Origin of the sequence: Qipengyuania flava, from assembly GCF_011762005.1 — a bacterium.
Lineage (GTDB): Bacteria > Pseudomonadota > Alphaproteobacteria > Sphingomonadales > Sphingomonadaceae > Qipengyuania > Qipengyuania flava.
In genome coordinates, this window is sequence record NZ_JAASQU010000003.1 from 281,212 (window position 1) to 396,554 (window position 115,343).

The 115,343-nt window shown below is 63.6% G+C and carries 97 protein-coding genes and 1 tRNA gene (2 of these 98 only partly in view); 41 read left to right on the forward strand and 57 right to left on the reverse strand.

Going from position 1 to position 115,343, the window contains the following annotated elements; all coding sequences use genetic code 11:
- Nucleotides 1-1,837: the 3' portion of a TonB-dependent receptor gene (locus FHS69_RS11865; RefSeq protein ID WP_166777856.1), read on the forward strand. 1,091 nt of this gene lie to the left of the window's left edge; the window shows 1,837 of its 2,928 coding nt (coding positions 1,092-2,928); its start codon lies off the left edge, out of view; the stop codon is at nt 1,835-1,837.
- Nucleotides 1,838-1,925: 88 nt separating this feature from the next.
- Entirely contained in the window at nt 1,926-3,503 is a 1,578-nt protein-coding gene (locus tag FHS69_RS11870) for a tryptophan halogenase family protein (protein WP_208380332.1), read from the forward strand.
- Between the two features lie 16 nt (nt 3,504-3,519).
- Here FHS69_RS11870 and FHS69_RS11875 read toward each other — a convergent pair whose 3' ends face one another.
- From FHS69_RS11875 to FHS69_RS11910, 8 genes are all read right to left on the reverse strand, one after another.
- Nucleotides 3,520-4,542 carry a LacI family DNA-binding transcriptional regulator gene (locus tag FHS69_RS11875; RefSeq protein WP_166777857.1) on the reverse strand — a complete coding sequence of 341 codons (1,023 nt, stop codon included), beginning with the start codon at nt 4,540-4,542 and terminating at the stop codon, nt 3,520-3,522.
- 64 nt (nt 4,543-4,606) lie between these two features.
- Complete coding sequence (locus FHS69_RS11880) at nt 4,607-5,725, reverse strand: MBL fold metallo-hydrolase (RefSeq protein WP_166777858.1); 1,119 nt, start codon at nt 5,723-5,725, stop codon at nt 4,607-4,609.
- A 286-nt stretch (nt 5,726-6,011) separates the two neighbouring features.
- Nucleotides 6,012-7,376 (reverse strand): hypothetical protein, encoded by a 1,365-nt coding sequence (locus FHS69_RS11885; RefSeq protein WP_166777859.1) that lies wholly within the window; start codon nt 7,374-7,376, stop codon nt 6,012-6,014.
- A gap of 224 nt (nt 7,377-7,600) precedes the next feature.
- The gene (locus FHS69_RS11890; RefSeq protein ID WP_166777860.1) at nt 7,601-8,458 is read right to left on the reverse strand and encodes a hypothetical protein; all 858 of its coding nucleotides are present in this window, start codon (nt 8,456-8,458) and stop codon (nt 7,601-7,603) included.
- 8 nt (nt 8,459-8,466) lie between these two features.
- Entirely contained in the window at nt 8,467-9,423 is a 957-nt protein-coding gene (locus FHS69_RS11895) for a hypothetical protein (RefSeq protein WP_166777861.1), read from the reverse strand.
- A 12-nt stretch (nt 9,424-9,435) separates the two neighbouring features.
- Nucleotides 9,436-9,705, reverse strand: a complete 270-nt coding sequence (locus FHS69_RS11900) for a hypothetical protein (protein WP_166777862.1) — start codon at nt 9,703-9,705, stop codon at nt 9,436-9,438.
- Entirely contained in the window at nt 9,702-13,349 is a 3,648-nt protein-coding gene (locus tag FHS69_RS11905; RefSeq protein ID WP_166777863.1) for a type ISP restriction/modification enzyme, read from the reverse strand. Before FHS69_RS11905 ends, FHS69_RS11900 begins: the two co-directional genes overlap by 4 nt.
- A 15-nt stretch (nt 13,350-13,364) precedes the next feature.
- Nucleotides 13,365-16,592, reverse strand: a complete 3,228-nt coding sequence (locus FHS69_RS11910) for a helicase-related protein (RefSeq protein ID WP_166777864.1) — start codon at nt 16,590-16,592, stop codon at nt 13,365-13,367.
- Nucleotides 16,593-17,197: 605 nt separating this feature from the next.
- On the opposite strand from FHS69_RS11910, the gene FHS69_RS11915 reads away from it, so the two are divergent.
- Nucleotides 17,198-17,797: a hypothetical protein gene (locus tag FHS69_RS11915; RefSeq protein ID WP_166777865.1), complete on the forward strand. Its 600-nt coding sequence runs from the start codon at nt 17,198-17,200 to the stop codon at nt 17,795-17,797.
- Between the two features lie 810 nt (nt 17,798-18,607).
- Here FHS69_RS11915 and FHS69_RS13980 read toward each other — a convergent pair.
- The 5 genes from FHS69_RS13980 to FHS69_RS11935 form a co-directional block, all read right to left on the reverse strand.
- Nucleotides 18,608-18,946 carry an HGGxSTG domain-containing protein gene (locus tag FHS69_RS13980; protein ID WP_425128227.1) on the reverse strand — a complete coding sequence of 113 codons (339 nt, stop codon included), beginning with the start codon at nt 18,944-18,946 and terminating at the stop codon, nt 18,608-18,610.
- Nucleotides 18,947-19,237: 291 nt separating this feature from the next.
- Nucleotides 19,238-20,410 carry a VapE domain-containing protein gene (locus FHS69_RS11920; protein WP_166777866.1) on the reverse strand — a complete coding sequence of 391 codons (1,173 nt, stop codon included), beginning with the start codon at nt 20,408-20,410 and terminating at the stop codon, nt 19,238-19,240.
- Between the two features lie 287 nt (nt 20,411-20,697).
- The gene (locus FHS69_RS11925) at nt 20,698-20,883 is read right to left on the reverse strand and encodes a helix-turn-helix domain-containing protein (protein WP_208380333.1); all 186 of its coding nucleotides are present in this window, start codon (nt 20,881-20,883) and stop codon (nt 20,698-20,700) included.
- An 887-nt stretch (nt 20,884-21,770) separates the two neighbouring features.
- Nucleotides 21,771-22,970, reverse strand: coding sequence for a tyrosine-type recombinase/integrase (locus FHS69_RS11930; protein WP_166777867.1), 1,200 nt, complete (start codon nt 22,968-22,970; stop codon nt 21,771-21,773).
- A 186-nt stretch (nt 22,971-23,156) separates the two neighbouring features.
- Nucleotides 23,157-23,243: transfer RNA gene (locus tag FHS69_RS11935), tRNA-Leu, on the reverse strand.
- Nucleotides 23,244-23,414: 171 nt separating this feature from the next.
- Between FHS69_RS11935 and FHS69_RS11940 the strand changes: the two genes are divergently transcribed.
- Nucleotides 23,415-24,362 carry a complex I NDUFA9 subunit family protein gene (locus FHS69_RS11940; RefSeq protein ID WP_067463575.1) on the forward strand — a complete coding sequence of 316 codons (948 nt, stop codon included), beginning with the start codon at nt 23,415-23,417 and terminating at the stop codon, nt 24,360-24,362.
- Nucleotides 24,363-24,404: 42 nt separating this feature from the next.
- Here FHS69_RS11940 and FHS69_RS11945 read toward each other — a convergent pair whose 3' ends face one another.
- From FHS69_RS11945 to FHS69_RS11955, 3 genes are all read right to left on the reverse strand, one after another.
- Nucleotides 24,405-24,854 carry an NfeD family protein gene (locus tag FHS69_RS11945; RefSeq protein WP_130585521.1) on the reverse strand — a complete coding sequence of 150 codons (450 nt, stop codon included), beginning with the start codon at nt 24,852-24,854 and terminating at the stop codon, nt 24,405-24,407.
- Nucleotides 24,855-24,864: 10 nt separating this feature from the next.
- Nucleotides 24,865-25,872: an SPFH domain-containing protein gene (locus FHS69_RS11950; RefSeq protein WP_067506387.1), complete on the reverse strand. Its 1,008-nt coding sequence runs from the start codon at nt 25,870-25,872 to the stop codon at nt 24,865-24,867.
- A gap of 63 nt (nt 25,873-25,935) precedes the next feature.
- Entirely contained in the window at nt 25,936-26,808 is an 873-nt protein-coding gene (locus FHS69_RS11955) for a dienelactone hydrolase family protein (protein WP_166777868.1), read from the reverse strand.
- A gap of 135 nt (nt 26,809-26,943) precedes the next feature.
- On the opposite strand from FHS69_RS11955, the gene FHS69_RS11960 reads away from it, so the two are divergent.
- Nucleotides 26,944-29,106, forward strand: coding sequence for a PQQ-dependent dehydrogenase, methanol/ethanol family (locus tag FHS69_RS11960; RefSeq protein WP_425128228.1), 2,163 nt, complete (start codon nt 26,944-26,946; stop codon nt 29,104-29,106).
- Here FHS69_RS11960 and purU read toward each other — a convergent pair whose 3' ends face one another.
- From purU to FHS69_RS11980, 4 genes are all read right to left on the reverse strand, one after another.
- Nucleotides 29,107-29,961: a formyltetrahydrofolate deformylase gene (gene purU, locus FHS69_RS11965; RefSeq protein WP_166777869.1), complete on the reverse strand. Its 855-nt coding sequence runs from the start codon at nt 29,959-29,961 to the stop codon at nt 29,107-29,109.
- Between the two features lie 72 nt (nt 29,962-30,033).
- On the reverse strand, nt 30,034-30,357 hold the full coding sequence (locus FHS69_RS11970; protein WP_166777870.1) for a hypothetical protein: 324 nt from the start codon (nt 30,355-30,357) through the stop codon (nt 30,034-30,036).
- Complete coding sequence (locus FHS69_RS11975) at nt 30,357-31,376, reverse strand: NAD(P)H-dependent flavin oxidoreductase (RefSeq protein WP_166777871.1); 1,020 nt, start codon at nt 31,374-31,376, stop codon at nt 30,357-30,359. Before FHS69_RS11975 ends, FHS69_RS11970 begins: the two co-directional genes overlap by 1 nt.
- 40 nt (nt 31,377-31,416) lie before the next feature.
- Nucleotides 31,417-32,229: a LytTR family DNA-binding domain-containing protein gene (locus FHS69_RS11980; protein ID WP_166777872.1), complete on the reverse strand. Its 813-nt coding sequence runs from the start codon at nt 32,227-32,229 to the stop codon at nt 31,417-31,419.
- Nucleotides 32,230-32,390: 161 nt separating this feature from the next.
- Here FHS69_RS11980 and FHS69_RS11985 point away from each other — a divergent pair, with 161 nt between their 5' ends.
- Nucleotides 32,391-32,927, forward strand: a complete 537-nt coding sequence (locus FHS69_RS11985; protein WP_067674707.1) for a DUF2306 domain-containing protein — start codon at nt 32,391-32,393, stop codon at nt 32,925-32,927.
- A 7-nt stretch (nt 32,928-32,934) separates the two neighbouring features.
- Here the strand turns inward: FHS69_RS11985 and purT are convergent, their stop codons facing one another.
- The gene (purT, locus tag FHS69_RS11990; protein ID WP_166777873.1) at nt 32,935-34,095 is read right to left on the reverse strand and encodes a formate-dependent phosphoribosylglycinamide formyltransferase; all 1,161 of its coding nucleotides are present in this window, start codon (nt 34,093-34,095) and stop codon (nt 32,935-32,937) included.
- Nucleotides 34,092-35,372, reverse strand: a complete 1,281-nt coding sequence (locus FHS69_RS11995; protein WP_166777874.1) for an aspartate kinase — start codon at nt 35,370-35,372, stop codon at nt 34,092-34,094. The genes purT and FHS69_RS11995 overlap by 4 nt, the downstream gene beginning before the upstream one ends.
- 53 nt (nt 35,373-35,425) lie before the next feature.
- Here FHS69_RS11995 and ubiG point away from each other — a divergent pair, with 53 nt between their 5' ends.
- On the forward strand, nt 35,426-36,196 hold the full coding sequence (gene ubiG / locus FHS69_RS12000; RefSeq protein ID WP_166777875.1) for a bifunctional 2-polyprenyl-6-hydroxyphenol methylase/3-demethylubiquinol 3-O-methyltransferase UbiG: 771 nt from the start codon (nt 35,426-35,428) through the stop codon (nt 36,194-36,196).
- On the opposite strand, the gene FHS69_RS12005 is transcribed toward ubiG, so the two are convergent.
- The 5 genes from FHS69_RS12005 to FHS69_RS12025 all read right to left on the reverse strand — a co-directional run bounded on the left by FHS69_RS12005 (nt 36,177) and on the right by FHS69_RS12025 (nt 41,507).
- Nucleotides 36,177-37,211 carry a glycerophosphodiester phosphodiesterase family protein gene (locus FHS69_RS12005; RefSeq protein ID WP_166777876.1) on the reverse strand — a complete coding sequence of 345 codons (1,035 nt, stop codon included), beginning with the start codon at nt 37,209-37,211 and terminating at the stop codon, nt 36,177-36,179. The genes ubiG and FHS69_RS12005 overlap by 20 nt on opposite strands.
- Nucleotides 37,190-37,540 carry an ArsC family reductase gene (locus FHS69_RS12010; protein ID WP_067463531.1) on the reverse strand — a complete coding sequence of 117 codons (351 nt, stop codon included), beginning with the start codon at nt 37,538-37,540 and terminating at the stop codon, nt 37,190-37,192. Before FHS69_RS12010 ends, FHS69_RS12005 begins: the two co-directional genes overlap by 22 nt.
- Nucleotides 37,541-37,676: 136 nt before the next feature.
- Nucleotides 37,677-40,034 carry a TonB-dependent receptor gene (locus tag FHS69_RS12015; protein WP_208380334.1) on the reverse strand — a complete coding sequence of 786 codons (2,358 nt, stop codon included), beginning with the start codon at nt 40,032-40,034 and terminating at the stop codon, nt 37,677-37,679.
- Between the two features lie 138 nt (nt 40,035-40,172).
- A complete protein-coding gene (ruvC, locus tag FHS69_RS12020) occupies nt 40,173-40,640 on the reverse strand; it encodes a crossover junction endodeoxyribonuclease RuvC (RefSeq protein WP_067500811.1) in 468 nt (155 codons plus the stop codon).
- Nucleotides 40,641-40,760: 120 nt separating this feature from the next.
- Nucleotides 40,761-41,507: a YebC/PmpR family DNA-binding transcriptional regulator gene (locus tag FHS69_RS12025; RefSeq protein WP_067463523.1), complete on the reverse strand. Its 747-nt coding sequence runs from the start codon at nt 41,505-41,507 to the stop codon at nt 40,761-40,763.
- A 53-nt stretch (nt 41,508-41,560) separates the two neighbouring features.
- Between FHS69_RS12025 and FHS69_RS12030 the strand changes: the two genes are divergently transcribed.
- On the forward strand, nt 41,561-42,319 hold the full coding sequence (locus FHS69_RS12030; RefSeq protein ID WP_166777877.1) for a CPBP family intramembrane glutamic endopeptidase: 759 nt from the start codon (nt 41,561-41,563) through the stop codon (nt 42,317-42,319).
- Here the strand turns inward: FHS69_RS12030 and FHS69_RS12035 are convergent, their stop codons facing one another.
- From FHS69_RS12035 to FHS69_RS12050, 4 genes are all read right to left on the reverse strand, one after another.
- Nucleotides 42,320-42,667 (reverse strand): heavy metal-binding domain-containing protein, encoded by a 348-nt coding sequence (locus tag FHS69_RS12035; protein ID WP_208380335.1) that lies wholly within the window; start codon nt 42,665-42,667, stop codon nt 42,320-42,322. It lies immediately after the preceding gene.
- 54 nt (nt 42,668-42,721) lie between these two features.
- A complete protein-coding gene (locus tag FHS69_RS12040; RefSeq protein WP_208380336.1) occupies nt 42,722-43,597 on the reverse strand; it encodes an SDR family oxidoreductase in 876 nt (291 codons plus the stop codon).
- Between the two features lie 72 nt (nt 43,598-43,669).
- Nucleotides 43,670-43,906 carry a DUF2312 domain-containing protein gene (locus tag FHS69_RS12045; protein WP_067506425.1) on the reverse strand — a complete coding sequence of 79 codons (237 nt, stop codon included), beginning with the start codon at nt 43,904-43,906 and terminating at the stop codon, nt 43,670-43,672.
- A 103-nt stretch (nt 43,907-44,009) separates the two neighbouring features.
- Complete coding sequence (locus tag FHS69_RS12050) at nt 44,010-44,318, reverse strand: DUF1244 domain-containing protein (protein WP_067506517.1); 309 nt, start codon at nt 44,316-44,318, stop codon at nt 44,010-44,012.
- Nucleotides 44,319-44,367: 49 nt separating this feature from the next.
- Here FHS69_RS12050 and pyk point away from each other — a divergent pair, with 49 nt between their 5' ends.
- Nucleotides 44,368-45,834: a pyruvate kinase gene (gene pyk / locus FHS69_RS12055; protein WP_130585531.1), complete on the forward strand. Its 1,467-nt coding sequence runs from the start codon at nt 44,368-44,370 to the stop codon at nt 45,832-45,834.
- A 54-nt stretch (nt 45,835-45,888) separates the two neighbouring features.
- On the opposite strand, the gene FHS69_RS12060 is transcribed toward pyk, so the two are convergent.
- The 8 genes from FHS69_RS12060 to FHS69_RS12095 all read right to left on the reverse strand — a co-directional run bounded on the left by FHS69_RS12060 (nt 45,889) and on the right by FHS69_RS12095 (nt 61,300).
- A complete protein-coding gene (locus FHS69_RS12060) occupies nt 45,889-46,188 on the reverse strand; it encodes a hypothetical protein (RefSeq protein ID WP_067506428.1) in 300 nt (99 codons plus the stop codon).
- Nucleotides 46,189-46,241: 53 nt separating this feature from the next.
- Nucleotides 46,242-46,604, reverse strand: a complete 363-nt coding sequence (locus FHS69_RS12065; RefSeq protein ID WP_166777878.1) for a hypothetical protein — start codon at nt 46,602-46,604, stop codon at nt 46,242-46,244.
- A 30-nt stretch (nt 46,605-46,634) separates the two neighbouring features.
- Entirely contained in the window at nt 46,635-47,930 is a 1,296-nt protein-coding gene (locus tag FHS69_RS12070) for an NADH:flavin oxidoreductase/NADH oxidase family protein (protein WP_166777879.1), read from the reverse strand.
- 14 nt (nt 47,931-47,944) lie between these two features.
- Complete coding sequence (gltX, locus tag FHS69_RS12075) at nt 47,945-49,294, reverse strand: glutamate--tRNA ligase (protein ID WP_166777950.1); 1,350 nt, start codon at nt 49,292-49,294, stop codon at nt 47,945-47,947.
- A 40-nt stretch (nt 49,295-49,334) separates the two neighbouring features.
- On the reverse strand, nt 49,335-51,698 hold the full coding sequence (locus tag FHS69_RS12080) for a putative bifunctional diguanylate cyclase/phosphodiesterase (protein ID WP_166777880.1): 2,364 nt from the start codon (nt 51,696-51,698) through the stop codon (nt 49,335-49,337).
- Between the two features lie 195 nt (nt 51,699-51,893).
- Nucleotides 51,894-56,222, reverse strand: coding sequence for a DNA-directed RNA polymerase subunit beta' (gene rpoC / locus FHS69_RS12085; RefSeq protein WP_166777881.1), 4,329 nt, complete (start codon nt 56,220-56,222; stop codon nt 51,894-51,896).
- Between the two features lie 60 nt (nt 56,223-56,282).
- Complete coding sequence (gene rpoB, locus FHS69_RS12090) at nt 56,283-60,488, reverse strand: DNA-directed RNA polymerase subunit beta (RefSeq protein WP_166777882.1); 4,206 nt, start codon at nt 60,486-60,488, stop codon at nt 56,283-56,285.
- A gap of 299 nt (nt 60,489-60,787) precedes the next feature.
- A complete protein-coding gene (locus FHS69_RS12095) occupies nt 60,788-61,300 on the reverse strand; it encodes a YybH family protein (RefSeq protein WP_166777883.1) in 513 nt (170 codons plus the stop codon).
- Nucleotides 61,301-61,486: 186 nt separating this feature from the next.
- Between FHS69_RS12095 and FHS69_RS12100 the strand changes: the two genes are divergently transcribed.
- The 7 genes from FHS69_RS12100 to FHS69_RS12130 all read left to right on the forward strand — a co-directional run bounded on the left by FHS69_RS12100 (nt 61,487) and on the right by FHS69_RS12130 (nt 67,051).
- Nucleotides 61,487-61,990 carry a DUF2975 domain-containing protein gene (locus FHS69_RS12100; RefSeq protein ID WP_151884762.1) on the forward strand — a complete coding sequence of 168 codons (504 nt, stop codon included), beginning with the start codon at nt 61,487-61,489 and terminating at the stop codon, nt 61,988-61,990.
- Entirely contained in the window at nt 61,990-62,229 is a 240-nt protein-coding gene (locus FHS69_RS12105; protein ID WP_166777884.1) for a helix-turn-helix domain-containing protein, read from the forward strand. The genes FHS69_RS12100 and FHS69_RS12105 overlap by 1 nt, the downstream gene beginning before the upstream one ends.
- Nucleotides 62,226-62,954: a hypothetical protein gene (locus tag FHS69_RS12110; protein ID WP_166777885.1), complete on the forward strand. Its 729-nt coding sequence runs from the start codon at nt 62,226-62,228 to the stop codon at nt 62,952-62,954. The genes FHS69_RS12105 and FHS69_RS12110 overlap by 4 nt, the downstream gene beginning before the upstream one ends.
- A 308-nt stretch (nt 62,955-63,262) precedes the next feature.
- Nucleotides 63,263-63,778, forward strand: a complete 516-nt coding sequence (gene rplJ / locus FHS69_RS12115; protein WP_067674662.1) for a 50S ribosomal protein L10 — start codon at nt 63,263-63,265, stop codon at nt 63,776-63,778.
- Between the two features lie 83 nt (nt 63,779-63,861).
- A complete protein-coding gene (gene rplL / locus FHS69_RS12120; protein ID WP_067463477.1) occupies nt 63,862-64,236 on the forward strand; it encodes a 50S ribosomal protein L7/L12 in 375 nt (124 codons plus the stop codon).
- 422 nt (nt 64,237-64,658) lie between these two features.
- A complete protein-coding gene (locus tag FHS69_RS12125; protein ID WP_166777886.1) occupies nt 64,659-65,489 on the forward strand; it encodes a hypothetical protein in 831 nt (276 codons plus the stop codon).
- A gap of 137 nt (nt 65,490-65,626) precedes the next feature.
- On the forward strand, nt 65,627-67,051 hold the full coding sequence (locus tag FHS69_RS12130) for an MATE family efflux transporter (protein ID WP_243844648.1): 1,425 nt from the start codon (nt 65,627-65,629) through the stop codon (nt 67,049-67,051).
- A 1-nt stretch (nt 67,052) separates the two neighbouring features.
- Here FHS69_RS12130 and FHS69_RS12135 read toward each other — a convergent pair whose 3' ends face one another.
- Complete coding sequence (locus tag FHS69_RS12135) at nt 67,053-67,886, reverse strand: mechanosensitive ion channel family protein (protein ID WP_067463474.1); 834 nt, start codon at nt 67,884-67,886, stop codon at nt 67,053-67,055.
- A gap of 222 nt (nt 67,887-68,108) precedes the next feature.
- Between FHS69_RS12135 and groES the strand changes: the two genes are divergently transcribed.
- Complete coding sequence (gene groES / locus FHS69_RS12140; protein WP_166777887.1) at nt 68,109-68,396, forward strand: co-chaperone GroES; 288 nt, start codon at nt 68,109-68,111, stop codon at nt 68,394-68,396.
- A gap of 53 nt (nt 68,397-68,449) precedes the next feature.
- Complete coding sequence (groL, locus tag FHS69_RS12145; RefSeq protein WP_067674651.1) at nt 68,450-70,099, forward strand: chaperonin GroEL; 1,650 nt, start codon at nt 68,450-68,452, stop codon at nt 70,097-70,099.
- A gap of 92 nt (nt 70,100-70,191) precedes the next feature.
- Here groL and FHS69_RS12150 read toward each other — a convergent pair whose 3' ends face one another.
- From FHS69_RS12150 to FHS69_RS12165, 4 genes are all read right to left on the reverse strand, one after another.
- Nucleotides 70,192-71,205, reverse strand: a complete 1,014-nt coding sequence (locus FHS69_RS12150) for an endonuclease/exonuclease/phosphatase family protein (protein ID WP_166777888.1) — start codon at nt 71,203-71,205, stop codon at nt 70,192-70,194.
- A gap of 43 nt (nt 71,206-71,248) precedes the next feature.
- Nucleotides 71,249-73,486, reverse strand: coding sequence for a DUF305 domain-containing protein (locus FHS69_RS12155; RefSeq protein ID WP_166777889.1), 2,238 nt, complete (start codon nt 73,484-73,486; stop codon nt 71,249-71,251).
- A gap of 92 nt (nt 73,487-73,578) precedes the next feature.
- On the reverse strand, nt 73,579-74,871 hold the full coding sequence (locus FHS69_RS12160) for an acyl-CoA dehydrogenase family protein (protein ID WP_166777890.1): 1,293 nt from the start codon (nt 74,869-74,871) through the stop codon (nt 73,579-73,581).
- Nucleotides 74,871-76,220, reverse strand: coding sequence for a phosphotransferase (locus FHS69_RS12165; protein ID WP_166777891.1), 1,350 nt, complete (start codon nt 76,218-76,220; stop codon nt 74,871-74,873). Before FHS69_RS12165 ends, FHS69_RS12160 begins: the two co-directional genes overlap by 1 nt.
- A gap of 103 nt (nt 76,221-76,323) precedes the next feature.
- Between FHS69_RS12165 and FHS69_RS12170 the strand changes: the two genes are divergently transcribed.
- Nucleotides 76,324-76,734, forward strand: coding sequence for a baeRF12 domain-containing protein (locus tag FHS69_RS12170; protein WP_067463454.1), 411 nt, complete (start codon nt 76,324-76,326; stop codon nt 76,732-76,734).
- A gap of 175 nt (nt 76,735-76,909) precedes the next feature.
- Nucleotides 76,910-77,884 carry a serine hydrolase gene (locus FHS69_RS12175; RefSeq protein WP_224801878.1) on the forward strand — a complete coding sequence of 325 codons (975 nt, stop codon included), beginning with the start codon at nt 76,910-76,912 and terminating at the stop codon, nt 77,882-77,884.
- A gap of 92 nt (nt 77,885-77,976) precedes the next feature.
- On the opposite strand, the gene FHS69_RS12180 is transcribed toward FHS69_RS12175, so the two are convergent.
- Nucleotides 77,977-78,228 (reverse strand): hypothetical protein, encoded by a 252-nt coding sequence (locus FHS69_RS12180; protein WP_067463448.1) that lies wholly within the window; start codon nt 78,226-78,228, stop codon nt 77,977-77,979.
- A 245-nt stretch (nt 78,229-78,473) separates the two neighbouring features.
- On the opposite strand from FHS69_RS12180, the gene polA reads away from it, so the two are divergent.
- Genes polA through FHS69_RS12195 form a run of 3 tightly spaced genes read left to right on the forward strand, consistent with a single transcriptional unit; the run spans nt 78,474 to nt 83,712 of the window.
- Nucleotides 78,474-81,308, forward strand: a complete 2,835-nt coding sequence (polA, locus tag FHS69_RS12185) for a DNA polymerase I (protein WP_166777892.1) — start codon at nt 78,474-78,476, stop codon at nt 81,306-81,308.
- Nucleotides 81,309-81,352: 44 nt separating this feature from the next.
- Nucleotides 81,353-82,585 carry a sensor histidine kinase gene (locus FHS69_RS12190; RefSeq protein WP_166777893.1) on the forward strand — a complete coding sequence of 411 codons (1,233 nt, stop codon included), beginning with the start codon at nt 81,353-81,355 and terminating at the stop codon, nt 82,583-82,585.
- 38 nt (nt 82,586-82,623) lie between these two features.
- Nucleotides 82,624-83,712, forward strand: coding sequence for a mechanosensitive ion channel family protein (locus FHS69_RS12195; RefSeq protein WP_166777894.1), 1,089 nt, complete (start codon nt 82,624-82,626; stop codon nt 83,710-83,712).
- 40 nt (nt 83,713-83,752) lie between these two features.
- On the opposite strand, the gene FHS69_RS12200 is transcribed toward FHS69_RS12195, so the two are convergent.
- Complete coding sequence (locus tag FHS69_RS12200; protein WP_130585548.1) at nt 83,753-86,080, reverse strand: CDC48 family AAA ATPase; 2,328 nt, start codon at nt 86,078-86,080, stop codon at nt 83,753-83,755.
- Between the two features lie 516 nt (nt 86,081-86,596).
- Between FHS69_RS12200 and FHS69_RS12205 the strand changes: the two genes are divergently transcribed.
- Nucleotides 86,597-87,529, forward strand: a complete 933-nt coding sequence (locus FHS69_RS12205; RefSeq protein ID WP_166777895.1) for a 5'-nucleotidase, lipoprotein e(P4) family — start codon at nt 86,597-86,599, stop codon at nt 87,527-87,529.
- A 31-nt stretch (nt 87,530-87,560) separates the two neighbouring features.
- Here the strand turns inward: FHS69_RS12205 and FHS69_RS12210 are convergent, their stop codons facing one another.
- A complete protein-coding gene (locus FHS69_RS12210; protein ID WP_172603214.1) occupies nt 87,561-88,151 on the reverse strand; it encodes an HNH endonuclease in 591 nt (196 codons plus the stop codon).
- Between the two features lie 153 nt (nt 88,152-88,304).
- Here FHS69_RS12210 and gluQRS point away from each other — a divergent pair, with 153 nt between their 5' ends.
- The 5 genes from gluQRS (at nt 88,305) to FHS69_RS12235 (ending at nt 91,374) form a co-directional block, all read left to right on the forward strand.
- Nucleotides 88,305-89,135, forward strand: a complete 831-nt coding sequence (gene gluQRS / locus FHS69_RS12215) for a tRNA glutamyl-Q(34) synthetase GluQRS (RefSeq protein ID WP_166777896.1) — start codon at nt 88,305-88,307, stop codon at nt 89,133-89,135.
- 12 nt (nt 89,136-89,147) lie between these two features.
- Nucleotides 89,148-89,378, forward strand: a complete 231-nt coding sequence (locus FHS69_RS12220) for an HIG1 domain-containing protein (RefSeq protein ID WP_166777897.1) — start codon at nt 89,148-89,150, stop codon at nt 89,376-89,378.
- A gap of 21 nt (nt 89,379-89,399) precedes the next feature.
- Complete coding sequence (locus FHS69_RS12225; RefSeq protein WP_166777898.1) at nt 89,400-89,978, forward strand: cob(I)yrinic acid a,c-diamide adenosyltransferase; 579 nt, start codon at nt 89,400-89,402, stop codon at nt 89,976-89,978.
- 71 nt (nt 89,979-90,049) lie between these two features.
- Nucleotides 90,050-90,922 (forward strand): 3-hydroxyacyl-CoA dehydrogenase NAD-binding domain-containing protein, encoded by an 873-nt coding sequence (locus tag FHS69_RS12230; protein WP_166777899.1) that lies wholly within the window; start codon nt 90,050-90,052, stop codon nt 90,920-90,922.
- 107 nt (nt 90,923-91,029) lie between these two features.
- A complete protein-coding gene (locus tag FHS69_RS12235) occupies nt 91,030-91,374 on the forward strand; it encodes a hypothetical protein (protein WP_166777900.1) in 345 nt (114 codons plus the stop codon).
- Here the strand turns inward: FHS69_RS12235 and FHS69_RS12240 are convergent.
- The 3 genes from FHS69_RS12240 to mutS are packed head-to-tail and all read right to left on the reverse strand — an operon-like array spanning nt 91,371 to nt 94,874.
- Nucleotides 91,371-91,781 carry a YidH family protein gene (locus tag FHS69_RS12240; RefSeq protein ID WP_166777901.1) on the reverse strand — a complete coding sequence of 137 codons (411 nt, stop codon included), beginning with the start codon at nt 91,779-91,781 and terminating at the stop codon, nt 91,371-91,373. The genes FHS69_RS12235 and FHS69_RS12240 overlap by 4 nt on opposite strands.
- Before the next feature lie 40 nt (nt 91,782-91,821).
- Nucleotides 91,822-92,223, reverse strand: coding sequence for a hypothetical protein (locus tag FHS69_RS12245; protein ID WP_166777902.1), 402 nt, complete (start codon nt 92,221-92,223; stop codon nt 91,822-91,824).
- Nucleotides 92,224-92,249: 26 nt separating this feature from the next.
- Nucleotides 92,250-94,874 (reverse strand): DNA mismatch repair protein MutS, encoded by a 2,625-nt coding sequence (gene mutS / locus FHS69_RS12250; protein ID WP_166777903.1) that lies wholly within the window; start codon nt 94,872-94,874, stop codon nt 92,250-92,252.
- Nucleotides 94,875-94,988: 114 nt separating this feature from the next.
- Here mutS and FHS69_RS12255 point away from each other — a divergent pair, with 114 nt between their 5' ends.
- Nucleotides 94,989-97,250 carry an NADP-dependent malic enzyme gene (locus FHS69_RS12255; protein WP_166777904.1) on the forward strand — a complete coding sequence of 754 codons (2,262 nt, stop codon included), beginning with the start codon at nt 94,989-94,991 and terminating at the stop codon, nt 97,248-97,250.
- The gene (locus FHS69_RS12260; protein ID WP_243844649.1) at nt 97,243-98,391 is read left to right on the forward strand and encodes an aminotransferase class V-fold PLP-dependent enzyme; all 1,149 of its coding nucleotides are present in this window, start codon (nt 97,243-97,245) and stop codon (nt 98,389-98,391) included. Before FHS69_RS12255 ends, FHS69_RS12260 begins: the two co-directional genes overlap by 8 nt.
- Here the strand turns inward: FHS69_RS12260 and FHS69_RS12265 are convergent.
- A complete protein-coding gene (locus tag FHS69_RS12265) occupies nt 98,388-99,059 on the reverse strand; it encodes an SDR family NAD(P)-dependent oxidoreductase (RefSeq protein WP_166777905.1) in 672 nt (223 codons plus the stop codon). The two genes, FHS69_RS12260 and FHS69_RS12265, sit on opposite strands and share 4 nt — an antisense overlap.
- A gap of 155 nt (nt 99,060-99,214) precedes the next feature.
- On the opposite strand from FHS69_RS12265, the gene FHS69_RS12270 reads away from it, so the two are divergent.
- The gene (locus FHS69_RS12270) at nt 99,215-99,820 is read left to right on the forward strand and encodes an outer membrane protein (protein WP_166777906.1); all 606 of its coding nucleotides are present in this window, start codon (nt 99,215-99,217) and stop codon (nt 99,818-99,820) included.
- A 51-nt stretch (nt 99,821-99,871) separates the two neighbouring features.
- Here FHS69_RS12270 and trmB read toward each other — a convergent pair whose 3' ends face one another.
- Together trmB and FHS69_RS12280 are read right to left on the reverse strand one after the other, a co-directional pair.
- Nucleotides 99,872-100,573: a tRNA (guanine(46)-N(7))-methyltransferase TrmB gene (gene trmB, locus FHS69_RS12275; RefSeq protein WP_166777907.1), complete on the reverse strand. Its 702-nt coding sequence runs from the start codon at nt 100,571-100,573 to the stop codon at nt 99,872-99,874.
- A gap of 19 nt (nt 100,574-100,592) precedes the next feature.
- A complete protein-coding gene (locus tag FHS69_RS12280) occupies nt 100,593-101,357 on the reverse strand; it encodes a sulfite exporter TauE/SafE family protein (RefSeq protein ID WP_166777908.1) in 765 nt (254 codons plus the stop codon).
- Nucleotides 101,358-101,487: 130 nt separating this feature from the next.
- Between FHS69_RS12280 and FHS69_RS12285 the strand changes: the two genes are divergently transcribed.
- Nucleotides 101,488-102,705: a mechanosensitive ion channel family protein gene (locus tag FHS69_RS12285; protein ID WP_166777909.1), complete on the forward strand. Its 1,218-nt coding sequence runs from the start codon at nt 101,488-101,490 to the stop codon at nt 102,703-102,705.
- A 72-nt stretch (nt 102,706-102,777) separates the two neighbouring features.
- On the opposite strand, the gene ctrA is transcribed toward FHS69_RS12285, so the two are convergent.
- From ctrA to lptB, 3 genes are all read right to left on the reverse strand, one after another.
- Nucleotides 102,778-103,473, reverse strand: coding sequence for a response regulator transcription factor CtrA (gene ctrA / locus FHS69_RS12290; RefSeq protein ID WP_050601718.1), 696 nt, complete (start codon nt 103,471-103,473; stop codon nt 102,778-102,780).
- A 142-nt stretch (nt 103,474-103,615) separates the two neighbouring features.
- A complete protein-coding gene (gene rpoN / locus FHS69_RS12295) occupies nt 103,616-105,064 on the reverse strand; it encodes an RNA polymerase factor sigma-54 (RefSeq protein ID WP_166777910.1) in 1,449 nt (482 codons plus the stop codon).
- Nucleotides 105,065-105,090: 26 nt separating this feature from the next.
- Nucleotides 105,091-105,861: an LPS export ABC transporter ATP-binding protein gene (lptB, locus tag FHS69_RS12300; RefSeq protein WP_372450734.1), complete on the reverse strand. Its 771-nt coding sequence runs from the start codon at nt 105,859-105,861 to the stop codon at nt 105,091-105,093.
- A 189-nt stretch (nt 105,862-106,050) separates the two neighbouring features.
- Between lptB and FHS69_RS12305 the strand changes: the two genes are divergently transcribed.
- The 3 genes from FHS69_RS12305 to FHS69_RS12315 all read left to right on the forward strand — a co-directional run bounded on the left by FHS69_RS12305 (nt 106,051) and on the right by FHS69_RS12315 (nt 109,218).
- Nucleotides 106,051-106,425 carry a hypothetical protein gene (locus tag FHS69_RS12305; RefSeq protein WP_067463206.1) on the forward strand — a complete coding sequence of 125 codons (375 nt, stop codon included), beginning with the start codon at nt 106,051-106,053 and terminating at the stop codon, nt 106,423-106,425.
- A 73-nt stretch (nt 106,426-106,498) separates the two neighbouring features.
- Entirely contained in the window at nt 106,499-107,845 is a 1,347-nt protein-coding gene (locus FHS69_RS12310) for a metallopeptidase TldD-related protein (RefSeq protein ID WP_166777911.1), read from the forward strand.
- A 35-nt stretch (nt 107,846-107,880) separates the two neighbouring features.
- Nucleotides 107,881-109,218: a mechanosensitive ion channel domain-containing protein gene (locus FHS69_RS12315; protein WP_166777953.1), complete on the forward strand. Its 1,338-nt coding sequence runs from the start codon at nt 107,881-107,883 to the stop codon at nt 109,216-109,218.
- A gap of 43 nt (nt 109,219-109,261) precedes the next feature.
- Here the strand turns inward: FHS69_RS12315 and ppa are convergent, their stop codons facing one another.
- Nucleotides 109,262-109,792 (reverse strand): inorganic diphosphatase, encoded by a 531-nt coding sequence (gene ppa, locus FHS69_RS12320; protein ID WP_166777912.1) that lies wholly within the window; start codon nt 109,790-109,792, stop codon nt 109,262-109,264.
- 110 nt (nt 109,793-109,902) lie between these two features.
- On the opposite strand from ppa, the gene hisS reads away from it, so the two are divergent.
- From hisS to lnt, 5 genes are all read left to right on the forward strand, one after another.
- Nucleotides 109,903-111,165 (forward strand): histidine--tRNA ligase, encoded by a 1,263-nt coding sequence (gene hisS / locus FHS69_RS12325; protein ID WP_166777913.1) that lies wholly within the window; start codon nt 109,903-109,905, stop codon nt 111,163-111,165.
- A 280-nt stretch (nt 111,166-111,445) separates the two neighbouring features.
- Complete coding sequence (prfA, locus tag FHS69_RS12330; protein WP_067674488.1) at nt 111,446-112,513, forward strand: peptide chain release factor 1; 1,068 nt, start codon at nt 111,446-111,448, stop codon at nt 112,511-112,513.
- Entirely contained in the window at nt 112,510-113,331 is an 822-nt protein-coding gene (gene prmC, locus FHS69_RS12335) for a peptide chain release factor N(5)-glutamine methyltransferase (RefSeq protein ID WP_166777914.1), read from the forward strand. The genes prfA and prmC overlap by 4 nt, the downstream gene beginning before the upstream one ends.
- A 240-nt stretch (nt 113,332-113,571) precedes the next feature.
- Entirely contained in the window at nt 113,572-114,246 is a 675-nt protein-coding gene (locus tag FHS69_RS12340; RefSeq protein WP_243844650.1) for a DUF4167 domain-containing protein, read from the forward strand.
- 42 nt (nt 114,247-114,288) lie between these two features.
- A protein-coding gene (gene lnt / locus FHS69_RS12345; RefSeq protein WP_166777916.1) for an apolipoprotein N-acyltransferase crosses the window boundary here: on the forward strand, nt 114,289-115,343 show its 5' portion. It continues 541 nt past the right edge of the window; only the first 1,055 of its 1,596 coding nucleotides appear in the window; the start codon lies at nt 114,289-114,291; its stop codon lies off the right edge, out of view.

Here is a 115,343-nt window from a genome sequence, read left to right on the forward strand (position 1 = left end):
CGCCACTTCGAGCATGAAGCGCGAGGTCGCCAATAACGACGTGCGCTACACGGCCTATGGCGTGCGCGGGCCGGGCACCTCCGGGTCGCAACCCGGCTTCGTTCCGAATGCTTCGGCCCCGCCGACGATCGACTTCACCTATTCCAATGGCGAATTCCCGAGCTTCGGCCTCGCGCCGACCAGCCCGCAGGACCTGTTCAACAATCCCGATTACGGCTTCTTCAAGTCGCACTGGGCGTTTGGCGACCGGTCCGACATCGACGGACATTCGATCCGCGCCGACTTCGCCTATGACGTCGACGACAGCTATACCGACACGATCACGCTGAGCGCGGGCTTCCGCTATGGCCAGCGCACGGTCGAATTCGTTTCGGGCCGCTATCTCGCCGACTTCAGCGGCAAGGGCGAACTCGATGCCACCGCGATCCCCGAATCCGAACGGGTCGACGGCTATCAGTACAACTGGACGCCCTATGGCTATTTCCAGGACGGTGCGATCGGCTACAAGATCTGCGACCTGCCCGAAGCGAACAAGCCCGCGGCCTTTGCCGGCTGCAGCCGCTTCGGCAATTCGCCCGCGCTGATCACGCCCTACGAAACCTTCGTCAGCAATCCCGAACGGGTCGAGGCGATCGCCAATTTCGCAGGTGGCGGCAAGGTCATCGGCGACACGGTGCTGGTGGCCGACCGCTCGCGGATGACCAACGCGCTCGAATGGATCCAGGCGCTGTATCCCGATACGCCCTTCACCTTCTTCGAGGACCCGCTGCAGACCTACCGGGTCAAGGAGGAAACCAAGTCGGGCTACATCATGGCCGACATCGGCGGCGAGGATGATCCCTATCACGTCAATGTGGGCCTGCGGATCGTCAACACCGATCTGACCGTGGACCAGAACCAGCCGGCCAATGCCGATCCCAGCTACTGGGGCACCGACAGCTGGAACGGCGTGCTGCGCGATTTCACCACCAATACGATCATGCGCAGCTACACCGACTTCCTGCCCAGCGCGAATGCGGTGTTCGATGTCAGCGACGGCACCAAGGTGCGTTTCTCGGCCGCAAGGGTCGTGGCGCGCCAGCCGCTGGTTTCGCTGGGACAGGGTTTCGCGACCAACTTCACCCGCGATGCCGCCGACGACCTGTTCAAATTCACCAACGGGTCACGCGGCAATGCCGAACTCGAACCCTTCCGCGCCTACCAGTTCGACCTGGGTGTCGAACATTACTTCGGCGACCAGGGGCTGCTTTCGGCAGGCCTTTTCTGGAAGGAGGTCGACAGCTTCATCGTCAACGAGACGGTGGCGGTGTTCGTCAACGACCAGGCGGGCGGACGGCTTGGCCCCGTGTCGCAGCCGGCCAACGGTTCGGGCGGCCGCGTGAAGGGCTTCGAACTGGCGGCGCAATATGCCTTCGACTTCGGTCTGGGCTTCACCGCCAACTACACCTTCTCGGACACCGAAACCGACTTCAGCACCGACTTCACAGACAACCTCCCGCTGCCGGGCGTGTCGAAGCATTCGGCCAACGGGCAGGTCTATTTCGAACGCTACGGGTTCGCCGCGCGCGCATCCTACAGCTGGCGCTCGAAGCAGTACCTCGGGAACTTCGGCTTCGCCGATGGCTCGATCACGCGCACGCTGGGTATCTACCAGAAGGCGTTCGGCCAGCTCGATGGCCAGATCAGCTACCAGCTGACCGACAATTTCGAAGTCTTCGCCGAAGCGATCAACATCACCAAAGCAGATACCAGCGTGTATCTGCAATTCCCCGAACTGCCCTTCCGCTTCGAATCCGGTTCGCGCCGGATCTACGGCGGGGTCAAGTTCACCTTCTGAATTTCGGTCCCTCCCGAAAATGGATGGCGGCCCTTGCTTGCAACGGCCGCCATCGCTTTTTTAGGGTCCGGTGGCGGGGGAAACGGGCATGATGACGCAAGTGCAAGGCGAAGGAACCGGCGCAAATCCGCTGCGCTCGATCTGCATCGTCGGCGGCGGCACCGCCGGGTGGTCGGCGGCGGCACTGCTCGCCCGCGTGCTGCGCGGCAGCGGGTGCCGCATCACACTGGTCGAATCCTCCGCCATCCCGACGGTCGGCGTGGGCGAAGCAACGATCCCGCCGATTTTCGATTTCCTGCGCAACATCGGCGCCGACGAGGTCGAGTTCATCCGTCGTTGCCAGGCCACTTTCAAGCTCGGCATCCAGTTTCGCGACTGGCTGCATCGCGACCATGCCTATTGGCATCCCTTCGGCAATCTCGGGGTCACGATCAACCAGCGCCCCTTCCACCATTATTACTGCCGCAACCTCGCGCAGGGACATGGCGAGAGCTTGGCCGACCTGTGCCCCTCGGTCGCACTGGCCGAAGACGGCAAGTTCGCCTTCCCCTCGCCCGATGGCAACTGGCCGGGCGGCGCGGTCGCCTATGCGTTGCATTTCGATGCCGGGCTGGTCGCCGGCTTCCTGCGCGAACACGCCGAAGCCGCGGGAGTCGAGCGGCTCGACCGGCGGATCGTCGGGGCGACGCGCGGCGAAGGCGAAAGGATCGCGGCGGTACAGTTCGACGATGGCGAAAGCCTCGCGGCGGATTTCTACATCGACTGCTCGGGTTTTCGCGGGTTGCTGGTGGAAGAAACGCTGAATGCCGGCTTCGAGGACTGGAAGCGCTGGCTGCCCTGCGACAGCGCGATTGCCGCTCCGACCGCGGCGCAGCAACAGCGCGCACCCTATACCGTCGCCACCGCGCGCTCGGCCGGATGGCAGTGGCGCATTCCGCTGCAGCATCGCACGGGCAATGGGCTGGTCTATGCCAGCGACTTCATCTCCGATGCCGATGCGCATGAAGAACTGCTGGCCAGACTCGATGGCGAACCGCTGGCGGACGCGCGGGTGCTGCGCTTCACCGCCGGGCTGCGCAAGCGCGCCTGGGTCGGCAACTGCCTTGCGATCGGGCTGTCGGCGGGCTTTCTCGAACCGCTCGAATCGACCAGTATCCACCTGATCCACACGGGGCTGAACCGGTTGCTCGACCTGTTCCCAGATCGCAGTTTCGACCCTGCGCTTGCCGATGCCTACAATCGCGACGTGTGGCGCGAATATGCGCATATCCGCGATTTCCTCCTGCTCCACTATGTGCCCAACCGGCGCGAGGGCGAAGCCTTCTGGGACCACATGCGCGGCCTCGACCTGCCCGATACGCTGGCCGAGAAGATCGAGCTGTTCACCCGTACGGGCCGGATCATGTCCAAGCAGCGCGAACTGTTCTCCGACATCAGCTGGTTCTACGTCATGCATGGCATGGGGCTGGAGCCCGCGGCGATCGATCCGCTGGTCGACGTCGCCCCTTCCGCTGAGGTGCGCAAGGTGATCTACCAGCTCAGCGGTGCGATGAAAGCCTTCCGCAGTGCGGCGCCCACGCATGACGGGATCCTCGAGCGCTTGCTCGACCCGTCTGAAACGCGGCGGCCGCAGTTCGGCACCGGCGGCGGCTGGGCGACGCGCTAACGCCCTTCGGCAACCGTCAGGCGGGTGGCGGGGCCACGGTCAGCCGTTCGACGAGGCTGTGCGTATGAACCACGGTCGGCCCCGGTTCTTCCCCCGCGAGTTCGCGCAGCAGCATGTCGGCGGCGGTATGGGCCATCTCGACCACGGGCTGGCGGACCGTGGTCAGCCGCGGCCACACGACGCGCGAGATTTCCGAATCGTCGAAGCCGACCACGCTAAGGTCGCCCGGCACTTCGAAGCCCAGTTCGCGCGCGGCGGACATTGCTCCCACCGCCATGTCGTCGTTCTGCGCCAGGATCGCGGTCGGGCGCAGCTTGCGCGAGAGGATCCGCTTGGTCGCCTCATATCCGGATTCGAAGCTGAAATCGCCGGTTTCGACCAATTCGGGAAGCAGGGCGATCCCCGCATCGTCGAACGCGGCGCGGTAAGCGGTCAAGCGCTGTTCGCTCACCGGGTGATCGGGGTCGCCCTTGATGATCGCGATGCGTGTGTGGCCGAAACCGATTACGTGCTGGGCGATCTCGCGGCCCGCGGCGATGTCGTCCATCGTCGTCGACAGCCCCACCCCCTCGCGCGACTGCGGCGTGATGCGCGCGAAAGGAATGCGCGCCTGCGTCAGACCGTCGAGCACTTCGGCGTGATCCGCCGCGGGCGGTGCCAGGATAACCCCGTCGAGCGCGGCGGAGCGGATCGTCGCCACCACGTCGCGCGGGTGATCGCTCACCGATTCCACCGGCAACACGATCAACCGGTAACGCTCGCCATGCAGCCGTTCGAGCGCGCCGCGCTGCAGCTCCACGACGTAGCTCGGGCTGGGTTTCTCGTAGACAAGCCCGATCAGATAGGACTGTCGCCGCACCAGGCCCTGCGCCATCACATTGGGTTGGTAATTGAGTTCTTCCGCCGCGCGCAGCACCTTCTTGCGCAACGTCGGCGTGATGTGCGGTTCGTTGTTGAACACGCGCGAAACGCTCTTCGGAGAGACCTCCGCCAGCTTGGCGACATCGACGATCGTCGAACGCTTTTTTCCGCGGGACATCGTTAATTTCGTGGCCCGCGCTTGGGGCGTTGTCAACGCCGCAAAAGCCCTCGGTTCGGCCGGTTCAGCGTGTTGGGGCGAGCTTGTCCCACCAGCGATCGCGGGGCAGCTCGCCATCGATCGTCAGCAATTGCCCGATCTGCGGTGCCAGCAGGTCGACCCCGAGCCGGTCGGCTTCGGCTGCGGCACGCTGCGCCGGCTCCTCCCGCGGGTGCGGGCCAAGCGCGAACATGCCCCAATGCACCGGCACCATCAGCCTGCCGCGCAGGTCGCGATGCGCCTGCACCGCCTGCTCGGGAAAATGATGCACGAAGGGCCAGTTGGTGCTGTAGGCTCCGTTCTCGATAAAGGTCAGATCGAAGGGTCCCAGCGCCTCGCCGATCGCCCGGTAATGCGGGCCATAGCCGGAATTCCCGCTGAAGAAGACCGTGCCCGCCGTGCCCGCGGCCACCCAGCTCGCCCAGAGCGTCTTGCTGCGATCGGTCAATCCGCGGCCTGAGAAATGCTGCGCCGGTGTGGCGGTCAGTGTCAGCCTGCCGAGCGCATGGCTGTCCCACCAGTCGAGCTCGATCACGCGATCCGCCGCGATGCCCCATGCGGTCAGTTGCTCCCCCACTCCCAGCGGGATCAGGAACACTGCACTGCCATTCGCGAGCTCGCGGATGCTTGGCTCGTCGAGATGGTCGTAATGGTTGTGCGAGATGACCACTGCATCGACGGTATCGGTCAGCGCGGACAACGGCCAAGCGGGCGGTTGGAACCGCGTGGCGGTAAACGGCACGGGCGAGGCGCGTTGCGCGAAAACCGGATCGATCAGCACGCGGTGCCCGTTGAGTTCGAGCAAGATCGTCGAATGGCCGAGCCAGGCAAAGCGGATCGCCTCGCTCTTCTCGGCCAGCGCCGCCGCATCCAGCGCGTGTTCGGGCAGCGGTTCATCGGGGCGGCGGTCGCCGGGCGGAAACAGGAAATCGGCGAGGATCGCGCCGAAGGAATCGCGCTCGCCCGCCTCGGGCTCCGGCTCCGAAACCGGATTGCGAAACCGCTTCACCGCGCGGTCGAACTGGGGCGAATTGCGATAGCTGTCCATCTCGGCCTGCGAAGGTCCCATCGTGAAGAACGGCACGCCCCACCAGACCGCAAGGCCCAGGAAAATCAGGCCGAAAATAAGAAAAACACGCTTCATCGCAGTAGAAATGGTGCCCAGAAGAGGACTCGTGATTTCCACACAGCACATTGATATATCATCTATTTAAAAATCAGAAAGTGGGATCGGGCCCCCAAACGAGCCCCCTTGGCCAGCTGCTTGCCCTCAATCCTCACCAATGTCGACTTGAGATCAGAGCCCTTGCGAATCACACCCGTTTACACGTTCGCCATCGAGTTCCGCCCACTCACACCAACGATGCGCATGCGAGTGGGCAGAGTCGCGCTGAATCGACTGCCAGGCAACATTTTTGTCGCTGGCGCCCTTATGCTGGCTGCGCGAGCCTAAGCAGCTCGGTTTCGAACGCGTCCAGCGCTAAAGAGTAAGATCCCTCATTCTTGCCGATCTTCTGCGGATCACCAGAGTAGGCTTCAATAATCACGCGATATTTGCGCACGATCGTTGTGAGATTGTCGTGAATGAACTGAGCAGGATCCTTTACTTTCCAAACGACATTGCCTTGATCGTCGGTCATCATGAGTGCCTTCAGGCCGTACACTAACGGCATGATGAAGCCGTCAGGGTAGCTGTACTGCACAAGTTTTTGCGTGAACGGCGAAGTAGGCTTGCTGCGCATGTCACTAGCCATCTTTACCGAAGTGAGCCGACCGAAACGCCCCGCACCGTTGTCGTTATATGCCGCCGGGAAATCGAGATAGATCAGGTCGTAAAGTTCGGGCAACTGCGCAGCCACTTTCAGGGCACTGCCAACGGCCACGTTGTGCAGTTCATGGGTATACTCACCGCCGGTCGGTTTTGAGATAGCGGGATCGCTCATCAGCGCATCGAACGCCTTGGTGCACTCGCCCTTGGACGCATATATCCGGGAAGGTGCCGGAACGTTGACCCCATCGGGTAGGTCCACGACGGATAGCGGAATCCAGGAAAGGGCGACCAGGTCGCGCACCTTAACTACTCCGCCGTCGTTTGCCTTCCATTCAACCCGTTTCGCAATCTCACTGGGCAAAGCGTTCCGTAGCTCATCATAGAAGCCCTTCTTATTGGCTTTGGTCTCGAGCGTAAGCTGCACATTGTTGTTACGCGCCGCGCCGATTTCGAGAAGCGACCCGGTGAAGGCATTGAGGACAAAATCATCTTCCGCGTCTGCCGGGACGAGGATCTCGACCGGCACCAGGAAATCAAGTGGGCCGCCATCGCCGCTATGGTGGGCCTTTTTCAGCGCAGCCACTTCATCGCGGTGCTCGGCCCAGGCTTCCTTGAACGCGGGCCAGTTCTTGATACGCTTCCATGCCCGCACGTCCTCCATGACCTGTTTGAGGACATAGAGGCCGATCGAAAGTGTGTTGTGCCCACCGTCGAGAATGCCCTCGATCTTGATATTCTCGAATACGAGCTGATAGCGATTCCGCTCCAGCGACCGACATACCGAAGCAGCGATCAGTATGCCTTTCGTCTTGAAAGGGAATAGCTCAGGCGTACGCTCGATACTCTCGATGATGTCTGCCGTTACCGCGCCAACCTTCGCTGAACGCGGGTTGGCTTCCAGATCGGCAGCATCAAACAGCGATAGCAGATTGCGCGCGCGCACCAGCCCTACCAGGCGCGTGACAGCGCCCTCGGTCTGACGATCGACCATCTCATAGCGGATGATAAGTTCATTGGGATTCATACTCAGGTCTTCCTTATCCAGAAGAACCGTTTCCGAAGGGAGTTGGCATCCAAAGCCAACAGAGAGAGGGCGGAATTTCCCTCTATACCGTCACCGTCCGGCGACAACTCCATCCAGAACCAGTCCAGGTTCATTTCTCGTCCACCATCTCGGCGGACTCAGTTTCCATACGAAGAAGTTGCCGCTAATTCAATCAAATTCCGGCGAGTTTCGTTGACGACGGTTTATTCGGGTCGAATGCTCTCGAAAACTTGAACGTCGAGCAGGTTCCGCAGCGGGATTAGTTTTTCCGGCAGCTCGCCACCTAGAAGTAAGCAGACTTTGATCTCACGTCGGTCATGATCATATCTCGCCTTTGCCACCAGGACCGCTTGATATTTGACGCACTGGAACAAGCCTCTCGTCAGGTCGGCCTCGCTTGAGTGCGCGGGCTTGACTTCGACAGCGAAAATGAGGTGTTCGCGATTGAAGAGAACATCAATCTTGTCGCCGGACGGCAGCGGAAATTCTGCGACACCTTTTGCCGTTCCATAGCCCAAACCAACAACAAACGGATTGTCTCGAACGTACTCCTTAAGTGCCTTGTGTTCTTCGCCCTCTCCGCCAACACCAAGGTTCGAAGCCGCCGCTATGGTTGCATCCAGACTGACTGAAGTGGGTTCCAGCCCAAGGTCGGCAAGCACCTGGTCCCAATATGGATAGTTTGCGATTGCGGCCCAATAAGTCTGAATCAACGCTCGCCGTTCTTGAGCTGAGCTCCATGAATGGCCCTGCTGCTCCAGGAAGCCGTCAAAGCCGGGGCCGGGAAGGTCAGTTTGCCGGTTGCGAACGATGGCCTGAATATGAGGAATGTCGCGGCCCCATTCCTTCGAAAGCTCGTTCAGGGCGTCGCCGATGCAGCCGAGCGGATAATTGAGGTTGCGCGGGTTTGACATACCCATCTCGGAAGCCAAGTCTTCATAGTAGATCGGGGTAGCCGCCTTCGCCTGACGGACTAGGACAGGGAGCGCTTCTCTCGCGCGCTGCTGGTAAAGCTTATCTCCGAAAAATCCGGAAGCGATCCTATAAGTCTCGAACACCATCTCTCTCCCTAGCCGATTTGCGGCCAGCCAAAGTGAAACTTCCCGACGTAATATTTCCGATGCAGATACTTGAGATCAGCCTCCCATTCCGCAACAGCGGCTGAGTAATCCGCCGTCCGGTTTCGCTTGCCGTTCCGCGAAAATCTCGCCAGCTCGTTTGCTAGTCGCTCAAGTCTTGAGGCCGTGCAAGGCAAACCCCACTTCTTGACATAATCCGGGCTATTCACTGGCGGAAGCACTGCGCTAAACACCGCATCCAGTATTTCACGGCGGGAATGGTCGGCAAGCCCTTTCGTCTTTCCAACCTCATAACCCACGTACTTGAGCACGCCCTCCTGGTTCCACGTGTCGAACCGTTGCGAGCGGTCACCTGGCCCTGCCTGCGTGCTTGGCCAGTCAAAGTAGTCCGGATCGGAAAAGGCCAGTTTGCAGCGGCGTTCCCATTCGGCCAGAATTGCGTCGCGAAACCTGCGGGCAGCCTGCTGTTTACCCTTGCTCGGATCTTGTAAGAGGCGAAGGCAATTGAGCCAATGCCCCTGCAACTCTTGCATGGTTCGCTTGGGTAGAGCCTGGATCAAGGGTTCGACCCTCATGACAAGTCTGGGAAGCTGTGGCTTCGTCGGTTGCTTGGCGGGATCAGGCTTCTTTGGCTTCGCTTTCGCCTTCTTCCGCTTCTCTTCCCGATAAGGCGACGGCTTCTTCGTACCGGCGGCTGTCAGGTTCCGCGCATCGGGTAAGGATGTCTTGAAGCTTTGGGCTCCACTTGGCTTCTTTGCTTTCTTGGGCTTGGTCTTCTTCCCACCTTTGCCCTCGCGGGCTGGAGGCGCCCTTTTCGCTACCTTAGGTCGCTTTGATGGAGCCTTCTTTGTGGGTCCCGTTGATGGCGTTTCCGGTCGCTCAAAACCCATTTCGAACAATTTGCCGAAAGGATTGTTTGGAGGATCCGGATGTCGCGCAACCTTCAACTCTCAGGCCCCTCACATCACCACAGGGCGAAAGATCTTGCCCGGCTCGATCAAGCTGGGCGAGGCGGCGCCGCCTTCCTTGTTTGACATGCGCAGGCGATAGCCTTTCTCCAGCCAATCGAGCAGGTCGGCCGAGTTGGCGACCTTGATGTAGTCCTTCTCGAAGCGAGTCATCGAGACGACGTAGCTGCCGTCGCGATGCTTGTGTGGGTAGAGCAGCGTCCCTGTCTTGGTGCCGCGCGCGACAAAGGCGTGGAGACCAGCATCCCTGTCCGCGCTCATTCGCCTTCATCCGTGTCAGTGCCGATCGCGAAGGCGTCGGGCCAACCGCCTTGCTCTTCGATGGCTTGGTCGATTTCGGCCATGATTTTGCGGGTTTCGGTGAGGGCGGTTACGACACGGCGGTAGTGGAGGATGTCTTCCTCAGTCAGCACGCGGCCCGGGCGGGGGTTCTGGCCTCCCTTGCCCGCACGGTCTTCAATCCACTTGCTTAGTGGCTGATACCCACCCACAGTGAATTCCCAGGTTGCCTTCGGGACATCTTCAAACCAACAGCTCTCGTTGATTGTCACTTTGCCATTTTCCCATTGAGGAAAACCCCCTCTCGAGGTTCGCCTCTGACCGATCTGTGGCTTCGACGTCCCAACGTATCGAATGTCGGGATTCTGGAGAACTGGCTCATCATCGTGTTTGAGTAGATGGAGCGCGACAAGCCTTTGACCGAGCAGAACAAGCGCAGCGAAGGTGGCACGATCCTTGGGGATCGGAATGCGCGGAAAGTCCGACTTCAGGAACTCGGCATAGCGGCTGCGATAGGATGGAGCATGCAGAATCGCATAGATCCAGTCGAACAGGTCGCGCGGCCCGAAATCCTTTTCCAGATCGCCGCGCCCGTCCCAAGGCTGATCGAGCAGGCCGATCTGTTTGGCCTTCTGGTGACGGTAGTCCGAACCCATGCTTTGCTGTTCACCGTGAGGGATGCCGTCAAGGAACGTCAAGTGCAGTTGATCAGCGCATCTACGTGCCCAAGCTGGCTCAAAGTTCGATCTCTTGTGCTTTTCGCCAGCCTCTCGACGAAGCCAGAGCGGAAAAGTGGTGGATTGAGCCGTTCGCTCGCCCGATTTCGTCTCGGTTACGAACCGCGAGCAAAAAAAATGATCCATCTCAGAAGATTGGTTGCTTCGCGCAGAGATGAGGGCAATGTTTTCACCCCCAACCAGATGCTTCATGACATCTGGTCTTGGTCGACAGTGAAAGCCACCGCTGTTCCCTGTGTAAACAGTGAAGCGCATGTCGAAAGGTCGATACGTAATAGGGATAATATTCTTATCTATTTCGCTGACTTCCATTAGGTCACGTTGGGCGTACTCAACCTGCCAGTCTTGAGATTCCTTCTTCTTTTTCAGGCTTACTCGAACAGGGTGCGGAGAAACTTCCAACTTCCAGATTGTCGCCCCGCCTTTAATGTCCCGCTCATCAAGAAGCGGCTGCAAATCCACATTAAGAAATTCGCGAGCGACCGTTTGCATATCCGTAGGGTCAAACTGGATTGAAAGGTCATCGTTCGATGTGACGATGCCAGCACTATGAAGAGGAAGTAAATGAGGTAGTCCAGTAAGAGCGTAATATTCGGTTTGAAGCGGATTTTGCCCCCCTACAGTGGTCTCCATAGGCGTCAGTTTGAACATGGGAGTCAATGGGTAGATTTCGGTGCAAATGCCTCGCAACGAATGGGTTTCTAGCCAGTCAAGCTTTCCTCCGTCACCGTTGCCATCTCCGAGGGGCCCCAGAAGGTCGTGCTGCTTTATCGAGCTCGCACTTTTGATTCGTGCGGCAATGGCGATGTTGGTCCCCTCTTCAATCGCAAACACTCCCTCGTCACGCGTCCCGTCGTCAGCTGTTTCTCGCTTCCCAATATTGCCGTGAAGATCGACAATTCTAATTACAGGGAAACAGTCCTCAAATTCAGTGCGGACGCCCCGGAATAGAGGACGGTCAAGCCATGTATTAGAGTTAATGTATCCAAAAACGCCGTGTGACGACGTTTCAATTTCATTCATTGCAAAGCCGATGAACTTTACATAGTCATTGTTCAACCACTTGGAATTTCGTTCGTTTAGAGACTGACCGCGGACTTGAAAGAACCTTTGAACCAGTTTTCCTGCATGAGTCAGTTTGCCCTTTACCCTGCTCGGGTTCATTGATTCTCCCTTGTAGGGCGGATTGCCGATCACGACAGTAAAGCAGCCGCATTGCTTCGCCACGTTGGCGCGCTCTGCTTCGTGCGCAAAAGCCACCTGCCGCGCCCGCTCATCCAGATCGAGTTCACGCGGCGGCTGAAGCGTATTGGTCAGCAGGATATGCGCACGTTCATCCGAGCCGAAAGTGTAGCCGGTCTCGACCAGCTTCAGCCCGATCTTCATATGTGCAATCGAATAGGCCGCCATCTTCAGCTCGAAGGCGGTCAGGCGCGGAAGCAGATGCGTCGGGACGTATTCGTCCCAGGCAGCCTTGATTTCGGCGCTGGACATTTTCTCACCCTGCCAATGCTCGATCATCCTCTTGTGAATCAAGTCGATCACCTCGACCAGGAACGTACCAGTGCCGGTCGCCGGATCGAGGATCTGGACGAATGGCTGGTTCGGATCGATGTGATCGGGAACGGTGATCTTGTCGTTGCGCTTGGCCAGCTCGCCCCACGTTGTCGTGTCTGCCAGCCCCAGTGGCAGGTCGAACTCCGTTCGCAACATCTCGTCCACACCGCGCACGATGAATCCGACCACAGCTGGTGGGGTGTAGAAAATACCCGCGTCGACCTTCTGCTCGCTGTCGTATTCGCGCAGGAAGTCTTCGTAGAAGTGGATCACCGGATCTTTGCGGGGATTGCGGTTGCCGAAATCTTCCAGCACCCGGTCCATGTTCGCGCGGTTGAGCATGTCGACCACGTTACGCACGCCGAGCTCGTCGAAGTCGAGCGCCTTGTCTTTGTCGCGTCCGCCGAGCTTGAGGAAATTGGCGAAGAGTTCCTTCAGGAAAGGATTGGTGCGCGGAACCATGTCCGCCATGTTATCAGCCACAAGGCAGCCCGAGCTATCCTCCGGCGTGATCTTGGAAATGCGAGCCGCCAGCATCCCATAGCAGATGGTCTGGGCGAACATGTCGGCGAAACCGTCCGCGTCGAGATCATGGATCAGGTTCTTGCGGAATGCCTCTAGCATCGTCCGCAGCGGCCCCTTGTCGACCTCGCGCCTAAGTAGGTCATTCACCGTCGCGCGAATATCGGTGGCCAGCGCAGCCAGTCGCTTCGCCAATTCCTTCGAGGTCGAGATAACTTCGCGGTGACGGACTTCGAAAGCGCTCGACCACTGCGTTCGCCATTCGGTGACATCTGCCGGATCATCGGGCCAGGCCAATTGCTTCGACAACTGATGGCCTACATGGTCGTTGTGAAGCTTGGTGTCTCGGGCGTTCCAGCCCAGCACCTTCATCACCGGCAAATCGTTGGTCGCCGCACCATCACTGAAATGGACAAAGGCCAGTTCGCGTTCGCCCGACTTGCCGAAATTGGCGGCGAAGATCAGGTCGCTCTTGTCCCATGCTTGGCGATCAACCGCGGCACCACGTTGCTTGACCACCAGCGCACGCAGGATACGGCGCAAGACGGTCACCGAGAGCTGCTTCTCCTCGAAGGAGATGAAGAACACACCCCAGGGCTGGTTCGTCACCAGCGGGCGGAGCTGGTGGATCTCGCGGACCTTGGCGGTTTCTTCTTTTTTGAGGCCAAGTTCCTGAGGCTCGTATTCGAAGATCACATCCTCGAACTCGTAGTCCTCGTCGATCGGCCATTCGAGGCGATCCCGAAGCAGGGCAACGAGCTTGGGAAAGCTGTTTACCCGAGCGAGCTCTTCGGCAGAAATGTCCGGCATGTTTCGGTGCGGCCCCTAATTCAGTTCCATCCAAGCGCGCAGTTCCGGCTTGACCCCGACGGGGGCCTGAACCTTGCGCAGGAATGTCTTGGCGATGTGTTTCTCGATCTTCGTGCGGATGTCGGACAGCTGCAGCTGATCGATCTCGACCTTGCGCGGTGTATCCGGACGGCAGCGGATCGCATCGATGATGCGCGGGGCATCCTCGACGATCTTTTCAGAGGCGACATCGTACAGATACCACTGCACGTCCCCCGCCTCGGTGCTCCATATGTCCTCGCCTTCGCGCTCGCTTGCTTCGCGGTCATGGGCGGGGCGCGCATAACAAAAGAAGACCGACCGGATGCCGGGTTTGATGTGCTCCTTGCCCGAGAAAATGCCGTTGGGCATGGCATTGAGCTGTGCTTCGAGGTCTGGGAATTCCTTGATCAGATCCTGCCACTCGAGGTGCATGTTTTCGTCTGGACTGCGCTGACCTTCATAAGTCTCATTGAAGTTGCGAAGGTCCTCGTAGTCGTCGTCCTCTTTGAGCAGTTTTTTGCCCTCGATGCCGAGAGTCTTTGAAATGCGAAGCGTCTTGTGCGCGACACGACCATACAGGCGAAGCAGGTCGTCCAGATCGTCGGGCGGCAAGAAGTTCCAGTATGCAACTGTCCCGCGCAGCTTTTTTTGCTCCGGGTGGTCCTTGACGATCCGTGCCTCAATTTCTGGGTTCATGCGCCGATCGACACGGCCAATCCGTTGCATCAAACGAACCGGGTTCCAGTGCAGATCATAATTGATCAGCCTCGTAGCGTCCTGGAGGTTGAGACCTTCGGAAAGCACGTCGGTGGCGACGAGGACACGGATCTCTTTGTCGCCAATCTTAGCGCTCGAACTCTCGTTGTAGTAAGGCGCGAACCGCTGGATCATCTTGGCGCGGTCTGTCTTCGTGCCGCTATCGATCTGTTCGACGCCTTTGATGCCGGCCTCGCGAAGCTGACCGGCAATATAACGAGCGGTGTCGCTGAACTCGGAGAAAATCAGAACCTTGTGCTTGGAAAGGACGGGGTCCTTAGTCAGCAGCTGGATGAGCTTCTTGAGCTTGAGGTCCTGCGAGGGCTTGAACTTCTCGAGTTCGTTCAGGAAATCGGTGATCTGCTCCAGGTCGGCCAAAGTGTCGGAGAACATCTCCTCCACCTTGAACTCGTTGCGATCGAGCTTAGTCCAAGAGGCCAATAGCTCAGGTGGGATGAGATCTTCCTCAGACTCATCGCCATCAAACAAGGTCTTGTCTGGATTGAAATCGAGCAGCTTGGCGTGCTTGCGCTTCCAGCGCTCAAGCTGGGCCTTCTCGTGGTCGGTTTCGCAATTGACCTCCATCCAGGCGAGAAGCTTGAAGAGAAGGCGCCAGCAGGACTGCTTGAAAGCATCTGCCGAACTTTCGAAGCGTTTGAGGAAGTTGGTCCGGATGAGAGCTACGACCTGCTTGAGTCGTCCGATCTCCAGACTTGTCGCGACATCCTCGCTGTCGCCCTTGTAATAGGCCAGCGGATTGTAGACGCCCAATACGAAAAGCGGATCCTTCTTGTGAAAGGCCTCTGCGACCATATCGAGTAATTTGCCATAGGTCTGACGCACCGAGTACTCGGCGACCGTGGGCTCGCGAGGCTCGGGGAACATGACCTCACCATCACCCTCGCGCTTCATGCTCTCCTTGACGTAGCTCCGACTCCGCTGAACGACCAAGGCATCGAAGAGCGGGTCAGCCGCCAGTCTCATCGACGTTTCGGCATCGTCAAAGATAAGACCATCATCGTCATTCCTGTCGTAAATCTCCTCTTCGATCTTCTTCTCAAGCTGCCGAATGTAGCCCGGGAGCGAGTGAATGCCGAGCGTTCCTCCGGCAAAATGGTCGGACTGCTTCTGGGTAAACAGCTCGACCATGTGCTGGAAGTCGGTGAGACGATTATTGATCGGAGTGGCCGTGAGCAGAAACATCTGCTTACCCGCCGCAATGTCGAAGAGCTTCCAGTAGCGTGACTGACGATCGCCGCCCTCCTCGCCCTTGGTTCCCGTGTTACGGAAGTGGTGCGCTTCATCGATGATGATGACGTCAGCTTCTGCCGCGACCTGCTCCAACTCCTCGACCATCTTTTCGCGCATAAGGTCCGTATGGCTAAAAATCTTCAGGCGGCTGTAGCCCTTGAAAACGTCGGGTAAGCGCTTGCTCAGCTCACGCTCCCAGACTGGCTCCTTCGCAGATTTCGGGACGAACAGCGCGACGTTCTTCTTCTCGTGGACGGCAAATCTCTCGATGAGCATGAGGCCGATGAAAGTCTTGCCCAGACCCACGCCGTCACAAAGGAAGGCCCCGCCATATCTGTCGGCGCGCTTCAGGAGCCCCCCATACCCATCCTTCTGATAGCGCGCGAGAACCGGGAAGATTCGCGAACGTGACTCTTCCCATTCCGTGGTCGACTCCTCGTGGCCGAGGAAATACTGCTGCAGAGCTCGCGAGTAGACCTCGAACGGAAGATAGGGCCGAGTATGCCTCTCGAACGTCTTGAGGATGTCGGGAGTTACATCTTCGGCTTCATCCCAACGCTCATCATACCACTCTTGGAGCACAGCTACGGGCGAGCCAGTAATCTGAACGTTGAGCTCAACGTTGTCGGTCAATCCTGGAAGCGTGAAGTTGGAGGAGCCAACGAGCGCGGATGACCCCACAACTTCAAGTCGAGCATGGGTTATGTACGCTTTCGCGTGAAATTTATCCTTTCGGAAAACTCGGCACTCGATCTGCTTCGACCGAAGCCCCTCAACAATCGCCGCAACGCCGCTGAGGAAGTGATTCTTCTTCTTTTCACCCTCAAGACTGTCATCGAGCCGGTTCGTTGCCCGATGCATTGCGTCGACGAATGCGCGTCTGGTCCTTTTCGAAACCTCGTCGCCAAGCAGTATCCTGACCTTGTCGACCTTCTGCCATTCTCCGTCGAGAGCCAGAAGGGAGCCGACCTCAAAATAGCCTGTCGCTACGTCAATCTGTTTTGAAAGCTCGCACCAGTCATGAAGGTAACGAAGTGCCTTCCAGTCGTCCTCACTGTTATCGACGATGAACAGTTCGCTACCAACTTTGTGACTTGATCGCTTAGGCAATTCCCCAGCCCCACATTTTTCCAATGGGTCAGCGGGATAAGCCAATATTTGCAGCAGTGGAAGTACGCTCGGGTCGAGTTCGAAATTTTGCTTTGTGAAGCGCATCCTAGCTGCTCAAGCTTGCGCAGAAGGGCAGAGGGCCCGAGCTAACCGAGGATGTCGCGGTAGGCTGAAAGCAAACGATAGGCTCTTTAAATGACCCTCTTGGAGAACTCACGCCCAAATCCTCGTCGAAGTCGTCCATCGCCCTGCGCTGCAAAATCCGGCAGCGGCCCGCAGCGGAGCGAGGACCGATGGCAAGGACGGGAGCAGCGGAGGGCGATGGACGACTTGAATTCAGGTTGAATTTATCGGTGCCAGCTTAGGGACCTTCGCACTACCTTGGTCCGACCAAGATACACTGGGGAAGACCCCACCCCTATTCCCAAACACCCCCCCCCGGGGTCTTTGGCGCAGGCTTCGCATAGCCCCCCCCTTTGCAACACCCAACACTTAGGACTTAGTTCCCAACACTGGCTCGGACTGCCCAGCGGGTATCGGTTGTCCTCCACTGTCAGGCCGGCGTTTTGAATATTGATTCCCCGCATGCGCGGCGAGCGATCGCGCATGCGATACCCCTCATCCGAACCTCAACATCAGCGCAGATGCAAAATTTATGGCGAAAGAAGCCTTTTTCTGGGTTTGGACCCCAGGAAGAAGGACATTAATCAATGTATCTAGCAATCAAAACCAAAATGAGCGGCGTTCCGCTTCCCAACTTCTCACTTGATCACCCGTCTCAACCGAAGCTTCTACACTTCGCAGGGGTCGTCTTCGACGAGGCTGGACAGGAATTGGAAAGCCTCATCGCAGAGGTCAGACAAGGCGAACCAGCCTCGATTCGAGCCGGGAGGAATGGCCTAGAGAGAATTGCCCCGAACCTACCAGAGAGTGACAGCGCGGAACCGAAGGACGTGTCCAACTGGTTCAGAACCAGAGCCAAGAGAGCAAAGTGGCTGGTAGGCCACGAAATATATCTTGGCGTCATCAATATGGCAATCGCCGGCGCAAAAGCAGAGTCGGCCGCTTTCATGCCAAACTGTCGCCTCTTCTGTACCAGCCTGCAGTCCATCCAGGTCGTGAATTCACCTCCGACCGCTCAAATGATGGAAGCGGGTAGGTACCACCCGAAAATGCCAACCTTGCGAGAATGTGCTGCAGTCATTCTTGACGAAAGTTCCGATCTTGAACCAGATTGTCGAACGGAGTTGGACTGGACAGTCAGGATCTTTCGGCGCGTGATGCACGAAAGAGGAGAAAGGTTCTACTGATATGCGGATTTCATCTTGCATTGCCCCTCAAGAGCCACATCACCAAATATCTTGAAGTTCGAACATAATTCTCCTGAGAAGAGCTCACGTGAGAAACAGATTCCACAAATAAAATTCAGCTTGAGCGGGCCTTTCTGGGTTTCCCCGCTCGTCCCGGTGGGCTTGGTCACCCACCGGGACACCATTGCGATTAAGCTCCCGGTAACGCCTCAGTTCGAGCTTTGACGCCTTCGTTAGCCATTCCCATGCTATGCGTAGGGCCCGCTGCAAGGAAAAAGCCAAATGATCGCTGATCAGATTGTCGAAAGGATACTTGCCAAGAACGCCCAAGGGGTGTGCGATATTTGTATTACGGCAGCCCTTGGCTCAAGTCGAGACAGCAGGCCTAGCGGGTTACTAAGGCACTGGCGGTGACCCCCTCATACATCTCAGGCGAGATGAGTGTTACATGTGCGCCAAGACGAAACTGGTGAATACTCATGCCTAACAATCCCACGATGACGCCAACCAACTCGTCCAATTTCGCTAAGGCACCGCCGAGCGACCTTTTCCCGCTTTAACCTTTTTCCTCCCCCCGCAATACGATCCATCGGAACAGGTTGCCTTATCCGGCTGCCCAACAGAGCCGCCGCAGGCGGCTATGGCCGGGATTGTTGAGGATGAGGCAACCTGGTTCGAGAAAAGAGATGATAAGTTGCAGGTTTATCCTTCCGCCAGCCAACTTCTCACTAGCGCCTTTCCCCCCAATCCTGCGGATTGGGGGGAGGCTTCGTTGCGAAGTTCGCTGGCTCAATGACGCCAGAGGTGGAGCTAGGGGGCCTTGGTGCGAAGGTATTCGTCGAGGACCCTATCAAGCTCTTTGGCCGTTAGATGTCGACCTTCTCTAAGCTTTCGAGACAGCCTGAGATCTCGGTTAGCTTGGCTCAACTCTTTGAGTTGCATTTCAGCTTCGGCAGAGCGGTTCCCGTGAAGCCAAGCGTTTTGATTACCCTTTGGCGCCCCCCGGTTGGTTCCACCGTGCATTCTGCACCTGCGCCTTCCTTTGACGGCTGGAGAGCGGCACGGACTGCCTGATCTCGTTTTGGCCCCACAGCGTGGTGCGTTGGCTAAAATTTCCGGTTGCATGGGATTGTCCGTTCGATTTTTCATCGGCCTTAGTCCAAACCCGTCGTCGAGCGCTTCGGATGTTGGAAGCTCAACTTATCGACCTCCCACTCTCTGGGGTTTCAATAGCGACCTCGGCCACCTCTCTGAGAGAAATATAAGTAGGAGGAGGATTAGCGAACCTCAGGTACACACGCTGCTCTTAGCCGCAGAGTTCCTTGGTTCGTCGTGTACCTGAGTGTGTACCTGACCCAAGTAGGGTCAGGTACAACCTCGCTTATCCACCGGCGTTAACTAGGGCTGCCAGCTAAGCACGGTTTCGCACAAACTTGTGCCTTACGACTTATGCCACCGCGGCTGATTGTTGGCCATGCCATGCACGCGAGTTCGCTTGCTGACGTACCCGAGCTGGCGCAACGAGTCAGCCATTTCGCATCTTTGACGACGAGTGGCCTCGGCCTTAAATCCGATCCCCTCTAGAGCTTCAGCAGTGGAGAATGGAGAGCACTGTTTACCGAGCCAGCGATGTAGGTTGGGGTCATCTACCCAAAGTGCTGCTCTTTGATAATTCTCATACTCATTTTTTGCGAGCCGCTCAGCATCCTCAAAATCCACGAGCGGCAGGCCTGCGCTCTTCCGCTCAAGAACCAGATGAAACGCCTCTGCCCAGAACTGGACTTTGTCAGTGGCCACCCGTCGAAGATCAATGTCCGGGGCATCAAATGGGAGATATCGACGGTGGCCGTCAGGGTCCCGCAAGAAGGTTCTATTATTCGATGTGCCGAACACTATGTATCGCGACAGATACCGATCCGAACCGACTCTCTTTGCGTGACTTCGAGTCTCGAAATATTGCCTGGTAAGGAAGGCTTTGACCCTATCGTAATCACTCCTCCCCGTTATCCCCTGGAGATCTTCCCAAATAAGCACGGAACGACCAGAGATGGTGTTGGCCAAATCGGCCGATCGATCTGTCAGACGAACATCGGCACAGTAGTCTTCCGTGGGAGCGATGAGCTTCAGAAGCGTCGACTTTTTGCTACCCTGTGATCCAACGAGAACAGGCATCATGTCAGCCTTACATCCTGGCTCCCATATCCGCGCGACCATCCCAGACCAAAGGTAGCGTCCGACTGCCCTGTGATACGGACTATCCGCCGTCCCTAGATAAATAGGAAGGAAGCTTTCAATTCGCTTCACGCCATCCCAGTTTGGAAGGTTAGACAACCACTCTCTGGCGCTATCAATAACATTCTTGCGAGCGGCCCAACGAACGATTTTCTTGAACTTGGATTCGGAAAGTTGCGGCCGCCCCAAACACTCATATCTGACCGACAGTTCGATGAGTTCAATCTCATCGAGCGGGATCCGGCCACTTGGAGTTCCGACCAATTCCATTCCTGTGAACTCATCATAGGAAACCTCACCAAGCGCCCCTGACATGAGAGTCTGCATAAGCTCTAGCGAGGCGGGGGATACATGCCCCTGCCCCAAATCGGGCCGGGTCAAGAATGAGTTCTTCGCCCTCAACATCGAACTGACGATCGGTTGGTCTGGCAGGTCGGACGGCGGTAGACCTCCGAAGGAGCTAACGGATTTCGCATTGTACATAAAAATTCCCCTCGCCTCTCGGCTACTTGTTTTGATTGTCTCGCGACTAGGCAGAGAGCCATCGCAATGATGGCTGGCCATCGACTCTCCACGTCGATATAGAGGGGATGCCGGGCACTCAGCTTTGGCATCCCAAAGGCCGGGAGCGTTGCAGCGCTTGCCGGCCTTTATCTTTGGCAGAGCGGTCATGAGGCCGCCTCCGCCTCGCCGACCAGCGCTCTGATGCTAGACACTTTCACTAGCGTACGACGGCCCAGCTTTACTGGTTCCAAGCGACCATCATTGATCAGTGAATACAGAGTCGTGCGCCCAAGGCCGAGTGCCTCGCGAGCGCTCTCGACCGATGTGAGCATTGGTTCAATTTTTGACATATTTACCTCATGCCTATCCAATAATCGTCCCCGACCATTCAGGAGCGAATACGATTATAGGCAATCACTAACGAATCTTAAAGCATTGTTTCATGGCAATGTTTTTCTTCTTTGTAGGTATAACTTTGGCCGGGCCTTTTTTATAGCTGAACGTCACACAAGTTATATTTATCAGAGAATGATCGTTATTCGCTTTCCCTGGACCCAAAGAGTCCCCTACAACCTTCGACCCACTCAGACACAGTTGCCTGTCACTCAAACCTACCACCGCAAAACTGCTCGGGACTTTGACTTAACGTCACCAGATCGAAAGTCTTTGGACCCGAAGTTCTCCTTAGCGACAATCTGCTCGGAGATAACGCAAGCCAATACAGCCTCATCGAAGGGAAACCGCGAGGAAGCGAGGGAGATGAGCATCAGTCAGAAGGATGTTGTGAGCTTGGCTCAAGAGAGACAGCCTCTACCCTGCGAAACTGCTATCTACTGAACCAACACCGGCTCAGATACAGGTTCTTCAAGATACGTATTGCGTTCTATTCAGTATGGAGAAGGGATTTGCTCCCAAACTCCGTCACCAAAGACAGCATCTGCCCAACTTTCGGTCATTTGGGCATTGGGTGGCAGAGGAGGGCACGTTTCAGAAGATGGCATGGGGACGATGTAACCAACTTCTTGCCTCCAGAAGAGGCCTCCTGGTTCAAGCTCACGCATTTCGCAGTCGTCCGGCTCACAGCACTCATCGACAAGACTCCAGAGCTCCTCAGCGTCGGATGCAAAGAAGAAGCCTACGATTTCGAACGAGAGTTCATGCTCGGAATTTAAGCGGACGAGATAAGCTTTCACGGCATCACCTTCATGTTCAGGATCGCGCTCCCAATCTTACCAGTTCAGCGAGAGCCCAACTCCTCACGCAGTTCGTCGAGATAGTCGCTCCACCACTGGGCCATCTCCACCCTTTCGTCCCAATGAGCCCCGCGGTGATATATCCCTCGGATAGCATTGACGTCTTGGTGAGCCAAAGCCCGCTCTATGGCATCGGCGCTCCATCTCCCAGACTCGTTGAGTAATGTAGACGCGGTTGAACGAAATCCATGGGCGGTCATTTCACTGCCGCTGTACCCAAGCCTCCTCAGGGCCTGATTGACTGTGTTCTCGCTCATAGGACGCCCTCGAGCATGCAGGGATCTGAAGATAAATCCATCGTCCCCGAACAAGCCACGCAACTCTTCAAACATCGCTGAAACCTGGCGCGAGAGCGGCACTGTATGCGGGCGACGAGCCTTCATGCGCCCAGCGGGAATCCGCCACTCGGATTTCACGAGGTCGATCTCATCCCATTTCGCTAATCTCAACTCGCCTGGGCGAACGAATACATGTGGCGTGATTCTCAGTGCGAATTTCGTGACCGGATAGCCATCGAACCCATCGATAGCCCTGAGCAAAATGCCTAGCTCCTCTGGATCCAAGATGGCCGCGTAGTGTCTCGGCACAGGAGCGACCAATGCGCCCTGAAGGGGTTGCGCGGGATCAGTTGTGCACCGACCGGTTGCCACGCCATACCTAAACACTCGGCTAGCAAAGGAACGAGCCCGCTTCGCACTCTCCCGCTTTCCCTGCCGCTCGACCTTCTTAAGGACCAGCAGCAGATCCTGTGGCGTGATTTCAGCGATCGGCCGCTTTCCAATTCCCCCACGGAGAAGGTCGAGAAACCACTTTGCCTTTTTTATCGTTGCGGGAGCCAGGCCTTCTGCTTCGCGTTTTGCAATGAACTCCTCAGCGACCTCTTCGAACCGGTTCCCGGCCCTTAGCTGAGCCGCTTGCTTTTCTTGACGTCGGCGCTGGACAGGGTCCCCGCCGCGAGCCATTTCCAGCTTGGCCTCGTCGCGTCGAGACCGGGCTTCTTTCAAGCTAATCTCGGGATAACGTCCGAAGGACAGCTTCTGCTCGCGACCATGAATTCGCAGCTTCAATTTCCAGAGCTTCGAGCCATTCGGCCGGATCAGGACATAAAGCCCGCCACCATCAGCGAGTTTGTACTCCTTATCTCTCTGTTCTGCTTTACGAATCTTTATGTCGGTCAGCGGCATGGGGGCCTCATTCAGCAAAATCGGCCCCGTTTTCGCTCAAAATGGGGGCCTGGGCCCCCAAGCGGGCCCCGAGAAGCCCCCAAATTCGGGCGAAAGTCTGCGAACGCCGACGATCAGTTAGGCTGAAAAAAATAGCAGAAATCCGCGGACTTGCGAACCTTCTGCGTACATTGCTGAATGAAAAAATGGTGCCCAGAAGAGGACTCGAACCTCCACGCCCTTGCGAGCGCCGCCACCTGAAGACGGTGCGTCTACCAATTCCGCCATCTGGGCACTTGTCGCTGGCCGGTCATCGAAGCTCGGCCGCGGGTAGGGGCGGGCCACTAGCGAAGCAGCGGGGCACCTGTCAACGCCTTTCGCACTTGCCGGAACGCTTGCCCAATATCGCGGGTTGGGGCTAGGGGCGCAGCAGGATTACCACCTTCGAGGAAACAGGCGATTATCATGGCGAAAAGCGGGGCTCTGAACGGCAAGCTCGTGGTTCTGATGGGCGGCAGCGGCTTCATCGGCAATTACGTCGCGCAAGCGCTGCTCGAGCGCGGCGCGCGCGTGCGGATCGCCAGCCGCCACCCCGAGAAAGCCTTCAAGCTCAAGCCGCTCGCCAATCTCGGCCAGATGCAGTTCGCGCGCTGCGACGCGGGCGACCGGCAATCGGTCGAGCGCTGCATCGCCGGTGCAGACGCGGTGGTGAACCTGGTGGGGGCGTTCAGCGGCAATTTGCGCAAGCTGATGGGCGAAGCGCCCGGCTGGATGGCCGAGGCCGCCGCAAAGGAAGGCGCGGAGGCCTTCGTGCATGTCAGTGCGATCGCCGCCGAACCCGAGGGCGAGACCGAGATCGAATATGCGGCCGCCAAGAAGATGGGCGAGGACCGCGTGCTCGCGGCTTTCCCCAAGGCGACCGTGCTGCGGCCAAGCATCCTGTTCGGCAAGGACGACAATTTCATCAACATGTTCGCCGGGCTGATCTCCACCCTGCCCGTGCTGCCCGTTTTCGGGCCCGAATCCGAACTGCAGCTCGTCTATGTCGACGATGTCGCCGAGGCGGCGGTGCGCGCGCTCGAGGACCCGGGAAAGCACGGCGGCAAGATCTATGAACTGGGTGGCCCCGAGACGCTGTCGATGATGGAAATCAACGAGGCGATCGCCGCGGCGCAGAGGCGCAACCGCACCTTCCTGCCGATGCCCGACGGCCTCTCGGCGACCTTCGCAGCGTTGCCGGGGACACCGATGGGCAGCGACCAGTGGAAACTGCTCAAGCAGGGCAATGTGGTCTCGGGCGAATATCCTGGCTTCGACAAGCTCGGGATCGAACCGCGCCCACTCGAACTGTTCCTCGACCGGTGGATGGTGCGCTATCGCAAGCACGGGCGCTTCCACGCCGAGGCCGCCTGACAGCGAGACGCGCGGCCGGGTTCACGCGATGCGGATGCGCGCCTAGCCTTCGATCAACGCCACCGGTTCGACCAGCAGTTCGGTTCCGCGCGCACCGACGATGCGGACGCGCGCACCCGCTTCGGCATCCTCGCCGCGCGCGGTCCATTCGCTGTCGCCGACTTTCACCCGGCCGGTGCCGCTGGCGATCGCCTGCGTGACCAGTGCGGTCTCGCCGACCAGCCGGCCCGCGCGGTTGTTGAGCAGCGGGTCGGAGGAGACGATCGGACGATCGCGCAGCCAGCGACGCGCGGAAAAGGCGAAGATCAGCGATAGCGACACCCAGGCGATCACCTGCAGGGCCAGCGGCGGGGCGGACACGAAGGCCAGCACGGCGATCGCCAGCGCGGCCATCGCCAACCAGATCAGGTAGACACCGGGCACGAGCATTTCGAGCAGCGCGAGCGCCAGCCCGATGACCAGCCAGATCCAGTAGGTCTCGATCCCGTCCATGCCCCCGCGCCTAGCTGTCGCGCGAACGCGGCACGCTGGGCCGGCGAACGGGTGCGCGGTCTTGCGGCGGGGTGATCGGCGTGCCCGTGTCGGAGGCGCGGTCGCCCTCGGCGAAGGTGCCCTTCACCAATTCGCCGATCCCACCCAGCGAGCCGATCAGCTGGGTCGCCTCGACCGGGAAGAGGATCGTCTTGGCATTGGGGCTGTCGGCGAACTTGCCCACCGCCTTGGTGTATTCCTGCGCGACGAAGTAGTTGATCGCCTGGTTGCCCGAGGAGGCGATGGCGTTGGACACCATTTCGGTCGCCTTGGCCTCCGCCTCGGCCGCACGTTCGCGCGCTTCGGCATCGCGGAACTGCGCCTCGCGCTTGCCTTCGGCTTCGAGGATCGCGGATTGCTTGCGCCCCTCGGCACGCAGGATCGAACTGGTCTTGTCGCCTTCCGCCTCGAGTATTTCGGCGCGTTTGAGGCGCTCGGCCTTCATCTGCCGTGCCATCGCCTCGGAAATGTCCATCGGCGGGCGGATGTCCTTGATCTCGACGCGGGTGATCTTGATCCCCCAGGGCGAGGTTGCGTGATCGACCACGCTGAGCAGCCGCGCATTGATCTCGTCGCGCTTCGACAGCGTCTCGTCGAGGTCCATCGAGCCCATCACTGTGCGCAAATTGGTGGTGGTCAGCGCGAGGATGGCGTTGTGCAGGCCCGAGACTTCGTAGGCCGCCTTGCCCGCATCGAGCACCTGGAAGAACACCACCGCATCGACCCCGACCATGGCGTTGTCCTTGGTGATGATTTCCTGCCCGGGGATATCGAGCACCTGTTCCATCATGTTGATCTTGTGACCGACGCGATCGATGAAGGGGATGATCAGATGCAGCCCCGGGTCGGCCGCCAGCGTATATTTGCCGAGTCGTTCGATGGTATAGACATAGCCCTGCTTCACCACGCGCACGCCCATCATCAGGAACAGCACGACCAGCAGGACCAGCAAGATCAGGACTAGCGAACTACCAAGCATCGGGACCCTCCTCCAATTGCCCGCATGGTAGCGCACGCGCGGAGCGCGGCAAGCGAAAGCGTGTCAGAGCGCCCGTGCGTAAGTTGCCAGCAGGCGTGACCAGGCGCGTTCGGCTTCCGCGCGGTCGTAGGCGGGGGAATCGGGCACGCACCAGCCGTGGTCGGCGGCATAGACCTCGACTTCGGCTGCGGCGCCCGCTTCGTTCGCCGCCGCGCTGAAGGCGGTCTTGGCGGCAGGGTCCTTGGCATCGTCGTCCTGGGCGATTGCAATGAGGTAATGCGCATCCCCGCGCAGCTTGCGATGCGGGCTCTTTTCGCCATCGCGCACCAGCCCGCCACCATGGAAGCTGGCCGCCGCGCGCATGCGCTCGACCGCTGCAGTGCTCCAGACGGTGAAGGGGCCGCCCATGCAATAGCCCTGCGTGCCGATGCCGCGTGCGGTATCGACCGCGTCCTGCGTGTCGAGCCATGCGGTGGCCGCGCGGGCATCGCCCTGGATCGCGTCGGCATCGAGCGCGCTGCGCCATTGGCGCGCCTTGTCCCAGCCGCCATTGCCCGCGAAATCGGCGAAATCCTCGAACTGCTGGCCGGCGACGTCGCGATAATAGGGGTTGGCGACGAACACCGCATAGCCCTCGCCTGCCAGCCGCCGCGCCATCTGGCGCTTGGCTTCACGCAGGCCCGCGATATCGGGCCAGAACAGCACCAGCGGGCTGGCGGTGTCGGCGGGATGGACGAAGAACCCGTCCATCGTCCCACCGGGCGCCGCAAAACTCACCATGCGCTCGGTCAGCGCGCCTGCGTCGGCCGCAGCCGGTTCTTCCGACAGCTCCATCGGGGTGCACGCCGCGACACCCGTCGCCAGCGCCGCGCCGCCCAAGGCCCGCCGCGAAACCGTGCTGCGCGCCCAGCGCGCCAATTGCCGTTCATCGCACATGGATCGTCTCTCCTTACCATACCCGTCGGGGCCGATCCTCGCAGGATGCAGCCGTATGGACAAGACTACGTGCGCGCGGCAGGATAGGTTTCATTGAGCGACGCAAATGTCGCCGGGGAGAGAGAGATGCGAGGGATGGTTTGGGCGGCTGCGGCCGCGCTGGGCATGGCGTCGGTGCTGGGCGGTTGCGGTTCGGGGGCGGACGAAATGCCCGCGGGCGGCATCGACACGATGCGGCTGGTCAATGCGGGCGCGGACCCGGCCAACTGGATCACGCATGGCGGAACCTATTCCGAACAGCGCTTCTCCCCGCTCGACCAGATCGACCGAAACAGCGTGGGCGATTTGGGGCTCGCCTGGTTCGCCGACATGGACACCGCGCGCGGGCAGGAAGCCACGCCGCTGGTGATGGATGGCAAGCTCTATGTCACCACCGCCTGGAGCAAGGTCTTCGCCTATGACGCCGCGACGGGCGAAGCGCTGTGGAGCTACGATCCGCAAGTGCCCGGCGAAACCGGCGTCAAGGCCTGCTGCGACGTGGTCAATCGCGGGCTGGCCGCATGGGGCGACAAGCTCTTCCTCGGCACGCTCGACGGGCGGCTGGTCGCGCTGGACCGCGATAGCGGCGCGGTGGCGTGGGAGAAAGCTACCGTCGACCAGGACAAGAGCTATACCATCACCGGCGCACCGCGCGTGGTCGATGGCAAGGTGCTGATCGGCAATGGCGGCGCCGAGTTCGGCGTGCGCGGCTATATCGCTGCCTATGACGCGGCGGATGGCGAAGAGCTGTGGCGCTTCTACACCGTGCCCGGCGATGAGGGCGATGACGCGCCCGAGTATCTGAAGGCCGCAGCCGAGACCTGGAGCGGCGACGCGCTGGCGGGCGAGGACGGCATCGGCGGCGGCGGTACGGTGTGGGATTCGATGGCCTACGATCCCGAGCTCGACCTGCTCTATTTCGGGGTCGGCAACGGATCCCCGTGGAACCGCGCCTATCGCAGCCCCGGCCCCGACGGGCGCGGCGAAGGCGACAATCTCTATCTGTCGAGCATCGTCGCGATCCGCCCCGATACCGGCGAATATGTCTGGCACTACCAGACCACGCCGGGCGAAACCTGGGATTACACCGCCACGCAGCACATCGTGCTGGCCGACATGGAAATCGACGGACGCGACAGGCAGGTGCTGATGCAGGCACCCAAGAACGGCTATTTCTATGTGCTCGACCGCGCGACGGGCGAGTTCATTTCGGCCGAGCCCTACATCCCGCTCAACTGGTCGACCGGCATGAGCGCCGACGGCCGGCCGCAGATGAACCCGGAGACACGCATTGATGTTACCGGAAAACCCGCGCTGGTGATGCCCGGGCCGCTGGGCGGGCACAACTGGCATCCGATGGCCTACCATCCACACGAAAACCTCGTCTACATCCCCGCCTTCGAGGCGGCGATGCTCTATGCTCCCGAAGCCGAGTGGAAGCCCGACCGCGCGCGCGGGTTCAATATCGGCTTCGATCTTGGCGCGGGCGATCTGCCGCCCGATCTTGGCATCCGCCGCGAGGTGCAGGGCACGATCAAGGGCAAGCTGGTGGCGTGGGACCCCGTGGCGCAGGAAGCGCGCTGGAGCGTCGAACACCCCGGCCCGTGGAACGGCGGCTTGCTGGCGACCGGCGGCGGGCTGGTCTTCCAAGGCAATTCGGGCAGCAAGTTTGCCGCTTACAATTCGGCCAATGGCAAGCGGCTGTGGAGCTTCGCCGCGCAGACCGGCGTGGTCGCCCCGCCGATCACCTACACCGTGAATGGCGAACAATATGTCGCGGTGCTGGCCGGCTGGGGCGGGGCCTTCGCGCTGTCCGCCGATGGCGCGCTGATCGACAATATGCACCCGGTGCGCAACATCAGCCGCCTGCTGGTGTTCAAACTGGGCGGCACCGCTGCCCTGCCCGAAGAACCCGATTTCGCACTCGCGCCGCTCGATCCGCCGCTTTCGAAAGCGAGCGCGGAGGTGATCGAACTGGGGCGCACGAAATACGCGCGCTATTGCGCGGTGTGCCATGCGCCGGGCGCGGTCGGTTCGACCGAACTGCCCGATCTGCGGCGCTCGGGTGCGCTCGAGAATCGCGCGGCGTGGATGCAGATCGTCCATGGCGGTGCGCTGAGCGACAATGGCATGGCGAGCTTCGCACCCTCGTTGAGCGAGGACGAGGTCGAGGCGGTCCGCCAATATGTCATCAAGCGCGCGAACGAGGACAAGGCGATGGAGGCAGAGCGCGCCAAGACGCGCATCACGCGGCGCTGATCAGCCCCTGAACACGACCGTGCGCTGGCCGTTGAGCAGGACGCGCTCTTCCAGATGGAGGCGCACTGCCTCGGCCAGCACGCGGCTTTCGATATCGCGGCCCTTGCGGACAAGCGCGTCGGGCGTATCGGCATGGCCGATGCTCTCGGCATCCTGGTGGATGATCGGCCCTTCATCGAGATCGGCAGTGACGTAATGCGCGCTGGCGCCGATCATCTTGACCCCGCGCTCATAGGCCTGGTGATAGGGCTTGGCGCCCTTGAAACCGGGCAGGAAGCTGTGGTGGATGTTGATGCAGCGACCGGCGAAATGCGCCGCCTGCTCGTCTGAGAGGATCTGCATGTAACGCGCCAGCACCACCAGCTCGGCATCGGTATCGGCCGCGATAGCGCGGACCTGGGCTTCCTGTGCCGCCTTGGTGTCGTGCGTGACCGGCAGGTGGTGGAAGGGGATATCGCCGAGGTCGGTGTGGCCGATCGCTTCGCGCGGGTGGTTGGACACGATCGCCACCGGCTCCATCGCGAGTTCACCGATGCGCCAGCGATAGAGCAGGTCGGCCAGGCAGTGATCGAACTTGCTGACCATGATCATCACCCGCCGCGGCCGGTCGCGCTGGGCCAGCTTCCATTCCATCGCGAAAGTATCCGCCAGAGCGGCGAACTCGCTTCGGATGGTGTCGCGAGGGGTGTCGCCGGGGTCGAATTCGACGCGCATGAAGAAGGCATCGCTCAACCGGTCGTTGAACTGCTGCGCTTCGAGGATATTCCCCCCGCGCTCGAACAGGAAGGAAGAGACGCGCGCGGTGATGCCGGGGCGATCGGCGCAGGACAGGGTGAGGACTAGAGGTTCGGCCATGGTCGGCTGTCATGTCCCGCCCTGCACCGCGCAGGCAAGTGCAAACGGCTTGGGATGCGCAAAACGGCGGTTTCAGTCGATCTCGAACACCACGCTGGTCATGCCGGACTGCCGCAAGGCGGTCTCCACCACCGCACGCTCTTCCTTGTCGAGCGCGGTCTCGCAACCGACCACATGCGCGACCGGGTCCTGCAAAATAAACAGGTCGTCACCGACCGTGATCTGGCGGATCGCGCGCACGATCGTATCTTCCAGATAGCGCACGTCGGACACCACCGATTCATCGGAAGAGAAGCGGTAGTTGGCGCGCTGGTCCGCCAGCCGCTTGGTCTTGCGGTCGGTCAGTTGTACACGGTCACGGTAGATCGCAACGTCGAGATCGAGCGGGCGACCCATCATCCGCGGCGCGTCAGCGCATCCTCGCTCTGTGCCATCAGCTTTTCGATGATCGCGGCGACCGGTTCTTCCTGCTTGAGCATGCCGACCGACTGGCCCGCCATCAGGCTGCCATTCTCGATATCGCCGTCGATCACCGCGCGGCGCAGCGCACCCGCCCAGTAATGCTCGATCTGCAATTGTGCTTCGGCCATGGCGATCTCGCCGCGGTCGAGCATGCCCGCCACTTCGCGCTGTTTGACGGTGAACGCCTCGGTGCCCTTGTTCTTGAGCGCCCGTACGGGGATGACGGGCAGCCGCGGGTCGACCTGCACGCTGGTGATCGCATCGCGCGCCGAGGCGCGAAAGAAGGCTTTCTTGAAATCGGGATGAGCGATGCTTTCCTGCGCGCAGGCGAAGCGCGTGCCGAGCTGGACGCCGGCCGCACCCATTTCCAGATAGCCCGCGATCGCCTGGCCCCGCCCGATGCCGCCGGCAACGAAGATCAGGTGATCCTGCGCCAGTTCGGGCAGCATTTCCTGTGCCAGAACGCTGGTCGAGACGGGACCGATATGCCCGCCTGCTTCCATGCCCTCGATCACCAGCGCATCGGCACCCGAACGCAGCAGCTTCTTGGCCAGCGCCAGCGTGGGGGCGAAGCAGACGACCTTGGCCGGGTTCTTGCCGCCCTTGATCGCTTCCACGCTGCCCTTGGGCGGGATGCCGCCCGCCAGCACGACATGTCCCACGGCATGCTTCTCGCACACGGCGATCAGGTCGAAAAGATCCGGGTGCATGGTGATCAGGTTCACGCCGAAGGGCCGGTCGGTCAGCGCCTTCGTCGCGGCGATCTCCCGATCGAGCAGGTCGGGCGTCATCGCCCCGCAGGCAATCACTCCGAAACCGCCGGCATTGGATATGGCGGACACCAGGCTGCGTTCGGAGACCCAGCTCATCGCGCCGCACAGGATCGCGGTTTCGCTGCCGAGGAAGTCGGCCCCGCGCTGCATCAGCCGGGCGGTCTTGGAATAGGTGGACATCACTGGCGATTAGGCCGCGTTTCGCGGCACGGCAAGCGGGTTAGAGCCAGCCCGCCGCGGCGAGTTCCGCGGTGCGGCTGCGCGCCACCGGCGCAACCAGCCCGCGCGGCAGCAGCAATCGGACATTGCGGCCCTCGCGCTCGACGCGCTCTACCGCGTCGCGGGCGACCCACCAGCTGCGGTGGACCTGTGCCCCCTCAAGCCCCTCCAGTTCGGCGATCGCGTCGCGCATCCGCAGCAGGACGAGGTCGGAACCGAGCATGGTATGCGCGCGCACGTAATGGTCCTCCATCTCGAGCGCGATCAACCCCGTGCCCAGTTCGGCGGGCAGGCGGTCGAGGAATGCGGGTTGCCGGGGCGTTTCGGGAACAGAGGCGGGTTCGCCCGGTACGGGAACGCTTGGTTGGCGCGCAGCGGCTGCAGGCTCGGCCTTCCCGCGTTCGAGCAGGTAGAACACCACCGTCACGCTCGCGCCGATAGCCAGCACGTTGAGATAGGCGAGCAACGCGTCTTCCAGCGCGGGAGCGGGAACCGGGCCCGGCAGGAATTCGATCACCCAGATCGCTGCGGTCAGCGGGATCGTGGCCAGCATGGTCAACCCGATCCACAACGCGACACGCGGCAGATGAAGCTGGCCATGCAGCCAGCCGACCAGCGGGGCGAGCGGACGATAAAAAGCATAGCCGAGCCAGGCGAGTGCAATCCAGCTGACCAGCCGGAAGGCGAGCGGCTGCGCGGCAGTGCCGAAGGGTCCGATGACCGCCAGCACCAGCCCGACCGCGGTCATGATCGACAGGTCGATCAGCAACTTGCGCGCGATACGTGCGGTGAAGGTGGGAGGTGCGTTATTCATCCACCGCGCAGATTAGTGCCCGTTCGCGCTTCGTAAAGTGGCCAAGCGCCTGATTTGCGCGCCTTTCGCGAAGCATCCGGCCCATCGGCGCAACCGCGCTTGCCGGTCATCGGCACCACGCCATCATCGGGGGTGCAACAACAACTCACGGAGACAAACCGATGTTCGCACTCACCCTGCGCGCCCCTTTCGCCCCGAGCAAACCGTCGGGATTCGACATCGGCCCCGCCAGCCGCGTACTGGTGGCGTCGGTCGGCGCGGTGATGTCGCTCCTGTGCCTGATCGCAATCGGGCGCGCGCTTGCGGGGCTGACCCCCGAGCTACCGCATCTGCGCAATGTCGCGATCGCGATCCATGTCGTCGCCGTGCTGCCGGCGATACCACTGGGGGCCTATGTCCTGCTGGCGCGCAAGGGCGATGCGCGGCACAAGCAGCTGGGCAAGATCTGGCTCGCGCTGATGTTGCTGACTGCCTTCTCGGCGATCTTCATCACATCGGGCGGCGGCTACGGCCCGATCCATGTGTTCATTCCGTTGACGATTTTCTCGGCCTGGCGCTCGGTAGCGACTGCGCGGCGCGGCAACATACCGGCGCACAAGCGGCAGCTCGTCTTCACCTATGTCACCGGGCTGGTCTTTCCCGGGCTCGCAGCCTTCCTGCTGCCCGGGCGGCTGATGAACGTGATGCTTTTCGGCTGAACCCGGCTCAGTCGCCGTAGGTGATCCGGACCTTGTGCGCCGCGTCGCGCGCGAGGCGGCGCGCCTCGTCGGTATCGCCCGCGGTGGCTAGCGCCACGCCCATACGGCGGTAGGGACGGCTGGTGGGCTTGGCGAAGATACGGATGTCGGCGCCGTCGCCCATCGCTTCGGCCAGGCCTTCGTAGCCCAGCGCGGCGCTATCGCGTTCGGCCAGGATGACGGCGCTGGCGGCGGGCCGGGCGCGCAGGACGGGGGGAATGGGCAGCCCCAGGACTGCGCGCGCATGCAGATCGAACTCGGTCAGGTTCTGGCTGACCAGTGTCACCATGCCGGTATCGTGCGGGCGGGGGGACAGTTCGGAAAAGATGACCTCCTCGCCCTTCACGAAGAACTCGACCCCGAACAGGCCGTAGCCACCCAGATCGTCGACCACGGTGCGCGCCATGTCCTGCGCCTTGGCGATCGCCGCATCGGTCATCGGCGTGGGCTGCCAGCTTTCCTGGTAATCGCCGCGTTCCTGCCGGTGGCCGATCGGCGGGCAGAAGCTGATGCCGTCCCTGTGGCGCACGGTCAGCAGCGTGATCTCGTAGTCGAAATCGACGAACTGCTCGACGATCACGCGCTGGCGATCGCCGCGCATGTTGGCGCAGGCATAGGCCCAAGCCGCTTCAAGCTCGGCCGAGTCGCGCACGGTCGACTGGCCTTTGCCCGATGACGACATGACCGGCTTGATCACGCAGGGTAGCCCGGTGTGCTGCGCGGCCGCCTGTACCTCCTCGAGGTTCTTAGCGTAGCGGTATTTCGAGGTCATCAGACCCAGCTCGTTCGCCGCCAGATCGCGGATCGCGTCGCGGTTCATGGTCAGCTGCGCCGCGCGCGCCGAGGGAACCACGGTGCGGCCCTCTTCCTCCAGTTCGACGAGCACCGAGGTGCGGATCGCCTCGATCTCGGGCACGATATAGTCGGGATCGTGCCTCTCTACGGCTGCACGCAGCCCATCGCCGTCGAGCATCGAGAAGACCTCGCGCGCATCGGCCAGCTGCATCGCGGGCGCGTAGTCATAGGCATCGCAGGCCACGACATAGGCACCCAGCCGCTTTGCCGAGATGACGAACTCGCGGCCCAGTTCGCCAGAGCCGAGCAGGAGGATCTTGGCGGTATGGCTCACGCGGCCTCGTCGGAAGCGTCGAGCCCGTAAGCCGTGTGCAGCACGCGCACCGCGAGTTCGGTTTCGTCCTCGTCGATCAGCACGCTGACCTTGATCTCGCTGGTGGTGATCGCCTGGATGTTGATCGCGCGGTCGGCCAGCGCCTTGAACATCGTGCTGGCGACGCCCGCATGGCTTTTCATGCCCACGCCGACAACGCTGATCTTGGCAACCTTGCTGTCGGTGATCAGGCGGTTGAAGCCGATGTCCTCACGCTTGTCCTCGAGCAGCGCCTGCGCGCGGGCGAGGTCGGCCTGCGGCACGGTGAAGGTCACGTCGGTCTCGCCCTTGTCGCGGCCCACGTTCTGGATGATCATGTCGACATTGATGCTGGCCGCGGCGAGGGGTTCGAAGATGTGGGCCACCGCGCCGGGCTTGTCGGGGACGCGGGTGAGGATCACCTTGGCCTCGTTCTTGTCATGCGCGATGCCGGTCACGTGCTGGCGTTCCATGTCGCCCTTCTCCACCAGTTCATTCATTTCGTCCTCCGACACGATCATCGTGCCGGGGTGTTCGTCCGCGGGAATCGCATCCTCGCCGACGAAGCTGGAGAGGACCTGCACGCGCACGCCCTCTTTCATCGCCAGGCCCACCGAACGCGTCTGGAGTACCTTGGCCCCCACGCTCGCGAGCTCGAGCATTTCCTCGTAGGTCACAGCCTTCTGCTTGCGTGCCTTGGCGACGATCCGCGGGTCGGTGGTGTAGACTCCGTCGACATCGGTATAGATATCGCAGCGGTCGGCACCGATCGCGGCCGCGACCGCCACCGCCGAAGTGTCCGACCCGCCACGCCCCAGCGTGGTCATCCGGCCTTCGTCCGACAGGCCCTGGAAGCCGGGGATCACCGCGATCTCGCCGCGCTGCATGCTGGCGATGAGCGCTTCGGCATCGATGCTTTCGATCCGTGCCTTGGCATGCGCCTCGATCGTATTGACCGGAAGCTGCCAGCCGAGCCAGCTGCGCGCCTGGCACCCCAGCGCCTGCAGCGTCAGCGCCAGCAGCCCGCTGGTGACCTGTTCGCCGCTGGCGACCACCACGTCGTATTCCGCCGGATCGTAGAGCGCATTGGCCTCGCGGCAGAAATTGACCAGTCGGTCGGTCTCGCCCGCCATGGCCGAAACCACCACCGCGACCTCGTGGCCGCGGGCCTGCTGTTTGCGCACGATATTGGCCACGCGCCGGATACGCTCGGTCCCCGCCATGGAGGTGCCGCCGAATTTCATCACGATACGCGCCAAGCGAACAGGTCTCCGTGCTGGAATGCGTGGAGCTAGGCTGCTAGCCAGAGGGCATGAGCGATGCAACCACGCAGCCACGTAGCAATACTTCGGCGGGCACAATCTCGGGCGCGACGATCCGCGCGGACGAAGCGGCGCATTTCGGCAAGCTGGCCAAGGACTGGTGGGACCCGAAGGGCTCGTCCGCCATGCTCCACCGGCTCAACCCCGTCCGGCTGCAATTCCTGCGCGAGGCGATCGACCTCCACTGGGCTTGCGACATCGAGGCGCGCCGGCCGCTGGCGGGCAAGTCCGCGCTGGATGTCGGCTGCGGCGCCGGCTTGCTGTGCGAACCGCTGGCGCGGCTGGGGGCTGATGTCACGGGCGTCGACGCCGCGCCCGAGAATGCTGCGGCTGCAGCGGTCCATGCCGAAGGTGCGGGGTTCGATATCCGCTATATCGCGGGCGAGGTCGGTGCGCTCGATCTCGGCACGTTCGACCTCGTCACCGCGATGGAAGTGATCGAACACGTTGCCGACAAGCGCGCCTTCGTCGCAGCATTGGCCGCGCGGCTTGCCCCGGGCGGGCTGATGGTGCTGTCGACCCCCAACCGCACGCCGCAATCGCGCCTGCTGATGATCGGCGCGGCGGAAGGCGTCGGACTGATCCCCAGGGGCACGCACCACTGGGACGATTTCATCACGCCCGAAGAACTGGATGCGCTGCTCGACGAAGCGGGTCTCGACATGGGCGAGCCGCGCGGCATCGGCTTTTCGCCCGCCAAGGGGCTGCACCTGAGCGACAACCTCGCGCTCAACTACATCGTCACCGCCCGAGCGCGCTGAGCACCAGCGCGGGATCGTCGGTAAAGACACCGTCCGCGCCTGCCGCCACGACCATGCGAACCAGCCCGGCGAGATCGCCCGGCGCAGCCGCGTCGCCGCCCTTGCGCAGGATGGGCGGAAGGAAGGCATTTTCCTTGCGCAGGGTCCATGGGTGCACCGCCAGCCCGGCTGCATGCGCATTTGCGACGAGCGTCGTTGCCTTGCCGTCCGCATCGAGGACATGGCCCAGATAGGGGCCGATGCCATCGGCATATTCCGCCACGTCCGCCAGCCCGCTGGGGGTCAACAGATCGTCCCAAGCGATCGCGGGTTCGTCATAGGGGCCGCCCTCGACCGCGATCAGCAGCACCAGCGGCGTATCGACCAGCGCATTGAGCCGCTGCAACGGGCTGATTTCGAAGACCTGCACGAACACGCGATCATCGGCATCGTCGAGGTCGGCCTGGCGCAGCGCGGTGGCGAGCAGGTCGACCGTGTCGATCCCCTCTTCCTGCAGCAGCCAGGTGGGATGCTTGAGCTCGGGATAGATGCCGATCGCCCGGCCGGTCTCGGCCTCCTTCGCGCGCACCAGCGTGACGATCTCCTCGAAAGTCGGGATCTGGTAGAGCCCGTCGAAGCGCGCATTGGCCGGGCGCAACCCGGGAAGGCGTTCCCTCACGCGCAGGCTGCGCAATTCGGCGAGCGTGAAATCCTCCGCGAACCAGCCGGTCACAAGCCGTCCCTCGATCGTCTTGGAGCGCTTGCGGTCGGCAAAATCCTCGCGCGTGCCGACATCGGTCGTCTCGCCGATCTCGGTCTCGTGCCGCGCGACCAGCCGCATGTCCTTCGTCGCCACGAGATCGGGCTCGATATAGTCCGCCCCCTGGTCGATCGCGCGCTCATACGCGGCCAGCGTATGCTCGGGCCGTTCGCCGCTGGCGCCGCGATGCGCGATGACGAGAAAATCCTCAGGCGCAGACGCAGTCGCCGGGACAGCGGCGACCGCCGCGAGGATCAGGAGAAGTGCGCGGACCATTCGTCTTCCTTGAATCCGACCAGCAGGCCGCCCTCGTGCTCGACGATCGGACGCTTGATCATCGAAGGGTTGTCTTCCAGCAGGCGCGCCGCCTTGGCCGCGTCGATATCGGCCTTGTCGGCATCGCTGAGCTTGCGAAATGTGGTGCCGCGGCGGTTGAGCACCGTGTCGACCCCCGCCGCGTCGAGCCATGTCGCCAGCTTCGCCGGATCGGCTCCGGCTTTCTTGTAATCGTGAAAGCGATAATCGACGCCCTGCGCGTCGAGCCATTTGCGCGCCTTCTTGACCGTGTCGCAATTGGGAATGCCGTAAAGAACCGTTTCAGCCACTGACCTGCCTATCCTTCGCTTTGCACTGCCGCGCGTGGCTATCGGCTGGGGCAGGCTTTGAACAGGGCCTTTGGCCGGTTGCGTGGCCGCCGGTTTGCGAACTCCGGCGGCCATCACAACGTAGCAGCCGCGTGCCTCAGTTGCCGAAGCGCGCGGTAAGCTGCACGCCGAAGAACCGCGGTTCGGCCGGGATGAAGGTCGGGATGCCGAAGGCGCCACCGGTATTGCCCGCATCGAGCAGATAGTCCTCGTTGAAGGCATTGCGGACGAAGCCGGCGATTTCGTAGCGGTCGTCGGCGAAGCTGACCCCCGCACGCGCGTTCACCAGCGTGACCGGGCCTTGCGAGGTGACGTCGCTGTTGGGCACTTCGAAATAGATCCGGCTACGGTGCGTGATGCTTGGCGTGGCGAACAAGCGTGCACCACTGCCCAGCGGATAATCCACGGTGAAGCCAGCCGCGGCCTGCCACTCGGGCTGCAGGCGGAACCGGGCACCGGAAAACTCGGGTGCGAAGCTGTTGTCTTCGTCGATCCCACCGTCGATGTAACCGACATTGGCGAAAATGCTCAGCCAGTCCGCTGCTTCGACCGCGATCTCCGCCTCGACGCCGAGATTGGACGCGGCCCCCGCGCTCTCGGTCACGAACCCGCCGGTGGGATTGCCGTTGGCGTCGAGTTCCTCGACCGAAACCTGGAAATTGTCATAGACCTGGTAATAGACGCCGAGCGAACCCGAGACCCGGCCGCTGGCCAGCTTGAGGCCGCCTTCGTAATTCCACACGGTCTCTTCGGGGACCGATTGCAGCCCGGGCACCACGGCGCCCGTGGTGTCGCGCGCCGCCGATAGCTGCACCACCGGCGAGCGACGCCCCTTGGAAACGGTGGCGAAGACGTTCACTTCCGGGCTGATGCGATACAGGACGTTGAAGCGCGGCAGCCACGCATCGAAACTGTCCTCGGCGGTGAAGGTCTGCCCGCCCGTGTCGATCTGGCCGGGGATCAGCGGCGCTCCGCTGAGCACCGAATTGGGCACGTCGGTGCGATAGCCGGACTGGCGATCTTCCCACAGATAACGCAGACCCGCCGTCAGTTCGAGCGAGTCGGTCGCCAGATAGGTCACGTCGGCGAAAATCGAATAGCTGTCGTTCTGTCCCTGGTTCTCGAACACCGAGCGATAGGGAATGGCAGTGGCGGCACCGCCGGTGGCAAGGCCCGTGACCGCGCTGGCGGGTACGCTGCCGTCGGGAGCGACGCAGGGAATGCCCGGGATCAGCGGCGCGCCGAACAGGCTCGTCAGGCACTGGAGGAAGGTGCCTTCTTCGGTCGAGAAGGGAACGTTCTGCAGCCCGTCCTCGGTGAAGACGTTCCAGCCGAAGGAACCGCGCAGGTCCATGCCCGCATAGCTGAAACGGCCTTCGTGGCTGAACTGCTCGCCTTCGGCGATCTCGGCGAATTCGAGGAAGGGCGCGGCCGTGCCGTCAGCATCGAACACTTCGGCGCTGTCGAACTTGCGGTAACCATTGACCGTGGTGAAGGTCCAGTTGTCGGCAAACGCCCATTCGGCAGTAAGGTTGAGATCGTAGACTTCGCGGTCGAGGCCGAGCTGGTCATCGCCCAGCGCCGCACCCGAGAAGGGCGAGCCGCCCAGATTGGCGTCTTCGAAGGCGTTGTCGCGGCCACCCGGCGCACCGGCGAAGGCAGGGAAGCTGCCCGAAATGAAGGGCGTCCCGCCATTGCGCTGCTGGTCGTATGTGCCGATCAGGTCGATCGTCAGATCGGTCGTCGGCGTGTACCGCAGCGAGGCGCGCACGCCGAACTGGTCCTGCGCGTAGAGTTCCTCATCTTGACTTGCGGCAAGGTTTTCGACATAGCCGTCGCGCGTGCGCCATTCGAAGGCGACGCGCCCGGCCAGCACGTCCGAACCTGCATTGAGGAAGCCGCCGAGCAGCGTCTGGTCGAAATTGCCGTAACCACCGGTGATCTCGCCCGAGAAGCCTTCGCGCGGACGCGCCGACACGAGGCTGATCGCGCCGACCGCCGAAGCGGTGCCGAACAGCGTCGCCTGCGGGCCCTTGATCACTTCGACGCGCTCGAGGTCGTAGATCGCCTGGTACGAACCGCGCGATCGCGAGATATCGACCCCGTTGTAATAGAGGGTGACGCGCGGCCCCTGCTGCGAGGACCCCGAATCCGAGGTGATCCCGCGGATAACGATGCCGGGATTGTTGGCGCTCTGCTCCTGGATGTTGAGCCCGGGCACGTAGCTCGACAATTCGTCGAGATCGGAAACCCCGAGATCCTCGATCCGCTCGCCGGTCACGGCAGAAATCGTGATCGGGACGTCCTGCGCGCGTTGTTCGATCTTCTGCGCCGTGACCACGATGGTGGTGGTGGTGACGGGGTCGTCTCCCCCCATGGTCTCCTGCGCCAGCAGGGGAGCGGGGATGAGAGCGATCGATGCGAGCAAGGCGCCGCGAAAAGCAGGAACTGTCATGAAAGGCCTCTGTCGAAAGGTAGGAACGCAGGCGCCCTACCCCGCGCCCGTGACAGTACGGCGGCGGAGATCTTTCAGAAATAATAAGCGGTTCGACCGTTGTGCGACTGGGCAGCCCCCGCCCGCGAAAGGATCCGGCTAGCCCAGATGCGCGTCGGCAATCGCCACTGCGAGCGCATCGGCCGCATCGGCGCCCGCGATTTTGACGCCGGGCAGCAACACTGCGAGCATGGCCTGCACCTGGCGCTTGTCCGCCGCACCCGTCCCCACAACCGCCTTTTTGACCAGCCGCGCGGCGTGCTCGTTCACATCGAGCCCCGCCGCACCGCAGGCCGCGAGCACGCAGCCACGCGCCTGCGCCAGCTTCAGCGTGGACTGAGCGTTCTTGTTGACGAACACCTCTTCCGCCGCCGCGCGGTCGGGACGGTGCGCGGCGATCACTTCGGCGAGAGCCGCCTGCAAATGCGCGAGGCGCTGCGCCATCGGTGCCTTGGCATCGGTCGGCACCTGGCCGTTGGCAACATGGACCAGCCGCGCACCCTCGGCGCGGATCACGCCCCAACCGGTGCAGCTGAGCGAAGGATCGAGACCGAGGATTAAAGGCACCGGCTCGTCCCGCGGCGGGCCGGGATCAGAGCGAGAGCCCGATCCGCCAACCCAGCCGCCAAGCCATTGCCAGCAGGAAAGCGGCGCCCAGCGCGCCCGCCAAGATCCATTCGCGCCAGGTCAGCTGTCCAGCTTTTCCATCACGTCGTCGGAGATGTCGTAATTGCCCCAGACGGTCTGGACATCGTCATCGTCCTCGAGCGCGTCGATCAGCTTGATCAGCGTCGAGGCGTTCTTTTCGTCCATGTCGACGGTGAGGTTGGGCTTCCAGGCGAGCTTGACGTTCTCCGCCTCGCCGAGGACCTTTTCGAGATCGCCTGCGACCTGGTGCAGGTCGTCTGCGGCGGTCCAGATGGTGTGTCCGTCCCCGCTGCTCTCGATGTCCTCCGCGCCGGCTTCCATCGCGGCTTCGAGGACCTTTTCCTCATCGCCCGCGCTGGCCGGATATTCGATCAGGCCAAGCCGCTCGAAGCCATGCTGGACCGACCCTTCGGTACCGAGATTGCCGCCATTCTTGCTGAAGGCCGTGCGCACGGCGGTGGCGGTGCGGTTGCGGTTGTCGGTCAGCGCTTCGACGATGATCGCGCTGCCGCCCGGGCCGTAACCCTCGTAACGCACCTCTTCGTAATTCTCGCCATCGGCCGCGCTCGCCTTGTCGATCGCGCGCTGGATGTTGTCCTTCGGCATCGATTGCGCCTTGGCAGCATTGACCGCGAGGCGCAGGCGCGGGTTCATGTCCGGATCGGGCATGCCCATCTTGGCCGCGACGGTGATCTCGCGGCTGAGCTTGGAAAACATCGCACTGCGCTTCTTGTCCTGCGCACCCTTGCGATGCATGATGTTCTTGAATTTGGAATGGCCGGCCATGGTTTCGCTTTGCGTCGCTGAAATGGTTGGAATCAGAGGGTCGCCTTAGCCGCATGGATGCCGCAACCACAAGTCTTGCGCCCGCGAATTCGACGCGCGGCGAATGGGCCCGTTTCGGCGCCTTCCTGAAGCGCCCGACGCTGCCCGCACGCGCGCCCCTGCCACGGCTCGCCAGCCTCCTGGCGATCTTGCGGCTGATGCTGCTCGATTTCGCCATGATGGGCGTGCTGCTGGGCACGGCTGCCGCGGTCATGGCTACCGGCGTCAGCCTGCCGCAAACCGCGCTCGCGGGCATGGAGATCGGCGCGGAGATCGTTTTCGCGGTGGTGGTGATCGCACCGCTGGGCGAGGAAATTGCCTTTCGCAGCTGGTTGTCGGGGCGTCCGGGCCACCTCCTCGGACTGCTTGCCGCGATACCCGCCGCCCTGCTGGCCGCCGCCGCGATGACGCTGCTGGTCGAAGGCTCGCTGGCCCAGATCTGGTTGACCGCGCTGGTTGCCATTGGCACGGCTGCGGTCGCGACCTGCGCGGTCGTTGTCTGGCTACGCCGGCACGATGCGATGGGCTGGTTCGCGCGGCTCTTTCCCGCGCTCTTCTGGCTCAGCACGCTGGCCTTCTCGCTGGTGCACCTGTTCAATTTTCCGGCCGACCAGCTGGTCATGGCGCTGCCGCTGGTGCTGCCGCAATTCGTGATCGGCGCGATCCTCGGCTATACGCGCGTGACCTACGGGCTGTGGGCCAGCATCCTGTTGCACGCGCTGCACAACGGTGCCTTCATATCGCTGGTGCTGCTGGCCAGCAGTGCGGGCTGATCAGATCTTCACCGCGGTCCCGCTGGCGCTGACCATCAGCATCGAACCGGTGTCGCCGATCACTTCGTAATCGAGATCGACCCCGACGACAGCATTGCCGCCGCGCGCACCGCATTCGGCCTGCAGTTCCTGGATCGCCTGCTCGCGCGCTTCGGCGAGAATGCGCTCGTAACTGCCCGAACGCCCACCCACGATATCGCGGATATTGGCGAACAGGTCGCGGAACAGGTTGGCGCCCACGATCACCTCGCCGGTAACGATACCCAGATAATCCTGGATCGGACGCCCCTCGATCGTGGGCGTGGTGGTGACGGTGATCCCACGTGCGTCTTTCCAGGGTCCGGGCATTGGCTGTCTCCTCGCTTGAGCTGTATTAGACAGATATTACGCCTGCGCGTCAGGTCAACCGTTGACCACGATCCCGCCATTGGGATGCAGCACCTGTCCCGACATGTAGGAACTGTCGTCGCAGGCGAGGAAGAGGAAAGCGGGGGCGACCTCGTTGGGTTCGCCCGGACGGCCCATGGGCGTATCCTCGCCGAAATCGTCCATGTTCTCGGGCGGCTGCCCCCCGCAGGGATTGAGCGGCGTCCAGATGGGGCCCGGCGCGACCGCGTTGACCCGGATGCCGTCGGCCACGAGATTTTCCGACAACGAGCGGGTAAAGGCGGTGATCGCCCCCTTGGTAGCGCTGTAGTCGAGCAGGATCGGCGCGCCCTTGTACATGGTTACGCTGGTGCAATTGACGATCGCCGCCCCGCTTTGCAGATGCGGCCGTGCGGCCTGCACCAGATAGAACATCGAGAAGATATTGGTCTGGAAGGTACGCTGCAACTGTTCGGCCGTGATCTCGGTCACGTCTTCGTCGGGATGCTGCTCGCCGGCATTGTTGACCAGCACATCGAGCCGGCCCCACTTTTCGATCACCGCATCGACGAGCCCCCGGCAGTGATCCGAATCGCCCAGGTCGCCCGCTGAAAGCAGGACCTCGGCACCTTCGGCCTCGCAGGCTTCGCGCGTGATGCGCGCATCGTCGTGTTCTTCGAGATAGGCGATCGCCACTTTCGCGCCTTCGCGGGCGAACAGCACGGCAGTGGCGCGACCGATGCCGCTATCGCCACCGGTTACGATCGCGACCTTTCCAGCAAGGCGCCCCGAACCGGGATAGCGGGGCCGCCACTGCGGCTTGCGATCCAGCGTACTTTCGTGCCCCGGCATGCGGGGCTCCTCGCTGGTTTGCTCCACGAATGCGGTATCGACATGTTGCGGGTCGGCCATGGGGAAAGCTCCTTTCCCCCAACCAACCGCGCGGCGTTGCCGGCTGTTCCGGCAACACGCCGCACGCAGGCGTCAGCCCATGCCAAGCGCGGCCTTGTAGGTATCGAGGATGGTTTCCTGCTCGCTGCGCTCGTCGGGCTTCATCTTCCGCAGACGAATGATCTGGCGCATGATCTTGACGTCGTAGCCCACCGCCTTGGCCTCAGCGTAGACATCGCGAATATCGTCGGCGATGCCCTTCTTTTCTTCCTCGAGGCGTTCGATGCGCTCGATCAGCAGGCGCAGGCGGTCGTCGGTGGCTTCGGCCATTATCGGGTGTGCTCCGGTAAAATGAGAATCGGTTGGCGGCTCGATAGCCAGCCAGTCGTGCCGGGTGAAGGCGCCGACTCGCTCCTCCACGCGATTTTTCGGTTCAGGGGTTTTTCTTCAGGCTCGCTTCCATCCGCGCCAACTGTTCCTCGGTGGCGGGTGACTGGCGGGTCGCCTTCCATTCGTCCTGTGGCATGCCATGGATCAGCTCGCGCGCTGCAGCCTTATCTCCGCCATAGCCTGCATCGCGGATCCAGTCCGCCAGACAGTTGCGGCAAAAACCCGCCAGCCCCATCAGCTCGATATTCTGCGCGTCGTGCCGATGCCGCAGGTGCCGGACAAGCCGCCGGAAGGCTTCTGCCGCTACGGGATCGGGCAGTTCGTCGAGCGGGTCCGGTGCATTCGTTGTCATGATCGTATCGTCCTTGCTTTGTCGCACACCGGTGCCATAGGCCATGTCCATGGCCATTTCCGCCCCCAAGCTCGATCCGCGCGGCCGCAAGGTCAAGATCCTTGCCACCGTCGGCCCCGCCAGCCGCTCGCCCGAAATGCTCGCGCGCCTGTTCAAGGCCGGGGTCGATGCCTTTCGCGTCAACATGAGCCACGGCGAACATGCCGACCATGCCCAGACGATCGAGACGATCCGCGCGCTCGAGAAAAAATTCATGCGGCCGATCGCGATCCTTGCCGATCTGCAGGGCCCCAAGCTGCGCGTCGGCAAGTTCAAGGACGGGCAGGCGGTCATCCGCCACTCGGGCCATTTCACGCTCGACCGCAATCCCGAGCCGGGTGACGAAACGCGCGTCGAACTGCCGCATCCCGAGCTTTTCGGCCTACTCACCAAAGGCCAGCGGCTGCTGATCAACGACGGCAAGATCCGGCTCAAGGTGATCAGCGCCGACGAGAACGCGATCCATTGTTCGGCCGAGGTCGGCGGGGTCATCTCGGACCGCAAGGGCGTCAACGTCCCCGATGCCGAAGTGCCGATCCCCGCGCTGACCGACAAGGACCGCCGCGATCTCGCCTTCGCCGTTGCGCAGGGGGTCGACTGGATCGGCCTGTCCTTCGTCCAGCGCCCCGAAGACCTTGCCGAAGCCCGTCGCCTGATGGGCGGCTACGGCGCGCTATGCGCCAAGATCGAGAAACCGATGGCGGTGCGCCGGCTCGACGAAATCATCGACATGAGCGATGGAATCATGGTCGCGCGCGGGGACCTCGGCGTCGAACTCGAGCCGCAGGAAGTCCCCCCGCTGCAGAAGAAGATCGTCAATGCGACGCGGCTCAAGGGCAAGCCGGTGATCGTCGCGACGCAAATGCTCGAGAGCATGATCGAGAGCCCCGCCCCGACCCGCGCGGAAGTCTCCGACGTGGCCAATGCGGTCTATGACGGGGCGGACTGCGTCATGCTGAGCGCGGAAACCGCGGCGGGCGACTGGCCCGAAGAGGCGGTCACCATCATGCACCGCATCGCGCGGCAGGTCGAAACCGACGAATCCTATCTCGAGCGCGTGCGCTTCCTAGATACGCCGCCCGACGCCACCACCGCCGATGCGCTGGCGCATGCGTGCATGACCGTGGCCGACACGGTACCGGTCAGCGCGATCACCGTATTCACCGGTTCGGGTTCGACCGCACGGCGCGTCGCGCGCGAGCGGCCGAGCGTGCCGATGCTCGTGCTGACCCCGAGCATGAAGACCGCACGGCGCCTCGGGCTGTTGTGGGGCGCGCATGCCGTGGCGACCAAGGACATCGGCAGCTTCGAAGAGATGATCGCCAAGGGCAAGCGGATGGCGCTGCGCCACGGCTTCGGACAGGCGGGCAGCAAGCTGATCGCGCTCGCCGGGGTCCCCTTCGGCACTCCGGGATCGACCAATCTGCTGCATGTCGTCCCCGTGAGCGGCGACGAGCTGGAGAAGCACGGCGGCTGATCTGAAGCGGGCGAGCGCCGATGGCTCCCGCCCGCCAATGAACCTGCGGCTCGTTCAGCCGGCCATCGCAAACCACGCTATCGCGCCCAGCAACAGCACGCTGCCGCACACGATCGCGATCACGTCCACCATGCCGAGCTTGTCGATATGATCGGCGCGGAAAGCGCGGTAGCGGCTGCGCAATTCGTCCTTGCTCGACAGGCTGGCAACTTCGAAGGCCGATGCCTCCTTGGTGAACCAGCGCTTGAGTTCGGCCAGTTCGGCCTCGGCAAGTTCCGGGTAGCGCGAAAGCAGTGCCTCGACGCGGTCGAAGCGATCGTGAACGGCATGCGCGCCGTCGTCATGAATTGTCATGGGATATGTCCTGTCTGAATGGGAAGCGCGCGCCCGCAGGGGCGCGATGCGATTCAGGACAGGTGTGGCGGTCCCCGCGGTGCGGCGATCGAACGCGGTGGAGGACGCAGCGGCGGGCCGCGGACACGATGGGCGGCCCAGCGCTCGCGCATGCCGGGCACGGCGGCCACGGCGACCAACGCAAGCTGTGTGGTGGCAGCGGGCCGTTCGTCGGGACAGGGCGCGGCAACCGTGCAGACCAGCCCCGCTTCGCCTTCGCGCGGCGGCAAGGTGACCTCAGCCGTTGCCGCGCTGAATACGGGCCCCCGCCCGCGGTCGAGCGAGATCGGCTGATGCGGCAGCGCCTGTGCGCACAGCACCGCCAGCAGCAACGCGGCGAATACGCGCAGGGGCCAGCGATGGAGGGCGGCGGACATGGCGCGCAAGCTAGGGTCTGGGAACTGGCGCTACAAGAGCGCGCGGCGCTGTTTCATGATGCGCTTGCCGCGCGCATCGACCAGCCGGAACGCCTTGAACACCGCAAAGCCCGGGTCGGTCCGCCCCTCGTGGCCGAGCAGCCAGATCTGCTGGTAGAACCAGTAGATCCCCGCAAAGCCGTTGATCGCCTTGATCGTCTGGAATCGTTTCAGGAAGCCCAGCCAATCGGGCAGGAGATCGAGGCGGTCCTCGTAGCGGGCCAGTTCGGCAGCCCCTTCGAGCAGGCGTGCGGGCGCATCGGTATCGACGCATAGCGGCCGCCCCAGCCCGATCACATCGGCAGCACCGCTCGCGAGCGCCTGCTCCATTGCGTGGCGGGTACGAAAGCCGCCAGTGACCATGAGCGGGACCGAGACCTCGGCCTGCATCGCCTTGGCGAAATCGACGAAATAGGCCTCGCGCGCCGCTGTCGAAGGAGCGATCGGCTGCTCGTCGATCGCTTCCTGTCCCTCCACACCGAGCAGCCGCGGCTGTTCGTAAGTGCCGCCAGAGATCTCGATCAGGTCGACCGAAGCCGCCTCGAGCCATTTGACGACCTGCAGGCTGTCACCGAAATCGAAGCCGCCCTTCTGGAAATCGGCGCTGTTGAGTTTGACCGAAACGGGAAAGCCCGGCCCGACCGCCGCACGCACTGCGGCGACGATTTCCAGCAGAAACCGCGCGCGGTTCTCGAGGCTGCCACCATATTCGTCGGTCCGCAGGTTCACGCGCGGCGAGAGGAATTGCGACACCAGATAGCCATGCGCTCCATGGACCTGTACGCCGGTGAACCCGGCCTCCTTGCAGGCGCGCGCGGCAACCGCCCAGCGATCGACCAGTTCGGCGATCTCGGCCCTCGTCAACGGCACGGGCTTGCCGAACTGGCCACCGGGCAGCGCCAGCTGGACGTCGGAAGACGATCTGGGGTGCGGGTTGACGACCTTCTGCGTCTGGCGCCCGCCATGGCTGATCTGCGCCCAGAAGTGGTTGCCCGCCCGTGTGGCGGCCTTCGCCCAGTCCGCCAGCCGGGCCTTCATGTCCGCATCGGGCTCGGTCTCGATCACCACATTGCCCGGACGTTCGAGATGATCGCGATCGACGATGATATTGCCCGACAGCAGCATGCCCGCGCCGCCATCCGACCAGATGCCATAAAGCCGTTCGAGCTCGGGTGTCGGCCGGCCATCGGGCGTGGCCAGCCCTTCGGTCATTGCCGCCTTGGAAATGCGGTTGGGAAGAACCGCCCCGCAGGGCAGTTCAAGCGTGCTTGCCAGCGTGACATCCATCCGCAGTCCCCCTCCTATGCTTGCGCGGCAGCCTCCAGCCGCTCGCGCGCGCGTGCTTCGCCGATCAACGGCAGCAATTCGCCCATGTCGGGCCCGTGGTCCATTCCCGTCAAGGCCTGGCGAAGAGGCAGGAACAGCGCCTTGCCCTTGCGTCCGGTCGATTCCTTCAGCGCGGAGGTGAGCGCACGCCACGGATCTTCGCCCCAGCCGAGCTGCCGCACCGCCTCGGCAAGATAGGCGCGGTCCTCTTCCGAGAACTCGCGGCTGTCGATCGGGCCGGTCACCAACCGCCACCATTCACCGGCCTCGGCGACATGCGCCAGATTGGGTCGGATCGCGTGCCAGCCCGCCGCGTCCATCCCCGCGGGCAGCCGGTCGGAAACCGCCTCGAATTCCATCTGGTGGACCAGTGCGGCGTTGATCCTCTCGAGCTCGGCATCGTCGAATTTCGCCGGGGCGCGGCCGAAGGTCGAGAGATCGAAAGTATCGAGCAAGGCGCCTCGATCGGCGATCGGTTCGACGGGCAAGGAAGTGCCCAGACGTGCCAGCAGCGCAACGATCGCCTGTGGTTCGATGCCGCGATCGCGCAGCGCATCGCAGCCAAGCGATCCGAGACGTTTCGACAGCTTGCCTTCCTTGCCCACCAGCAACGCCTCATGCGCGAAGCGCGGGATGCTCTGCTGCGTATCCGCCGCGGCAATCAATGCGTCGAACATCTGGATCTGGACCGCGGTATTGCTGACGTGATCTTCGCCCCGCAGCACATGGGTGATGCCCATCTCGAGATCGTCGACTGCGCTGGGCAGCATGTACAGCCAGCTGCCGTCAGCGCGCCGGATCGCCGGATCGGACAATTGTGCCGGATCGAATTTCTGCGTCCCTCGCACGCCGTCTTCCCAGGTAATGGGGGCGTCGTGGTCGAGCTTGAAGCGCCAATGCGGGGCGATGCCTTCGGCTTCCTTGGCCGCGCGCCCGGCGTCGTCGAGTTCGAGCGCGCCCCGATCGTAGATCGGCGGGAGGCCGCGACCGAGGCGGATCTTGCGCTTGAGTTCGAGTTCCTGCTGGGTTTCGTAGCAGGGATAGACGCGACCTTCCGCCTGCAGCTTGGCGAATGCCGCGTCGTAACGCGCGAGCCGCGCGGACTGGCGTTCCTCGCCGTCAGGGGCGATCCCAAGCCAGGCGAGATCGGCGCGGATCGCCTCGACATAATCCTCGCGGCTGCGTTCTGCATCGGTATCGTCGATACGCAGCAGGAACCGGCCGCCGGCCTGCTTGGCCAGCATCCAGTTGTGCAGGGCGGTGCGGATATTGCCGACATGGAGCCGCCCGGTGGGCGATGGAGCGAAGCGCGTGACGATGGTCATGCCCGCGCCGATAGCCTGTGCCACCCCGCTTGGCGAGAGGTCAGCCGGCCTCGCGCCCGCGGCGCCGCAACACTGCCTCGCGAGCCTTGCGGTAATCGAGAATGCCGCTGGCCTCGCCGTGCATTGCCGCTTCGACTGCATCGGGGGTCGCGAAATTCTCCCCCGGCACAGGTTCGCAGATCAGATAGCCCTGCGCCTCCTGGCAGCCGAGCTTGCGCAACAGGTCGAGCTGCGCGCGCGTTTCCACGCCCTCAGCCGTCGCCGCCATGCCGAGGGCATCGGCCAGCCGCGTGATGCTCGACACGATCGCCTGGTTGTCCGCCGATCGCTCGATGTCCTCGACGAAATCCTTGTCGATCTTGATCCGGTCGAACGGGAACCGCCGGAGATAGCTGAGCGAGGAATAGCCGATGCCGAAATCGTCGAGCGCGATCTTGGTACCCAGTTCGCGCAGCTTTTCGAGATTGGCGCCGCAGACACTGCCCTTTTGCATCAGGACATGCTCGGTGATCTCGAACTCCACGCGGCCCGGATCGAACCCATGCGCATGAATCGCGCGCGCCACCACATCGACGAGATGCGGACTGCGCACCTGCGTGGGCGAAAGGTTGATCGCAATGCGGAAATCTCCGTCCCACGTCGCGGTCTCGCGCAGCGCCTGGCCGATCACCCATTCGCCGATCGGGACAATCAACCCGGTCTCTTCGGCCACTCCCAGGAATTCATCGGGGCGCACCACGCCGCGCTGCGGATGATACCAGCGCAGGAGCGCCTCGTACCCGCCGATTTCGCCGGAATCGAGATCGATCACCGGCTGGTAGTGGATATTGAGCTGGTCGCGCGCCACCGCCTCGCGCAGATCGGTCTCGATCTCGCGGCGATCGCGCGCCTTGCGGTCCATCGCCTGATCGTAGAGCGCAATCGTATCGCGGCCCTTGTCCTTGGCAGCGAACAGCGCGAGATCCGCGCAGCGCATCAGTTCTTCTGCGTCGCAGCGCTCTTCCGGACAGCGGGCGATGCCGATGCTGCCGGAAATGCGATAGGTCTGCCCGTCCAGTTCGAACGGTTCGCGGATCACCGCCAAGAACCGGTGCGCGCGTTCGATAAGCATCCCCGCCCCGGCGCGCGTTTCGAGCAATATGGCAAATTCATCGCCGCCCAGCCGCGCCACCAGGTCGTGTCCGCGCACCTCCTGCTCGAGGCGGGTGCCGACCTCGCGCAGCAGCCGGTCGCCGAGCAGGTGCCCACGCGTGTCGTTGACTGCCTTGAAGTCGTCGAGATCGAGATAGAAAAGCACCACGCTGCGCGCCTGCTCTTCCTGCGCCAGCGCGGCGCGCAGGCGATCGTTGAAGAGGTAGCGATTGGCGAGCCCGGTGAGATTGTCGTAATGCGCCATGAAGGCGACGCGATCCTCAGTTACCCGATCTCCGGTCACATCGCGCGCCACGCCGCTCATCCGCCCGTCGCTGCGCGGGCGGGCCGACAATTTCCAATAGCGGATTGCATCTTCCGCCGGCACCTTGACCACGAGGTCGCGGAACCGGTTCCGGTCGCGCAGATGACTGGCGAGCCTGTCGCGATCCTCGCAAGGCAGGAACAGGTCGATCAGCGGCATGTCTTCGAGCTTCTGCGCCGGTCGGTCCGCTGCCATGGCAAATCTCGCCGATACGTCGCGCAACCGCCCCTCGCGATTGACAGTCCAGAGCCAGTCGGAAGACTGCTCCTCGTAGTCGTGCAGCAGCATGCGCACAGTACCCGCGGACTCGCGGCGGGCGATCTCGGCCTCGGCACCCGCCAGTGCCTGGCGGTCCTGTGCGCGGACCGATCCGGCAAGTGCCAGTGCGTATATCGCCAGCAGGATCAGCGCCGGCCAGCCGGCCCACCCGGCCTGGATCACCGTGGCGGCGGACATCGCCAGCGAGAGCGCCACGATATGCACCCTCGCAGAAAATGGCGAAGTGCGATGGACCAGCACTGCGGCGCTGAGGATTGCCATGGAAATCACCGCGAGCACCGCCGCGGCAAGCCCGGTGGCCACTGTCGCGAGATAGGGGAAGACGAAAGCCCAGGTCAGCGCCCCCGCGCCCTTGGCCAGCATCAAGCGATGCCATTGCTGATCGAGCTGCCCGAGCGGCGCCGTTGCCGGATCGATACCCCGGGCGAGCATACCGGTGAGTGAAAGCCAGAACAGTTGCAGCGCGGCCCAAGCCCCAAGTACCATGACGGGGACCAGATCATAGAACATGTAAATCAGCGCGGCGGCGGATCCCAGCGTCGGCACGAAAGCCAGGCGCGTGCCGGTGATGAAGTCTTCAAGGCGACGCGACAGCAGCAATCGCGCCACGTCGTCTGCGGTGGCGCTTTCCTCTTTTTTCGCGTGCGATTGAGTGGCGTGTTCGGCCATCTCTGCGAAGTCCCCCGGATACGATCGCCGCTGGGCGAACTCGAGTGGTTACCCCGCCTCTTACAATATGGAAAGTCGATCGATGCACAACCGGGAAATATTGGGCAAAGCGAAAGTATTATAGGCAAACAAAAGGCCCCGCCGGATGGTTCCGACGGGGCCTTTTCATTTACGCTGAAACGTGGGGTCGGGGGCTTATTCGCCGTCCTTCGCTTCGTCATTGAGGTAATCGCCAGCATCGGCATCGGTGCCATGCGCTTCACCTTCCATCGTCGCCAGCGGATCGTCGCCGATTGCGGCTTCGGGCCCCTGCGCGAGTTCGGCTTCGTGCTCTTCCTCGGCCGTATTGGCAGCGATGATGGCTTCCTGCGCCTTCTTCCACTGTGCGCGGAGTGCAGCGTCGCGGCTCGAAGCGGTGATCCGCATGCGGTTCATGCCCGCGCCGGTACCGGCGGGGATGAGACGGCCCACGATCACGTTTTCCTTCAGACCGACCAGCGTGTCCTTCTTTCCTTCGACCGCGGCCTGCGTGAGCACGCGCGTGGTCTCCTGGAACGAAGCGGCCGAGATGAACGAACGCGTCTGCAGCGAAGCCTTGGTGATGCCGAGCAGGATCGGGGTGCCCTTGGCGGGCTCCTTGTTCTTGCCCAGCTTCGCGTTGGTCTCGTTGAGTTCCTCGAGGTCGACCTGTTCGCCGGGCAGCAGCACGGTGTCGCCACCATCGGTGATCTCGACCTTCTGCAGCATCTGGCGAACGATCACCTCGATGTGCTTGTCGTTGATCTTCACGCCCTGCAGTCGATAGACTTCCTGGATCTCGTTGACGAGGTACTCGGCGAGCGCCTCGACCCCGAGAACCTCGAGGATGTCGTGCGGGTTCGGCGAACCGGAAATCAGGGTGTCCCCCTTCTTCACGAAGTCGCCTTCCTGCACGTCGATCACCTTGGTTTTGGGGATTAGGTACTCGACTGCATCACCTTCCTCGGGAACGATCGCGATCTTGCGCTTCGCCTTGTATTCGCGAACGAATTCGATCTTGCCCGAAATCTTGGCGATGACCGCATTGTCCTTCGGCAGGCGTGCCTCGAACAGTTCGGCCACACGCGGCAGACCGCCGGTGATGTCACGGGTCTTGGCAGCTTCGCGCGAAGCACGCGCGAGGATGTCGCCCGCCTCGACCTGCTGGCCGTCCTCGACCGACAGCGTGGTGCCCGGAGCGAGCATGTAGCGGGCCGCTTCGGTCTCGTCGCCAGCGTCGTTGAACAGGGTCAGGCGCGCACGCAGGTCCTCGTTCTTCTTGCGGCCCGACGTCTTGACCTCGGTAACGACACGCTGGGCGATGCCGGTGGCATCGTCGACGCGCTCTTCCATGGTCGTGCCGTCGACGAGGTCCTGGTAACGCACCACGCCCGATTGCTCGGTGATGATCGGCAGGCTGAACGGATCCCATTCGGCCAGGCGATCGCCTTCCTTCACCTTCGCGCCATCCTTGTGCATCAGCACGGTACCGTAGGGCACCTTGTGGATCTCGCGCTCGCGGCCTTCTGCGTCGATCACCGCCAGTTCGCCATTGCGGGCGAGCGACAGGATACGACCCTTCTTGTCGGTGATGGTGGGCATGTCGCGATAGACGACCTTGCCGTCCGACACGGCTTCGAGATGCGAGGTCTCGTTGAGCTGTGCGGCACCGCCGATGTGGAAGGTACGCATGGTCAGCTGCGTGCCGGGCTCACCGATCGACTGCGCGGCGATGACGCCGACAGCTTCACCGATGTTGACCGGCGTACCACGCGCGAGGTCACGCCCGTAGCACTTGGCGCAGACGCCCTGCTGGGCTTCGCAGACCAGCGGCGAGCGGATCTTGGCGACCTGCACTTCGGCTTCCTCGATGACCTTGATCATCGGCTCGTCGAGCAGCGTGCCCGCCGGAGCGATGACTTCGTCGGTCGCCGCGTTGACGATATCCTCGGCCACGGTGCGGCCCAGGATACGTTCGCCGAGCGAAGCGATGACGCTGCCGCCCTGCACGATGGCACGCATGTCGAGCGAGTTCTCGGTCTTGCAGTCCTCGACGACGATCGTGCAGTCCTGCGACACGTCGACGAGACGACGGGTCAGGTATCCCGAGTTCGCGGTCTTCAGCGCGGTATCCGCGAGACCCTTGCGGGCGCCGTGGGTCGAGTTGAAGTATTCAAGGACGTTGAGGCCTTCCTTGAAGTTCGAGATGATCGGGTTCTCGATGATCTCGCCCGAGGGCTTGGCCATCAGGCCACGCATGCCGGCCAGCTGCTTCATCTGTGCCGGGCTACCACGAGCGCCCGAGTGGGCCATCATGTAGATCGAGTTGATCTCGGCCTGGACGCCGTCCTCGCCGATCGGGCGGGCCTTGATCTTCTCCATCATCGCGTCGGCCACCTGGTCGCCGCAACGGCTCCAGGCGTCGATCACCTTGTTGTACTTTTCCTGCTGCGTGATCAGGCCGTCCTGATACTGCTGCTCGTAATCGGCGACCATGTTCTTGGTCGTTTCGACCATTGCGATCTTCTCTTCGGGGATGATCATGTCATCCTTGCCGAAGGAAATGCCGGCCTTGAACGCGTGGCGGAAGCCCAGCGCCATGATGGCGTCGGCGAACAGCACCGTGTCCTTTTGGCCGGTGTGACGATAGACCTCGTCGATGACGTCGGCGATGTCCTTCTTGGTCAGCAGGCGGTTGACGATGTCGAAGGGAACCTTGTGGTTCTTCGGCAGGCATTCGCCGATCAGCATGCGTCCGGCGGTGGTTTCGAACCGCTTCATGACGATGTTGCCGTCCTCGTCGGCCTGCGGGACACGGGCGAGGACCTTGGTGTGCAGCGAGACCTGCTTGGTTTCCAGCGCCTGGTGCACCTCGGCCATGTCCGAGAACATCTGCAGCTTCTCGACCTTGTTGCCGTCGCTGTCCTCGGTGAATTCGGGCGTCTTTTCCTGCCGCTCCATCGAGAGGTAGTAGAGCCCGAGCACCATGTCCTGCGACGGCACGATGATCGGCTTGCCGTTGGCGGGCGAGAGGATGTTGTTGGTCGACATCATCAGCACGCGCGCTTCCAGCTGTGCCTCGAGGCTCAGCGGGACGTGGACGGCCATCTGGTCACCGTCGAAGTCGGCGTTGAAGGCGGCGCAGACCAGCGGGTGCAGCTGGATCGCCTTGCCTTCGATCAGCACGGGCTCGAAGGCCTGGATGCCGAGGCGGTGAAGCGTCGGCGCGCGGTTCAGGAGGACCGGGTGTTCGCGGATGACTTCGTCCAGGATGTCCCAGACTTCCTTGCGTTCCTTCTCGACCCACTTCTTCGCTTGCTTGAGCGTCATGCTCAGACCCTTGGCGTCGAGGCGCGCGTAGATGAACGGCTTGAACAATTCGAGCGCCATCTTCTTGGGCAGGCCGCACTGGTGCAGCTTGAGTTCGGGACCGGTCACGATGACCGAACGGCCCGAATAGTCGACGCGCTTGCCGAGCAGGTTCTGACGGAAGCGTCCCTGCTTGCCCTTGAGCATGTCGGACAGCGACTTGAGCGGACGCTTGTTGGCGCCGGTGATGACGCGGCCACGGCGGCCGTTGTCGAACAGCGCATCGACCGATTCCTGCAGCATGCGCTTTTCGTTGCGCACGATGATGTCGGGCGCGCGCAGTTCCATCAGGCGCTTCAGGCGGTTGTTGCGGTTGATCACACGGCGGTAGAGGTCGTTGAGGTCCGACGTCGCGAAGCGGCCACCGTCGAGCGGCACCAGCGGGCGCAGTTCGGGCGGAATGACCGGCACGACTTCGAGGATCATCCATTCGGGACGGTTGCCCGATTCGATGAAGCTTTCGACGACCTTGAGGCGCTTGATGATCTTGGCGGGCTTGAGCTTCGACTTGGTGGTCGCGAGCTCTTCGAGCAGGTCTTCCTTTTCCTGCTCGAGATCGAGATCCATCAGCATGGTCTTGACCGCCTCGGCACCGATCGCGGCACTGAAGGCATCTTCGCCATACTCGTCCTGCGCTTCGAGCAGTTCATCCTCGGTGAGGAGCTGGAACTTCTCGAGCGGGGTCAGGCCCGGCTCGGTGACGATGTAGCTTTCGAAATAGAGCACGCGCTCGAGCTGCTTCAATTGCATGTCGAGCAGCAGGCCGATGCGCGACGGCAGCGACTTGAGGAACCAGATATGCGCGACCGGCGCAGCCAGTTCGATGTGGCCCATGCGTTCGCGGCGGACCTTGGTCACGGTCACTTCGACGCCGCACTTCTCGCAGACGACGCCCTTGTACTTCATGCGCTTGTACTTGCCGCACAGGCATTCGTAATCCTTCACCGGACCGAAGATGCGCGCACAGAACAGGCCGTCACGCTCGGGCTTGAACGTACGGTAGTTGATCGTTTCGGGCTTCTTGATCTCGCCGAAGCTCCACGAGCGGATGCGCTCGGGGCTGGCGATGCCGATCTGGATCTCGTCGAAGGTTTCGGGCTTCGCGAGCTGGTTGGTGAATTTGGTCAGTTCGTTCATGACTTATTCCCTTGGCGGGTGAATTCCTTGTGGGCGGTAGTGGGGAGCGAAATCGCTCCCCTATTCCGCCGCGATCGCGAGACCGTCGTCGTCCTCGTCATCGGCCAGCGACTTGAGTTCGACATTGAGGCCCAGGCTGCGCATTTCCTTGACGAGCACGTTGAAGCTCTCGGGAATGCCCGCCTCGAAGGTGTCGTCGCCCTTGACGATCGCTTCATAGACCTTGGTACGACCGATCACGTCGTCCGACTTCACGGTGAGGATTTCCTGCAGCGTGTAGGCGGCGCCGTAGGCCTGGAGCGCCCAGACCTCCATTTCCCCGAAGCGCTGGCCGCCGAACTGCGCCTTACCGCCCAGCGGCTGCTGGGTGACGAGGCTGTAGGGGCCGATCGAACGGGCGTGGATCTTGTCGTCGACGAGGTGGTGCAGCTTGAGCATGTAGATGATGCCAACGGTAACCTTGCGGTCGAAAGCTTCACCCGTGCGCCCGTCGAACAGCACCGACTGGCCCGAGCTGTGCAGCCCGGCCTTCTCGAGCTCGATCGTGACATCGCCTTCGCGCGCGCCGTCGAACACCGGCGTACCCATCGGCACGCCCGCGGTCAGATTGCCCGCCAGTTCGACGATCTCCGCGGTCGAGCGCTGCTCGATCGCGTCGTGATACTCGTCGCCATAAACCTCCTTAAGGCGATCGATGACCGCTTCGGGGGGTTTGGCCTGCGCGTAGTCCTGCGCTGCATCGGGGTTGGCACGCTTCCATTCCTCGAGCTGCTCGCCGATCTGGTGGCCCAGATTGCGCGCGGCCATGCCGAGGTGCGTTTCGAAGATCTGCCCGACGTTCATGCGCGAGGGCACGCCCAGCGGGTTGAGCACGATATCGACCGGGGTCCCGTCTTCGAGGAACGGCATGTCCTCGACCGGCAGGATGCGGCTGATGACGCCCTTGTTGCCGTGACGGCCAGCCATCTTGTCGCCCGGCTGCAGCTTGCGCTTCACCGCGACGAAGACCTTGACCATCTTGAGCACGCCCGGGGCGAGTTCGTCGCCGCGTTCGAGCTTTTCCTTACGGTCTTCGAACTTCTCGTCGATGAACTTGACGGCTTCGTCATACTGCGACTTCACCGCTTCGAGCTGGGTCTGGCGACCATCGTCGGCAACAGCGAACTTGAACCACTCGTGCTTGTCGACGCTTTCGAGCACCTCGTCGGTGATCTCGCTGCCCTTCTTGACGCCCTTGGGCGCTGCCGAAGCGGTCTGGCCGAGCAGCATGTCGCGCAGGCGGTTGTAGGTCGCGCGGTTGAGAATGGCGCGTTCGTCGTTCGAGTCCTTGCGGAGGCGTTCGATTTCCTCGTTCTGGATCGCGCGCGTACGGTCGTCGATCTCGATACCGTGACGGTTGAACACGCGCACTTCGACGACAGTCCCGGCAACGCCCGGCGGCAGGCGGAGCGAGGTGTCGCGCACGTCGCTGGCCTTTTCGCCGAAGATGGCGCGCAGAAGCTTTTCTTCCGGCGTCATCGGGCTTTCGCCCTTGGGCGTGATCTTGCCGCAGAGGATGTCGCCCGGATGCACTTCGGCGCCGATGTAGACGATGCCCGCTTCGTCGAGGTTGCGCAGCGCTTCCTCGCCGACATTGGGAATGTCGCGGGTGATGTCCTCGGGCCCGAGCTTGGTGTCGCGCGCCATGACTTCGAATTCCTCGATGTGGATCGAGGTGAAGACGTCGTCCTTAACGATGCGCTCGGAGATGAGGATACTATCCTCGTAGTTGTAGCCGTTCCAGGGCATGAAGGCCACGAGGCTGTTGCGGCCCAGCGCGAGCTCGCCGAGATCGGTCGAGGGACCGTCGGCGATGATGTCGCCCGGCTCGACCGTTTCCCCGACCTTCACCAGCGGACGCTGGTTGATGCAGGTGTCCTGGTTCGAACGCTGGAACTTCTGCAGCGTGTAGATGTCGACGCCCGACTGGCCGGGTTCGACATCGCCGATCGCACGGATGACGATACGCGTCGCGTCGACCTGGTCGACGATGCCACCGCGGGTCGCCGCGATGGCCGCGCCCGAATCGCGCGCAACGGTTTCTTCCATGCCGGTACCGACCCAGGGCGCTTCGGCCTTGACCAGCGGCACGGCCTGGCGCTGCATGTTCGAGCCCATCAGTGCGCGGTTGGCGTCATCGTTTTCCAGGAACGGAATGAGCGATGCCGCAACCGAAACGAGCTGCTTGGGGCTGACATCCATCAGCGTGATGGTTTCGCGCGGCGCCATCAGGTTGTCGCCGTCGTGACGCGCCGAAACCAGTTCCTCGACGAAGGAGCCATCCTCGGTGAGGTCGGCCGAAGCCTGCGCCACCGTGTGCTTCTGCTCTTCCATCGCCGAAAGATAGACCACCTCGTCGGTGACCTTGCCGTCGACGACCTTGCGATACGGCGTTTCGATGAAGCCGTACTTGTTCACCCGGGCGAAGGTCGACAGCGAGTTGATCAGACCGATGTTCGGGCCTTCGGGCGTTTCGATCGGGCAGATACGGCCGTAGTGCGTCGGGTGGACGTCGCGGACTTCGAAGCCTGCGCGTTCGCGGGTGAGACCACCCGGGCCAAGCGCCGAAACGCGGCGCTTGTGGGTGACTTCCGACAGCGGGTTGGTCTGGTCCATGAACTGCGAAAGCTGGCTGGAGCCGAAGAATTCGCGGACCGCGGCAACCGCCGGCTTCGCATTGATCAGGTCGTTGGGCATGACGGTCGACACGTCGACCGAGCTCATGCGCTCCTTGACCGCGCGCTCCATGCGCAGCAGGCCGACGCGATACTGGTTTTCGAGCAGTTCGCCGACCGAACGCACGCGGCGATTGCCGAGGTTGTCGATATCGTCGACGTCGCCCTTGCCGTCCTTGAGGTCGACCAGTTCCTTGACGACCGCGAGGATGTCTTCCTTGCGCAGCGTGGTAACGGTATCCTCGGCGTCGAGTTCGAGGCGCATGTTGAGCTTGACGCGGCCGACTGCCGAAAGGTCGTAGCGCTCGCCATCGAAGAACAGGCCTTCGAACAGGGCTTCGGCGGTTTCCTTGGTCGGCGGCTCACCCGGGCGCATGACCTTGTAGATCGCCTCGAGACCCTCGTCACGGTTCTCGGCCTTGTCGACCTTGAGCGTGTTGCGGATCCAGGGACCGGTGCTGACATGGTCGATGTCAAGCAGTTCCATCGCATCGATGCCGGCGGCATCGAGCACTTCGAGGCTCTCGGCCGAGACCTCGTCGCCCGCCTCGATGTAAATGCGGCCGGTCTTCTCGTCGATCATGTCACGCGACGCATAGCGACCAAAGATTTCCTCGGTCGGAAGCAGCAGCGTTTCGAGACCGTCCTTGGCCGCCTTGTTGGCCGCGCGCGGGCTGATCTTCTGGCCGGCGGGGAACACTTCCTCGCCCGTGGCAGCGTCGACCAGCGGGAAGGCCGGCTTCTGCCCGCGCCAGTTTTCAGCGACGAAGGGAATGTTCCAGCCTTCACCCTGCTTGCCGGTGGCACGCTTCCAGGTGACGGTGTCGTAGAAATGCGCAAGGATATCCTCGCTATCGAGGCCAAGGGCATAAAGCAGCGCGGTGACCGGCAGCTTGCGCTTGCGGTCGATACGCACGTTGACGATGTCCTTGGCGTCGAATTCGAAATCGAGCCAGCTGCCGCGGTAAGGAATGATGCGGGCCGCGAAGAGGAGCTTGCCCGAGGAGTGCGTCTTGCCGCGGTCGTGGTCGAACAGGACACCCGGCGAACGGTGCATCTGCGACACGATCACGCGTTCGGTGCCGTTGATGATGAAGGTGCCGTTGCCCGTCATCAGGGGCATGTCGCCCATGTAGACGTCCTGCTCCTTGATATCGAGCACCGAACGGGTTTCGGTTTCCTGGTCGACCTCGAACACGATCAGGCGCAGCGTGACCTTCATCGGCGCAGCGTAGGTGATCCCGCGCTGGCGGCATTCGACGATGTCGTATTTGGGCGCTTCGAGTTCGTAATGGACGAAATCGAGTTCGGCGGTACCGGCGAAGTCGCGGATCGGGAAGACCGAGCGCAGCGTCTTTTCGAGGCCGGAGACGTAATCGATCTCCTTGTTCGAGCGCAGGAACTGTTCGTAGCTCTCGCGCTGCACCTCGATCAGGTTCGGCATGTCGACGACTTCGTGGATGTCGCCGAAAATCTTGCGGATGCGGCGCTTCGCCGTACCCTGCGCATTTGCTCCACGGGTCTTCTTGGGAGCCTTCGCCTTGGTAGCCATAAGGGGTAGTTACCTCTTCTCGTGTGCGCCGGCGGCTGCGCGGACAGCGCCGGAAATTCGTGTCTCATGCGCGTGAGATCCATGGCCGAGACGCGAAAAGGCCGCAGCCTGGGCACACCTGTCCGGTGGCTTGCTGCAGCTTCTCAAGCGTCGCGATTATGGAAACGCCGCTTCCATCCTGTGCCCGATTCCCGCGCATGAATCGGACTCGCTCGAAGCGTGCGGTCGCCGCGGCATGTAGGGTTTGCCGGAGCCGCTGTCAAACGCGGAGTAGCGGTTGGCGGACGCGCGGCAACGGATCACTCGTGCGCCCGTGCGCTCCACATCATGCGCTCGATCCGCCAGTAGCCGGCATCGTCGGGGCGCGCGTGGATTATGTAATGACCCTCTTGCGCGATACGCCTGCCGTTCGACACGAACGCGATCTTGCTGTGGCCGGTGATCGCCGCCAGCGCCACCGAGCCTTCGACCGCCAGCGTCTCGTGCTCGATATATTCGATCGCGGTGGGCGAGAAATCCTCGGCGAACCAGTATGCGCGCAATTCCTCGATCCCGTTGAGCGGCGCCCGTCCGCGTCCCGGATAAACCACGACGTCGGGCGCAAAGAGCGAGAGCAGCGCTTCCGACCGCGTCGCGCCGTCGGGATCGAGCCACGCTTTCACATAGGCGGTGTCGAGAGCATGCAGCGCGGCGCGATCGCCCGACGTCAACGCCCCGCCGTGAAGCGGTTCGCTATCGAGCGGCACGGCAGCCTCCTGAGCCGAACAGGCTCCGAGCGAGGCAGCCGCCATCACTAGCGCAAAGCGCTGCATTCAAGTTCTCCTACGACCCGCGCCAGTGCTGCCCGCGCCCTTCGCAGGACGCGACCCTTCTTCCACCAATGGCATGCCTCAAACTGCGAACGGTTTGCAAACCAAGATTTATTGAGTCTCGATATTATCGATTGACGATAAATCTGATGGGCGATATATCGATATTCGATAAGGGAGTGCGAAGCGATGTTTTCCGCCATCATTACCGGCCTGAAACTGGCCAACTGGCTCAACTGGATCGTGGCGATCGTGCTGACCGGCTTTTTCGCGCTGCTGCTTGCCGATGCAGGCGGGGTGCGCGCCGAAATCCTTGCGGGCCGCGGCGAAGCATCGCGCGAGGCCACGCGCCTGTACCTCTATACGGTCCTGTCGATCGTGCCGCCGACCGCCATCGCCGTTCACATGTTGCTGACCCGGCTGGTCGCCCTGGTCCGCGATGCCGCTGCGGGCATGGCCTTCACCACCGCCAACGCCGTTCGGCTGCGCATGATGGGCTGGGCCTTGCTCGCCATCAACATCGCGGACCTTGTCTACGGCTGGGTATCGATCCGCGCGAGCGAGGCTAGCGGCGAATATTTCGGCTGGTCATTGTCGCTGACCGGCTGGGTGGCCGTACCCCTGCTGTTCGTGCTTGCCCATGTGTTCCGCGAAGGCGCGGCAATGCGGCAAGACCTCGAGGGGACGGTCTGATGGCAGCCACCATCCCCCCGCCGATCGAGGTGCGGCTCGATGAATTGCTGCGCGAGCGCGGCATGACCTTGACCGAACTGTCCGACCGCATCGGCCTGACGCTGGCCAATCTGTCGATCCTCAAGACTGGCAAGGCCAAGGCTATCCGTTTCACCACGCTCGAGGCGATCTGCCGCGAGCTCGACTGCCAGCCGGGCGACCTGCTGCAGTATTCCAACCAGGGGGACCCCGAGCGATGAGCACTTTCCTGACCGAGTTCCGAACAGTCCATGCGCGCAGCCTGGCATTTGCTGCAGCACTGCCCCTCGTTGCCGCGGTGCCGCTGGTGGCCGAATTCGTCCAGCACGTGGTCGAAATGCGGATCGGGATGTATGCCAGCCCCGATGCGGCAGAAGCCACTGCCGACAACGCCCAGCGGCTGAATTTCGGCTTCGCCAAGGTGATCGCGCTGTCCCTGCCCGCCTACTTCTTCTTCCGCTGGCTGCATTCGGGTGGGGCGAGCGACTTTGCCACGCGTATCGAAGGTCGTGCTGCAAGCCTGTTCGCACTGGTCCTTTCATTGCAGGCGCTGCTCGCATGGCTGAGCCTGTTCGTCTGGACCGATGGCCCGATGGGCATCGGTTTCTTCGTCTTCGGCCTGATTTTCATGCCGCTGGTGGTGCGTTTCGTCGTCGCGGCGCCGCTCGGCACATTCATCAGCCCGCAGCAGTCGATCCGCACGATGGCCCCGCACGCGCTGTTCGCCATCCTCTTCCCGATTGCGGCCATGCTGCCGCTCATGATCGTGCACTATGCGCTGGGCATCGGCGCGATCTTCGTTGCGAGCGACGCGCTGAAATGGGCGATGCTCGGTCTGGACAGCTTCGTAACCGCCTGGCTCGCGCTGGTGATGATCGTGGCGCAATATGTCATTGCCACGCGACCCGCGCCTATCGGGGATAGCGCCACGACCGACTGCGCCTGACGCGAATCGCTTGACAGAATCGCCCAGATCCTTAGAGGCCCGCCTCCGAACGGCAGGCTTTTTGCAGGTTTGCCCGTTCATCCGTCCGAGACAGTTGGTGAAGGCAATCGGGTCTTCTTAATTTCCAGCCTAGGCGGGGAACAGAGATTTTCCGGCGATGCCAGTCATCGCCGTTTCGCGCCGATGCTTCACCGCCAGGCGCACTCCTTCCCCATCAACGGACTCGCCCGTGTTGCCATGTGCAGCATGGACAAACGTAGCCGGTCGCTGCGGGCCTACCCGTCGCGGCCATAGTGAAGGAGTATGGCATGGATCGTTCGCAGAAAGCCGATGCGGTTGCCCAGCTCAGCGAAGTCTTCGCCCAGTCCGGCGTGGTGGTTGTCACCCGCAATCTGGGGCTCTCGGTCGAGCAGTCGACCGAGCTGCGCTCGAAGATGCGCGAAGCCGGTGCGACCTACAAGGTTGCGAAGAACCGTCTTGCCAAGCTCGCCCTGAAGGACACCGACTACGCAGGTCTCGACGAGTACCTGACCGGTCCGACCGCCCTTGGTTATTCCGAGGATCCGGTTGCCGCGGCCAAGGCCGTGGTGGAGTTCGCCAAGACCACCGACAAGATCGAAATCGTCGGTGGTTCGATGGGCGCGCAGAAGCTCGACGAAGCAGGGGTCAAGGCACTTGCCGCGATGCCCAGCCTCGACGAACTTCGTGGCACGATCGTGGGCCTCGTCAACGCGCCGGCAACCAAGGTTGTCCGCACGATCAAGGAACCCACGTCGCAGCTCGCACGCGTTTTCGGTGCCTATGGCGCCAAGGAAGCCGCGTAAGAGCCGGTTCGACGTACGAACACATATTCATCGGGGCAGTCGTCCATCAGGACACCCCGGCCTTATATTTGGAGTGAAACATCATGGCCGATATCGCCAAGCTTGTTGAAGAACTGTCGAAGCTGACCGTCATGGAAGCCGCTGAGCTTGCCAAGGCGCTTGAAGAAGAGTGGGGCGTGAGCGCCGCCGCTGCCGTTGCCGTTGCCGGTCCCGCCGGTGGTGGCGATGCCCCCGCAGCCGAAGAAAAGGACGAATTCGACGTCGTCCTGACCGGCGACGGTGGCAAGAAGATCCAGGTCATCAAGGAAGTCCGCGCCATCACCGGCCTGGGCCTCTCGGAAGCCAAGGCTCTCGTCGAAGGCGCGCCCAAGCCGCTCAAGGAAGGCGTCAACAAGGCGGAAGCCGAAGAAATCAAGGGCAAGATCGAAGCCGCCGGCGGTACCGTCGAGCTCAAGTAAGCAACTGCCCGTTTGGGCGCTTACGCTTCGATCTCGTTTCGCGAGATCAGACGAAGGGCGGTGCCGCAAGGCGCCGCCCTTTTTCGTAGCGCCGGACGCAGGCGCTCACGCATTGCCCGTGATGCGCAACCCGACCGCACCGACCAGCACCATCGCGATGCACAGATACTGGATCGCACCGAGCCTCTCATCGAAGGCGTGCTCCTTTTGTGCGGAAGGGGGCGATACGTCACCGTATTGAGAGCTGCTGCCTCATTCGGAGTGCCCGAGCAAACCATCACAGTCGCTTGCTATCAGTCGCCGGACACGCTGATCCCGATTGTTCCGTGTAACCGTAATTGCGCAAATAATGGTCTTTTGACCAATACTCTGAAACGCGATACGCCTTTCTCATGATCAGGCCGTTACTTTTTCCTGCCCTCATGTTGCTGATTGCCAGCGGAGCCATTGCTCAGGAATTCAAGCCGACGGATTCCGACACTTCACGACAAGAACAGATCATTGTGAGCGGCAATCGCGTTTCCACACCCGAAGACGCCAAGGTTTTGCGCCGCTTCACTGAGCAAATTCTCGAACCCGCAAAGTCCGACCAGCTTGCGCGGTGGAACCACCGCGTCTGTCCGAAAATCATGGGTGTGCGCGATGAAGAGGCTCGCTTCATCCGCGAGCGGATCGCGAAACTGGCGGAGGATGTCGGGCTCCGCGCAGCAGACGATCAATGCAATACGACTTTGCTGATCGCCTTCGCCCTCGATGCGGCTACGCTCGCCAAGTCGCTGACCGATAGTGATCGCATTAAGCTGAAACAGGATGGCTATGCCCGATGGCGGCAGTTCCGTGAGACCGGTCGGCCGGTGCGCTGGCTGACGGTCACCGATTTTTGCTCCGCAGGATGTGCGGCGCCCAACTCCCGCCTGAGCAAGGCAGGACAGGCGAACTTCCAGACGCTCATCGTTATCGTGGACCATGAACAGATCGGCGAATTCCAGATCGGCGAATTGACCGACTATCTCGCGATGGTTTCGCTTTCAGCTCCCGAAATGCAAGGGCCATGGCCCTCGGGCTCGGTGCTCGCCATGTTCGATACCGAACGGCGCGAGGTCGAACGATTTGGCCTGACCGATTACGACCTCGCTTTGCTTCGAGGCCTTTATGCGAGCCGCGGCAACGCCGGGGCTCGCGAACAGATCAGCCGGATCGTCGCCGAAATGACGGCGGGGGTCGATCCATCCACCGACCCTCGCGACGACTGAAGCCTTCCTCCACCCTCCCAAGGCAGTCCTGAAGCCGTGCTAGTGTGCCCTTCGTGCCGCGCCACGCCACGAAACGGTGCCGCGGCCGATATGGCGGGTTGGTTGCGCCACCACCCTCCCCTATCCGGTCCGGCTGCATGTCGCACGAGACCGCCATGGAGCCCACGCCCCCCATTGCGGATCCGGGCGGTGACGGCTGGCGCGCCGAACTGGGCGCGACGCTGCGGCTGAGCTGGCCGCTGGCGGCAGCGAACCTGCTGCAGATGCTCACCTATGCGATCGACGTCATCTTTATCGCCCGGCTGGGCGAGGACCAGCTCGCAGCCTCCGCACTCGCAATTGCGCTGTTCGGCCTCGTCCTGTGGGCGCTATCCGGCCTGACCGGTGCGGTCGCGCCGGTCGCGGCGGCCGAACTGGGCGAGCGCGCGCCCGCGCTGCGTCCGGTGCGCCGCTCGGTCCGCATGGCGCTATGGCTGGCGGTCTTTTCGGGCGTTGCAGGGATCGGCATTTGCCTGCTGCTCGGCCCGCTGATGCATGTGACCGGGCAACAGGCGCAAATCACCGCCTTGGCAATCGAATACAATTCGCTGCTGGTGCTCAGCCTCGTCCCGATGCTGTTCAACAATGTGCTGCGCAGCTTCGTCTCGACGCTCGACCGACCGATCTTCGCCACTGCGATTACCGCGGGCGGAATCTTCGTCAACGCGCTGGCCAATTACGCCTTCATCTTCGGCAATCTCGGCGCCCCCGAACTGGGTCTGCAGGGTGCCGCCGTGGCGACGATCCTCACCACGCTGACCACGCTAGCGGCCTATGTCGCGGCGATCAGGCTCGACCCCAAGCTGCACCGCTATCGCGTCTTCGGGCGCTGGTGGTCGCCCGACTGGCCGCGATTGCTGCATATCGTCCGGATCGGCACGCCGATCGCACTGACCATCACCGCCGAGGCGGGCATCTTTGGCGCGGCCGCATTCCTGATGGGCAATATCGGCGCCAGCCAGCTCGCCGCGCATACGGTCGCGCTGCAGATCGCCGCGCTGGCCTTCCAGGTGCCCTTCGGCGTGGGCCAGGCGGCGACGATCCGGGTCGGCTATTTCTACGGCGCGCGCGATCCCGACGGGATGAAGCGGGCGGGTTGGACCGCCATCGTCGTCGGTACTGGCTTCATGGCGTTCACCGCGCTGCTGATGATCGTGATCCCCAAGCCGCTGATCGCAATCTATGTCGATCCGTGGGACCCGAAGAACGCGGTGCTGGTGGGCTTCGCACTGCAATATATCGTCATCGCCGCCGCCTTCCAGCTGTTCGACGGCATGCAGGCGGTCGCCGCGGGCGCGCTGCGCGGCTTGCAGGATACGCGCATCCCGATGTGGATCGCTGCCTTCGCCTATTGGGTGCCCGGCATCGGCACCGCGCTGGCACTGGGTTTCTACACCCCGCTCGAAGGCGTGGGCGTGTGGATGGGGCTTGCCACCGGGCTGACAGTGGCGGCGGCGCTGCTCGGCTGGCGTTGGCACCGGCGCGAGGCGCTCGGCCTCACCCGGCGCGAGGCCAAGGCCTAGTTCAGGCCGCGCGCTGCACGATCTCGCGCTGCGGGAACGGGATCGAGATGCCGACATCGTCGAAGCGCGCCTTGACCGCTTCGGTCATGTCCCACGACAGGCCAAGATAATCCGGCGTACTGCACCACACGCGCATTCCAATGCCGACCGAGCTGTCGTCGAGCGAGCTGACAAACGTTACCGGCTCGGGATCGTCGAGCACGCGGTCGTCGGTAAGCGCCAGCTTGAGCAGCTCTTCCCTGGCGCGCGCCATGCTGTCGCCATAGGCAATGCCCACGACCAGTTCGAGCCGCCGCGTCGGATGACGGTTGTAATTGACGATCGCCTGGTTCCACAATTCGGAATTGGGCACCATCACGAACAGCCCGTCGAACTGCTTGAGTTCGGTCGTGAACAGGCCGATCTGCTGGACCGTGCCGGTTACCGAACCCGCGTTGATCGCCTCACCCACCTTGAACGGCTTCTGCACCAGGATCATCACGCCCGAGGCGACGTTGCTGAGCGTGCCCTGCAAGGCGAGGCCGACCGCCAGCGCCATACCTCCAAGCGCGGCAAGGATGCTGGTGGTCTGTACGCCGAACTGTCCCAGAACGGTGACGAGGACCAGCGCCCACAAGGCGTATTTGACGAGGCTCGACAGGAAGTTGGCCACCGTTGGCTCGAACCGCGACGAACGGGTCATCGCCCGGTCGACCCAGCGCGAGATGATGCCCGCCAGCAGCAGGCCGATCACCAGCACCGCGAAGGCACCGGCGATGTCCATCATGTGCAACCGCAACCACAGCCAGATCTGTTCGGGAATCGTCAGCGCAGAAATGGTCTGGTCGGTGGTCATGCAACAGTGGCCCTCGTGCCGTTGTCAGGAAGATTGAGCGCGGCCACATGGTATGCAGCCGCGCTCCGTGCCACCCCCAACGCAGCAACGATCGATCGGTTCAATTTTTTGTCGGACGACCCGTTGACTCGTTTCGGCCCCGTCCCCAAATGACGCCCGCTGGCACTCTCGAGGAGCGAGTGCCAACGCATGTTTCACCTTCTTAGAAGAGAGGTCATCATCATGGCATTTCGTCCGCTGCACGACCGCGTACTGGTCCGTCGCATCGAAGCCGAGGAAAAGACCGCCGGCGGGATCATCATTCCCGACAGCGCCAAGGAAAAGCCGAGCGAAGGCGAGATCGTCGCCGTCGGTGAAGGCGCCCGCAACGAAGGCGGCGACCGCATCGCGCTCGACGTCAAGGCTGGCGACCGCATCCTGTTCGGCAAGTGGTCGGGCACCGAGGTCAAGCTCGATGGCGAAGACCTGCTGATCATGAAGGAAAGCGACATCATGGGGATCATCGGCTGATCGCCGGATCCTGACGCTATCCACCAGACACGTAAATTCCAGGAGAAACACCAATGGCAGCCAAGGACGTAAAGTTCGGCCGCGACGCGCGCGAAGGAATCCTGCGCGGCGTCGATACCCTCGCCAATGCCGTCAAGGTCACGCTGGGCCCCAAGGGCCGCAACGTCGTGATCGACAAGAGCTTCGGCGCCCCGCGCATCACCAAGGACGGCGTCACCGTCGCCAAGGAAATCGAACTCAAGGACAAGTTCGAGAACATGGGCGCGCAGATGATCAAGGAAGTCGCATCGAAGGCGAACGACGCCGCCGGTGACGGCACCACCACTGCCACCGTGCTGGCACAGTCGATCGTGACCGAAGGCATGAAGTCGGTCGCCGCGGGCATGAACCCGATGGACCTCAAGCGCGGCATCGATCTCGCCGTGACCAAGGTCGTCGAAGACCTCAAGGGCCGTTCGAAGGACGTCTCGGGCAGCGAAGAGATCGCCCAGGTCGGCGTGATCTCCGCCAATGGCGACCGTGAAGTCGGCGAAAAGATCGCCGAAGCCATGGAAAAGGTCGGCAAGGAAGGCGTGATCACCGTCGACGAATCGAAGGGTCTCGAATTCGAACTCGAAACCGTCGAAGGCATGCAGTTCGACCGCGGCTACCTGTCGCCCTACTTCATCACCAACCCGGACAAGATGACGGTCGAACTCGAAAACCCGTACATCCTGATCCACGAAAAGAAACTGTCGAACCTGCAGGCAATGCTGCCGGTGCTCGAAGCGGCGGTTCAGAGCGGTCGCCCGCTGCTGATCATTGCGGAAGACATCGAAGGCGAAGCGCTGGCGACCCTCGTGGTCAACAAGCTGCGCGGCGGCCTCAAGGTCGCAGCGGTCAAGGCTCCGGGCTTCGGCGATCGCCGCAAGGCCATGCTGCAGGACATCGCGATCCTGACGCAGGGCGAAATGATCAGCGAAGATCTCGGCATCAAGCTCGAGAACGTCACGCTGGGCATGCTCGGTGAAGCCAAGCGCGTCACCATCGACAAGGACAACACCACCATCGTCGACGGTGCCGGTTCGGAAGCCGACATCAAGGCGCGCGTTTCGGAGATCCGTACGCAGATCGACAACACGTCGAGCGACTACGACCGTGAAAAGCTGCAAGAACGTCTGGCGAAGCTCGCCGGCGGCGTTGCCGTGATCAAGGTCGGCGGTGCGACCGAAGTCGAAGTGAAGGAGCGCAAGGACCGCGTCGACGACGCGCTGCACGCAACCCGCGCAGCTGTCGAAGAAGGCATCGTCCCGGGCGGCGGTACTGCGCTGCTCTACGCGACCAAGGCTCTCGAAGGCCTCGAAGGCAGCAATGACGACCAGACCCGCGGCATCGACATCATCCGTCGTGCGCTGCAGGCCCCCGTTCGCCAGATCGCTACCAACGCCGGCCATGACGGTGCGGTGGTTGCTGGCAAGCTGACCGACGCCAACGACACCTCGCTCGGCTTCAACGCTGCGACCGACACCTATGAAGACCTGGTGAAGGCCGGCGTCATCGACCCGACCAAGGTCGTGCGCACCGCGCTGCAGGACGCCGCTTCGGTGGCTGGCCTGCTGATCACGACCGAGGCCGCGATCGTCGAGAAGCCCGAAGACAAGGCTGCCGCTCCGGCGATGCCCGACATGGGCGGCATGGGCGGTATGGGCGGCATGGGCTTCTAAGCTCACCACCCTACCCAAGGAATGGGGCCCGGCAGGAGCGATCCTGCCGGGCCTTTTCTTTGTTCGGTGCGAAAGCCTTGCCGGCCGGCGGATCAGCGCGGGGCGAACCGGCGGGCAGTATCGGCGTCGCGCGAGGCGGGATCGACGCAGACACGGGCGATCAGCGGGAGATGATCGGAGCCGATGTCGGGCCCGATCTCGAGCCGGTCGACCTTGACCCCGTCCTTCACGAATATCTGATCGAGCGGCCAGCCGATCCAGGCATAGTCCGCCGGGAATGTGGCGAAGCTGCCGCGTCCGGCACGCGGATCACGATAGCCGCCCTCGCGAATGAAGCGCGAGGTGGTCTTCGACCATGGAACATCGTTGAAATCGCCGATCGCCAGCACGTTCGACAGGCCGTCGGGTGTGAGAGCTCCCGCCCGGGCAATGTTCTCGTCGCGGGTCGCTGTGCTTTCGCCGGGCAGTGGCGGACGCGGGTGCAGGCCGATCACTTCGAAACGCGCCCCGTCACCCATGCGCAGCGTGGCATAGAGCGTCGGCGTCTGCGCCTCGTCATCGATCGGCATGGCCGCGCGATCGACCTCGAGCCGGGTGGCGAAGACCATGCCATAGGTGTTGTCGAGCGGACGCTCCAGCCGATAGCCATAGCCCGCCAGTTGCGGCTCCAGCGCCTCCACCCAGCGCCGATCGGTTTCCATCAGCAGCAGGATATCGGGGTCGACCCGCTCGATCAGCGCAGCGGTGTCGGCATGGCGCGCGTTGTCCTGCAGGACGTTGAAGGACAGCACGCTGGCGCAGCTCATCCCGTCCACCTCGTCGGGCAACGGAACTTGTGGCGCGGCAAGCACGGTATAGGGCCATAGCCGGAAGAGATTGATCCCGATGGCGAGAGTGGCGAGCCCGAGGACCAGCCAGCGGCGATCGCGCGCCAGCACGATACCCACGATGGCGAGGCCTGCGGCGAGATAGATCGAGGGCTCGCGCAGCATGTCGAGCATGCGCACCGAACCGCGGTTGGTATCGAGCAGCGAGACGAGCGCCGCCACCACCAGCAGAGCCAGGAGCGCGACCGCAATGACGCTGGTTACGTTCCGTACGCGCATCGCTCACCCCCCTGCCGGTTCGGGCCGCAGCCTCGTTTGGCGATCAGCCACCCTTGCGGCTGTCTTCCGCCGCGCGGGCGAGATCGTCGGGCCAGGTCACCTGCGTCTGCGTCTGCGGGTTGAACAGCCCGTCGGGATATTGCGCACCCTCGGCGGCGGCGATTTCCTCGGGCGTGAGGAATTCGCTCGGCTCCAGCGCGAAGACGTCGAGCCCGCGGGTGATTTCGGTCGCGTAAATGCGGCCATTGTACCAGTAGGCGCTCCAGTAACCACCGGTGACCAACTGCTCCTCGTCCACCGGCCCGCGGTCGAAATAGGCGATTTCGACAGGGTTCTTCGCATCGGTGAAATCGATCACCGAAATGCCCCCCTGGTACCACGCCTGGACGAAGATATCGCGTCCCGGCACCGGTATGATCGACCCGTTGTGCGCGACGCAGTTCTCCTTGTCGGTCTGCGGCGCGGGGATCTTGTAGAGGCTGCTGAATTCGAGCTTGCCGTCCTTGAGTTCGTAGATCGCGTTGGCGCCCCAGTCCATCGGGTCACCCGCCTGGCAACGCGGGCGTCCGCCCCCACCCCATTCATCGGTGAACAGCACCTTCGTGCCATCGTTGTTGAAGGTGGCCGAATGCCAATAGGCGAAACCGGTCTCGGTCACGTCGTCGATCCGCGTGGGCTGCAGCGGATCGGAAATGTCGAGCACGATGCCGTTGCCCGAACATGCCCCGGCCGCGATCCCCTTGGCCGGGAAGACGGTGATGTCGTGGCAGTGATCGGTGATGTTCGTGTCCTGCGTACCTTCGCCGTGGTCGCCGCCGAGCCACAGGCCGGCAATCCGTTCATCCTCGGCAAAGACGCGCGCGGACGAGGTGATCTGCGATGCGGCGGGGTTCGCCAGCGGCACTTCGATCACGTCGATGCTGAACAGCGCGGTGTTGTCGCCGCCGGTTTCGAAACAGCCTGCCAGTTCCTCGTTGGGACGCACGTAGGAGGTGCCTGAATTGTAGACCACGATGCGCGTGTCGTCCGCGCTCACCACCGAATGCGTGTGGCTGCCGCGGCAGGTCTGCACCTGGCCGACCTGCACCGGACGGGCGATATCGGAAATGTCGAAGATGCGCAGGCCACGGAACCGCTCCTCGCTGACGCGCTCGGCTACCCCGCCCAGCCCGCAATCGACGCGCGCGCGGCTGTCCTGCACGCTCATGAACAGCAGGTCGCCGACGATCGACACGTCGCCCTGCCCGCCGGGACAGACGACCGAGCTGACGAGGTTCGGCATGCCGTCCTCGCCGAGGCGATAGGCATTGAAGCCGTGATAGCTGCCGGCGACCAGCAGGTCGCCCGAGAAGGCCATGTCGGTATTGGCGAAGCTCAGCAGCGAGGAACGCTGGCCGAAACGGTCTTCCTCCTCGCCGTCTTCGCCTTCCTCGCCGCGCCCGGTCGCGCTGTCGTCCTCATCGGCGGCGGTGTCCTCATCCTCGATCGCGGGCTGGAGCTGCGCGGGGTTCTGCGGATCGAAGAAGCCCGTCGGCTTGGGCAGAGCGGCGACCTTGCGCAGATTGCTGATTGCCTCGCCCGCATCGCGGAAACCGGCGGCCAGGCCGACGCGCGGATCGCTCGACAATTGCGACAACAGCACGTTCATCCGCTCGATTTCGGTTTCCTGGTCGGCAACGATGTCGTTGGTGAACTCGAACATGACCGGATCGTAGGCGCTGCCCGGCTGGCGATGCAGTTCCTCGACCATCTCGATCGCGCCCTGGTGGTGGCGGATCATCAGCGTCAGGAACTGGCGGTCGAACTCGGTCCCCTGCGCTTCGGCCAGCGCTTCCATCTGCGCCGGCGACGCCATCCCCATCATCGCGTGATGCGCGCTATGATCCATCGCAGCATGGTTCATCCCCGCGTGATGCGACTTCGGCTGGCCGCCCGTAGCCTCGCCCCGCGCTTCGAGCCAGCCGCGCATGAAAGCGACCTCGTCGGCCTGCGAGCCGTCGATCCGGTCGGCGATGGAGCGCACCGCGTCATTGCTGGTCCGCTCGTTCACGAGTGCCGCCATTTCCACCGCCTGCAGGTGATGGACGATCATATCCTGCATGAACTTCACATCGGCCGGAGAATAGCGCGTGTCGGACAGGCGGATGGCCTCGTCCTCGTCGATCACGCGCGATTGCGCGCCCGGCGCGCCCGGCAGCACGATCGGTGCCTGCTGCGCGATCGCGGCACTGGCGGTGGACAGAAGCAGGCCGGTGGCCAGCACCCGAAAACTCTTGGTCATATTGGCAGTCCCCAAATTTTCCTCGCGCACACAAGGCCGTGCGCGGGACCAGGGGTCAAGCGCCAATTCCACCAACGACCACGGGCGGTCCGTCAGCTACGCGCGAATTTGCCCCGTCGCGGCCCGAGATAGCCGAACAGATAGGCCCCGACCTTGCGCATCTGGATTTCCTCCGCGCCCTCGGTGATGCGGTAGCGGCGGTGGTGGCGATAGATGTGCTCGAACGGCTTGTGCCGCGAATAGCCGATCCCGCCATGCACCTGCATCGCCCGGTCGGCGGCCTCGCACACCAGCCGGTTCGCCCAGTAATTGCACATCGACACCTTGTCGGAGATCGTCTTCTCGATCTCTTCATGCGGCATGTTGTCCATGTCCCAGGCGGTCTTGTAAATCAGCAGCCGCAGCATTTCGCATTGCGTCGCCAGCTCGACCAGCGGGAACTGGATCGCCTGGTTGCGCGCCAGTTCCTCGCCGAAGGGCTTGCGGGTGCGCGCATATTCGACGCTCTGCTCGACGCAATATTGCGCTGCGCCGAGCGATGAGGCCGCCTGGCGGATGCGGTTCTGGTGGACGAAGCTTTGCGCCAGCGCGAGCCCGCGTCCTTCGACACCCAGAATTGCCTCGTCGGGCACCCAGACATTGTTCACCGACAGCCGCGGGTGATCGGTGGGCATGTTGAAGGTCCACATCCATTCCTCGATCTCGAGCCCGGGGGTGGGATTGGGGACGAGGAAACAGGTGATCCCGCTGGCATCGCCATTCTCCCCGCCAGTGCGCGCGAACATCGCGCAATGCGTGGCGACATGCATGCCGGTGATCCACATCTTCTCGCCGTTGATGCGCCAGCCATCGACCCCGTCGCGCGTTTCGCGGACCGCCGTGGTTTCCATCCATGTGGCGTCGGAACCGTGATCGGGCTCGGTCAGCCCGAAGGCCACGCGGCGCGTGCCCTCGAAGCCGCCCGCGATAAATTCCTGCTTCTGCTCTTCGGTGCCGAAGGTCTCGAACATCGCGACGAAGGGGAAATTGCCGACGATCGAATGTTCGTTCTGCAGATCATTGTGCAGGCCGAGGCCGCGCTGTGCAAAGCGGTCGCGGATCACGGCCATCCACAGGTTCGAGCCATCCCTGCCGTTATATTTCTTCGGCGCCGAGAAACGCCAGTGTCCCGCTGCGTCTGCCGCCTTGCGGCATTCGCGCAGCAGGTCTTCCCATTCGTGGCTGGGCAGGCCGCCGCGCTCCCAATCGGTACGCGCGTCTTCGCGCCGATGGTCGAAGAAGCGGATATTGTCGTCCTTCGCCACCATCGGCTCGATCGTGTTCTCGATGAAGGCTTCGAGCTCGGCGTAATAATCCTCGAGATCCTGCGGTATCGCGAAATCCATCAATCCTCTCCCGTCCATTTGTCCCGCGCGCGCAACAGCATCGGGTATTTCGGCACGTCGGCGGCCAGCTTGTCGAGCGCGGCACGGCGCAGTGTCGCCAGCAGTCCCGGCGTCTCCAGCGTGACGCGACCCTCGAGCAGGTCCTGCGCGAGCAGGGCATCCTCCGCATCGCAGCCAGCCGCGTCGTTGCGCGCCAGCATGCCCAGCGCGTTGCGCGCGACCGCCAACTGGAAGCGGTCGTGCCCCTCCATGCGGTCCTTCACCGTAGCCAGCCATTCGCCGATCGCAGTGGCAATCTCGCCCGCGCTGGCTTCTCCGAGCGGTTCGGGCGCGGGCTCCACCGGGGGCATCGCGCGGGCCTGCTCACCCTCGGGCGCATCCTCTTCGAGCAACAGCAGCAGGTCGAGTTCCTGTTCGCTGGTCCGCCGCGAGATAACCACGCGTTCGAGCATGCGATCGTCGCCGCTGCGCCAGAAGGCGGCCATCCGCAGGCAGCCCAGAGCCCACCAGACGGTGCGATAGACCAGCCAGAAGCGGAACCGCGTCGCGTCGACGCTTGCGCCGCTTTCGGCTTCATAGGCAGCGACGTAATCCTCGAGCGAACCGAGGCCCAGTGCGGGGCGGTCCACGCGGGCGAAGCGCCACACCGCCATGCAGCCGAATGCCAGATCCTCGTGCCGGTCGCCGAAATGCGCCAGCTCCCAGTCGAGCACGCCGGTGAGGCGCGAATCCTGAGCCAGCAAATTCCCGAGCCGATAGTCGCCATGGTTCAGCACCGGGGCGACGGGTTCGGGGAGATTGTCGCGCAACCAGCGCAGGCCGAGCGCGATGATCGGCCGGTCCGCACCCGCATCCTCGAACTGCTGCGCCAGCCCGTCGACCGCTTCGCCATAGTCCATCTCGGGGACATCGCCCGGCAGGTCGGCGCGCGACAGCGAATGGATGTTTGCCAGATCGCGCGCGACTTCGCGAAGCAATTCGTCTGGCCGGTCCATTTCGAGAATGGCGCGCGGATCGGGGGTGCCGGGCAGCGCGCGCATGACGAAACCGCTGCCGATGCCATCGTCCGGTTCCAGTTCGACCAGTATCTCGGGAGCGGTCACCCCGGCAGCATGCGCGGCGCGGATGATCGCCGCCTCGCTGTCGTGGCCGAAGGGGCGCCCTTCCATGAAAGAGAGGCTCGGCGCGCGCCGGAGAACCAAGTCCTCGTCCCCGCTGGTCAACCGCCAGCTCTCCATCGTGGCTCCGCCGGTCAATCGGTGCACGCCTTCGGGTGCCGGCCTGCCGACCCTTGCGAGCGCGCTCGCCAACCCCTGTTCGAGCGCCTGCGCGCTTTCAGTCTCTCCCATGCAACCTATTTGTGCAGACAAACATGCGATCGCTCAAGCCCGGACCTCATTCGGGTCTGACACGTTGGAATCGCCAACGGATAAGAAACGAGGAGACCCATCCATGCGCCTTCCCCACAACGCCCATGTCGCGATCGTCGATGGCGAGAACTTCATCGTCATGCGCAACACCGGGCAACCCTTCGAACCCAAGCTCGAAAATGCGACCAAACCCGACCTCGACGCCACCAATTACAGTGCCGGCGTAAAGCACCAGGATTCGGTCAGCCAGGCATTGGGCCGGACCGATCTCGACGAGCTTGCACACGGCGCCGCGGCGGCCGAATGGCTCAACGCCAAGGCGGTGGCGGGCGATATCTCCGACCTGCTCGTTATCGCCGATCCCAAGACCTTGGGCGAAATGCGCCGCCACTATCATGGCGAGCTGGAGAAACGGCTGGTGGGAGAGATCGACAAGACCGTGACCGGCGAACCGACCGACAAGATCGAGCAGGTAATCGCAAAGGCCGAATAGGCCGAGATGCTTTAGTTCCGCCACATTTGGCGAATCTGTCGCGCTCGAAACACTTTTCGTCGCGCCATGCTTGTGCCGACCCTGGGGATAGCCGTTAAGCTTCGTCTAACCACATCACGTGTACAGGGTCGGCATGGGCAAACGATTTTTTGGCAGACTGCTGGCGATCGGGACAATGGCTTTGGCCACGCCCGCGCTGGCACAGAACCTGGGTTTCGAGTCGCAGTTCGATACGGTGCTCGGCACCGAGGTGCGGACACCGCAGAGCTATGACGCGGTCTATTCGACGCCGCTCGAACGACAGATCGCGCAACTTGCCGACGGGTCCAACGGCCGCATCGGCGTCTATGCGATCGATCTTGCGACGGGACGCGAAATCGGCGTTCTGGCCGACCAGCGCTTTCCCATGGCGAGCACCAGCAAGGTCGCGATTGCCGCAACTTTCCTTGCCGGGGTCGATGCCGGAAAGTGGAGCCTGACCAGCGAATTTCGACTACCGCGGCCGGGCGGCGCCTACATGCCCGCGCACCGTCACCTCAGCCTGATGATCAGCAAGAGCTGCAACGATTGTACCGATGCGCTGCTGAATGCCGTAGGCGGCCCGCGCGCGGTCAACAAATGGATGCAGGAGGCCGGTATCGAGGGCTTCCAGCTATCACGCGATATCGCGACGCTGATCCGCGAGGACGGCCGGATCGATCCTGCGTGGAGCGTCGATACCAAGGACAGTGCGACCCCGCGCGCGATGGGCCAGCTGCTCGCGGGTATCTACCAGGGCAAATGGCTGAGCGATTATTCGCGCCGCGTGCTGCTCGACGCGATGGAAGAGACCACCACCGGCAAGAGGCGCATGCGCTCCGCGCTGCCGCTGAGTGCCAATCTGGCGCACAAGACCGGAACGCTCGCGCGCACCGCCAGCGACATCGGCATCTTCCACACGCCCGACGGGCGGGCGATTGCTGCGGCGATCTATGTCACCGGCCAGAGCCCCTCGATGGCGATCGAGAATGGCAGCCGCGGGCAGAAGCTCGAGGCACGTGCAAATCGCGACGCGCGGATCTCGACGATCACCCAGGCGCTCTATTCGGGCTTCGGTCGACCGCTCGACGAAGGTCGCAACTGGGCCAATGCGGAATATGGCGGCGAATAAACGCTTCCGCCTTCCGGCATAGAAAAAGGGCGGCGCCGCGAGGCACCGCCCTTTCTTTTCGTGAACGCAAACCGTTCGCGAAGCGTGCGCGATTACTCGGCAGCAGCTTCTTCGACGGTTTCGCCTTCGACGGCTGCTTCGACTTCAGCGGTAGCTTCGTCGGCTTCAGCAGCAACGTCAGCCATTGCTTCGTCGGCGGTCGCTTCAACAGCTTCCATGTTGGCTTCAGCGTCTGCAGCCATTTCTTCGCCGGTCGCTTCAGCAGCGTCCTGGGTAGCTTCCGAGCAAGCAGCGAGGGTCAGGGCAGCAGCCGAAGCAGCAGCGAAAAGAGCGATCTTGCGCATAGTTCTAAATCCTTGAACAGCGAGTTTAGGATGCTTCCCGGGACAATCGCCCGTTCAGCTCGAGCCCCCAATTGGGGCCTCTGGGTGTCTAAATAATGGCGGAATTGGGGCGCCGCAAGCAGATTCGCCCAAATGGCGCCACATTCTCGCCTCATTTGCGCCCAATTCGGCAGAATTGCGCGGTTTGCGAAGTAGCGGAAAAAGGCGCTCGGCAAGCCGCCTAGCCGTTGCTAAGCCGCTTCGCCATGGGTGAAACACCGCATCTCTACCTCGTCGACGGCTCGGCCTACATCTTCCGTGCCTACCACCGCCTCCCCCCGCTGACCGATCCCGAAGGGACGCCGGTCGGCGCTGTCTACGGTTACACGACCATGCTGTGGAAGCTTGCCGACGATTTGCACAAGGCCGATGGCCCGACCCATCTGGCAGTGATTCTCGACAAGTCGAGCCACAGCTTCCGCAACGAGATCTACGATCAGTACAAGGCCAATCGCCCACCCCCGCCCGAAGACCTGGTGCCGCAATTCCCGCTGATTCGCGATGCCACGCGTGCGTTCAGCCTGCCCTGCATCGAGGAACCCGATGTCGAGGCGGACGACATGATCGCATCCTATGCGCGCGCGGCGCAAAAGCAGGGCTGGCACGTCACCATCGTGTCCTCCGACAAAGATCTGATGCAGCTCGTCGGCGAGGAGAACGGCGCGCGTATCGACATGCTCGACACGATGAAGAACGCCCGCATCTACATCGAAGAGGTCGAGGAAAAATTCGGCGTCACTCCCGAAAAAGTCGGTGACGTGCTCGCGCTCATGGGCGATTCGGTCGACAACATCCCCGGCATCTTCGGGGTTGGCCCCAAGACCGCGAGCAAGCTGATTGCCGAACACGGCGGGCTGACCGCGGCGCTCGACGCGGCCGACGGCATGAAGAAGAGCAAGCTCAAGGAACGGCTGATCGAGCACCGCGCGGATGCGGAGCTGAGCCGCGTTCTGGTGACCCTGCGCGAAGATTGCAGCCTGCCCGTCACGCTCGAGGACATGAAGCTCGACGAGGTCCCGCCCGAACCGCTCGCCGCTTTCCTCGGCAAGCATGGCTTCACCAGCCTGCTCAAGCGGCTCGAAGCGGGCAATGGCAGCCCTTCGCGCGCCACCGATCTCAACCCCGCGAAGCAGGACACCCCGGGCGCAGCCGCCACCAGCGACGGCAACCGCCAGCCGCTGCCCGATTACCCCGCGGTGGATCGCAGCGCCTATGAATGCGTCCAGACGATCGAGCGGCTGGAGCATTGGGTCGCGCGGGCACAGGATGCCCGGCTGGTGGCCGTCGATACCGAGACCAGTTCGCTCGATTGCATGCAATGCGATCTCGTTGGCATCAGCCTCGCGCTCGGTCCCAACGATGCCTGTTATATCCCGCTGGGACATGGCGGCAGCGACATGTTCGCCGAACGCCCGGCGCAGGTGGACAAGGCTGCCGCGCTGGCCGCGCTCGCCCCCATGCTGGCGAGCGATGCCGTGACCAAGGTGTTCCACAACGGCAAATACGATCTCAACGTGCTGGCCCGCAACGGCGTCGTCGTCGCACCCGTCGACGACACGATGATCATCAGCTTCGATCTCGATGCCGGCCGCCAGCTCGACGGCATCGGCGGCGGGCATGGCATGGACGAACTTGCCGAACGCCATCTCGGCCACACCTGCCTGACGTTCAAGGAACTCTGCGGGACGGGCAAGAAGGCGATCCCCTTCGGCGAGGTCCCGCTCGACAAGGCGACCGAATATGCGGCGGAAGATGCGGATGTAACCTGGCGGCTTTACAAGATGCTCAAGCCGCGACTGGCAACCGAGGGCGGAACGCGCATCTACGAGCGGGTCGATCGCGCGCTGGTCGCCGTGGTCGCGCAAATGGAGCGCCACGGCATCAAGGTCGACCGGACGCGATTGGCCAAGCTGTCGGAAGAATTCGCCACCGAGACCGCGCGACTGGAAAAGGAAATCCACGCCATCGCTGGCACCGAGTTCACCGTCGGCAGCCCCAAGCAGCTGGGCGAGGTTCTGTTCGACAACTTGGGCTACAAGGGCGGCAAGAAGGGCAAGAGCGGACAGTATTCGACCGACCAGAGCGTGCTCGAGCGCCTCTCGGGCGAGGGTGCGGAAATCGCCGGCAAGGTGCTCGAGTGGCGCCAGCTGGCCAAGCTCAAGAGCACCTATACCGACGCGCTGCAGCAGGCGATCAATCCCGAAACCGGGCGCGTGCACACCAGCTACAGCCTGGTCGGGGCGCAGACCGGGCGCCTGTCATCGACCGAACCGAACCTGCAGAATATCCCGATCCGCACCGAGATCGGCCGCCAGATCCGCGAAGCCTTTGTCGCCGATGACGGCAATGTCCTGCTCGCCGCCGACTATTCGCAGATCGAACTGCGGCTGGCCGCGCATATGGCCGACGTCCCCACGCTGAAGGAAGCCTTCGCGCAGGGCGAAGACATCCACGCCCGCACCGCGAAGGAAATGTTCGGCGAGGTCAACCGCGATACGCGCGGGCGCGCCAAGACGATCAATTTCGCCATTCTCTACGGCATCTCGCGCTGGGGGCTCGCGGGCCGGCTCGGCGTCGAGGCCGACGAGGCGCAAGCGATGATCGACACTTATTTTCAGCGCTTCCCGGGCATCCAGAAATACATCGTTCGCACGCTCGAACAGGTCCGCGAACGCGGATATTCGGAAACGCTCTTCGGCCGAAAGACGTGGTTCCCGCGCATCTCCTCGAAGAACCAGGCCGAACGCCAGGGCAGCGAGCGCGCGGCGATCAATGCGCCGATCCAGGGGACCAGCGCGGATATCATCAAGCGCGCCATGGTGCGGATGATGCCCGCACTCGAAGCCGCCGGGCTGGGCCATGTCCGGATGCTGCTGCAGGTCCATGACGAACTGGTCTTCGAATTGCCCGAGGGTGATGTAACCGCGGCATCCGAAGTGATCGAACGGGTGATGGCGGGCGCCGCCGAGCCTTCGGTCGAACTCGACGTCCCGCTGGGCGTCGAGATCGGCACGGGCACAAGCTGGGGAGCCGCACACTGACCGAGATCGAAGAATTCGTCGCGCGCACGCGTGACCCCAAGTGGATGAATGTCGCGCTGCTCGGCGTGATCGCTGCCGCGATGTTCGCAACGCTGTTCCTCGTCTACCAGACGGTGGAGGCCGAACGCGCGCAGCGCGAACAGGTGCGGCGGACGGTAGAGGTGCTCGAAGAGCTGCGCCAGGTGAGCCGCTCGGCGCTCAGCGGCGAGACGGGCCAGCGCGGCTATTTGATCACGCTCGACCGACGTTATCTCGCGCCCTACCAGGCCGGTCGCGAACAGATCGATCCCGCGCTCGAGCGCATTCGCGAACTGATCGGCGACGATGCGACCGCACGCCAGACCGAGCTGATCGACCAGATCGACGCGCTGGCGCGTGCCAAGTTCGACGAGATGGCCGGCGGCGTTCAATTGCTCGAGGATGGCCGCTTGCTCGATGCACGCCGCGCGATCCTGACCGACGAAGGCGTCGAGACGATGGAGCGCCTCAATCGCGCGATCGCCGAGATGCAGGACATCGAAAACGAAATCCTCGCCGAGCTCAGCACCGAGGCCGCGCGCACCGAGGCGCGCGTACTGCCGCTGCTGGGCGCGCTGTTCGTGCTGCTCATCCTGGCTATGTTCGCCGGCGCGCGGCTGGTCGGGCGGGCGGCGCGGGCCGAGGCCGAGGCCGCGCAGGCAGCGGTGGTCAGCGAGGCGCGCGACCGTGCCGACCTGCTGGCGCGCGAACTTAACCACCGGGTCAAGAACCTGTTCGCGGTGGTGCTCGCCATCGTGCAGATGAGCGCGCGCGACAAGCCCGAGGCGAAAGAGGTAACCGACAGCATTGCGCAGCGAATCCGCGCGCTGCTGACCGCGCATGAAGTCAGCCAGGGCGAGCTCGAACGGCCGGTGGCCTCGCTGCGCGCGCTGGTCGAAACCTCGCTCGCGCCCTATCGGTCGAGCAAGCATCCCGCGAAGATCGAAGGCCCCGACGTGATGCTGCCGGCCAAGCGCGTCACCCCGCTGGGGCTCGTGCTGCACGAATTGACCACCAATGCGGTGAAATATGGCGCATGGCGCAAGGAAGGCACCGTGCATGTCACCTGGACCGAACAGGACGGATCGGTGCGGCTGGAATGGCGCGAGACGGGAGCCGAGCTCGAGGAGTTGCCCGATCGCAAGGGTTTCGGCAGCTTGCTGATGACCAGCGCCGCGAGGCAATTCGGCGGCACATTCGAGCGCGATTTCAATGCGGACGGGCTGACCGTCACCATCGTGCTGCCGGTGGGTGACTAGGCTTGCCGACGGCCCGGCGTCACCATAGGCTTTAGCGCATGCTGGACCGCTACGACCCGCGTAATTGGCCGATTTCGTATGAAGGTGTGATCCACACGCTGATCGTGCTGGGCAGCGCAGTGCTGCTGGCGTTGGTCGCGCACTGGGTGGTTTTCGCGCTGCTGCGTCGGCTTGCACGCAGTTCGGAGAGCACGATCGACGACATGGTCGTCGAAGCGGTGCGCAAGCCGCTGCGCTGGGCGACGATCGCCTTTGCCATCGCCGCCGCCGCAGAAAACGACGCGCTGGTGGGACGCGGCTGGGACATGCTCGCGAGCTTCCTCGTTCCCGCGGTGATCGGCTGGGTGGCCTATGCGATCGTGCGCGGGCTGGCCCGCGGCTACGAAGCGAAGATCAGCGAGGCAAGCGATCCGGTCGCGCAGCGCGGGCGGCTGACGCGGATCGCGATCCTTTCGCGCACGGTGAAGGTGGGAATCATCATCGTCACCGTTTCGCTGATCATGCTGAACATCCCCGGCGTGCGCGACGTCGGCACCACGCTGCTCGCATCGGCCGGTCTGGCGGCCCTTGCAGTGGGTGCCGCCGCGCAGCCGGCACTCAAGTCGCTGATCGGCGGCCTGCAAATGGCGATCACCCAGCCGCTACGGATTGGCGATCTCGTCAAGGTCGATGGCCAGGCTGGCCGGGTCGAGGAAATCCGCATGAGCTTCGTCACCATCCGGACCTGGGACGAACGCGTGCTGGTGGTGCCGACCATCCGTTTTCTCGACGAGAGTTTCGAGAACTGGTCGCGCGTCGACGAGCGCCTGACCGGTCCGGTGATGCTGCATCTCGATCCGATCGCGGACGTCGAGCCGATCCGCGCCGAATTCGAACGCTACGTGCAGGCGCACGAATTGTGGGACGGCCGCAACCTGCAGCTGCTCATGACCGAAGCCTATCCCGAGAGCGTCGAACTGCGCCTGTCGATGAGCGCGGAAACCATCGGCGACCTGTGGGTTCTGCGCTGCGGGGTGCGCGAACACATGCTGACTTGGCTACGCGAACACCAGCCCGATGCGCTGATCAGGCATCGTCTCGAGGTTCCCGGCGGGCACCCCAAGGCCGAGGAACCGGCCGCGCCCTGACCTGTCGCATAAGCGGCGGATCTAGAGCGCGGCTGCGGTCCTAGCCGGTGGTTTCGGGCCCGTGCTTCTCGTCGCGCGTGCTTTCGACCATGCCCTCGTAGAGGAAGCCGATCGGCCGCACTTCGGCCGCGCGCTTTTTCAATTCGCCGCGCATCTTCTTGTATTCGGCTTCCATCTTCGGGGTCACCGTCGCCCGGCTGTCCTTGAGCGCTTCGGCGAAGTCGGTCGCGGAAACCTCCTGCACCTCGCTGCCCACGCGGTGCAGTGCATTGAGGCCCGCACGACGCACTACGTCTTCGAGATCCGCCCCGGTAAAGCGCGCGGTCTTGTCCGCCACGACGGCCAGATCGACATCTGCCGCCAGCGGCATGTCCTTGGTATGGATACCGAGGATCTGCTCGCGGCCCGCCTTGTCGGGCGTACCGACATAAACCAGCTCGTCGAAACGACCCGGGCGCAGCAGCGCCGGATCAACCAGCGTCGGGCGATTGGTCGCGCCGATCACCACGACCGACTGGAGTTCTTCCAGCCCGTCCATTTCCGCGAGGATTGTGTTGACCACGCGGCCGGTGACCTGCGGCTCGCCCTGCCCGCTGCCGCGGGCCGGAACGAGGCTGTCGATCTCGTCGATGAAGACGACGCAGGGCGCAACCGCGCGGGCGCGCTTGAACATGCGCGCGATCTGCTGCTCGCTCTCGCCATACCATTTCGACAGCAGGTCCGAGCTCTTCATCGAGATGAAATTGGCCTTCGCCTCCTTGGCCACCGCCTTGGCAAGCAGCGTCTTGCCCGTGCCCGGGGGGCCATAGAGCAGGAAGCCCTTCGCCGGTCGGATTCCGAGGCGGTGGAAGGCCTCGGGGTTCTTCATCGGCAGTTCGATGCCTTCCTTGAGCTTCTCGATCGAATCGCCCACCCCGCCAATGTCGGACCAGCCGACCTTGGGGACCTGAACCATGACTTCGCGCATTGCCGAAGGCTGGATCCGCTTGAGCGCGGAAAGGAAATCCTCGCGCCCGACATAGAGCTCGTCGAGCACTTCGGGCGGGATCGTACGCTCGTCGAGGTCGATCTTGGGCATGATCCGGCGCACCGCATCGATCGCCGCCTCGCGCGCCAGCGCCGCGATATCGGCGCCGACGAAGCCATAGGTCGCGCGCGCCAGTTCGCCGAGATCGACCCTGTCGCCCAAGGGCATGCCGCGCGTGTGGATGCCGAGGATCTCGCGCCGCCCCTGCTCGTCGGGGACGCCGATCACGATTTCGCGATCGAAGCGGCCCGGACGGCGCAGCGCCTCGTCGATGGCATCGGGGCGGTTGGTGGCCGCGATCACCACGAGGTTCGAACGCGCCTCGAGCCCGTCCATCAGTGTCAGCAATTGGGCGACGAGGCGCTTTTCCGCCTCGCCCGGGACACGGTCGCGCTTGGGGGCGATCGAATCGATCTCGTCGATAAACACGATGGCGGGCGCGTCCTTGCTGGCCTGTTCGAACACTTCGCGCAGCGCCTTTTCGCTCTCGCCATAGCCCGAACCCATGATCTCGGGTCCGTTGATGGTGAAGAAATTGGCATCGCTTTCGTTAGCGACCGCTTGCGCGAGCCGCGTCTTGCCGGTGCCTGGCGGTCCGTGCAGCAGCACGCCCTTGGGCGGATCGACACCCAGCCGGGTGAACAGTTCCGGATAGCGCAGCGGCAGTTCAACCATTTCGCGCAATTGCTGGATGGTTTCCTCCATCCCGCCGACATCGTCGTAATTGACCACTGCGCGCGCATCGCGCGGCGCCTCGAATTCGGCGCGCAGCTCGACCTCGGTATCCTCGTCGATATGGACGATGCCCTTGGGGCTGGTCGACACGACGCTCAGCCGGATCTGGGTGAGCGCATAGGCGGGCGCGTTGAACATGCGGCGCACTTCGGGCGGCATGTTCTGCACCGGCTGCTGGCCGGTGGTCGCCACGAGGTCGCCCGCTACCAGCGGCTTGCGGAAGAAGTTGCGCTTGAGCGCCTGTGCCGGACCCTGCAGCCGCATCTCGCGCTGTGCGGGGGCAAAGACCACGCGGGTCGCGGGCCGCGATTCGGCCACCGCCACGCGCACATGTTCGCCCGACCCGACTTCGGCATTGCCGCGCTGGAGCCCATCAAGCCGGATGACATCGAGGCTCTGGTCTTCGTCGTAGGCAGCCATGGCGACCGCCGCGGTCGCGCGCTTGCCGGTGATTTCGACCAGGTCGCCCTCGGTGATCCCCAGCGCCTGGAATGCGGAACGCGGCATGCGCGCGATGCCCTGTCCGCTTTCTTCCTGCCGCGCCGCTGCAACCTGCAGCCTAACAGTGGTGTCATCTGGAGTGGTTGCAGCGTCCGCATCGGCCATTGAGCTGGGTTCCCGTTACCTGTTCGCGTCGTGCGGCCCCAATTGGGGACCGGGCTCATCGGATGCAATGAGCGAGCCCTGCGTGAAGGTCCAGCGGCAAGAAAAAAGCCCGGCTGGCGAACCAACCGGGCTTGGAAGTCTTGGGAGAGGATGCCTGAAAGGCACGTCCGATATGTTCGACGGCACGGTTTTGTGCAAGTGCGAAAAGGACAAACTAGATTGCACAAAGCGCAACGGTCTTTCGCATTGCGCGCCTAAGGCATTGTATTTCAATTTCTTTACAATGCATGCTCGGCGCGGATCTCTTTTTGCAGCGCACAATATCCGACGGTTTGTGCACTTGCAGCGCAGCCGGGCGCACGGAATCGAGGCGCGCCCTAGGGCGGCTGCGGGGCGAAGACCAGCCCAATTTGCCGCCTCCCGAGCGAGTCTTTCCTCCGAAGCGGGCGGTTCGGGATCGCATTCGCTGCTATGGAACGCCGAACCGCAACCGACTCGACCAACGGAGCCCACCCCATGATTCGCCTTGCCCTGATCACCACCGGAAGCCTCGTGCTTGCCGGATGCGCGACCGCAACCGGCGCTCCGATCGCTGCGGAGGCGCCAACCGCTTCCCCGGTGGCGGCGAGTAGCGGCGATGCGCCCGATACGATGCGCTGGCTCTACGGCTCCGGCGAAGCTGCCGCCGCATCGATCCAGACCTGGCGGCAAATCGCCGATTATGCAGTGGCGGTGGCTAGCGCAGGCGCCACCCCGCGCTCAGTCCCGATGGGGTTGCCCGGTTACGAGGGGGGGATCGGCGCGCCGTCCTGCACATCCGACGATGGCGTACAGAAGCCGTTGGCGGCCGTTTTCGATGTCGACGAGACGGTTCTGCTCAACACCGGTTACGAATATTGGCAGGCGCTCAGCGGCAAGGGTTTCGATCCCGCAGAATGGGGCCAGTGGGAACGCGGGGGCGCGGGTATAGCGCCCCCCGTACCCGGCGCGGTGACCGGCATACGTCGCCTGCGCGAGGCAGGCATAACCGTTATCTTCAACACCAATCGCGATACGGGTTCGGCCGCAGGCACGGTCGCGGCGCTCGAAGCGGCCGGCGTCGGCCGAGCGGTCCATCGCGAAACGCTGTTCCTGCGCGGCGACGATGCGATGGGCGGTCGCAAGGACGGACGCCGCGCGCGAATCGCGGAGACGCATTGCGTCATCGCGATGGCGGGCGACAATCTCGGCGATTTCGCCGATGTCTTCAATGCGGACGAAAGCGCGATCCAGCAGCGCCGCGCTATGGTTGCCCGCGGCGATTATGCGCGCCTGTGGGGCAATGGCTGGTTCCTCGTGCCCAACCCGGTCTACGGCGCATGGCAGGAAGGCACCATCGACCAGGTCTTCCCGCCCGAAACCCGGTGGAGACCGCAAATCGGCGACGCACCCGCGATTATGGAACAATAGCGGCCGTTGCGGGAGTCGCGGCCGGCCGCGCCTAGGCTTCCAGTTCGATGTCCCAGTACAGCCAGTCGCGCCACGTTTCGTGGAGATAGTTGGGCGGGAACATCTTGCCGTGCTGCTGCAACTGCCAGTGCGTCGGACGGATCGGTTCGCTGTACAGCTGCATCCCCGCCTGTTTCGGGGTGCGGCCGCCCTTCTTCATGTTGCAGGGCGCACATGCGGTAGCGATGTTCTCCCACGTGGTCTTCCCGCCCAGCCTGCGCGGCACGACGTGGTCGAAGGTCAGATTGTTCATCGCGCCGCAGAACTGGCAACTGAACCGGTCGCGCAGGAAGACATTGAACCGCGTGAAGGCGGGAAACTCGCTCGGCTTCACATATTGCTTGAGCGCGATCACGCTGGGGATCTTCATGTCGAGCGAGGGAGAATGAACCTCGCGGTCGTAGGTCTCGATCACATCGACCCGGTCGAGGAAGATCGCCTTGATCGCGGTCTGCCACGGCCACAGGCTCAGCGGATAGTAGGACAGCGGGGTGTAGTCCGCGTTGAGGACGAGCGAAGGGCACGACTGCAGATTGCGCGTCGGGTCTTCCTCGGTACTCCGGAACCTCGCGGCCCGTTCCAGCAGTTCGGCCTTGAACACGTCTCGCGGTCCTCCCCGATCTCTTGGGATGGAAGATGCACTTGCACGGGCAAGCGTCAAGACTGTTACAGACAGGCTATCCACAGCCTGTCCACGCACTTGCCAGCAGCGCGAGCGTAGCGGATGAGGCGGGCGATGATCGTCACGCGCTTCGCTCCCAGCCCGAATGGGCCGTTGCACTTGGGCCACGCCTATTCGGCCATTCTCGCGCATGATCTCGCGCGCGATGCCGGCGGCCGCTTCCTGCTGCGGATCGAGGATATCGACGGCCCGCGCTCGCGGCCCGAACTCACCGACGCCTTCCGTCGGGATCTCGAATGGCTCGGGCTCGAATGGGAAGAAGTGCCCGCGCAATCGACCCGGCTGGAAAGCTACGAACAAGCCGCGCGCGGGTTGCTGCGACGCGGCTATCTCTATCCCTGCACCTGTACGCGGGCCGAAATCGAGGCGCTCGAGCCGCGACTGGGATCGCAGGGCGCGATCTATCCGGGCACGTGCAAGGGCGCGCGCCTCGATCCCGCGAAGCCCGCCGCGCTGCGGCTCGATGTCGATCGGGCAATGGCCGATACGGGCGACCTGGTCTGGGAGGACGCGCTGGCGGGAAAGCAGGTGGCCGATCCGCGCGAGGCAGGCGACGTGGTGATCGTGCGCAAGGATGCTCCGGCGAGCTACCATCTGGCTGCTACGCTCGACGATGCGTCCGACGGGGTGACGCTGGTGACGCGAGGGGCGGACCTGTTTCCTGCCACGCACATTCATCGCCTGCTGCAGGCGCTGCTCGGCCTTCCGGTACCGCGGTGGCATCATCATGCCTTGCTGCTCGACGAGAGCGGCCGGAAGCTGGCCAAGCGGCGCGGCTCGCCCTCGCTCGCCGACCGACGCGGCGCCGGGGAGGACGGACTGTTGCTTGCCCAGCAACTCCGCTTGCACCGATTTCCGTCTGGCATTTCGCTCGCGAGCGCCTAGATCAGCCGGGCTATGACAACATTCCTCACCATTCTCCTCGTCATCCTCATGGTTCTTGTGGTCGCCTCGCTCGTGCGCGGGATCGTTGCCTTCCTGAAAAGCACGAAGATCGACCTGGAAAGCGGTGAGCAGACCGACGCGACCGACATGCAATTGCTGCAGAACAAGATGATGTTCGCGCGCATCAAGTATCAGGCGCTGGCGGTGGTGGTGGTCGCGATCATCCTCGCGGTGGCCAGCTAGAGGCCGGGCGGAACTGCGGGTTTGGTCAAGCTCAACAAGATCTACACGCGTACGGGCGATGCTGGCACCACCGGCCTTGTCGACGGATCGCGCCTGCCCAAGCACGACGTGCGGATGGAAGCGATTGGCGCGGTTGACGAAGCCAACAGCGCGCTGGGGCTTGCCGCAGCGATCCTTGGCGACAACGAGCATGCACAGCAGCTTTTCCGGATCCAGAACGACCTGTTCGATCTGGGCGCGGATCTCGCGACGCCCGCGACAGAGGATGACGATTTCGCGCCGTCGGAGATGGTCCTGCGCATGGTTGCGGCCCAGACCGCTTGGCTCGAACAGGCGATCGATGCGGCCAACGCAAACCTCGAACCGCTGACCAGCTTTGTTCTTCCCGGTGGAAGCGAGGCTTCTGCGCGTCTGCACGTCGCCCGCGCCGCGACCCGTCGCGCCGAACGCGCCATGACCGCCATGGCCGAGCAATTGCGCACCAACCCGCAGGCGCTGGCTTACATCAACCGCCTCTCCGACTATCTCTTTGTGCTCGCTCGCACGGCTAACGATGGCGGGCGCAGCGATATCAAATGGGTCCCCGGCGCAAACCGCTAAGCGGGCGCTAGCCAGCGCGCCACGCCTTCGCTAGTGCACACGCCTTGCTGCACTTGCGAAAGGATACCCAGATGAACAAAACGGTCGCCATCATCGGTGCGGGCCAAATGGGCTCGGGCATTGCGCAGACCGTCGCCGCGCACGGTATGGACGTATTGCTGGCCGACGTCAGTCTCGATGTCGCCGAGCAGGCGCACAAGTCGATCGACAAGGCGCTGGGTAAGCTGGTCGGCAAGGGTAAGCTGGAGATCGCCGACGCGGAGGCCACGCTCGCGAGAATCACACCGGTGGGCGACTATGCGCCGATGAAGGACGCGAGCCTCATCATCGAGGCCGCCACCGAAAAGGAAGAGATCAAGCAGGCGATCTTCGGCAAGGCGGGCGAGATGCTGGCGCCCGACGCGATCATGGCTTCGAACACCAGTTCGATCCCGATCACCCGCATGGCCAATTATGCGCCCGATCCGGCGCGCTTCATCGGCCTGCACTTCTTCAATCCGGTTCCGGTGATGAAGCTGATCGAGGTGATCCCGGGTCTCGCGACCGCACAGGCGACCACCGATCGCACGACCGCTTTCGCCGAAAGCCTGGGCAAGGAAGTGGTCCTGTCGCAGGACGAGCCGGGTTTCGTGGTCAACCGCATCCTGCTGCCGATGATCAACGAAGCCATCTTCGTACTCGGCCAGTCGACCGCCGATATCGAGGATATCGACAAGGGGTGCCGCCTTGGTCTCAACCATCCGATGGGGCCGCTGCAATTGGCCGATTTCGTCGGGCTGGATACCTGTCTCGACATCATCATGGTGCTCTACAAGACCACCCGCGACGCCAAGTATCGCCCTGCACCGCTCTTGGTGAAATATGTCGAGGCGGGCTGGCTGGGCCGCAAGACCGGTCGCGGCTTCTACGACTATTCGGGCGAACAGCCGGTCCCGACCAGGTAATCTGCTGAGTGCGGTAGGGCGTCGGCCGCTTCGGTACCGGGCTGCATGCACCAACCGACGGAACCCTACCCCCTCGCTTTCCGTTTCTCCTCCAAAGGAGAATTCGAATGAGCAATGCCAAAGCTGAAAGCCAGGAGATGCGCCAGTCGGGCCTCGCGCCCGAGACGCATAATGACGAGCAGGACGACCATCGCAACCAGGCCCAGGAAGTGAGCGAGGAAGCGCAGCATCAGAGCCGCGAAACCGGCTCGCCCACCGAAAGCGTCAAGGACGACAACAAGAGCGGGCTGATGAATGATTCGACGCAGGACACGGTCGATCACATGCGCGACATGGAAAGCTCGGGCCGGGTCGACATGGGCGCCTATCGCGGCGAACCCAATCACGATGACAATGTCGACAAATACGGTAAGTCAGCCAAGCCCGACGGGCTGCGCGGCGACGGCACCTAATCCGCAAGGTTGCCGTTGTTGAGGATCCACAGCCCCGCGGTGAGGATTACCGAACCGGCGGCAACCGCATAGGCGAGAACGCGAAAGTTCGGAGTAGACACCGCTTCGAACTGGTGCGCGTCGAGCTTCTCCATCGTGTGGCAGGCGCGCCGCTGTGCAGTGATCGCCAACCATCCACCCGCCAGGATGAACATGGTGGCGATGGCCTTGGCGAGCCATGGCGGATCGAAGGCGCCGAACACCGCCTTGAACCCCAGACCGATACCGATTGCGGCAAAAGCGGTGCGCATCCAGCCCGCGAATGTCCGTTCAAGCGCCATGATGTTGCGGTCTTCCGCAAGATCGGTACGCAATTCGGCCCATTCGGTCGATTTGTCGGGGTCTTCGGGTGGATCATCCTGGGCCATGCAGGTTCAACCGGGTTTGCGCGCCCCGGTTCCGCCGCGGTTACTCGACGATCTCGACGGGCGGCGCTTCGGGCGGCGGCTCGATCGCGATGACGCGTCCGGTATCAGTGATTGGGCGCGCGTCGTTGATCAGGTGGCTATCGTCCTGTGGCTGCGGCACGAAGGGTTCCGGCGTAGCGGGGCCCGATTCGACGCTTTCGGCATACCAGGACGACAGCGAGCCCTGTTGTGGTCTTTGCACCGGCTCCTCGCGCGGTTCGGGAGGTTGGCGGACGTTCCCCGGTGGCGCACTGCCCTGTACGATAGCATCAGGGCCGTCTTCGCCGATCTTGCCGATCACCCCCGGATCCTCTTCGCGACCCACCAGCAGCATGACGGCAACGAGGAACACGCCCACGAGCGCGAGTTTCTTTATCAATCCGGGAGGCAGGCCGTCTTCCATGACGCAGCACCATAGGCCGCGCAGGGTTAAGTGTCCGTTGCGCGCGCCTTCGCCTGCAATGCGTAGAGCGTGTCGAGCGCCTCGCGCGGCGACAGCGCGTCGACATCGATCGCCTCGATCGCCTCGCGCAAGGCGTCGCCTTCCTCTTCCTCGGCCTGCAATGTCGCTGCGAAAAGCGGCAATTCGCCAAGGCCCGCACCAAGCCCGCCGGTCTGTTCGCGTCCCTTCTCCAGCCGGTCGAGCACGGCCCTGGCGCGCTTGATCACCGGGCCGGGCACACCTGCAAGCTTGGCGACCGAAAGCCCGTAACTGCGATCGGCAGCGCCGCGCGTCAATTCGTGCAGCAGAACGAGATCGCCTTTCCATTCGCGCGCGCGGACATGATGCAGGCTCAGCTTGTCACAGGTCTCGGCCAGCCGGCTGAGCTCGTGATAATGCGTTGCGAAGAGGCATCGGCAGGCAAGCTGTTCATGCACCGCCTCAACCACCGCCCATGCGAGTGCCATGCCGTCATAGGTGCTGGTCCCGCGCCCGACTTCGTCGAGGATCACGAAACTGCGCTCGGTGGCCTGGCTCAGGATCGCAGCGGTCTCGACCATCTCGACCATGAAGGTCGAGCGCCCACGCGCCAGATTGTCCGAGGCGCCGACCCGGCTGAACAGGCGGTCGGCCAACCCGATGGTCGCACTGGTGGCGGGAACGAAGCTGCCCGCCTGGGCCAGCAGCATGATCAGCGCGTTCTGCCGCAGGAAGGTCGACTTGCCGCCCATGTTGGGCCCGCCGATCAGCCACAACCGGTCGTCGCTGCCCAGCCGGCAGTCGTTGGCGACGAAGCGCTCGCCCGCCTTGGCCAGCGCCTGCTCGACCACGGGATGGCGGCCGCCGGTGATCTCAAGGCAGGCTTCCTCGCGCATTTCGGGACGCGCCCAGTCGCCCTCGACCGCGCGCTCGGCAAGCGCCGCGCAGACATCGATCCGCGCCAGCGCCGCAGCCGTGGCGGCGATCGCTTCGCGCGTGGCGACGACCTCCCCCACGAGCTGTTCGAAATGCGCTTCCTCGGCAGCCAGCGCATGCGCCCCGGCTTCGGCGATGCGCGTGGCTTCTTCATGCAGGCCCAGCGAGTTGAAGCGCACCGCGCCCGCCATCGTCTGCCGGTGGGTAAAGCCACTGTCCGGGGCCATCAGCTTGTCGCCGTGCTTGGCGGGCACTTCGATGAAATAACCGAGCACCTTGTTGTGCTTGATCTTGAGCGAGGGCGTGCCGGTATCCTCGCGATATCGCGCCTCGAGCGCAGCGATGGCCTTGCGCGCATTACCGCTGGTCTCACGCAGCGCATCGAGCGCGTGGTCGTAGCCCGTGGCGATGAAATTGCCCTGCCCGCGTTCGGTCGGTGGCGATGGGACCAGCGCCCGCGCGAGATGATCGACCAGCGCCCCGTGCCCGCCCAGCGCTGCGCCGGTGTCGCGCAGCAGCGCCGGCAGGTCGGCGGTCGCCGACAGCATCTCGCGCACGCGCTGCGCTTCGGTCAGGCCATCGCGGATCTGGCCGAGATCGCGCGGGCTGCCGCGCCCGGCGACAACCCGCCCCAGCGCGCGGCCGATATCGGGTGCCTGGCGCAGCACCGCGCGCAGGTCGGCGCGCAGCAGAGGGTCCGCATGGAAGTGCTGCACGCTGGCGAGCCGGGCTTCGATCGCCATGCGGTCGGCAAGCGGCGCGGAAAGGTCTTCGGCCAGCTGGCGTGCACCCGCGCCGGTAGCGCAGCGGTCGACGCAGGCGATCAGGCTGCCTGCACGCCCGCCGCCCTGCGCTTCGAGGATTTCCAGGCTCGCACGGGTGGCCGCGTCCATCGCCAGATGCGCCCCGCTGCCGCGTGCGACCGGCGGCAGCAGAAAGGGCAGCGTGCCGCGCCCGGCATGATCGAGATAGGCAATCAGCCCGGCGGCGGCGGCCAGCATCGGGCGGCTGAAGCTGCCCAGCCCGTCAAGCGTCGCGACCCCGTGGATCGCCCTCAGGCGCGCCTCGCCATCCTCGCTGCGGAAATCGGCGCGCGGCCGCGTAATCGTTTCCGCGGCGCCCCCCTCCCAGTCGTCGGGCGCGACGATCTCGCTCGCCCCCAGCCGGGCGAGCGCGGCGTCGAGCGCATCGGCGATGCAGTCTTCCAGCTCCATCCGGCCGGTCGAGATGTCGCAGGATGCCAGCCCGACGCCATCGCGCATGGGTGCGAGCGCGACCAGGAGATTGGCGCGACGCGGCTCGAGCAGCGCCTCCTCGGTCAGCGTCCCCGCGGTGACGAAACGGACGATATCGCGCGCCACCAGCGACTTGGAAACCGGCGTGCCCTCGCGCCGTGCGCGCTCCTTCGCCTGTTCGGGAGTCTCGGTCTGCTCCGCTATCGCCACGCGGCAGCCACCCTTGATCAATCGTGCGAGATATCCTTCCGCCGAATGGACCGGCACGCCGCACATCGGCACCGGCTCTCCCCCGTGCTCGCCGCGCGTCGTCAGCGCGATGTCGAGCACGCCAGCGGCGGTCCTCGCGTCGTCGAAGAACAGCTCGAAGAAATCGCCCATACGGTAGAACAGCAGCGCATCGCCCGCCTCGCGTTTGAGCGCCAGATATTGCTGCATCATCGGGGTAGGCTTGCCGGACATGCCCCGGGACCTAGCGACGACCGGCGCGATTCGGGAGTCGGCACGGGCTGCCTTTCCCCTATGACTTCCCCGCCCGAGCGGTTAGGGGCAAGACGCACCGAGACGAGGGACCCAATGGCCGACGAGAAATCCGCATTCACCACCCGCGAAGCGCTGTTCTACCACGAGACGATCCGCCCGGGTAAGATCGAGATCATCGCCAGCAAGCCGATGGGCAGCCAGCGCGACCTCAGCCTGGCCTATTCGCCCGGTGTCGCGGCCCCCGTCGAAGCCATTGCCGCCAATCCCAAGGATGCCGCGCGCTACACCGCCCGGTCCAATCTCGTTGCGGTGATTTCCAACGGCACCGCCATCCTCGGCCTCGGCAATCTCGGCGCGCTGGCGTCGAAGCCGGTGATGGAAGGCAAGGCAGTACTGTTCAAGCGCTTCGCCGATGTCGATTCGATCGATATCGAACTCGATACCGAGGATCCGGACAAGTTCATCGAAGCGGTCGCGCTGATGGAACCCAGCTTCGGCGGCATCAATTTGGAAGACATCGCCGCTCCCGAATGCTTCATCATCGAGCAGGCACTGCGCGAGCGGATGAACATCCCTGTGATGCATGACGACCAGCACGGCACCGCGATCATCGCTGCCGCCGGCCTCATCAACGCCTGCCACCTCACCGGCCGCGATCTCAAGGACGTGAAGATGGTGGTCAACGGTGCGGGCGCCTCCGCACTGGCCTGCACCGCCCTGATCAAGGCGATCGGCGTCCCGCACGACAATGTCATCGTCTGCGATCGCTCGGGGCCCATAACACCGGGCCGCGACAATGTCGACCAGTGGAAGAGCGCGCATGCGGTCGAGACCTCGGCCACCACGCTCGAAGAGGCGCTCAAGGGAGCGGACATCTTCCTCGGCCTGTCGGCAGCAGGCGCGCTGAAGCCTGAATGGGTGGCGGACATGGCCGAGCGGCCGATCATCTTCGCAATGGCCAATCCGGTGCCCGAGATCATGCCCGAAGAGGCCAAGGCAGTGCGCCCGGACGCGATCATCGCCACCGGGCGCAGCGACTATCCCAACCAGGTCAACAACGTGCTGGGCTTCCCCTTCATCTTCCGCGGCGCGCTCGATGTGCAGGCGACCGCGATCAACGAAGAAATGAAGGTCGCCGCGGCGCGCGCCATCGCCGAACTCGCGCGAGAGCGCGTGCCCGAAGAAGTCGCCGCCGCCTATGGCGTGACGCATCAGTTCGGCGAGAACTACATCATCCCCGCGCCCTTCGATCCGCGGCTAATGGAAGTCGTGTCGAGCGCGGTTGCACGCGCAGCGATGGAAAGCGGCGTCGCGCAGGCGCCGATCGCCGATTTCGACGAATACCAGCACCGCCTCAAGGCACGGCTCAACCCGACCACCGCGGCGCTGACCAACATTTACGAGAAGGCGCGCGCCAATCCCAAGCCGATGGTCTTTGCCGAGGCGGAAGAAGACGTCGCGCTGCGCGCCGCGATCCAGTATCGCGAGTTCGGTTATGGCGAACCGATCCTCGTCGGCCGGACCGAAAAGGTGCTGGAGAAGCTGCGCGAACTCGCGGTCGACGATCCCGACGACTGGATCATCGAGAACTCGAACGTCTCGGACAAGATCCCGGCGATGGTCGACTATCTCTACAAGCGGCTGCAGCGGCGCGGTTATACCGAGCGCGACGTCGCCCGCATGGTCAACCAGGAACGCAACGTCTTCGCCGCACTGCTGGTCGCGCTGGGCCATGGCGAAGGCATGATCACCGGCCTGACGCGGACCTTCAGCCAGACCGCGCGCGAAGTCGGCCGGGTGCTCGACGCCAAGCCCGGGGCAACCCCGTTCGGCATCCACATGATGGTGGGCAAGAACCACACCACCTTCCTTGCCGATACGACGATGAACGAACGGCCGACCGCAGCGGAACTGGCGCATATCGCGCGCGAGACCGCTGCCGTTGCGCGCCGGATGGGTCACGAGCCGCGCGTCGCCTTCCTCTCCTATTCGACCTTCGGCAATCCCTCGGGCCAGTGGCTGGGCAATATCCGCGACGCAGTGGCACTGCTCGACGCCGACGACAGCGTGAACTTCGAATATGAGGGCGAAATGGCGCCCGATGCCGCGCTCAACCCCAAGGTCATGGCGCTGTATCCCTTCAGCCGTCTGTCCGGCCCGGCAAACGTACTGATCCTGCCCGGCCTGCAATCGGCCAATCTGTCGGCCAAGCTGTTGCGCGAACTGGGCGGCGAGACCACGATCGGTCCGTTGATGATCGGCTCGGAAAAGCCCGTGCAGATCGCGCCGATGACGGCAATCGCGCCCGACGTGCTCACGCTGGCCGTGCTGGCGAGCGCGGGCGTGGTTGGCTGAGACCGTGATCGCCTCGCAGGCGCATCGCTTCTCCATCCCGGAGTCGGTGCACTACCTCAATTGCGCCTATATGGCGCCGTTGGCCGACACGGTAAGCGCCGCGATGGTCGAAGGCGCGGGGCTCAAGAAGCATCCGTGGGGCTTTCGTCCCGCGGACTTCTTCACGCTATCCGAAGACTTCCGCAGCGCTGCGGCCGAAGTGGCGGGAATACCGGCAGAGTGCGTCGCGATCGTGCCGTCGGTCAGCTACGCGCTGGCCACTGCGGCGGCGAACCTGCCGGTTCAACGCGGCCAGCGTATCGTCACGCTGGCCGACCAGTTTCCTTCCAACGTCTATGCCTGGCGTGAACTTGCCGCGCTCGAAGGCGGCGAGGTGTTGGCGGTCGAACGCCCCGGCCAGGACGATTGGACCGGCGCGGTGCTGGAGGCAATCGACGAACGCACCGCCATCGCCGCGCTACCGCACAATCACTGGGCCGACGGGCGCGTGGTCGACCTTGTCGCGGTAGGAAAGCGATGTCGCGAGGTCGGGGCGGCACTGGTTCTCGACCTGACCCAGTCGCTCGGCGCGGCGCCGCTGGATCTTGCCGCGGTCAGGCCCGATTTCGCGGTTGCCGCCTGCTACAAGTGGATGATGGGTCCCTATGGGATCGGTATGCTCTACGTCGATCCCAAGCATCACGGCGGCACCCCACTCGAGCACAATTGGATCAACCGCGCGGGATCGGAGGATTTCGCGCGTCTGGTCGACTATCGAGAGGATTTCCAGCCTGGCGCGCGGCGATTCGACATGGGAGAAAAATCCAATCCGCCGCTGCTCATGGGGGCGAGCGCGGCCTGCGCTTTCCTGCTGGAATTCGGTGTCGATGCGATCGCCCGGACGTTGGCTGCCCGCACGCAGGCAATTGCCGATGCGGCGGACGGCCTCGGGCTGACAAGTGCCCCGATCGGCACGCGCGCGCGCCATTTCCTCGCGCTGGAATTTCCCGAAGGCATACCCGAAGGCCTGACCGAGCGGCTGGCCGCAGCGCAGGTGCATGTGTCGCTACGGGGCAATTCGCTGCGCGTGACCCCGCATCTCTACAACACGGATGCCGATACCGATGCGCTGATTGCAACGCTCGGCTCCTGCCTCGCCTAGAACGGCAGGTCTTCCCCGGCGTAGTCGACATAGCGAAAGCCCTTGCCGCCGGGGCTTTCGAGGACATCGGCAAGGCCGGTCACGCTCTCATCGATGGTGAGCGTCGCATTGGGCCCGCCCATGTCGGTCTGGACCCAGCCGGGATGCAGCGCGAGCACCGCGATCTCTCGCGGGTCGGCCTGCTGTTCGGCAATGCCCTTGGCGAGCATGTTGAGCGATGTCTTGCTCGTCCGATAGAGGTCGAACCCGCCCGAACTGTCGGCGACCGAGCCCAGTAGCGAGGACATGAAAGCAAGCGTGCCGCCATCCTTGAGCGTCGGCAGCAGCGTGCGTGCCGCACGCGCCGGACCGAAGGCATTCGTGGCCATGACCTCGGCGATCTCGGTATCCGTAGCCTGAGTCGCATCCTGGTGCCGCGCGCCGGTGATGCCGGCATTGACCAGCAGGATGTCGAAAGCGGCGTCCGCCAGGCCGAGCTTTTCGTAGCTTTCGGGATCGGTCACGTCGCAGGTCACGATCTGCAGGCGATCGGAGGCCAGCGCGTGAAGCGCTTCGCTTTCGCTGCGTTCGCTGGCCACGACGTGCCAGCCCCGCGCGAGGAATTCGCGCACCAGCCCCAGCCCGATCCCGCGCGATGCGCCGAGAATGAAAATGCTCTTGTCCGCCATGCCTCACTCCTGCCGAATTGTCGGTTGCATTCACAGATAGGGCGAAACCGCTCGTCGAAAAGGCCCCGTCCCGAGACGCCCGGTTCATCGCGCGGCAACGGCTGGCGCGCCAACGGGCGGCAACGTGCAGACTAACGCACGTGAAAGGACACATAATGAAGAAGACAGTCGCAGCATTTGCAATCGCAGCCGGCATGGTCGCCGCTCCCGGCATGGCGCAGGCGCAGAACGTCGCCCCGGGCGGTTTCTACGTCGGCGCACTGGCCGGTTACGAAGGTCTCGATGTCGAATCGGGCGACGGCAGCGTTTCGGCCGATGCCGATTCGGCCGTCTACGGCGTTACCGCGGGTTACGATCTGTCGCTCGGCAGCGCCTTCGTGGGCATCGAAGGCGAGCTTTCGACCAGCGGCGGATCGACGCAGTTTCCCGATAGCTTCGGCGGCGCCCGCGACGGCCTCGATGCCGATGGGCAGTATTACATCGGCGCGCGCGCGGGCTTTGCCGTGACCCCCGGCATCGCCGCCTATGGCAAGGTCGGCTACACGGCGCTCGACACCAAGGCCTTCACCAGCGCGGGTTCGCTCGATGAACTCGACGAAAATGCCAGCGGGCTGCGCTTCGGCGGCGGCCTGCAGGTGCAGCTGCCCGGTGCGCTCGAGGGTCGCCTCGAATACCGTCGTTCGCGTTACGACGACATCGGCGGCGACATCGGCGATGCGACCACCGATCAGGTAGTGGCGGGGCTGGGCCTGCGTTTCTGACGCGAAATCTGAACCGCACGCGGGGCCGTCCGGGAGACCGGGCGGCCCTTTCTATTTGCGGCGGAAACGGAAGTACCAGACCTCGTGGCCGTAGACCGTGCGCGCCTTGTGTTCGTAGCGCGTTTCGGGCCAGCCCGACGGACGGTTCTGCCAGTTCGCGGGCCCATCGACGACCCATTCGAACTCATCGGTAAAGCGGCGCATCACCATCAGCGCATGCCGCAGATAGACCGCGTGGTCGGTCCCGAAACGGAATTCGCCGCCGGGCTTGAGCTTGTCGGCGATCATCCGCACCGGCCCGTCGTTCATCATCCGCCGCTTGGCGTGCTTGGCCTTGGGCCAGGGATCGGGATGCAGCAGATAGGCCATGGTCAGCGCGCCATCGGGTATGCGGCGCAGCACTTCCAGCGCATCGCCGTGATGGATGCGGACATTGGCGAGCGTGCGGTCGCGCACATGCGTCAGCGCCTGCGCCACGCCGTTGACGAAGGGCTCGGCGCCGATGAAGCCGTGGTCGGGCAGCAAATCGGCGCGCTCGGCCATGTGTTCGCCGCCGCCGAAGCCGATCTCGAAATGCAGCGGACGATCGAAACCGAACAGTGCCTGCGAGGTCACCGGCCCCTCGTCGGGCACGGCGATCTGCGGCAGCAGCTTGTCGATCAGTTCCTGCTGCGACGCGCGCAGGGGCTTGCCCTGGCTGCGGCCGTAGAGCCGGTTGAGAGTGGTCGGATCGCCTTCTTTATACGCGCTCATGGCGCGGGCGCCTACAATCCTACCCCCACGCCGTCCATATGCCATATGCACTGGTGACGCTGAGCGCGATGCCCACCAGCACCAGCATCAGCTTGGGGCTGAAGTGCTTCGCGGCCATTGCGCCGAACGGCGCAGCGGCGATGCCGCCGACGATCAGCCCCAGCGTCGCCCCGGCGATATGCGATATGCCGAGATGGTAGATGAAGCTCGCCGAAATGCTCAGCGTGAGGAAAAATTCGACCGAGTTGACCGTGCCCACGACCTTGCGTGGCTCGGCCCCCTGTACCAGCAGGTTCGAAGTCACCACGGGGCCCCAGCCGCCGCCACCCGCGGCATCGAGAAAACCGCCGAACAGTCCGAGGGGGGCGACATGCCTGGCGGTGCGTAGCTTGGGCGGATAGAGCAGCCCGCGGACCAGCAGCCAGATCCCGATACCCGCCAGATAGAGCAACACGAACGGCTTGATCGTATCGCCATCGATCGACGTGATCAGATAGGTCCCCACGAGACCGCCGATCACCCCGGGCACCAGCAGGCGGAAGAACAGCGCGCGGTCGATATTGCCGTGCAGCAAATGGCTGATACCGGAGGTGGCGGTGGTGAAGCATTCGACCAGATGCACGCGCTGCGACGCCAGCGCGGGGGGCACGCCGAGCAGGCCGACCATCAGCGTGTTGGTGATGACGCCGAAGGCCATGCCCAGCGCGCCGTCGACCATCTGTGCTGCAAAACCGATGAGGATGAAGGGGACGATGGGCCCCAGATCGAAACCGAGCACCTCCATTGCGGGGGCGGGCCTTTCGCTGTTGATACCCGCGGCCTCTACTGCGATTCGCCAAGCGCGACGAGATAGAAAAACTCTCTTCCCGCACGAAGGGTTGAGCCCCCCTCCCCGCTGCGGCTAGGCAGCGCGCATGACCGAATATCTCGACCAGTACGGCACTCTCGCACTGTGGCTGCAGACGCTTATCGCACTCGCCGCGCTGGTCGCGGTCGCGGGCGCGGTCAACTGGCTGCTCAAACGTGTCCTGCTGCGCTTCGCCGCACCTTATCTCGACGACCGCACCGACACGCCCGATCGCGGTGCGGCCTGGCTGGCCACGGTAATCCCGCTGCTGATCATCTCGCGCGGGATCGTGCTGGTGCCGCATCTGCCAGAAGCGGTGGTGACGGTGGTCGTCAACGTGGTGCGCGCGCTGATCGTGCTGTCGGTGGCGATGGCGATCAGCTGGGCGCTCAATTACGCCAACGAGGTCTATGCGCGCCGCCCCGAAGCCCGCAGCCGTCCGATCAAGGGCTATGTCCAGGTGGTCAAGATCGCGGTGTTCTGCGGTGCTGCGATCCTGATGATCGCGGTGCTGATCGAACAGTCGCCGTTGCTGCTGCTATCGGGGCTCGGCGCGATGGCGGCGGTGCTGCTGCTGGTGTTCAAGGACACCATCCTCAGCCTTGTCGCCAGCGTCCAACTGACCAGCAACGACATGTTGCGCGTCGGCGACTGGATCGAAATGCCGAGCATGGATGCCGATGGCGATGTCGTCGATATCGCGCTGCACACGGTGAAGGTGCAGAATTTCGACAAGACCATCACCACCATTCCCACGCACAAGCTGATTGCCGACAGCTTCCGCAACTGGCGCGGGATGACCGACAGCGGCGGCAGGCGCATCAAGCGCGCGCTGGTGCTCGACCAGAATTCGGTCCGCTTCCTCGACGAGGGCGAGGTCGACGGGCTCAAGCGCTTCCGCCTGCTCGACGCCTATCTTGCGCGCAAGCAGCAGGAAATCGCCGACTGGAACGGGCACGCGCTCGCCGGCGATGACGACGCGGTGAATGCGCGGCGGATCACCAATATCGGTACACTGCGCGCCTATGTGATCGCCTATCTGCAAAGCCATCCGCGCGTCGCGGGCGGCGACTTCACGCTGATGGTCCGGCAATTGCCGCCGGGGCCGCAGGGGCTGCCGCTGGAAGTCTATTGCTTCGCCGATACGATCGAGTGGGAGGAATACGAAGGCATCCAGGCGGACATTTTCGACCACCTGCTTGCGATCCTCCCCGAATTCGGCCTGCGGATTTACCAGCAGCCCAGCGGGCTCGACCTCGCACGGCTGGGCAGCAGCGCACCATAGCGCCTCCAAAGCAAAACGCCCGGTAGCCGAAGCTCCGGGCGTTTCTCGCTGTCCCGTCCGGGGAAGCCGGTATCAGGCCGCTTCGGCCTCTTCATTCGGATCGCGCAGCACATAGCCGCGGCCCCAAACCGTCTCGATGTAATTCTCGCCGCCGCAGGCATGGCTGAGCTTCTTGCGCAGCTTGCAGATGAAGACGTCGATGATCTTGAGCTCGGGTTCGTCCATGCCGCCATAGAGGTGGTTGAGGAACATTTCCTTGGTCAGCGTCGTGCCCTTGCGCAGCGAAAGCAACTCAAGCATCGCATATTCCTTGCCGGTCAGATGCACCCGGGCGCCATCGACCTCCACGGTCTTGGCATCGAGGTTGACCGCAAGCTTGCCGGTGCGGATGACCGACTGGCTGTGACCCTTCGAGCGACGGACGACGGCGTGGATGCGCGCGACCAGTTCCTCGCGGTGGAAGGGCTTGGTTACGTAATCGTCGGCACCGAAGCCGAAGCTGCGGATCTTGCTGTCCATCTCGGCAATGCCCGAAAGGATTAGAACCGGGGTCTGCACTTTGGCGACGCGCAGCTTCTTGAGCACGTCATAGCCATGCATGTCGGGCAGGTTGAGGTCGAGCAGAATGATATCGTAATCATACAGCTTGCCCAGATCGAGCCCCTCCTCGCCCAGATCGGTCGAGTAGACATTGAAGCCCTCGGTCGTGAGCATGAGCTCGATGGCCTTGGCCGTTGTCGGCTCGTCTTCGATCAGCAGTACACGCATGGGATACTCCCCTGTATGGCCCCTAAGTGCGGCGGTAACGCCCCGTAAAGAGGTGTTGCCCTGTATTAACCACACAACTTCTGAACGGAAAAGGTTAACGCGAAGTGAAGAACGTTAACTTTTTCGCGCCGACCCGCTGGCGCTAGATCGCCGCGAGCTTCTTCTGCCGCCGCCGCTGCGCGCTCGAACCAATCCCGATCGCCTCGCGATATTTCGCCACCGTGCGCCGCGCCAGATCGAAACCTTCCGCATTGAGCAGGTCGGCAAGTTTCTGGTCCGATAGCACTTTTTTCGGATCTTCGCCATCGCACAGCGCTTTTATGCGCGCCTTGATCGCCTCGGAAGATGCGCCCTCGCCATCGGCCGCGGCGACCCCGCTGGAGAAGAAATACTTCAGCTCGAAGGTCCCGCGCGGACAGGAAAGATACTTATTGCTCGTTACGCGGCTGACCGTGCTTTCGTGCATCTCGATCTGCTCGGCGACTTCGCGCAGCGTCAGCGGGCGCATGGCGGTGACGCCTTCGCGGAAGAACCCTTCCTGCCGCTTCACGATCTCGGCGGCGGTCTTGAGAATGGTCTTCTGCCGCTGGTCGAGCGCGCGGATCAGCCAGTCCGCCTCTCCCAACTGTTCGTTGAGCCAGCTCTGCGAAGCCTTATCGCGCGCACCGGTCTTGAGCTCGAGATAATATTCGCGATTGACCACCAGCCGCGGCAGGCTGGCCTCGTTCAGGCGGATGTCCCAGCCCGCATCGCTCGGCGTGATGAGGACATCGGGCACGACGGCCCCTTCGGCTCCCGCGCCGAAAGCCAGCCCCGGCTTGGGATCATAGCCGCGCAGCTCGGCCAGCATGTCCGCAAAATCCTCGTCGTCGACCTCGCACATGCGCTTGAGCCGGGCGATGTCGCCGCTGGCCACGAGGTCGAGATTGTCGATCAGCCGCGCCATGCACGGATCGTAGCGGTCCGCTTCGCGCGCCTGCAGCGCGAGGCATTCGGACAACGACCGCGCACCGACCCCGGTGGGATCGAGCGATTGGACGGTCGCCAGCGCGCGCTCGACCTCTGCCAGCGGCACGCCCAGCTCCTCGGCGATCACCAGCAGTCCGGTCGGGAGATAGCCAGCCTCGTCGAGATCGCCGATGATCCGCAGCGCGATCAACGCTTCGCGCGTGTCATGCGCCACCGCGCCCACCTGCTCGGTCAGATAGTCCGCTAGCGAGGGCCCCGCGGAAGAGCGGTTTTCCAGATCGGGCAATTCCGCGCTGCCCGCGCTGCCGATGTCGCCGCGGCTCCAGTCGCCCATGTCGCCCGGCGCGGCCTCGGGGTCGAGCGCATGATCGGCAATGTCGAGCGCGCTGTCGCCATCCATATCGGGCGCGCTGTCGTGTTCCTGCGGTTCGGCGGGCGCATCCTCGCCTGCTTCGCGGCGCACCTCGCCCATTTCGAGCAGCGGGTTGGATTCGAGCGCTTCGCCTACGAAAGTCTCGATCTCGAGATTGGACAACGCCAGCAGCTTGATCGCCTGCTGCAATTGCGGCGTCATCACCAGCGATTGGGTTTGCCGGAGATCGAGGCGCGGACCCAGCGCCATTGGTCAGTTCCCCAGGGCTGTCGGCATCACAGCGTGAAACTCTCGCCAAGATAAAGGCGGCGGACGTTCTCATCCGCCACCAGCGCTTCGGGTGTCCCCGCGAACAGCACCTGTCCGCCGTAGATGATGCAGGCGCGATCGACGATCTCGAGCGTTTCGCGGACATTGTGATCGGTGATCAGCACGCCGATGCCGCGCGTCTTCAGATCCTTCACCAGGTCGCGAATGTCGCTGATCGACAGCGGGTCGATGCCCGCGAAAGGTTCGTCGAGCAGCATGATCGAAGGCTTCGCCGCCAACGCGCGGGCGATCTCGCACCGCCGCCGCTCGCCGCCCGAAAGCGCCATGGCGGGGCTCGCGCGCAACCGTGTCAGGCCGAATTCGTCAAGCAGGCGCTCGAGTTCGGCGGCGCGCGTCTCATTGTCGGGCTCGACCATTTCGAGCACGCAATTGATGTTCTGTTCGACCGTCATCCCGCGAAAAATGCTTGTTTCCTGCGGCAGATAGCCGAGGCCGAGGATCGCGCGGCGATACATCGGCAGGTTGGTGACATCCTCGCCATCCATCAGGATGCGGCCGGCATCGGGGCGCACCAGTCCCATGATCGAGTAGAAACAGGTGGTCTTGCCCGCGCCGTTCGGACCGAGCAGGCCCAGCACCTCGCCCTTGCCCACGCTCAGCGAAATATCTGTCAGGACCGCCCGCTTGTCATAGCTCTTGGCGATCGAAACGACTTCCAGCCCGCCCTGGGGAATGGGCGGTGCAGCATCGTGTACCGCGTCGTGTTCGGGGCTCATTACGTCATCGGCCATGCCTGCGACATAGCATGCGTCGGGCCGCTGGGAACCCCGTTCAACGGGCTTATTCTGCAACTGGCAGGATTCCTGCATGGCCGCCCGCGGGCCGGATGCGCACGATTGCTTGCCAGCAGGGGTTAATTTTGAAACAATGCGATTCGGGTTTGAGGAAATCAGGAGAGACGCGCGATGAACAAGGCGCTCCACGAGGCCGAACTGGCCGGTACGCACACCGCCTCCCGTCCGCGCGACTGGCGCAAGGCGATGAGCGACAATGTCGCACTGGCGCTCCTGGTTTACACCGGCATGCAGATCTTCATGACCGTCGGCGCCATGAAGCAGGGCGTGTCTTCCATCGTCCCCTATCTCGCGCTCGTGGTGCTGGTCGCAGGCATCATTCCCGCCTGCCGCTGGTTCGAACGTCGCTGGTCGCATCTGTCCGATGACGACGCAGCCGACATCGCGCTCAAGCCCGCTTTCCGCCGCGACCAGATCTTGCTGTGGGTCCTTGCGATCGGCCTTCCGGCCGTTCTGACAGCCTTCTTCAAGCTGATCTTTTCCTGACGCGGCGCGCGGTTGCCAGCCGCGTGCGCGGGGCCTAACCCGCGCGCATGAACCTGTTCTTCCGGACCCGCTCGTGATTACACCCGACGCAGCACTCGCGCGGTGCCACGATCTCGTCGACCTCGCCCGATCCATGGGCGCCGACGCGGCCGATGCCGCCGCGCGCGCGTCAGCCTCGGAAAGCGTCAGCGTCCGGCTCGGCAAGCTGGAGGAAGTCGAGCGCAGCGAAAGCGAGGAGATCGGCCTGCGCGTCTTCGTCGGGCGGCGCTCGGCGTCCATTTCGACCAGCGATTTCGCCTTCGAGGGACTCAGGGCGCTGGCCGAGCGCGCGGTCCAGATGGCGCGGCTCGCCCCCGAAGATCCCTATGGCGGTCTCGCGCCTGCGGAGGCATTGTTCGCTGGTGACGCGCCCGACCTGCAACTGAACGACGGCGCCGAGCCGGTGCCCGCGGACCTGCGCGCAGCGGCGCTGGCGACCGAGGATGCCGCGCGCGCGGTCGCGGGCGTCACCAATTCGAACGGCGGCAGCGCGGCGGCAGCGCGATCGGTCTTCGGCCTCGTCACCTCCTCGGGTTTCGCCCGCGCGCATGCGGGTGGCTCGCATACGCTGTCGGCCAGCGTTGTCGCGGGAGAAGGCAGCGAGAAACAGACCGACTACGCCTATCGCACGCAGCGCCACCTGGCCGATCTGCCCGCCCCCGAAGGGATCGGCCGCGAGGCGGGCGAACGCGCGGTGCGCAAGGTCGGCTCCGGATCGCTGCCTTCGGGCAAGATGCCCGTCGTGTTCGACCCGCGCGTGGGCGGCGGCATCCTCGGCCATCTGCTCGGCGCAATGTCGGCGCCCGCGATCGCCCGCAAGTCGAGCTTCCTGCTCGGCCGCGAAGATGAACAGCTGTTCGATACGGCTATCACCATCGCCGAAGACCCGCACCGGCTGCGCGGATTGCGTTCGCGCCATTACGACGGCGAAGGCGTGCCGAGCTGCCCGCGCGCGTTGGTCGAGCAGGGCAAGGTCACCGGGTGGATGACCAATGTCGCCAGTGCCGCGCAGCTCGACCTCGGCCTCACGGGTCATGCCAGCCGCGGCGCGGGCGGTTCGCCCGGCATCGCCCCCGCCAATGTCTTCATGCATGCGGGCGCGCCATCGGTCGCCGAGCTGATTGCCGATATCGAGGACGGCGTGTTCGTGACCGACCTGTTCGGCCAGGGGGTCAACCTCGTCACCGGCGACTACAGCCGCGGCGCCAGCGGATTGCGCATTCGCAATGGCGAACTTGCGGGGCCGGTCGCCGAGATCACCATCGCCGGGACGCTGCCCGAAATGTTCCGTGCATTGGTCCCGGCCAACGACCTCGCCTTCGAACGCGGGATCGATGTTCCCACCTTCCGCATCGACGGCATGTCGGTGGCGGGCGAGTGAGGCTGCTCGCCGCCCTGCTCGCCCTTCTCTGGGCGATGCCGCTCGCGGCGCAACTCGACCTGCCCACCGAAGCCGAACCGACCGCCAGCCCGACTCCGGTCCAGACGATCGCCGCCACGCAGGATGCGGGCGACGACCGCCGCATCGCCGAGCGGATCGATGGCATCTTTGCCGAATTGCCGGCCTTTGCGGCGGTCGACATCGAGGTGCAAGAAGGCGTGGTCTCGCTCGCGGGCACGGTGCCCAAGGCCGAGGACATCGCGCGCGCCGAAGCGATCGCCAATCGCGTGGCGGGCGTGGTCACGGTGCAAAACGGGCTTGAGCGCGACCTGACGCTGTCCGCGGACAGCGCGGGCATCAGCAGCCTCGCCGAGCGTTGGAGCAATTTCGTCCGCATGCTCCCGCTGATCGCCGCCGCTCTGGGCGTCTGGCTGGCGATCGCCTTCATCGGCTACCTCATCGCCGGGCTCGGCCGGGTGTGGAACCGGCTCGCGCCCAATGGCTTCCTCGCCGAACTGGTCGCCAGTGCGATCCGGTTCGGCTTTACCATTATCGGCCTCGTGATCGCCCTCGACATGATCGGCGCAACGGCCCTGCTCGGCGCGGTGCTGGGCGGCGCCGGGCTGATCGGGATCGCACTGGGCTTCGCCATGCGCGACACGATCGAGAATTACGTCGCCTCGCTGCTGCTCTCACTGCGCCAGCCGTTCCGCGCCAACGACTGGGTCCAGATCGACACCTACGAAGGCCGCGTGATCCGCCTCACCAGCCGCGCCACCGTCTTGATGACGCTCGACGGCAACCATCTGCGCATTCCCAACGGGCAGGTGTTCAAGGCGGTCATCCTCAACTTCACGCGCAACCCGCAGCGCCGCTTCCAGTTCGATCTCGGCGTCGATGCCGATGACGATGCCCGTGCCGCGCGGCAATTGGGCCGCGACACGATGGCGGGGCTGGATTTCATGCTGGCCGATCCCCCGCCCGAGGCTCGGATCATCGAAGTGGGCGATTCGAACGTGGTGATCCGCTTCCTGGGATGGGTCGACCAGCGCGAAACCGACTGGTGGAAAGCGCAGAGCGAGGCGATCCCCGCGGTGAAGACAGCGCTCGAGGACGCCGGTTTCGGGCTGCCCGAGCCGATCTACCGCCTTCGTTTCGATCCGCGTTCGGCCAGCGTGCCCTTCGCCGCCGAGGTGACGACCGAAGCGAAAGGCGCACCGGCGCCGCGCCCTGCGCGCATCGCTGCCGCCAGCCAGAGCGACGAGGATGTCCGCCCGGTCGACGAGATCGCGGCAATGGTGGAGGAAGAGCGCAGCCGGCCGGGTAGCGAGCAGGAAAAGGACCTGCTCGACCATTCACGCCCGGTCGAATGACGCTCTGGGCGGTCCCCGCCGTTCGCGGGGACTGCAGGCCGGCTCAGCCCTGCTTGTAGCGCGCGATGCTTTCGACCACGATCTGCCGCGCTTCGGCAGCGTCGCCCCAATTGCCGATCCGCACCCACTTCTCGCTCTCGAGATCCTTGTAGTGGGTGAAGAAGTGCTCGATCTGCTGGAAGATGATGCTCGGCAGGTCCTTCGTTTCGGCGATGTCCGAATAATAGGGGAAGGTCGTGTCGACGGGCACGCAGATCAGCTTCTCGTCGCCGCCGTGCTCGTCCTCGAGATTGAGCACGCCGATCGGGCGCGCACGCACCACGCAGCCGGGAATGAAGGGCGAACGCGAGATCACCAGTGCATCGAGCGGATCGCCATCGGGGCTGAGCGTATGCGGGACGAAACCGTAATTGGCCGGATAGCGCATCGGCGTGTGCAGGATGCGATCGACGAACAGCGCACCGCTGTCCTTGTCGAATTCGTACTTCACCGGTTCGCCGCCGGTCGGCACCTCGATGATGACATTGAGGCTTTCGGGCGGATTGTCGCCAGTCGGGATCTTGTCGATGCGCATGAGGTGTCTTCTACAGTTGTCGGATGGACTTCCGCGAGCGGAAGGCTTGCGCGCGCCGATAGCGCCCCCGTCATATTGCGGCAACCGCCTTCCTCGCCTAAGCGCGCGCCATGGCAAAGACACCCCAGGCCATTCGTGGCACCCAGGACATCTTCGGCGCCGATGCGGAAGCCTTCGCTTTCGTCGTCGAAACCTTCGAACGCGTGCGCAGGCTCTACCGCTTCCGGCGCGTCGTAATGCCCGTGTTCGAGAAGACCGAAGTGTTCAGCCGCGCCATCGGCGAGACCACCGACGTGGTCAGCAAGGAAATGTATTCCTTCGACGATCGCGGGGGCGAAAGCCTGACGCTGCGCCCCGAATTCACTGCCGGCATCGCGCGAGCCTTCCTGTCGAACGGATGGCAGCAGCACGCCCCGCTCAAGGTGGCGACGCACGGTCCGCTGTTCCGCTACGAACGCCCGCAGAAGGGGCGTTACCGCCAGTTCCACCAGATCGACGCCGAGATCCTCGGCGCGGGTGAGCCGCAGGCCGATGTCGAACTGCTCGCGATGGCCGACCATTTGCTCAAGGAACTGGGCATCACCGGGGTAACGCTGCACCTCAACACACTGGGCGATGGCGACAGCCGCGAAGCCTGGCGCGCCGCGCTGGTCGACTATTTTCGCGCAGTGAAAGACGAGCTCAGCGAGGATTCGCAAGAACGGCTCGAAAAGAACCCGCTGCGCATCCTCGACAGCAAGGATCGCCGCGACCAGCGTTTCGTCGCCGATGCGCCGAAGATCGACGACTTCCTGACCGATGAGGCCAAGGCGTTTTTCGGCGCAGTCACGAGCGGGCTGGATGCGGCAGGCGTGAAATGGACGCGCGCCGAAAGCCTCGTGCGCGGGCTCGACTATTACCGCCACACCGCCTTCGAATTCATTCCCGACGAGGGGAGCGAGGCGGCGGGCAAGCTCGGCAGCCAGAGCACGATCCTGGGGGGCGGGCGCTATGACGGGCTGATGCAAAGCCTCGGCGGTGCGGCGACGCCCGCAGTCGGCTGGGCCGCGGGAATCGAGCGGCTGGCGATGCTGGTGGGGGACAAGGGCGAACCCGACGCCGATGTAATCGTCGTGCTTGAAGACGATGCGCAGATGGCGTCGGCCCAGGCGCTGATCAGCACCATCCGCAAGGCTGGCCACTCGGCCGAACTGATGGCCACCGGCTCGCCGCGCAAGCGCTTCGACAAGGCCGTCAAATCAGGCGCCGAAACGATCGTGTCGCTGTTCTCTCCGGATGATGGATGCTTGGCAAGCCGCGTGCGCGGGTCGGACGAATGGCAGGCGCGCATCGAGGAGTTGCTCGCGCGATCCCGCACGTCGCCCCGCGCCTGATCCGGGACCGGTGGGAGGGGTCCGACCCGGCGCGTTTTCGCAGAGTGACGGCGAAGCCTGGCATGATCTCGGTTCTCGCCGAACATCTTTCCTACCGGCCGCGTCCTCGGCTACAGCACCGGGCGAAAGCCGTCGAACCGGTCTCCGCCGCGCACCGCCTTTGTGTCACCTTGGCAATTTCGCAAATTTATCATTGAGAAAGAGAGGGTTGGGCTGAAAAATCGAAGTTGACACCCTGTCACCTTTGTCAACTTTGCCGCTCATCCGCCCCCGAACACGCATGACCATCCCCGCCGAACGCCTCGACCAGATCGCCCATCGCTTCGCCGAACTCGAAGCGCGCATGGCCTCGGGCCAGCTCGAAGGCGACGCCTTCGTCCAGGCCAGCCGTGACTATGCCGAGCTCGAGCCGGTGGCGAAGGTTGCCGCCGAAGTGCAGGCCATGCGGGCCGAACTTGTCGATCTCGAAGAGATGCTCGCCGATCCGGAAATGAAGGCGATGGCCGAAGAGGAACTGGCCGCAATTCGCGAACGCCTGCCCGAAGCCGAGCGCCAGCTGGCCATTGCCATGCTTCCCAAGGACAGCGCCGACAGCAAGCCCGCCATGCTCGAAATCCGCGCCGGCACAGGGGGTGACGAAGCGGCGCTGTTCGCGGGCGATCTCTACCGCATGTACGAACGCTATGCCGCCGAGCAGGGCTGGAAGGTCGAGCCGGTCAGCATGAGCGCGTCGGAAGTCGGCGGCTTCAAGGAAATCGTCGCGAATGTCACCGGCACCGGCGTATTCGCCAAGCTCAAGTTCGAAAGCGGGGTCCACCGGGTACAGCGCGTGCCCGAAACCGAAAGCGGCGGGCGGATCCACACCAGCGCCGCGACCGTCGCCGTTCTCGCCGAACCCGACGAAGTCGATGTCCAGATCGATCCCGGCGATCTCAAGATCGACACCTATCGCGCCAGCGGCGCGGGCGGCCAGCACGTCAACACCACCGATTCGGCGATCCGCATCACTCACTTGCCGACCAATACGGTGGTCACCTGCCAGGATGGGCGCAGCCAGCACAAGAACCGCGAGAAGGCGATGCAGGTCCTGCGCACGCGGCTCTACGATGCCCAGCGCGAAGCCACGCAGGGCGCCGAAGCCGAGGCGCGCAAGGCCATGGTCGGATCGGGCGACCGGTCGGAGCGGATCCGGACCTATAATTTCCCGCAGGGCCGTGTGACCGACCACCGGATCGGGCTGACCCTGCAGAAACTGCCACAGATAATCGCCGGCCCCGGCCTTGGCGAACTGGTCGATGCGCTGATCGCCGAGGACGAGGCCAAGCGGCTCGCCGCGATGGCCGAATGACGGTCGCCGAAGCTCTCCGCGCCGCAGCGGAGCGCCTTGCCGCAACCAGCGACACTGCGCGGCTCGATGCCGAACTGCTGATGGCGCATGCGTTTGGCGCGAGCCGTTCGGACCTGCTGCTGCGCCACATGCGCGATGGCGTGCCCGATAGCTTCGCCGGACTGGTCGAACGCCGCGCCGCGCGCGAACCGGTGGCGCATATCCTGGGCGAGCAGGAGTTCTACGGGCTGACCTTCCGGGTGACCCCGGCCACGCTGATCCCGCGCGGTGACAGCGAAACCATCGTGTCCGCCGCACTCGAATGCGCGCCCTATGCGCGGAGGGTCCTCGACATGGGAACAGGATCCAGCGCGCTGCTGCTGGCCTTCCTGTCCGAATGTCGCGGTGCCGATGGCATCGGTATCGACGCTTCAGCCGACGCCTTGGCGGTTGCAGAGGTGAATGCCGAAAGATTGGGATTGCGCGCGCGCACCAGCTTCCGCCATGCGAGCTGGCACGATGCGGGCTGGGCAGCGGGCCTCGGCCGGTTCGATCTCGTGCTCTGCAACCCACCCTATGTCGAACTGGATGCCGCACTCGATCCCGATGTGCGCAGGTTCGAACCCGCCAGCGCGCTGTTTGCCGGGCCCGAAGGCCTCGACGATTACCGGGCGATCATCCCGCAATTGGGCGGCCTGCTCTCCCCGGGCGGTGCTGCCGTGGTCGAGATCGGGGCTAGCCAGGATCGCGCCGTTGCCGGGCTGGCCGAGGCCGCGGGCTTCGCCGTTACGCTGCATCGCGATCTTGCGGGAAGGCCGCGCGCGCTGGTCCTGAGATAAAAGACTTGGCAAAGCCGATTCGACCCTTTACCTCTGGCCATAGGCCAGTGGTGCGCGGCTAACGCCTCCCCACCGGTTCCAGCTCCGACATTGCAGTTCTGGTGCGCAGCTTCGGCTACGCATACCATGCACAGGCCGGGGCACGCGAGCTGCGACAAGCGCAGTCGCGCAAGGGGTCACGCGGCTCTTGGTGCACCGTCAGGAGGTGCCCGCCGCGCAACGAATAAGGACCAGCTACCCTTGAACAACAATCGCAACAACCGTCGTCGCGGACGCGGTAACCGCAATCAGGGCGGAGCCAATTCGGCGAACCGGATCGACAGCCGTGCGCGTGGCAATGCCCCGCAGCTGCTCGACAAGTACAAGAAGCTTGCCCAGGACGCCCAGCACAATGGCGACCGGGTGCAGGCCGAATATTACCTGCAGTTCGCCGACCACTATTTCCGCGTGATCGCCGACAACAAGGCACGGCAGGAAGAAGCCAAGGCCAAGCGCCAGGACGATCGCGGGGGCAATTCCTCCGACGATGACGACGAAGACGAGGATGGCGACGATCGCCGCAATGCTCGCCGTTCGCGCAACCGCCGCGACGAGCAGGACGATGGCGGCCGCAAGCCGCGGGCCCGCAAACCGCGCCGCGACGATGACGGCGACGATAGCGAAAACAGCGAGTTCGAGCCGTCGGACAATCCCTTCACGCGTCGCGATGACGAAGACGAGGCGCCGAAGAAGCGCCGCGCACCGCGCAAGGCGAAGAAGCTGGCCGGCGATGCCAATGGCAGCGAAGGCGAGATCGATGCCGCGGTGCTGCCGCCCTCGATCGGTGCCAATGACGGCGAAGAAGCGGCGGAACCCGCCCCGCGTCGCCGGCGCCGCAAGCAGGATGACGATAGCGAGGTAAGCGCGGTCGGCTGATCGCGCTTGCACTGCTGACCTGACGATCTAAGGGGCAAGCCGATGGAGAAACTCCCCGGCTTGGCCCGCTCCCACCCGAAATTCGCCGCGCTCGTGCTGGGCGCGCTTTCGGCATTCGGCTTCCAGCCCTTTCATCTGTGGCCGCTCGGGCTGGCTGCAATGGCGGCATTCGGATGGCTCGCATGGCGTTCCGACACATGGCGCGGGGCGCTGCTGGCCGGGTGGCTGTTCGGGGTGGCGCATTTCAGCGTCACCAACAACTGGATCGCCACCGCCTTCACCTACCAGGCCGAAATGCCCGCGGCGCTCGGCTGGGCGGCAGTCCCGCTGCTGTCGCTCTACCTCGCGATCTGGCCAGCACTGGCGAGCGCGCTCGCCTGGAAGATCGCGCGGCGCGGTGGGCTCGCCCCGTTCGCGCTCGCATTCGGCGGCTTCTGGATTGCAGCCGAATGGCTGCGCAGCTGGGTCTTCAGCGGCTATGCCTGGGGCCCCCTCTCGATGATGCTGCTGGGCCCGTGGGATCGGCAGGGGCTCGCGCTCGCGCTGCCCTACACCGGCAGCTATGCCTTGTCGGGTATAGTGGTCTGCCTTGCCGTGCTGCTGGGCTGGCTCGCCTTGTCGCGCCGCTGGGTGGTGCTGGGCGCCGGAGCCGCAGCGCTGACGGGTCTCGTCTATTTTCCTGCGGCGCAAGGCGCGCAGGGCAGCATTCCGCTCACGCTCGTGCAGCCCGATCTCGGCCAAGACGAGATCAATGATGCGTCACGGTTCGAGGAACAGTTCCAACGGATTGCGCGGCTGAGCGCCCCGCTCCAGCCCGACCGGCAACGCCTCGTCCTGTGGCCCGAAAGCGGCATCCCGGACTATCTGCGCGATGGCTATCCTCAGCGCTATTACACGCAAATGACCGCAGGCGGCGATCCGGCCTTTGCCCGCACCCGCATCGGCCGCGTCATCGGCGAGGACAGCCTGCTGCTGACAGGGGTGGTCGATCTCGAGATCGAGATGGTCGAGGGCCGCGAGAAGGCCGTGGCCGCCTACAACGCCATAACCTCGATCGACCCCGACGGTCGGCTGGGCGAACGTTACGCCAAGGCGCA

Coding starts and splice junctions, on each gene's coding strand:
- FHS69_RS11870 (WP_208380332.1), top strand. CDS start 1,926: ATGATGACGCAAGTGCAAGGCGAAGGAACCGGCGCAAATCCGCTGCGC.
- FHS69_RS11875 (WP_166777857.1), bottom strand. CDS start 4,542: ATGTCCCGCGGAAAAAAGCGTTCGACGATCGTCGATGTCGCCAAGCTG.
- FHS69_RS11880 (WP_166777858.1), bottom strand. CDS start 5,725: ATGAAGCGTGTTTTTCTTATTTTCGGCCTGATTTTCCTGGGCCTTGCG.
- FHS69_RS11885 (WP_166777859.1), bottom strand. CDS start 7,376: ATGAATCCCAATGAACTTATCATCCGCTATGAGATGGTCGATCGTCAG.
- FHS69_RS11890 (WP_166777860.1), bottom strand. CDS start 8,458: ATGGTGTTCGAGACTTATAGGATCGCTTCCGGATTTTTCGGAGATAAG.
- FHS69_RS11900 (WP_166777862.1), bottom strand. CDS start 9,705: ATGAGCGCGGACAGGGATGCTGGTCTCCACGCCTTTGTCGCGCGCGGC.
- FHS69_RS11905 (WP_166777863.1), bottom strand. CDS start 13,349: ATGCCGGACATTTCTGCCGAAGAGCTCGCTCGGGTAAACAGCTTTCCC.
- FHS69_RS11910 (WP_166777864.1), bottom strand. CDS start 16,592: ATGCGCTTCACAAAGCAAAATTTCGAACTCGACCCGAGCGTACTTCCA.
- FHS69_RS11915 (WP_166777865.1), top strand. CDS start 17,198: ATGTATCTAGCAATCAAAACCAAAATGAGCGGCGTTCCGCTTCCCAAC.
- FHS69_RS13980 (WP_425128227.1), bottom strand. CDS start 18,946: ATGAAAAATCGAACGGACAATCCCATGCAACCGGAAATTTTAGCCAAC.
- FHS69_RS11925 (WP_208380333.1), bottom strand. CDS start 20,883: ATGTCAAAAATTGAACCAATGCTCACATCGGTCGAGAGCGCTCGCGAG.
- FHS69_RS11930 (WP_166777867.1), bottom strand. CDS start 22,970: ATGCCGCTGACCGACATAAAGATTCGTAAAGCAGAACAGAGAGATAAG.
- FHS69_RS11940 (WP_067463575.1), top strand. CDS start 23,415: ATGGCGAAAAGCGGGGCTCTGAACGGCAAGCTCGTGGTTCTGATGGGC.
- FHS69_RS11945 (WP_130585521.1), bottom strand. CDS start 24,854: ATGGACGGGATCGAGACCTACTGGATCTGGCTGGTCATCGGGCTGGCG.
- FHS69_RS11950 (WP_067506387.1), bottom strand. CDS start 25,872: ATGCTTGGTAGTTCGCTAGTCCTGATCTTGCTGGTCCTGCTGGTCGTG.
- FHS69_RS11955 (WP_166777868.1), bottom strand. CDS start 26,808: ATGTGCGATGAACGGCAATTGGCGCGCTGGGCGCGCAGCACGGTTTCG.
- FHS69_RS11960 (WP_425128228.1), top strand. CDS start 26,944: ATGGTTTGGGCGGCTGCGGCCGCGCTGGGCATGGCGTCGGTGCTGGGC.
- purU (WP_166777869.1), bottom strand. CDS start 29,961: ATGGCCGAACCTCTAGTCCTCACCCTGTCCTGCGCCGATCGCCCCGGC.
- FHS69_RS11970 (WP_166777870.1), bottom strand. CDS start 30,357: ATGGGTCGCCCGCTCGATCTCGACGTTGCGATCTACCGTGACCGTGTA.
- FHS69_RS11975 (WP_166777871.1), bottom strand. CDS start 31,376: ATGTCCACCTATTCCAAGACCGCCCGGCTGATGCAGCGCGGGGCCGAC.
- FHS69_RS11980 (WP_166777872.1), bottom strand. CDS start 32,229: ATGAATAACGCACCTCCCACCTTCACCGCACGTATCGCGCGCAAGTTG.
- FHS69_RS11985 (WP_067674707.1), top strand. CDS start 32,391: ATGTTCGCACTCACCCTGCGCGCCCCTTTCGCCCCGAGCAAACCGTCG.
- ubiG (WP_166777875.1), top strand. CDS start 35,426: ATGAGCGATGCAACCACGCAGCCACGTAGCAATACTTCGGCGGGCACA.
- FHS69_RS12005 (WP_166777876.1), bottom strand. CDS start 37,211: ATGGTCCGCGCACTTCTCCTGATCCTCGCGGCGGTCGCCGCTGTCCCG.
- FHS69_RS12015 (WP_208380334.1), bottom strand. CDS start 40,034: ATGACAGTTCCTGCTTTTCGCGGCGCCTTGCTCGCATCGATCGCTCTC.
- FHS69_RS12025 (WP_067463523.1), bottom strand. CDS start 41,507: ATGGCCGGCCATTCCAAATTCAAGAACATCATGCATCGCAAGGGTGCG.
- FHS69_RS12030 (WP_166777877.1), top strand. CDS start 41,561: ATGGATGCCGCAACCACAAGTCTTGCGCCCGCGAATTCGACGCGCGGC.
- FHS69_RS12035 (WP_208380335.1), bottom strand. CDS start 42,667: ATGCCCGGACCCTGGAAAGACGCACGTGGGATCACCGTCACCACCACG.
- FHS69_RS12040 (WP_208380336.1), bottom strand. CDS start 43,597: ATGGCCGACCCGCAACATGTCGATACCGCATTCGTGGAGCAAACCAGC.
- FHS69_RS12045 (WP_067506425.1), bottom strand. CDS start 43,906: ATGGCCGAAGCCACCGACGACCGCCTGCGCCTGCTGATCGAGCGCATC.
- FHS69_RS12050 (WP_067506517.1), bottom strand. CDS start 44,318: ATGACAACGAATGCACCGGACCCGCTCGACGAACTGCCCGATCCCGTA.
- pyk (WP_130585531.1), top strand. CDS start 44,368: ATGGCCATTTCCGCCCCCAAGCTCGATCCGCGCGGCCGCAAGGTCAAG.
- FHS69_RS12060 (WP_067506428.1), bottom strand. CDS start 46,188: ATGACAATTCATGACGACGGCGCGCATGCCGTTCACGATCGCTTCGAC.
- FHS69_RS12065 (WP_166777878.1), bottom strand. CDS start 46,604: ATGTCCGCCGCCCTCCATCGCTGGCCCCTGCGCGTATTCGCCGCGTTG.
- FHS69_RS12070 (WP_166777879.1), bottom strand. CDS start 47,930: ATGGATGTCACGCTGGCAAGCACGCTTGAACTGCCCTGCGGGGCGGTT.
- gltX (WP_166777950.1), bottom strand. CDS start 49,294: ATGACCATCGTCACGCGCTTCGCTCCATCGCCCACCGGGCGGCTCCAT.
- FHS69_RS12080 (WP_166777880.1), bottom strand. CDS start 51,698: ATGGCCGAACACGCCACTCAATCGCACGCGAAAAAAGAGGAAAGCGCC.
- rpoC (WP_166777881.1), bottom strand. CDS start 56,222: ATGAACGAACTGACCAAATTCACCAACCAGCTCGCGAAGCCCGAAACC.
- rpoB (WP_166777882.1), bottom strand. CDS start 60,488: ATGGCTACCAAGGCGAAGGCTCCCAAGAAGACCCGTGGAGCAAATGCG.
- FHS69_RS12095 (WP_166777883.1), bottom strand. CDS start 61,300: ATGCAGCGCTTTGCGCTAGTGATGGCGGCTGCCTCGCTCGGAGCCTGT.
- FHS69_RS12100 (WP_151884762.1), top strand. CDS start 61,487: ATGTTTTCCGCCATCATTACCGGCCTGAAACTGGCCAACTGGCTCAAC.
- FHS69_RS12105 (WP_166777884.1), top strand. CDS start 61,990: ATGGCAGCCACCATCCCCCCGCCGATCGAGGTGCGGCTCGATGAATTG.
- FHS69_RS12110 (WP_166777885.1), top strand. CDS start 62,226: ATGAGCACTTTCCTGACCGAGTTCCGAACAGTCCATGCGCGCAGCCTG.
- rplJ (WP_067674662.1), top strand. CDS start 63,263: ATGGATCGTTCGCAGAAAGCCGATGCGGTTGCCCAGCTCAGCGAAGTC.
- rplL (WP_067463477.1), top strand. CDS start 63,862: ATGGCCGATATCGCCAAGCTTGTTGAAGAACTGTCGAAGCTGACCGTC.
- FHS69_RS12125 (WP_166777886.1), top strand. CDS start 64,659: ATGTTGCTGATTGCCAGCGGAGCCATTGCTCAGGAATTCAAGCCGACG.
- FHS69_RS12130 (WP_243844648.1), top strand. CDS start 65,627: ATGTCGCACGAGACCGCCATGGAGCCCACGCCCCCCATTGCGGATCCG.
- FHS69_RS12135 (WP_067463474.1), bottom strand. CDS start 67,886: ATGACCACCGACCAGACCATTTCTGCGCTGACGATTCCCGAACAGATC.
- groES (WP_166777887.1), top strand. CDS start 68,109: ATGGCATTTCGTCCGCTGCACGACCGCGTACTGGTCCGTCGCATCGAA.
- groL (WP_067674651.1), top strand. CDS start 68,450: ATGGCAGCCAAGGACGTAAAGTTCGGCCGCGACGCGCGCGAAGGAATC.
- FHS69_RS12150 (WP_166777888.1), bottom strand. CDS start 71,205: ATGCGCGTACGGAACGTAACCAGCGTCATTGCGGTCGCGCTCCTGGCT.
- FHS69_RS12155 (WP_166777889.1), bottom strand. CDS start 73,486: ATGACCAAGAGTTTTCGGGTGCTGGCCACCGGCCTGCTTCTGTCCACC.
- FHS69_RS12160 (WP_166777890.1), bottom strand. CDS start 74,871: ATGGATTTCGCGATACCGCAGGATCTCGAGGATTATTACGCCGAGCTC.
- FHS69_RS12165 (WP_166777891.1), bottom strand. CDS start 76,220: ATGGGAGAGACTGAAAGCGCGCAGGCGCTCGAACAGGGGTTGGCGAGC.
- FHS69_RS12170 (WP_067463454.1), top strand. CDS start 76,324: ATGCGCCTTCCCCACAACGCCCATGTCGCGATCGTCGATGGCGAGAAC.
- FHS69_RS12175 (WP_224801878.1), top strand. CDS start 76,910: ATGGCTTTGGCCACGCCCGCGCTGGCACAGAACCTGGGTTTCGAGTCG.
- FHS69_RS12180 (WP_067463448.1), bottom strand. CDS start 78,228: ATGCGCAAGATCGCTCTTTTCGCTGCTGCTTCGGCTGCTGCCCTGACC.
- polA (WP_166777892.1), top strand. CDS start 78,474: ATGGGTGAAACACCGCATCTCTACCTCGTCGACGGCTCGGCCTACATC.
- FHS69_RS12190 (WP_166777893.1), top strand. CDS start 81,353: ATGAATGTCGCGCTGCTCGGCGTGATCGCTGCCGCGATGTTCGCAACG.
- FHS69_RS12195 (WP_166777894.1), top strand. CDS start 82,624: ATGCTGGACCGCTACGACCCGCGTAATTGGCCGATTTCGTATGAAGGT.
- FHS69_RS12200 (WP_130585548.1), bottom strand. CDS start 86,080: ATGGCCGATGCGGACGCTGCAACCACTCCAGATGACACCACTGTTAGG.
- FHS69_RS12205 (WP_166777895.1), top strand. CDS start 86,597: ATGATTCGCCTTGCCCTGATCACCACCGGAAGCCTCGTGCTTGCCGGA.
- gluQRS (WP_166777896.1), top strand. CDS start 88,305: ATGATCGTCACGCGCTTCGCTCCCAGCCCGAATGGGCCGTTGCACTTG.
- FHS69_RS12220 (WP_166777897.1), top strand. CDS start 89,148: ATGACAACATTCCTCACCATTCTCCTCGTCATCCTCATGGTTCTTGTG.
- FHS69_RS12230 (WP_166777899.1), top strand. CDS start 90,050: ATGAACAAAACGGTCGCCATCATCGGTGCGGGCCAAATGGGCTCGGGC.
- FHS69_RS12235 (WP_166777900.1), top strand. CDS start 91,030: ATGAGCAATGCCAAAGCTGAAAGCCAGGAGATGCGCCAGTCGGGCCTC.
- FHS69_RS12240 (WP_166777901.1), bottom strand. CDS start 91,781: ATGGCCCAGGATGATCCACCCGAAGACCCCGACAAATCGACCGAATGG.
- FHS69_RS12245 (WP_166777902.1), bottom strand. CDS start 92,223: ATGGAAGACGGCCTGCCTCCCGGATTGATAAAGAAACTCGCGCTCGTG.
- mutS (WP_166777903.1), bottom strand. CDS start 94,874: ATGTCCGGCAAGCCTACCCCGATGATGCAGCAATATCTGGCGCTCAAA.
- FHS69_RS12255 (WP_166777904.1), top strand. CDS start 94,989: ATGGCCGACGAGAAATCCGCATTCACCACCCGCGAAGCGCTGTTCTAC.
- FHS69_RS12265 (WP_166777905.1), bottom strand. CDS start 99,059: ATGGCGGACAAGAGCATTTTCATTCTCGGCGCATCGCGCGGGATCGGG.
- FHS69_RS12270 (WP_166777906.1), top strand. CDS start 99,215: ATGAAGAAGACAGTCGCAGCATTTGCAATCGCAGCCGGCATGGTCGCC.
- trmB (WP_166777907.1), bottom strand. CDS start 100,573: ATGAGCGCGTATAAAGAAGGCGATCCGACCACTCTCAACCGGCTCTAC.
- FHS69_RS12280 (WP_166777908.1), bottom strand. CDS start 101,357: ATGGAGGTGCTCGGTTTCGATCTGGGGCCCATCGTCCCCTTCATCCTC.
- FHS69_RS12285 (WP_166777909.1), top strand. CDS start 101,488: ATGACCGAATATCTCGACCAGTACGGCACTCTCGCACTGTGGCTGCAG.
- ctrA (WP_050601718.1), bottom strand. CDS start 103,473: ATGCGTGTACTGCTGATCGAAGACGAGCCGACAACGGCCAAGGCCATC.
- rpoN (WP_166777910.1), bottom strand. CDS start 105,064: ATGGCGCTGGGTCCGCGCCTCGATCTCCGGCAAACCCAATCGCTGGTG.
- lptB (WP_372450734.1), bottom strand. CDS start 105,861: ATGAGCCCCGAACACGACGCGGTACACGATGCTGCACCGCCCATTCCC.
- FHS69_RS12305 (WP_067463206.1), top strand. CDS start 106,051: ATGAACAAGGCGCTCCACGAGGCCGAACTGGCCGGTACGCACACCGCC.
- FHS69_RS12315 (WP_166777953.1), top strand. CDS start 107,881: ATGCCGCTCGCGGCGCAACTCGACCTGCCCACCGAAGCCGAACCGACC.
- ppa (WP_166777912.1), bottom strand. CDS start 109,792: ATGCGCATCGACAAGATCCCGACTGGCGACAATCCGCCCGAAAGCCTC.
- hisS (WP_166777913.1), top strand. CDS start 109,903: ATGGCAAAGACACCCCAGGCCATTCGTGGCACCCAGGACATCTTCGGC.
- prfA (WP_067674488.1), top strand. CDS start 111,446: ATGACCATCCCCGCCGAACGCCTCGACCAGATCGCCCATCGCTTCGCC.
- prmC (WP_166777914.1), top strand. CDS start 112,510: ATGACGGTCGCCGAAGCTCTCCGCGCCGCAGCGGAGCGCCTTGCCGCA.